The 115,343-nt window shown below is 44.8% G+C and carries 99 protein-coding genes, 1 rRNA gene and 1 riboswitch (1 of these 101 running past the window's edge); of the genes, 36 read left to right on the forward strand and 64 right to left on the reverse strand.

Features of this window, described 5'->3' with window-relative positions; translation table 11 throughout:
* The 5 genes from rrf to tesB all read left to right on the forward strand — a co-directional run.
* Positions 1-76 (forward strand): 5S ribosomal RNA (rrf, locus tag ACHUFQ_RS16965); the annotation flags it as partial.
* 1,652 nt (positions 77-1,728) lie between these two features.
* Positions 1,729-3,486 (forward strand): monovalent cation:proton antiporter-2 (CPA2) family protein, encoded by a 1,758-nt coding sequence (locus ACHUFQ_RS05320; RefSeq protein WP_394173673.1) that lies wholly within the window; start codon positions 1,729-1,731, stop codon positions 3,484-3,486.
* Between the two features lie 4 nt (positions 3,487-3,490).
* Positions 3,491-3,958 carry a DUF523 domain-containing protein gene (locus ACHUFQ_RS05325; RefSeq protein ID WP_394173674.1) on the forward strand — a complete coding sequence of 156 codons (468 nt, stop codon included), beginning with the start codon at positions 3,491-3,493 and terminating at the stop codon, positions 3,956-3,958.
* 8 nt (positions 3,959-3,966) lie between these two features.
* Entirely contained in the window at positions 3,967-5,769 is a 1,803-nt protein-coding gene (locus ACHUFQ_RS05330; RefSeq protein ID WP_394173905.1) for a DUF885 domain-containing protein, read from the forward strand.
* Positions 5,770-6,088: 319 nt separating this feature from the next.
* Positions 6,089-6,204, reverse strand: a riboswitch (cyclic di-GMP riboswitch).
* Between the two features lie 281 nt (positions 6,205-6,485).
* Positions 6,486-7,343 (forward strand): acyl-CoA thioesterase II, encoded by an 858-nt coding sequence (gene tesB / locus ACHUFQ_RS05335; RefSeq protein ID WP_394173675.1) that lies wholly within the window; start codon positions 6,486-6,488, stop codon positions 7,341-7,343.
* Between the two features lie 15 nt (positions 7,344-7,358).
* Here the strand turns inward: tesB and ACHUFQ_RS05340 are convergent, their stop codons facing one another.
* The 6 genes from ACHUFQ_RS05340 to ACHUFQ_RS05365 all read right to left on the reverse strand — a co-directional run bounded on the left by ACHUFQ_RS05340 (position 7,359) and on the right by ACHUFQ_RS05365 (position 17,144).
* Complete coding sequence (locus ACHUFQ_RS05340) at positions 7,359-8,606, reverse strand: mechanosensitive ion channel family protein (protein ID WP_394173676.1); 1,248 nt, start codon at positions 8,604-8,606, stop codon at positions 7,359-7,361.
* 80 nt (positions 8,607-8,686) lie between these two features.
* A complete protein-coding gene (locus ACHUFQ_RS05345) occupies positions 8,687-10,333 on the reverse strand; it encodes a tetratricopeptide repeat-containing sulfotransferase family protein (RefSeq protein ID WP_394173678.1) in 1,647 nt (548 codons plus the stop codon).
* Between the two features lie 113 nt (positions 10,334-10,446).
* Positions 10,447-12,945, reverse strand: a complete 2,499-nt coding sequence (locus tag ACHUFQ_RS05350) for a TonB-dependent receptor (RefSeq protein WP_394173680.1) — start codon at positions 12,943-12,945, stop codon at positions 10,447-10,449.
* A 69-nt stretch (positions 12,946-13,014) separates the two neighbouring features.
* Positions 13,015-13,887 (reverse strand): carbon-nitrogen hydrolase family protein, encoded by an 873-nt coding sequence (locus tag ACHUFQ_RS05355; RefSeq protein ID WP_394173682.1) that lies wholly within the window; start codon positions 13,885-13,887, stop codon positions 13,015-13,017.
* 85 nt (positions 13,888-13,972) lie between these two features.
* Positions 13,973-15,820: a MocR-like pyridoxine biosynthesis transcription factor PdxR gene (gene pdxR / locus ACHUFQ_RS05360; protein ID WP_394173684.1), complete on the reverse strand. Its 1,848-nt coding sequence runs from the start codon at positions 15,818-15,820 to the stop codon at positions 13,973-13,975.
* A gap of 112 nt (positions 15,821-15,932) precedes the next feature.
* Positions 15,933-17,144, reverse strand: coding sequence for an MFS transporter (locus tag ACHUFQ_RS05365; protein ID WP_394173685.1), 1,212 nt, complete (start codon positions 17,142-17,144; stop codon positions 15,933-15,935).
* 301 nt (positions 17,145-17,445) lie between these two features.
* Between ACHUFQ_RS05365 and proB the strand changes: the two genes are divergently transcribed.
* Positions 17,446-18,558 carry a glutamate 5-kinase gene (gene proB, locus ACHUFQ_RS05370; RefSeq protein WP_394173687.1) on the forward strand — a complete coding sequence of 371 codons (1,113 nt, stop codon included), beginning with the start codon at positions 17,446-17,448 and terminating at the stop codon, positions 18,556-18,558.
* Between the two features lie 53 nt (positions 18,559-18,611).
* Positions 18,612-19,874 carry a glutamate-5-semialdehyde dehydrogenase gene (locus tag ACHUFQ_RS05375; protein ID WP_394173689.1) on the forward strand — a complete coding sequence of 421 codons (1,263 nt, stop codon included), beginning with the start codon at positions 18,612-18,614 and terminating at the stop codon, positions 19,872-19,874.
* A 15-nt stretch (positions 19,875-19,889) separates the two neighbouring features.
* Here ACHUFQ_RS05375 and cysK read toward each other — a convergent pair whose 3' ends face one another.
* On the reverse strand, positions 19,890-21,374 hold the full coding sequence (gene cysK, locus ACHUFQ_RS05380; protein WP_394173691.1) for a cysteine synthase A: 1,485 nt from the start codon (positions 21,372-21,374) through the stop codon (positions 19,890-19,892).
* A 237-nt stretch (positions 21,375-21,611) separates the two neighbouring features.
* Positions 21,612-23,087 carry a ketol-acid reductoisomerase gene (gene ilvC / locus ACHUFQ_RS05385; protein WP_394173693.1) on the reverse strand — a complete coding sequence of 492 codons (1,476 nt, stop codon included), beginning with the start codon at positions 23,085-23,087 and terminating at the stop codon, positions 21,612-21,614.
* A gap of 146 nt (positions 23,088-23,233) precedes the next feature.
* Here ilvC and ilvY point away from each other — a divergent pair, with 146 nt between their 5' ends.
* Positions 23,234-24,133: an HTH-type transcriptional activator IlvY gene (gene ilvY, locus ACHUFQ_RS05390; protein ID WP_394173695.1), complete on the forward strand. Its 900-nt coding sequence runs from the start codon at positions 23,234-23,236 to the stop codon at positions 24,131-24,133.
* 995 nt (positions 24,134-25,128) lie between these two features.
* Here the strand turns inward: ilvY and ACHUFQ_RS05395 are convergent.
* On the reverse strand, positions 25,129-26,658 hold the full coding sequence (locus ACHUFQ_RS05395; RefSeq protein ID WP_394173696.1) for a YifB family Mg chelatase-like AAA ATPase: 1,530 nt from the start codon (positions 26,656-26,658) through the stop codon (positions 25,129-25,131).
* 499 nt (positions 26,659-27,157) lie between these two features.
* Between ACHUFQ_RS05395 and ilvG the strand changes: the two genes are divergently transcribed.
* From ilvG to ilvA, 5 genes are all read left to right on the forward strand, one after another.
* Complete coding sequence (ilvG, locus tag ACHUFQ_RS05400) at positions 27,158-28,861, forward strand: acetolactate synthase 2 catalytic subunit (RefSeq protein WP_394173698.1); 1,704 nt, start codon at positions 27,158-27,160, stop codon at positions 28,859-28,861.
* An 81-nt stretch (positions 28,862-28,942) separates the two neighbouring features.
* Entirely contained in the window at positions 28,943-29,203 is a 261-nt protein-coding gene (gene ilvM, locus ACHUFQ_RS05405; protein WP_394173700.1) for an acetolactate synthase 2 small subunit, read from the forward strand.
* Between the two features lie 41 nt (positions 29,204-29,244).
* Positions 29,245-30,171: a branched-chain amino acid transaminase gene (locus ACHUFQ_RS05410; RefSeq protein ID WP_394173702.1), complete on the forward strand. Its 927-nt coding sequence runs from the start codon at positions 29,245-29,247 to the stop codon at positions 30,169-30,171.
* A 264-nt stretch (positions 30,172-30,435) separates the two neighbouring features.
* On the forward strand, positions 30,436-32,295 hold the full coding sequence (ilvD, locus tag ACHUFQ_RS05415) for a dihydroxy-acid dehydratase (RefSeq protein ID WP_394173704.1): 1,860 nt from the start codon (positions 30,436-30,438) through the stop codon (positions 32,293-32,295).
* 131 nt (positions 32,296-32,426) lie between these two features.
* Positions 32,427-33,989: a threonine ammonia-lyase, biosynthetic gene (ilvA, locus tag ACHUFQ_RS05420; protein WP_394173706.1), complete on the forward strand. Its 1,563-nt coding sequence runs from the start codon at positions 32,427-32,429 to the stop codon at positions 33,987-33,989.
* A 124-nt stretch (positions 33,990-34,113) separates the two neighbouring features.
* On the opposite strand, the gene ubiK is transcribed toward ilvA, so the two are convergent.
* Positions 34,114-34,368 carry a ubiquinone biosynthesis accessory factor UbiK gene (gene ubiK, locus ACHUFQ_RS05425; RefSeq protein ID WP_394173708.1) on the reverse strand — a complete coding sequence of 85 codons (255 nt, stop codon included), beginning with the start codon at positions 34,366-34,368 and terminating at the stop codon, positions 34,114-34,116.
* Between the two features lie 182 nt (positions 34,369-34,550).
* Here ubiK and rep point away from each other — a divergent pair, with 182 nt between their 5' ends.
* Positions 34,551-36,590: a DNA helicase Rep gene (rep, locus tag ACHUFQ_RS05430; protein WP_394173710.1), complete on the forward strand. Its 2,040-nt coding sequence runs from the start codon at positions 34,551-34,553 to the stop codon at positions 36,588-36,590.
* A 59-nt stretch (positions 36,591-36,649) separates the two neighbouring features.
* On the opposite strand, the gene ACHUFQ_RS05435 is transcribed toward rep, so the two are convergent.
* From ACHUFQ_RS05435 to ftsY, 5 genes are all read right to left on the reverse strand, one after another.
* Positions 36,650-38,632 carry a putative bifunctional diguanylate cyclase/phosphodiesterase gene (locus tag ACHUFQ_RS05435; protein WP_394173712.1) on the reverse strand — a complete coding sequence of 661 codons (1,983 nt, stop codon included), beginning with the start codon at positions 38,630-38,632 and terminating at the stop codon, positions 36,650-36,652.
* A 362-nt stretch (positions 38,633-38,994) separates the two neighbouring features.
* Positions 38,995-39,861 carry an RNA polymerase sigma factor RpoH gene (gene rpoH, locus ACHUFQ_RS05440; protein ID WP_394173714.1) on the reverse strand — a complete coding sequence of 289 codons (867 nt, stop codon included), beginning with the start codon at positions 39,859-39,861 and terminating at the stop codon, positions 38,995-38,997.
* A 244-nt stretch (positions 39,862-40,105) separates the two neighbouring features.
* Positions 40,106-41,068: a permease-like cell division protein FtsX gene (gene ftsX / locus ACHUFQ_RS05445; protein WP_394173715.1), complete on the reverse strand. Its 963-nt coding sequence runs from the start codon at positions 41,066-41,068 to the stop codon at positions 40,106-40,108.
* Complete coding sequence (gene ftsE / locus ACHUFQ_RS05450) at positions 41,065-41,748, reverse strand: cell division ATP-binding protein FtsE (RefSeq protein ID WP_394173717.1); 684 nt, start codon at positions 41,746-41,748, stop codon at positions 41,065-41,067. The genes ftsX and ftsE overlap by 4 nt, the downstream gene beginning before the upstream one ends.
* A 255-nt stretch (positions 41,749-42,003) precedes the next feature.
* On the reverse strand, positions 42,004-43,314 hold the full coding sequence (gene ftsY, locus ACHUFQ_RS05455; protein ID WP_394173718.1) for a signal recognition particle-docking protein FtsY: 1,311 nt from the start codon (positions 43,312-43,314) through the stop codon (positions 42,004-42,006).
* Between the two features lie 251 nt (positions 43,315-43,565).
* Between ftsY and rsmD the strand changes: the two genes are divergently transcribed.
* The gene (gene rsmD, locus ACHUFQ_RS05460) at positions 43,566-44,195 is read left to right on the forward strand and encodes a 16S rRNA (guanine(966)-N(2))-methyltransferase RsmD (RefSeq protein ID WP_394173719.1); all 630 of its coding nucleotides are present in this window, start codon (positions 43,566-43,568) and stop codon (positions 44,193-44,195) included.
* Here rsmD and ACHUFQ_RS05465 read toward each other — a convergent pair.
* From ACHUFQ_RS05465 to ACHUFQ_RS05480, 4 genes are all read right to left on the reverse strand, one after another.
* Positions 44,192-44,407 (reverse strand): dodecin, encoded by a 216-nt coding sequence (locus tag ACHUFQ_RS05465; protein ID WP_394173721.1) that lies wholly within the window; start codon positions 44,405-44,407, stop codon positions 44,192-44,194. The two genes, rsmD and ACHUFQ_RS05465, sit on opposite strands and share 4 nt — an antisense overlap.
* An 80-nt stretch (positions 44,408-44,487) precedes the next feature.
* A complete protein-coding gene (locus ACHUFQ_RS05470; protein WP_394173722.1) occupies positions 44,488-45,096 on the reverse strand; it encodes a YjaG family protein in 609 nt (202 codons plus the stop codon).
* 64 nt (positions 45,097-45,160) lie between these two features.
* Entirely contained in the window at positions 45,161-46,078 is a 918-nt protein-coding gene (locus ACHUFQ_RS05475) for an acyl-CoA desaturase (protein ID WP_394173724.1), read from the reverse strand.
* A gap of 16 nt (positions 46,079-46,094) precedes the next feature.
* Positions 46,095-47,021: a hypothetical protein gene (locus tag ACHUFQ_RS05480; protein ID WP_394173725.1), complete on the reverse strand. Its 927-nt coding sequence runs from the start codon at positions 47,019-47,021 to the stop codon at positions 46,095-46,097.
* Positions 47,022-47,100: 79 nt separating this feature from the next.
* Between ACHUFQ_RS05480 and ACHUFQ_RS05485 the strand changes: the two genes are divergently transcribed.
* Both ACHUFQ_RS05485 and ACHUFQ_RS05490 read left to right on the forward strand, forming a co-directional pair.
* Complete coding sequence (locus ACHUFQ_RS05485; protein WP_394173727.1) at positions 47,101-47,430, forward strand: metalloregulator ArsR/SmtB family transcription factor; 330 nt, start codon at positions 47,101-47,103, stop codon at positions 47,428-47,430.
* A 15-nt stretch (positions 47,431-47,445) separates the two neighbouring features.
* Positions 47,446-47,916, forward strand: coding sequence for an EVE domain-containing protein (locus ACHUFQ_RS05490; protein WP_394173729.1), 471 nt, complete (start codon positions 47,446-47,448; stop codon positions 47,914-47,916).
* 68 nt (positions 47,917-47,984) lie between these two features.
* On the opposite strand, the gene ACHUFQ_RS05495 is transcribed toward ACHUFQ_RS05490, so the two are convergent.
* Together ACHUFQ_RS05495 and ACHUFQ_RS05500 are read right to left on the reverse strand one after the other, a co-directional pair.
* Positions 47,985-48,689: a pirin family protein gene (locus ACHUFQ_RS05495; protein WP_394173731.1), complete on the reverse strand. Its 705-nt coding sequence runs from the start codon at positions 48,687-48,689 to the stop codon at positions 47,985-47,987.
* Between the two features lie 99 nt (positions 48,690-48,788).
* Positions 48,789-49,700, reverse strand: coding sequence for a LysR family transcriptional regulator (locus ACHUFQ_RS05500; RefSeq protein WP_394173733.1), 912 nt, complete (start codon positions 49,698-49,700; stop codon positions 48,789-48,791).
* Between the two features lie 131 nt (positions 49,701-49,831).
* Between ACHUFQ_RS05500 and ACHUFQ_RS05505 the strand changes: the two genes are divergently transcribed.
* Positions 49,832-50,437 carry an FMN-dependent NADH-azoreductase gene (locus tag ACHUFQ_RS05505; protein ID WP_394173734.1) on the forward strand — a complete coding sequence of 202 codons (606 nt, stop codon included), beginning with the start codon at positions 49,832-49,834 and terminating at the stop codon, positions 50,435-50,437.
* A gap of 69 nt (positions 50,438-50,506) precedes the next feature.
* Here ACHUFQ_RS05505 and ACHUFQ_RS05510 read toward each other — a convergent pair whose 3' ends face one another.
* The 3 genes from ACHUFQ_RS05510 to ACHUFQ_RS05520 form a co-directional block, all read right to left on the reverse strand.
* Positions 50,507-52,273, reverse strand: a complete 1,767-nt coding sequence (locus ACHUFQ_RS05510; protein ID WP_394173736.1) for a serine hydrolase family protein — start codon at positions 52,271-52,273, stop codon at positions 50,507-50,509.
* Positions 52,274-52,487: 214 nt separating this feature from the next.
* The gene (locus tag ACHUFQ_RS05515) at positions 52,488-52,850 is read right to left on the reverse strand and encodes a DUF1294 domain-containing protein (RefSeq protein WP_394173737.1); all 363 of its coding nucleotides are present in this window, start codon (positions 52,848-52,850) and stop codon (positions 52,488-52,490) included.
* Between the two features lie 62 nt (positions 52,851-52,912).
* Positions 52,913-53,146, reverse strand: a complete 234-nt coding sequence (locus ACHUFQ_RS05520; protein ID WP_394173738.1) for a hypothetical protein — start codon at positions 53,144-53,146, stop codon at positions 52,913-52,915.
* A gap of 218 nt (positions 53,147-53,364) precedes the next feature.
* Between ACHUFQ_RS05520 and ACHUFQ_RS05525 the strand changes: the two genes are divergently transcribed.
* Positions 53,365-53,991 carry a glutathione S-transferase family protein gene (locus ACHUFQ_RS05525; protein WP_394173740.1) on the forward strand — a complete coding sequence of 209 codons (627 nt, stop codon included), beginning with the start codon at positions 53,365-53,367 and terminating at the stop codon, positions 53,989-53,991.
* A 2-nt stretch (positions 53,992-53,993) separates the two neighbouring features.
* On the opposite strand, the gene ACHUFQ_RS05530 is transcribed toward ACHUFQ_RS05525, so the two are convergent.
* The 5 genes from ACHUFQ_RS05530 to ACHUFQ_RS05550 all read right to left on the reverse strand — a co-directional run bounded on the left by ACHUFQ_RS05530 (position 53,994) and on the right by ACHUFQ_RS05550 (position 57,112).
* Positions 53,994-54,437 carry a hypothetical protein gene (locus tag ACHUFQ_RS05530; protein ID WP_394173741.1) on the reverse strand — a complete coding sequence of 148 codons (444 nt, stop codon included), beginning with the start codon at positions 54,435-54,437 and terminating at the stop codon, positions 53,994-53,996.
* Positions 54,438-54,444: 7 nt separating this feature from the next.
* Positions 54,445-54,759, reverse strand: coding sequence for a hypothetical protein (locus ACHUFQ_RS05535; RefSeq protein WP_394173743.1), 315 nt, complete (start codon positions 54,757-54,759; stop codon positions 54,445-54,447).
* 16 nt (positions 54,760-54,775) lie between these two features.
* Entirely contained in the window at positions 54,776-55,339 is a 564-nt protein-coding gene (locus ACHUFQ_RS05540) for an HdeD family acid-resistance protein (RefSeq protein WP_394173744.1), read from the reverse strand.
* A gap of 121 nt (positions 55,340-55,460) precedes the next feature.
* Entirely contained in the window at positions 55,461-56,753 is a 1,293-nt protein-coding gene (locus ACHUFQ_RS05545; protein ID WP_394173746.1) for a DUF945 family protein, read from the reverse strand.
* Between the two features lie 161 nt (positions 56,754-56,914).
* Positions 56,915-57,112, reverse strand: coding sequence for a hypothetical protein (locus tag ACHUFQ_RS05550; protein ID WP_394173748.1), 198 nt, complete (start codon positions 57,110-57,112; stop codon positions 56,915-56,917).
* A gap of 229 nt (positions 57,113-57,341) precedes the next feature.
* On the opposite strand from ACHUFQ_RS05550, the gene ACHUFQ_RS05555 reads away from it, so the two are divergent.
* On the forward strand, positions 57,342-59,426 hold the full coding sequence (locus tag ACHUFQ_RS05555; RefSeq protein ID WP_394173750.1) for a S9 family peptidase: 2,085 nt from the start codon (positions 57,342-57,344) through the stop codon (positions 59,424-59,426).
* 110 nt (positions 59,427-59,536) lie between these two features.
* Here ACHUFQ_RS05555 and ACHUFQ_RS05560 read toward each other — a convergent pair whose 3' ends face one another.
* A complete protein-coding gene (locus tag ACHUFQ_RS05560; protein ID WP_394173752.1) occupies positions 59,537-60,004 on the reverse strand; it encodes a DUF6174 domain-containing protein in 468 nt (155 codons plus the stop codon).
* A gap of 522 nt (positions 60,005-60,526) precedes the next feature.
* Between ACHUFQ_RS05560 and ACHUFQ_RS05565 the strand changes: the two genes are divergently transcribed.
* A complete protein-coding gene (locus ACHUFQ_RS05565) occupies positions 60,527-60,985 on the forward strand; it encodes a hypothetical protein (protein WP_394173753.1) in 459 nt (152 codons plus the stop codon).
* A gap of 1 nt (position 60,986) precedes the next feature.
* Positions 60,987-61,199 carry a helix-turn-helix transcriptional regulator gene (locus ACHUFQ_RS05570; protein ID WP_394173755.1) on the forward strand — a complete coding sequence of 71 codons (213 nt, stop codon included), beginning with the start codon at positions 60,987-60,989 and terminating at the stop codon, positions 61,197-61,199.
* A 67-nt stretch (positions 61,200-61,266) separates the two neighbouring features.
* Here the strand turns inward: ACHUFQ_RS05570 and ACHUFQ_RS05575 are convergent, their stop codons facing one another.
* The 8 genes from ACHUFQ_RS05575 to ACHUFQ_RS05610 all read right to left on the reverse strand — a co-directional run bounded on the left by ACHUFQ_RS05575 (position 61,267) and on the right by ACHUFQ_RS05610 (position 70,729).
* Positions 61,267-61,632 (reverse strand): hypothetical protein, encoded by a 366-nt coding sequence (locus tag ACHUFQ_RS05575; protein ID WP_394173757.1) that lies wholly within the window; start codon positions 61,630-61,632, stop codon positions 61,267-61,269.
* Between the two features lie 12 nt (positions 61,633-61,644).
* Positions 61,645-62,577 (reverse strand): peptidylprolyl isomerase, encoded by a 933-nt coding sequence (locus ACHUFQ_RS05580; RefSeq protein WP_394173759.1) that lies wholly within the window; start codon positions 62,575-62,577, stop codon positions 61,645-61,647.
* Positions 62,578-62,707: 130 nt separating this feature from the next.
* Positions 62,708-64,165 (reverse strand): sodium/proline symporter, encoded by a 1,458-nt coding sequence (locus tag ACHUFQ_RS05585; protein ID WP_394173761.1) that lies wholly within the window; start codon positions 64,163-64,165, stop codon positions 62,708-62,710.
* Positions 64,166-64,653: 488 nt separating this feature from the next.
* Entirely contained in the window at positions 64,654-65,628 is a 975-nt protein-coding gene (locus ACHUFQ_RS05590; protein WP_394173763.1) for a transposase, read from the reverse strand.
* Positions 65,629-65,929: 301 nt separating this feature from the next.
* Positions 65,930-67,009 (reverse strand): MaoC family dehydratase, encoded by a 1,080-nt coding sequence (locus ACHUFQ_RS05595; protein WP_394173765.1) that lies wholly within the window; start codon positions 67,007-67,009, stop codon positions 65,930-65,932.
* Positions 67,010-67,023: 14 nt separating this feature from the next.
* The gene (locus tag ACHUFQ_RS05600) at positions 67,024-67,938 is read right to left on the reverse strand and encodes an HpcH/HpaI aldolase/citrate lyase family protein (RefSeq protein WP_394173767.1); all 915 of its coding nucleotides are present in this window, start codon (positions 67,936-67,938) and stop codon (positions 67,024-67,026) included.
* Complete coding sequence (locus tag ACHUFQ_RS05605; protein ID WP_394173768.1) at positions 67,935-69,608, reverse strand: acyl-CoA synthetase; 1,674 nt, start codon at positions 69,606-69,608, stop codon at positions 67,935-67,937. The genes ACHUFQ_RS05600 and ACHUFQ_RS05605 overlap by 4 nt, the downstream gene beginning before the upstream one ends.
* A complete protein-coding gene (locus ACHUFQ_RS05610) occupies positions 69,608-70,729 on the reverse strand; it encodes an HpcH/HpaI aldolase/citrate lyase family protein (RefSeq protein ID WP_394173770.1) in 1,122 nt (373 codons plus the stop codon). The genes ACHUFQ_RS05605 and ACHUFQ_RS05610 overlap by 1 nt, the downstream gene beginning before the upstream one ends.
* A 518-nt stretch (positions 70,730-71,247) precedes the next feature.
* On the opposite strand from ACHUFQ_RS05610, the gene ACHUFQ_RS05615 reads away from it, so the two are divergent.
* Both ACHUFQ_RS05615 and ACHUFQ_RS05620 read left to right on the forward strand, forming a co-directional pair.
* Positions 71,248-72,237 (forward strand): HpcH/HpaI aldolase/citrate lyase family protein, encoded by a 990-nt coding sequence (locus ACHUFQ_RS05615; protein WP_394173772.1) that lies wholly within the window; start codon positions 71,248-71,250, stop codon positions 72,235-72,237.
* Positions 72,238-72,803: 566 nt separating this feature from the next.
* The gene (locus ACHUFQ_RS05620; protein WP_394173774.1) at positions 72,804-73,883 is read left to right on the forward strand and encodes a zinc-binding dehydrogenase; all 1,080 of its coding nucleotides are present in this window, start codon (positions 72,804-72,806) and stop codon (positions 73,881-73,883) included.
* Positions 73,884-73,913: 30 nt separating this feature from the next.
* Here ACHUFQ_RS05620 and ACHUFQ_RS05625 read toward each other — a convergent pair whose 3' ends face one another.
* Both ACHUFQ_RS05625 and ACHUFQ_RS05630 read right to left on the reverse strand, forming a co-directional pair.
* Positions 73,914-74,219 carry a DUF3630 family protein gene (locus ACHUFQ_RS05625; RefSeq protein WP_394173776.1) on the reverse strand — a complete coding sequence of 102 codons (306 nt, stop codon included), beginning with the start codon at positions 74,217-74,219 and terminating at the stop codon, positions 73,914-73,916.
* A gap of 83 nt (positions 74,220-74,302) precedes the next feature.
* Positions 74,303-75,832 carry a protein adenylyltransferase SelO gene (locus ACHUFQ_RS05630; protein ID WP_394173778.1) on the reverse strand — a complete coding sequence of 510 codons (1,530 nt, stop codon included), beginning with the start codon at positions 75,830-75,832 and terminating at the stop codon, positions 74,303-74,305.
* A 354-nt stretch (positions 75,833-76,186) separates the two neighbouring features.
* Between ACHUFQ_RS05630 and ACHUFQ_RS05635 the strand changes: the two genes are divergently transcribed.
* The 3 genes from ACHUFQ_RS05635 (at position 76,187) to ACHUFQ_RS05645 (ending at position 78,581) form a co-directional block, all read left to right on the forward strand.
* A complete protein-coding gene (locus ACHUFQ_RS05635) occupies positions 76,187-76,486 on the forward strand; it encodes a c-type cytochrome (protein ID WP_394173780.1) in 300 nt (99 codons plus the stop codon).
* Between the two features lie 132 nt (positions 76,487-76,618).
* On the forward strand, positions 76,619-77,257 hold the full coding sequence (locus ACHUFQ_RS05640; protein ID WP_394173782.1) for a c-type cytochrome: 639 nt from the start codon (positions 76,619-76,621) through the stop codon (positions 77,255-77,257).
* Positions 77,244-78,581, forward strand: a complete 1,338-nt coding sequence (locus ACHUFQ_RS05645; protein WP_394173784.1) for a hypothetical protein — start codon at positions 77,244-77,246, stop codon at positions 78,579-78,581. Before ACHUFQ_RS05640 ends, ACHUFQ_RS05645 begins: the two co-directional genes overlap by 14 nt.
* A gap of 128 nt (positions 78,582-78,709) precedes the next feature.
* On the opposite strand, the gene ACHUFQ_RS05650 is transcribed toward ACHUFQ_RS05645, so the two are convergent.
* Complete coding sequence (locus tag ACHUFQ_RS05650) at positions 78,710-79,798, reverse strand: zinc-dependent alcohol dehydrogenase family protein (protein ID WP_394173786.1); 1,089 nt, start codon at positions 79,796-79,798, stop codon at positions 78,710-78,712.
* A 358-nt stretch (positions 79,799-80,156) separates the two neighbouring features.
* Between ACHUFQ_RS05650 and ACHUFQ_RS05655 the strand changes: the two genes are divergently transcribed.
* The gene (locus tag ACHUFQ_RS05655) at positions 80,157-80,633 is read left to right on the forward strand and encodes a hypothetical protein (RefSeq protein ID WP_394173788.1); all 477 of its coding nucleotides are present in this window, start codon (positions 80,157-80,159) and stop codon (positions 80,631-80,633) included.
* Here the strand turns inward: ACHUFQ_RS05655 and ACHUFQ_RS05660 are convergent.
* From ACHUFQ_RS05660 to ubiD, 3 genes are all read right to left on the reverse strand, one after another.
* Entirely contained in the window at positions 80,630-81,217 is a 588-nt protein-coding gene (locus tag ACHUFQ_RS05660) for a biotin/lipoyl-containing protein (RefSeq protein ID WP_394173790.1), read from the reverse strand. The two genes, ACHUFQ_RS05655 and ACHUFQ_RS05660, sit on opposite strands and share 4 nt — an antisense overlap.
* 153 nt (positions 81,218-81,370) lie before the next feature.
* On the reverse strand, positions 81,371-82,069 hold the full coding sequence (gene fre / locus ACHUFQ_RS05665) for an NAD(P)H-flavin reductase (RefSeq protein ID WP_394173791.1): 699 nt from the start codon (positions 82,067-82,069) through the stop codon (positions 81,371-81,373).
* Positions 82,070-82,271: 202 nt separating this feature from the next.
* The gene (ubiD, locus tag ACHUFQ_RS05670) at positions 82,272-83,741 is read right to left on the reverse strand and encodes a 4-hydroxy-3-polyprenylbenzoate decarboxylase (RefSeq protein ID WP_394173793.1); all 1,470 of its coding nucleotides are present in this window, start codon (positions 83,739-83,741) and stop codon (positions 82,272-82,274) included.
* Positions 83,742-83,906: 165 nt separating this feature from the next.
* Here ubiD and ACHUFQ_RS05675 point away from each other — a divergent pair, with 165 nt between their 5' ends.
* Positions 83,907-84,440, forward strand: coding sequence for a hypothetical protein (locus ACHUFQ_RS05675; protein WP_394173795.1), 534 nt, complete (start codon positions 83,907-83,909; stop codon positions 84,438-84,440).
* Between the two features lie 135 nt (positions 84,441-84,575).
* On the opposite strand, the gene ACHUFQ_RS05680 is transcribed toward ACHUFQ_RS05675, so the two are convergent.
* The 9 genes from ACHUFQ_RS05680 to lptM form a co-directional block, all read right to left on the reverse strand.
* Positions 84,576-85,985, reverse strand: coding sequence for an insulinase family protein (locus ACHUFQ_RS05680; RefSeq protein WP_394173797.1), 1,410 nt, complete (start codon positions 85,983-85,985; stop codon positions 84,576-84,578).
* Positions 85,982-87,415: a M16 family metallopeptidase gene (locus tag ACHUFQ_RS05685; RefSeq protein WP_394173799.1), complete on the reverse strand. Its 1,434-nt coding sequence runs from the start codon at positions 87,413-87,415 to the stop codon at positions 85,982-85,984. The genes ACHUFQ_RS05680 and ACHUFQ_RS05685 overlap by 4 nt, the downstream gene beginning before the upstream one ends.
* A gap of 367 nt (positions 87,416-87,782) precedes the next feature.
* Complete coding sequence (locus tag ACHUFQ_RS05690; RefSeq protein WP_394173907.1) at positions 87,783-89,255, reverse strand: S10 family peptidase; 1,473 nt, start codon at positions 89,253-89,255, stop codon at positions 87,783-87,785.
* Between the two features lie 237 nt (positions 89,256-89,492).
* The gene (locus tag ACHUFQ_RS05695; RefSeq protein WP_394173801.1) at positions 89,493-91,448 is read right to left on the reverse strand and encodes an alpha/beta hydrolase family protein; all 1,956 of its coding nucleotides are present in this window, start codon (positions 91,446-91,448) and stop codon (positions 89,493-89,495) included.
* A gap of 39 nt (positions 91,449-91,487) precedes the next feature.
* On the reverse strand, positions 91,488-92,201 hold the full coding sequence (locus ACHUFQ_RS05700) for an HAD-IA family hydrolase (protein ID WP_394173802.1): 714 nt from the start codon (positions 92,199-92,201) through the stop codon (positions 91,488-91,490).
* A gap of 2 nt (positions 92,202-92,203) precedes the next feature.
* Positions 92,204-92,905 carry a DUF484 family protein gene (locus tag ACHUFQ_RS05705; protein ID WP_394173804.1) on the reverse strand — a complete coding sequence of 234 codons (702 nt, stop codon included), beginning with the start codon at positions 92,903-92,905 and terminating at the stop codon, positions 92,204-92,206.
* Complete coding sequence (gene dapF, locus ACHUFQ_RS05710; RefSeq protein ID WP_394173909.1) at positions 92,902-93,729, reverse strand: diaminopimelate epimerase; 828 nt, start codon at positions 93,727-93,729, stop codon at positions 92,902-92,904. Before dapF ends, ACHUFQ_RS05705 begins: the two co-directional genes overlap by 4 nt.
* Before the next feature lie 48 nt (positions 93,730-93,777).
* Positions 93,778-95,031: a diaminopimelate decarboxylase gene (gene lysA / locus ACHUFQ_RS05715; RefSeq protein WP_394173806.1), complete on the reverse strand. Its 1,254-nt coding sequence runs from the start codon at positions 95,029-95,031 to the stop codon at positions 93,778-93,780.
* Positions 95,032-95,062: 31 nt separating this feature from the next.
* Entirely contained in the window at positions 95,063-95,230 is a 168-nt protein-coding gene (gene lptM / locus ACHUFQ_RS05720) for an LPS translocon maturation chaperone LptM (protein WP_394173808.1), read from the reverse strand.
* A gap of 155 nt (positions 95,231-95,385) precedes the next feature.
* On the opposite strand from lptM, the gene cyaY reads away from it, so the two are divergent.
* The 5 genes from cyaY to ACHUFQ_RS05745 are packed head-to-tail and all read left to right on the forward strand — an operon-like array spanning position 95,386 to position 100,100.
* A complete protein-coding gene (gene cyaY, locus ACHUFQ_RS05725; protein ID WP_394173810.1) occupies positions 95,386-95,706 on the forward strand; it encodes an iron donor protein CyaY in 321 nt (106 codons plus the stop codon).
* Between the two features lie 15 nt (positions 95,707-95,721).
* Positions 95,722-96,666 (forward strand): hydroxymethylbilane synthase, encoded by a 945-nt coding sequence (gene hemC, locus ACHUFQ_RS05730; RefSeq protein ID WP_394173812.1) that lies wholly within the window; start codon positions 95,722-95,724, stop codon positions 96,664-96,666.
* Positions 96,653-97,393 carry a uroporphyrinogen-III synthase gene (locus ACHUFQ_RS05735; protein ID WP_394173814.1) on the forward strand — a complete coding sequence of 247 codons (741 nt, stop codon included), beginning with the start codon at positions 96,653-96,655 and terminating at the stop codon, positions 97,391-97,393. The genes hemC and ACHUFQ_RS05735 overlap by 14 nt, the downstream gene beginning before the upstream one ends.
* Before the next feature lie 32 nt (positions 97,394-97,425).
* Positions 97,426-98,919, forward strand: coding sequence for a uroporphyrinogen-III C-methyltransferase (locus ACHUFQ_RS05740; RefSeq protein WP_394173816.1), 1,494 nt, complete (start codon positions 97,426-97,428; stop codon positions 98,917-98,919).
* Complete coding sequence (locus tag ACHUFQ_RS05745) at positions 98,916-100,100, forward strand: heme biosynthesis HemY N-terminal domain-containing protein (RefSeq protein ID WP_394173818.1); 1,185 nt, start codon at positions 98,916-98,918, stop codon at positions 100,098-100,100. The genes ACHUFQ_RS05740 and ACHUFQ_RS05745 overlap by 4 nt, the downstream gene beginning before the upstream one ends.
* 133 nt (positions 100,101-100,233) lie before the next feature.
* Here the strand turns inward: ACHUFQ_RS05745 and ACHUFQ_RS05750 are convergent, their stop codons facing one another.
* The 5 genes from ACHUFQ_RS05750 to plsB form a co-directional block, all read right to left on the reverse strand.
* The gene (locus ACHUFQ_RS05750; RefSeq protein ID WP_394173820.1) at positions 100,234-101,229 is read right to left on the reverse strand and encodes an HAD family hydrolase; all 996 of its coding nucleotides are present in this window, start codon (positions 101,227-101,229) and stop codon (positions 100,234-100,236) included.
* Between the two features lie 86 nt (positions 101,230-101,315).
* Positions 101,316-102,866 (reverse strand): arylsulfatase, encoded by a 1,551-nt coding sequence (locus ACHUFQ_RS05755; protein ID WP_394173822.1) that lies wholly within the window; start codon positions 102,864-102,866, stop codon positions 101,316-101,318.
* Between the two features lie 247 nt (positions 102,867-103,113).
* Positions 103,114-105,048, reverse strand: coding sequence for an alpha/beta hydrolase domain-containing protein (locus ACHUFQ_RS05760; protein WP_394173824.1), 1,935 nt, complete (start codon positions 105,046-105,048; stop codon positions 103,114-103,116).
* 169 nt (positions 105,049-105,217) lie between these two features.
* On the reverse strand, positions 105,218-106,372 hold the full coding sequence (locus ACHUFQ_RS05765; RefSeq protein ID WP_394173826.1) for a Kelch repeat-containing protein: 1,155 nt from the start codon (positions 106,370-106,372) through the stop codon (positions 105,218-105,220).
* 24 nt (positions 106,373-106,396) lie between these two features.
* Positions 106,397-108,826, reverse strand: coding sequence for a glycerol-3-phosphate 1-O-acyltransferase PlsB (plsB, locus tag ACHUFQ_RS05770; RefSeq protein ID WP_394173828.1), 2,430 nt, complete (start codon positions 108,824-108,826; stop codon positions 106,397-106,399).
* Between the two features lie 231 nt (positions 108,827-109,057).
* On the opposite strand from plsB, the gene ACHUFQ_RS05775 reads away from it, so the two are divergent.
* Entirely contained in the window at positions 109,058-110,224 is a 1,167-nt protein-coding gene (locus ACHUFQ_RS05775; RefSeq protein ID WP_394173829.1) for a sugar efflux transporter, read from the forward strand.
* Positions 110,225-110,249: 25 nt separating this feature from the next.
* On the opposite strand, the gene ACHUFQ_RS05780 is transcribed toward ACHUFQ_RS05775, so the two are convergent.
* A complete protein-coding gene (locus ACHUFQ_RS05780) occupies positions 110,250-110,999 on the reverse strand; it encodes an alpha/beta hydrolase (protein ID WP_394173831.1) in 750 nt (249 codons plus the stop codon).
* On the reverse strand, positions 110,983-111,375 hold the full coding sequence (locus tag ACHUFQ_RS05785) for a 4'-phosphopantetheinyl transferase family protein (protein WP_394173833.1): 393 nt from the start codon (positions 111,373-111,375) through the stop codon (positions 110,983-110,985). The genes ACHUFQ_RS05780 and ACHUFQ_RS05785 overlap by 17 nt, the downstream gene beginning before the upstream one ends.
* A gap of 379 nt (positions 111,376-111,754) precedes the next feature.
* Here ACHUFQ_RS05785 and ACHUFQ_RS05790 point away from each other — a divergent pair, with 379 nt between their 5' ends.
* A complete protein-coding gene (locus tag ACHUFQ_RS05790) occupies positions 111,755-112,141 on the forward strand; it encodes a putative periplasmic lipoprotein (RefSeq protein ID WP_394173835.1) in 387 nt (128 codons plus the stop codon).
* Positions 112,142-112,180: 39 nt separating this feature from the next.
* Here ACHUFQ_RS05790 and ACHUFQ_RS05795 read toward each other — a convergent pair whose 3' ends face one another.
* The 4 genes in view from ACHUFQ_RS05795 to ACHUFQ_RS05810 are tightly spaced (at most 2 nt apart) and all read right to left on the reverse strand, a layout consistent with a single transcriptional unit that may run on beyond the window.
* Positions 112,181-113,404 carry a beta-ketoacyl-ACP synthase gene (locus ACHUFQ_RS05795; RefSeq protein ID WP_394173837.1) on the reverse strand — a complete coding sequence of 408 codons (1,224 nt, stop codon included), beginning with the start codon at positions 113,402-113,404 and terminating at the stop codon, positions 112,181-112,183.
* Positions 113,404-114,129, reverse strand: coding sequence for a 3-oxoacyl-ACP reductase FabG (gene fabG, locus ACHUFQ_RS05800; RefSeq protein ID WP_394173839.1), 726 nt, complete (start codon positions 114,127-114,129; stop codon positions 113,404-113,406). The genes ACHUFQ_RS05795 and fabG overlap by 1 nt, the downstream gene beginning before the upstream one ends.
* A 2-nt stretch (positions 114,130-114,131) precedes the next feature.
* Positions 114,132-114,581, reverse strand: a complete 450-nt coding sequence (locus ACHUFQ_RS05805; RefSeq protein WP_394173840.1) for an ApeP family dehydratase — start codon at positions 114,579-114,581, stop codon at positions 114,132-114,134.
* A protein-coding gene (locus ACHUFQ_RS05810) for a beta-ketoacyl-ACP synthase (protein ID WP_394173842.1) crosses the window boundary here: on the reverse strand, positions 114,574-115,343 show its 3' portion. Its footprint extends 418 nt past the window's final position; the window shows 770 of its 1,188 coding nt (coding positions 419-1,188); its start codon lies beyond the right edge, outside the window; its stop codon occupies positions 114,574-114,576. The genes ACHUFQ_RS05805 and ACHUFQ_RS05810 overlap by 8 nt, the downstream gene beginning before the upstream one ends.

The following is a 115,343-nucleotide window of genomic DNA, read 5'->3' on the forward strand; positions in this document are numbered from 1 at the left end:
CCGAACTCAGAAGTGAAACGCAATTGCGCCGATGGTAGTGTGGGGGTTCCCATGTGAGAGTAGGTCATCGCTAGGCTCCTAATTAACGCAAAAAGCCCACTCGATTGAGTGGGCTTTTTGCGTTAATAGAGCCGAGAAAACTTACTTTCGGGAACGCATGTGAGAGCAGCTCTGCGACGTTTAACCATCCATGAAACGTCGCTTTACCGTCCATCCCTGGACATAATCGCTAGGCCGAGTAAATATTAAATATCGGTTGAAGAATCAGAAAATTATAAAGCCCGCTCATTTGAGTGGTCTTTTTGCGTTAATAGGGCCGAGAAAACTTACTTGCGGGACGCATGTGAGAGCACCTCTGCGACGTTTTACCATCCATGAAACGTCGCTTTACCGTCCATCCCTGGACATCGTCGAAAAGTTGCTCCTCGATAACTGCTCCTGCGTTATTCTACCTGCATACATCCATGTATTTGTGCATATTCGACATTCACTACATCCCTGTAGCTTTGCGACGTTTTACCATCCATGAAACGTCGCTTTACCGTCCATCCCTGGACATAATCGCTAGGTCGCGTAAATATTCAATATTAGTTGATGTGTCATAGATAAAGTAACCCGCTCATTTGAGTGGGCTTTTCGCGTTTGAGGGAAGCTAGCGCAGGTGGAGAAAATACTCCCTGCGTCGCATTTTTGGGTGGAGTCTACCGAGGAGGTAGTAAACGCTCTCACCGTCGCGTTTAGGTTGCCCATTCTTCGAAATGCTTAGTATTTCGACTCCATCCTCAAAATGTCTTTTATTTTGACTCCTCCCTAAAACGCAGTAGCAATGCGTTATTGCGTTTTACTCCCTCGGCGCAGCAAATCATTAACCTGTACCGTCATTCCCAGACACTACTGGGAATCTAAAGTAAAAGCAGATCCCCACTTTCGTGAGGATGACGGAAGGGCTGAGGATAACGGGCGGGTGAGGATGACGAAGTTGTCACCTAAAAACCTGCTGGAACTAAGGTTTTATCCACCCGCGAAGCCTCCACCTTCGAATCGTTTTTTGGTTCGACTCCTCCCTAAAACGCAGTAGCAATGCGTTATTGCGTTTTACTCCCTCGGCGCAGCAAATCATTAACCTGTACCGTCATTCCCAGACACTACTGGGAATCTAAAGTAAAAGCAGATCCCCACTTTCGTGAGGATGACGGAAGGGCTGAGGATAACGGGCGGGTGAGGATGACGAAGTTGTCACCTAAAAACCTGCTGGAACTAAGGTTTTATCCACCCGCGAAGCCTCCACCTTCGAATCGTTTTTTGGTTCGACTCCACCTTCGAATCGTTTTTTGGTTCGACTCCACCCTCAAAATGTCTTTTATTTTGACTCCGCCCTAAAACGCAGTAGCAATGCGTTATTGCGTTTTACTCCCTCGGCGCAGCAAATCATCAACCTGTACCGTCATTCCCAGACACTACTGGGAATCTAAAGTAAAAGCAGATCCCCACTTTCGTGAGGATGACGGAAGGGCTGAGGATAACGGGCGGGTGAGGATGACGAAGTTGTCACCTAAAAACCTGCTGGAACTAAGGTTTTATCCACCCGCGAATCGTTTTTGATTCGACTCCAGCCTCAACACACCCTATCTGTTGGCCCCTTCTCTAACAAAAGGGACATCGTCAGATCTCCCCTTTACCTCCGTTTTCCATTACACTAAGTTAACATTTTTTTCATTTGCCCTTCTTATGAGTAATCTTGGCTTAGCGATAGTATTTTTGACCGCTGCGGTAATTGCCGTACCCTTTTTCACCCGCTTTAAACTTGGTTCAATACTCGGTTATCTGGCTGCAGGCATTATTATCGGCCCATCGGTTTTAGGCTTAATCAGTGACCCGGATCAGATTCTTCATTTCGCTGAATACGGCGTTGTGTTTTTGCTGTTTATTATTGGCCTGGAGCTAGACCCACAAAAACTATGGCGGATGCGAAATGACATTTTATTTATAGGTGGCGGGCAACTATTAATCACCACCTTGGTGATCTTTGGTGCCGTATTTTGGCTGCTACATGATGGCTTCAAAGTGCCATTGATTGTTGGCATGGCTTTAGCGTTATCCTCAACCGCATTCGCCATTCAATTAATGACGGAAAGGCGAGTCCTTAATACGCCGGTTGGCCAAAAAGGCTTTTCTATCTTACTCATGCAGGATATCGCGGTAATTCCTATTTTGTTATTGGTTGAAGCCCTGGCGGGTCGTTCCAATCCTGATGCTCCTGCCTGGTGGGTTTCAATCGCCGCTATTGTCTTCGTGTTGTTATCAGGGCGCTATTTTGTCAATCCATTTCTTCGTACCATGTCTAGATATGGTAGCAGTGAAGTGATGACCGCATCGGCTTTATTGATCGTAATGGCGACAGCATTATTGATGCAAATGGTCGGCTTATCAATGGGGATGGGCGCATTTACAGCCGGTATTCTATTGGCAAATTCAAGCTTTCGGCATCAGATGGAAGTGGAAATATCACCGTTTAAAGGCTTATTGCTGGGGTTATTCTTCATTGCTGTGGGGATGAAGTTAGACTTGGGTCTGTTATTAAAGGAACCTGGCATTATCATTGGTGCGGCGGTCGCCTTAATGGCGATGAAAACGTTAATCATTTATGGTTTGATTCGTTCTAGTACTGGATTAAAACGAGAGAAATTTAAATTGGCATTGATGTTATCACAAGGTGGGGAATTCGCTTTTGTGATTATGAGTTTCGCACTCAATCAAGGGGTTATTGATGGTGGTATGAACAATATGATTACTATCGTTGTTAGCCTGTCGATGGCATTGACGTCGCCTTTAATCTTATTGGTAGATAAGGTATTAAAAACCAGCGGTAGCGATCAAAACTATGATCAGGAAAAGGTGAGTCACGAACCTGAAGTTATCATTGCCGGTTTTGGTCGATTTGGACAAATCACCGGTCGAATCTTAACGGCAAACCGCATTAAATTTACCGCGCTTGATTACAACGCCGAGCATATCGAATTTGTAAGACAGTTCGGCAACAAAGTGTTCTTTGGCGATGCAACTAACTTAAAATTATTACAGGCAGCCGGTTTAGAGCATGCGAAAATCATGTTCATCGCGGCAGATAGTGATAAGCACGGTTTCGCAATTGCAAAAACTGTACGTGAACACTATCCAAATTTGAAAATAATCGCTCGAGCGAAAAGTCGGTTGAGTGTATTTAAGTACCGTGAAATGGGCGTAGAAACGACCGTTCGTGAAATGTTTGAAGGGAGTTTAAAAGCGGCGCAAATTGTATTGGAAGAATATGGTATTGATGAAGGCCGTGCGGAGTTTATGGTGAAGGTTTTCCGACGTCATGATGAAGAAATGCTGGAGCAAGCCTATCAGGCAAATGATAGATATGACTTTAATGAAGTATTAAAGGTTAGCCGCAAAGGCCGGGAGGAGTTAGAGTCTCTCTTTAATGGCGATAAGCTGGATTAATGGTATGGAAAAAATTCTGGTCAGTAGCTGTTTTCTCGGCAATCGAGTTCGTTATGATGGTAAGGCTAAAGCCTTGCTACATCCGCAATTGCAAACCTGGAAACAGCAAGGACGATTGGTCGTTATTTGCCCGGAAGTTGCTGGAGGTTTAACTGTGCCAAGGTCGCGGGCCGAACAGCAATCTGACCATGTTGTTGATGAACACGGCAAGGATGTTACTCAAGAATTTAAAGCGGGTGCTCAACATGCATTGAGTTTATGTCAGCAATATAACATCAAGTTTGCTCTGCTTAAGGAGTATTCACCGTCCTGCGGTTCAAAAAAAATATATGATGGAACGTTTTCTGGAAAAAAAATTCCTGGTAAGGGCGTCACCGCAGCGCTGCTGCATCAGCATAATATAAACGTATTTAGCGAAGAATCAGTGGAACAGCTGATCGCAATCGTTAATCAACAAGAAGGTAGCAATTAGTGAAGTTAATGAATTCTTTTATGGTGTTAACCATAACGCTCGGACTTACGGCTTGTAGTTCATCAACAACGACACAGAACAACCATTCTGATCGTTCATCTGTAAGTTCAACGAAGCAAAACAAGGCGTTAACGAATGCCGATCAGCAACTTGCAAAAATTATCTCCGATGAGCAATCATACCAAGATAGCCTTAATCCTTTTCAAAAAAACAGTGATCAGCTCTACTATGATGTTTCACCTCAAGCACTAGAAGCGCAGTTTCAACAGCACCTGATATTTAAACAAGGGTTAGATAATATTGATGTTACGAATTTGTCTCCAGAGAATCGAATTAACCATACAATTTTATTGTATAAACTAAATAATCAGATTGATAACTACCGCTTTAAAGAGCATTACATGCCACTTACCGCGGAAGCGGGTTTCCATGCTTACCTTCCCTATATGGTTGATCGCTCATCGTTCAAAACCGTTGAGGACTATGATACTTATTTAGCCCGATTGAATTATGTACCTGAGTATTTTCAACAACAGATTGCCTGGATGCAGCTTGGCCTGGATACCGGTCGTACTCAACCAAAAGTTGTACTAAAAGGGTTTGAAGACAGTATCAGTGCATTTATTGTTGAAGACGCAGAAACCAGCTCGTTTTATCGTCCTTTTACACAATTCCCTGAGCATTTTGATCAACCCACTCAGCAACGTTTGTCTGAGCAAGGCAAAAAGGCAATATTGGATGTGATTAATCCAACCTATCAAGGCTTTTATCGCTTTATGGTTGAGGACTATATCCCAAATGCTAGAAGTAATATTGCCGCCACATCATTACCAGACGGGCAAAATTTCTATCAAAATCGTATCGAATATTACACCACCTTAGATCTTAGCGCGGAAGAGGTACATCAGATTGGCTTAGAGGAAGTCGCGCGTATTCGCGCACAAATGGAACAAATTATTGATCGTGTTGGTTTTCAAGGCAGCTTCGCCGAGTTTGTGGAGTTTTTGCGCACCGATCCAAGATTTTATGCGAAGAGCGCAACCGAGCTGTTAAAAGAAGCCTCTTACATTGCTAAAAAGATGGATGCTCAGCTTCCGAAGCTTTTTAAAACCTTACCTCGCACACCCTACGGTGTCGTGCCAGTACCAGCGAGTATTGCACCTAAATATACAACGGGACGATATTCAGGGCCGAGTCGTGATGATCAAGCGGGTGAATATTGGGTAAATACCTATGCGTTGGACCGTCGACCCTTATATGTATTAGAAGCGCTCACCTTACACGAAGCGGTTCCAGGACACCATTTACAAGGTTCAATCGCCAGAGAAATGGAAAATGTGCCGAAATTCAGGCAGCGTACTTATATTTCCGCATTTGGCGAAGGTTGGGGGTTGTATAGTGAGTATCTGGGGATTGAAGCGGGTTTTTATCAGGACCCCTATTCTGATTTTGGCCGCCTGACCTATGAAATGTGGCGTGCAGCGAGACTCGTTGTGGATACCGGCATGCACAGCATGGGTTGGTCACGGGATAAAGCTATGAACTTTTTAGCCAGCAATACGGCATTATCCTTACATAATGTCAGAACCGAAATTGATCGCTATATCTCCTGGCCGGCACAGGCGCTTTCCTATAAATTAGGGGAAATCAAAATCAAGGCACTACGTGCAAAAACTGAGCAGGCTTTAGGAAAAGAGTTTGATTTGCGTGAATTCCATGATGAGATTTTGAAAAACGGTTCCCTACCCTTGTCATTATTAGAAACATTGATTGACGAATATATCGAAAGCGAGAAATCTCAGCTTAATTAACATTAAATTATTGCTCACACATTGAGCAGCCAACAGTTATTGAGTGCTCGTCTCTAATAGAGGCGGGCCATTACAATCTAAAGGAGTGAAACCCTGATGCTACCCTCTCCATAGCAAAAAGCCTGAAAACGCATGGTTGGGGTAAGATTTTTTGAAAATAGAAAATAGAAAATAGAAAATTTGCGATTTGTTGGTGCTTGAGTATAAGGGTATTTTCAACAGAAGAGATGTTTGGAATCAAGAGATAAGACAAGGCGCGCAAAGTTACACAATCAATAGACAGGTTACGCTTTATAGGAAAAGCCCCCACTATTTCTTACTCGGCGGTTCCGCTGTCATAAGTAGCTAATTTATACCATGAACTTATATAAATTAATTACCCTTAGACCGGTAACTTTGCGTCCCTAGCTTTCACTAGGTTTGCCTTGGACGAGCTTGTCAGCTCTTGATTGTTATTATATGGATCGAATTCCTTGTGTAAACCCCTTAATGCAATTTATTTTTAACATTATTGCGCGCTTGATCGTAACTATATGAAAATATTAGATAAAAAAGATTAAAAAAATGTGTGTTTTTTGATCGAAGATAAAGGTTTGTTGATGGATTGTTAAAAAGTGTAATCCAATTGTACCTAATTGTGCGGGATTTTTATGAAACTGCTGTGTTGTAAGTGATAGAATTTATTAGGTTCGTAGAAATTACATTAGGAAACTTTAATGAGTAACGTGTTAACTGAGCTTTTGGGCTTGTTAAGTCTGGAAAAGCTCGATACCAATTTGTTTTTGGGCCAAAGCCAGGATTTAGGTTTTAAAGCTGTATTTGGCGGTCAGGTGATTGGTCAGGCGTTATCTGCGGCTAAGCAAACGCTAACGGATGAGCGTAACCTACACTCATTTCACTGTTACTTTTTAAGGCCAGGCGATGCCAGTAAGCCAATCTCCTATTTAGTGGATATTACCCGAGATGGTAAAAGTTTTAGTACACGCCGGGTCCAAGCCATGCAAAACGGTAAAATTATTTATAATATGATGGCGTCATTTCAAATCGAAGAGCAAGGTTTCGAGCACCAGGATGAGATGCCAGAGGTGAGTCAGCCAGAAGATCTGCAAAGCTTACATGAATTGCAGCTCAGATATAAACCCCATATTCCCGAACATCTGCACAGTACTATTTTCGCGGAGCGTCCTATTGAATTTCGGCCGGTTAAAGAATATGACTGGCTAAACCCGAAAACATCGGAAGCTCGCAATCAAGTGTGGATGCGCGCTAAAGGGGATTTAGGCGATGACCCTAGAATTCATCGCTACGTTCTTGGTTATGCTTCTGATTATAATTTTCTGCCGACGTCAGTGCATCCCCATGGAAAGAATATCTGGTCGAAAGATTTCCAGATAGCCACCATTGATCATGCCATGTGGTTCCACCGCTCTTTCAGGTTTGATGATTGGTTGCTCTATGATATTGATAGCCCGTCGGCCAGCGGTGGCCGAGGCTTGGTACGCGGTAAAATATTTGACCGTCAGGGACGCCTGGTTGCGTCTACGATACAAGAAGGGGTAATTCGCCAGTATTAAAACTGGCGAGTTCTATCAATGCCGTAAGGCATTTTGCCAGTCGTAACCTGTGGGGCTTTGAAATAAACGTAACTCAAATAGCGGAGCGATGGCGAACAGGTGGTCAAAAACATCGGCCTGAATACCCTCATAATTAATCCAGTTCGTATCATTGCTGAAAAAGTATAGTTCCAGAGATACGCCGGTTTCGCTGGGTTTTAGTTGTCTGACCATGCAGGTCATTTCCGGATGAACTTTTGGATGATTTTTCAAGTAGGCAGTGATATAGGCTCTGAATGTACCGATATTGGTTAGTTTTCTAAGATTTGGGTTGTTTTCGTCTTGCTCGCCTTTTTGCGCATTATACGCTTCGACTTCCTGATGTTTTTGTTTTAAATAAGGTGTCAGTAGTTCGACTTTCAATAGTTTTTCCAGCAATTCTGTGGAGCAAAAATGGACACTGTTTAGGTCTATCTGGATGCAACGCTTGATTCTTCGGCCACCGGAGGCGGTCATTCCGCGCCAGTTTTTAAACGATTCACTGATCAACGCGTAGGTCGGAATTGTGGTGACGGTGTTGTCCCAGTTTTTCACCTTAACTGTATTTAGCGCTATTTCCAGCACATCACCATCGGCGCCATATTGAGGCATTTCAATCCAATCGCCAGGTGCAACCATCTTATTCGCGGATATTTGCACGCTGGCCACGAGTCCTTTGATGGTATCTTGAAATACTAATAATAAAACGGCGGTTAAGGCACCCAAACCACTAAGCAGGTAAATCGGCGATTTGTCGATGATGGTGGCAATAGCTAAGATAATCGCTACCATATAGACCGCTAGCTTCAACACCTGAATGGTGGCATTTAGTGGTAAATATTTTTCTTTGCTGGATTCCTGAAACGCCGTATTGGTGACATTTAAAAGCGAACTGATGCTGCGGGCTACCTGAATCGCCAATGCGACTTTCGCAAAAATTTCAACCACGTTAAGCAACAACGCATGTTGACGAAGAAATACCGGACTGAGGACCAATAATATAGTAATGGGTACCAGCCAGGCGATACGGCTAAATACACTGTGCTGAATGAGTAAATCATCCCATTTATTGGCAGACTTACTAACCAGTTTGTGGACGAAATTGAGTACCTGATGGCGGGCAATATAAAAGCCCAGCCAACATAATGTGAGCAGAATGACGATGCCTATACCTAAAGATACTGGCTCGATGTAATCTGCTGGTAAGCCCTGCTCAACCAGCCACTGTTGTACGTTGGTAATCAAATCTATTGCCCTTTCATTCACGTCTGGTGAATTATGATATTTAATTTCAATTGGTTAAGCAAAATTGAATGCGATACTGGCTAAAGGTTTATCCCCGCCTGTTCAAGGTACTTTTGCAAAGGTGCCAATTCCGTTTCGAAATGCCGCCACTTTTCTATCGAATCCCGATAGAATCCTTGTCTGACCTGCGTTGCGCTTGCTGTCGTAGTTGCCTGATGATTTTTGTCAAATTGCAGGCATTTTTCTTCAAATTCAAGATCGCAATATGCCAGCATAGCCTTCGTTTGGTACTGCGGGTTGGCAAGTAAATCTTCATAGCGAATGGTGTAGATATGCTTTCCTAAGGTATTGAGCCAATGTTGCATCAATTGATGATGGGCAACGTAATATGCTCCAAGTTCATTTAGGTTGTAAGAGAATGGATAGCCTTGGGTAAACAAGTGTTTGTATATGGCGTAACAGGTGTCCATTGGATTTCGTTGCACCAATATCATTTTCGCGCCTGGGATGGCTCCTTTGATTAGTCCTGCATTGAGGGAGTTTAACGGTAATTTATCAATGAAATGTGATGTATTCTGCCAATAAGGCTCGGTGGATTGTAAGTAAGCTTTTCCTAGGGGGTTAAGGTTGAGTTTACGCGCACATTCAATGACTTGTAACTTATCTTTAGGCTTTACCTGTAATTGCGCCGATATTTGTTGCATTAACTGCCAGGAAAAATGATTCAATTCTCCGGCACTGGTAACCCGAGAATGATTACTCAGAATTCGTTCCACTAATGTTGAACCGGTCCGCGGCAAGCCAAAGATAAATATCGGTGTTGCACGTTGCGTCTCAGGGGGGCACGTTGAGGGTGCGGTGATGCCATTAATGAACTGACGATCAAACGTTTTGCGGATCGCCGTTAAGGCATTAATGTCACTTTTGACATCATAGCGAATGCTTTGTCGTCGACGTTGAGCGCCGATGTTTAAGCACTTAAAACTTTCCGAATAGTTTTTAAGATCTTCAAATTCCTTCGCCAGGCTATAGCAAATTTGCGATGTTTGTAGCGGGTTAAGTGCTTTTGTCTTGAGTGTGGATTGCAATTGCTGCAGATGATTGTTATCTGCGGTTTGCTTTCTTAAACTTGAGCGCAATAGCATGGCTTCCGTATCGAGCGGCGCCAATGCCAGTGCCTTGTCCAGACTGTCTTCAGAAGATTTTATGTGACCCAGGTAGCGTTGCACCGAACCTAGATTAAAATAGAGCTGAGCGCGCGACTGTGGCGCAGTTTCGATGCTAAGCATGGCCAGATAGCAAGCCTCGGCCACGCTATAGTCGGCAAGCTTATTAGCGACATCGGCCAACTCTACCAGCAAGTCCATGGAATCTGGAAACGAGGTGATTTGTGCCAATTGTTCCTTGCCGTCTGTGATTCGATTCAATAACCACAGAATATGAGCTTTGTGAATCCGCCAATGTGCAATCTGTGGCGCAATGCTAATCGCGTTTTCGATACATTGTAAGGCGTGCTCAGCGCGCTTTAACTGAAACAATAAAAAGCTATATGCATACCAGCCATGATCATAGTCTTTATACTGCTCGGTAAATTTATGGCATGCATCAAGAGCGGCTTGGGCCGAGCGTTGATTGATCAACTGCCAAATATTATCGAGCTGTTTTTCACGCTGATGATGCGACTCGGCACTTGACTGGTGGTCCAAAGTTATATGGGGAAATGTCATGAATAATTCGTTGGCTTTTTAATCTACTTTAGCGAAGTTATTGATCCTTGGGAATAGGCAAAGAAAAAGAGCCAGACTAAGCTGGCTCTTTTTAGCTTTTACAAGTCGTATTGTTAAAAACGATATGTCGCAGCTACGCCAATGGTGCGCGGCAAGCTGATATAGTCTTTTGAAGAGTTTCCATAGTAGCTCTCACTCGGATCGGTGCCCATATGTCCTTGGGTAATGACACCAGTGACCCCTTCTTCGTTGGTAATGTTCTTCACATATAAACTGATATCCCAGTTTTCGGTACTTAATCGTGTGCTTGCATTAATCAAGGTAAAACTGTCGATTTCTGCTTGGCGTGGGTTGGCATCCGGACCGCTGACATCACCATACCAGTTTAAAGAATCCGATTGGTAATACATATTTGCCTGGGTGATCCAGTACCAACCGTTATCAAGGCTGTAGGTATAATCCAGACTGAAACTTAACGTATGCTCTGGAGCCAGTGGCAGTTGTTCACCATCTTTGGCGGTGACGGATAACGGATCTTCAACCCAAACCGGAGAAGGCGTCAGAAAATCTCCGGTCAGTTCAGCGTTGACATAAGCATAGCCGAGCACATAACGAAGATCGTCACCTAAGTAACCTTCCAATTCGAGTTCCACACCCGATGTTTCCGCGGAATCACCATTAGCAACCGTAAAGAAACCCCAGGAAGATGCGGTATTCAGTTGCGGGTCCTGCCAGTCCATCAGGAATAACGACGCGGTATAACCGTGATTGTTATCTCCCAAGAATCCTTTTACTCCGACCTCATAGTTGGTGGTAGAATCTGAAAAATACTGCTGCCATTCCGGGCGCTCTTCCAGACTGCCATCAAGAGGCACAGCATTGGCGCCGCCACGGCGATACCCTTCAGCAACCGTAGCATAAAGCATGGTGTCTTCACCGATATCCCAGGACACATTAGCTTTAAATAACGTGTCGCTGTCATCCTCACCGAAGCTAGGCTCATCACCTAAGAAAGGCCAAATAGGTAATGATAGAACGGTGTCGTTGTTCGACTCATTTTCAAATGCTCGCATACCAAACGTAGCGCGAAAATCATCGGTAAAGTGGTAAGTTAATTCACCGAAAATAGCGGTGTCTTTGAAGCTTTCGTCGCGAATATAATGGAAGTCGTTATCGGTATAGACCATACCAAAATCTCCCATGATGCCCCACCAATCAAACGCAGCATTTGCCCATTGCTGGTAACCTGGCATATAACTGTCCTGGTAAACTTTACGGTCCTGATCCATGTAATACAGACCTACGACCCAGTCCATGTTCGCAACCCGTTCGTTTGATACCAGGCGTAATTCCTGGACGAAGGCGTCTTCTTCATAGCCTCGGGTGGCAATAGCGATTGGACGAGGAGCACCGTAATAAAGCCCGGTAAACCATTTTTGTTGTGCATAGAAACCCGTATTATCGCTTAAGGCTTCGCCTTCGTTGTCATACATTGAAGACGATGACGTTAGAGTCGCAAATCCCAGGTTCCATTCAATTTCCAGTGCCGTCAACGACACGTCCCGCTCCGAAGGTTCAAGTACAGCGGCGCCATTTTCATATTCACCATATTCGGTTGGCACGCGCTCGCCATCGACTTGTTCGGTCCAATGCACACCACGGGTTACTTGTCGGCGGCCACCGGTCTCATCACTTTGATACTGGTATGACAATAAGAAATTCAGGTCATCTGTGGCTTCAAAAGCCAGAGCAACGCGACCATAGTCAATGTCGACTGTATCGGCGTCTTCTTTCGTCATAAATACCGGATCGCCAGTTGCAATGTCGCCATTTGCCGGTACCGGCGTCATCTGGCCTTCATCACGCATGTAAGGACTACCACTGCCATAATCGACAGGTTGTAGTTCATATAGTGTGGTGTAATCAATGATCCCATCGTTATCGATCATGCCGAAATTACCGCGAAATGCGAGCTTGTCGCCAAGTGGAATATTCAAGACGACATCACCGGTAAGATTATTACCCTCTGAGCCATCAGTCTGACTATAGGTAAAATTTACACTGCCACTGAATTCTTCCGTATCCGGACGATTCATGCGGTACTTAACCGTACCCGCTAACGAACCTGATCCGTATAACGTTCCTTGTGGGCCACGAAGTACCTCAACCTGCTCGATATCTTTAAGAATGAAGTTGGCAAATATTGGCGTTTCATTAACATAGGTTGCAACCGTTGGTACGGCAGAGAGTGGAACATCACCATTGGCACCACTATCGACGTTAACACCGCGGATCACGATGGAGTTGACTGTACCAGAATTTCGATAGCCCCGATCAACAACGGTGATGCCCGCAACATTCCGCATTAATTCACTGGCATCAACAATTTGATTGTTTTCCAGCTCATCACCAGATATCGCAGAAATGTTATACGGTACTTCTTTGATGTTTTGAGCGCGTCGGTTGGCGGTTACTTCGATAACTTCCATACCAGATTTTTGCGCACTCTCTTCGGCAATTGCCACCGGTGAACCGGCCAAAATGCCAGCAGAACTCAGTGCGATGGCAACTTGCGAAAGTTTGAAACTCAGGTTTTTGTTATTGATTCTCATGGGTTTAATCTCGCTGGTTTATTCTATTAATAATGTATTGGTTTATCGATTTCAGGGTTAGTACCAGAATTAATTTTCTGATGAGTCCAGAACGCGGCCTTGCGATTTTTGCAATGGTCCAAGCTTACTAAGCGCACTGGCGCTCAGTTTTTTGTGATACTGAGGAAACTCGATTTGTTTATCTCTAAAGCTTTTCAATGGTTGCCCCAGGCCTTGCCAGCCTTGCTCGCGCACACGACGTATGTAATCAAAGTCAACTTCAAATAAAATCAGTTCCTGATTGGTATCGGCCTGATGAATGACTTCACCGCCAGGTCCGACGATTATGGATTTACCAACCGCCATTTCACCCGCTGCGTTTATGTCCACCATATAGCACTGGTTGGTCGCAGCATTGGCCCGACAAATGGATAATTCCACGTCGCGATCAATGGTGTTGGTCAGGGTTGGATGGATAATGACTTCCGCCCCCTGGTAACAAAGCGCTCGTATTGTTTCGGGAAACCACATGTCATAGCAGATAGAAATTCCGAAACAGCCAACCCCGGGAATATTAAAGGTAGTGAATTCATTGCCACTGGATATCCCGGTTTCGTATGGCAGGAACGGATAAATCTTTTGGTATCGACAAATCACTTCACCGCTCGGATCAATCACTGAGCAGGTGTTATAAATCTTGTCATCAATTCGCTGATATAACGATCCCGTTACCAGGTAGATATTGCATTCCCTTGCCAGCTGGCAATAACGCTGTTCGGCATCCCCTGGCATCGGTTGAGCGTATCGAGGCGCCGCCCCGAAGGTGGCAAGCTCAGAAAGTACCACCATATCGAGTTGTGCGAAGCGGTTCTTTGCAGCCACTACCTGTTGTTGAATACGGTAGAAGTTATCTTCGTTATTGACGAGATTGAGTTGCAACCCGGCAATCATAAATGTCGACATGTAGACGCATCTCCTTGTCCTACAATGGGAAAATAATAAATCTTTAGTAACGTTAAAGAATTTAGGAGAACGTCGGTAGAGCCAGTTACGGAGTTTTGGTTAAGCCAAGCATTGATGGAGGAGTGGATTGAGGAGATTTTTTGGTAAAAAACGCACTATCGACCAGTTTATCGTTTCTGAGCCAGAATATTTGTTTGCCCTGAACCGCAATATTGAAGCCAAGTACCTCGCCATAGGACCAGTTTTTCCATTGTCGGTACCAGGTATTACCTTCCAGCCACCATTGTCCGGTATCGGTTTTTTCATTGTGGTGACCTTCCCAGCCTTGCATCTTGCCATCAGCGGAAAGTTTTATGCGATAAGGTTCGCCAAACACGGTACGGCCAATAAATTCGCAGTTCGCGAGAAAGTCTGCCAATTGCTCAGCAGCGAGTGGTTGTGCTTGTAAAGGCAGGCTTTCAACTTCCGCGTCCTGATTTTGCCGGAATATCTGCGCCAGTAACTCAACACCCGGTCGAATTTTTCCTACTTCGATACTGCTGACACCGAGACGAAAATAACGTTCTGGTTTATTCTGTTTGCCGTAATAGCGGGTAACCGATTCAATCAAAATACCTTTTTTTGCGGCTTGAGTTGCAAACTCCTGACTATTGAGGTGCTTAGGTCCTTTGATCCAGCAGGCGCTGCCACCTACGCTATGCGAGGTTACGATTTGCGTGGGTAAATAATGATTTAGCGCTTCGCGCAGTTCCTGCCAGCGCTGTTGTAAAGTCTGGTTAATTTTGCGCATCACCGTATCGTAATAGCCAAGGGAGATAAACAGCGCCATCGTACGTTGATTGTTAGCTGGGGGATGACGAACCGATAATGATCTCAGGTTTCTTGCGGCTTTGATAAATTCCGCACTGGCGACCATGTAACCGATCCTTAAGCCAGGCGCGACCACCTTTGAAAAACTCGACAGATAGATAACACGGCCTTGTGAATCGAGACTTTTTATCGCCGGATGCGGATTGCTGACAAAATTTGCTTCACACTCATAGTCATCTTCTATGATCACAAAATCATGTTCATTGGCCTTGGCAATTAATTGTTCGCGCCGGGTTTGCGACAACGTAACCGCGGTTGGGACCTGATGACTGGGAGTCGTGTAAACGGCATCGACATGGTTGTTTATTTCCTCAACCATAATGCCTTTGTTATCGACGTCAACCAAATCAACGGCAGCACCTCTGTGCTCTGCTAACTTTCTCATACCCGAGTAACCGGGCTCTTCCATTGCCAGCAATGTTTGCTGGTTAAGCAATAATTCACTGAGTAAATATAACCCTTGCTGCGAGCCAATGGTGATCAGTATTTCCTCGGGCTCGGCAAAAATACCGCGTCTTGGTAATACTTTGGTTCGAATTTCTTCTATCAGAAATAAATCATCCTGAGAGCCACTGTCATTGGCCCAGGTGTTAATTTCATTGATATTCATCGTCAAACGAGAGCATTCCCGCCAGGGGTTTACCGGGAATAGGGTGAGATCGAATTGACCCGCAAGGAATGGATAAGGGTATTCTTGCCAGTTATCAGGATATGGGGGAAGAGATTTACTTTTGTCGATCGGCTTTATCCGAGTCGACCAATGGCATTGTTCTTTACTGGGTTGGACTTTGGCCGAATACTCAAAGCGGGCATTGAGGTTTTCACTGACATAAATCCCGCTGCGTTCTTTGGAGATTAAGTAACCTTCATCGGTAAGCTGTTGATAGGCAAAGACAACGGTATTTCGGGCTACATCAAGTTGCTCAGCAAGTTTCCTCGAAGACGGCATCTTACTCCCCGCGGGAAAATAACCGTGAGTAATTGCCTCAATCAGTTTTTGCTTTATTTGTTGTTGTAAGCTGATATTGGTATCAGCTTCCAGAGCGAATAGATGCTGCAGCATAACCTGAATCTAATTATTGTTTATAAATTAGACTACTCAACATCGGTTTTCGTTGCAACTAAAGAAAATTCATGTATTTAGCAATGGCTTATTAACGCTTGATGGCCATCTTTTAAGCATGGTTTTCTCGATCGACTAGGCGTGCCGGCCACCACGCTGCGATCATCGATAAGATAAGGGCCAGTACGGCGATATTAATCAGGACGCCATAGCTAAAACCGGCGACCATCAACGCTGCGACCATAGGGCCTGATGCCAGCCCCATTTTGGAGGCGAAACCACCCAAAGCCGCCATTTGTCCTTGACGATCGAACTCTGAACATAGGCCAAGAATGTATGGGATCACAAATGCCCAGGCGACTGCAATATTGATATTGGCGAGCCAAAATGCCCATTCCTGTTCAGAAAAATGTAAACCCAGAGTGCTAATGGCGGTGAAAATAATGCCGATAACTAAAGGTAACCCCCGACCAAATCGGGTCGATAGCCACACAACCAGTAAAGAGCCAAGAATGCCAAACCAGGCGGATACACCAATAATGGTGGATATCAGTTCGGTTTCTAGTCCTGCGACTTTACCCAGATCAATGATATACGCGTAGAGTCCCATATTTGCGGCCTGGAACAAAAACAGCGCAAGCAACGCTGCTGACAAGGGTAATTTGCGGATCGATTGCTGCTCCCCTTTTTCTGGGTTGGCATTTTTTTCATATTGAGGAATAAAAGGCAACATGCATAAAGTACAGATAGAAAAAGCGATAAGCGATGAAAATAAAATCGCAGTGCCAAATTCAGGTACCAATGGTGGAATATAAATAACTCCAACGCCACCCAGGCCAAATTGCACCAATAAGAGAATCCCGAAGGTTTTATCGGCTTCTTTGGTGCGGGCGATAATGGAAAAACCAACGCCAACCAACATACCGCCAATAGCCCCATGGAGAAAACGCAGTAACATTAGCGGTGTGGGTTCATTGATAAACATGGAAAAGACGTCTGAGATCATCAACGCGACAAGCAATACCACGGAGGTTTTCCGCCAGGACCAGATTTTAACAATAAATACCGCGGCAAAAGCCCCAAGCGCCGCACCATAAACATTAAATGAAGCCACCAAGCCGGCATCGCGTTTACTAAATCCTAATGCTTCGATAAGTCCGGAAACCAGCGCCGGCATGATATTCACATAAAATAACCCTGCCGTTGCTAAAAACGCCAACATAGTGCGAGCCAGCATGCCATCGGGATTGACGTTGTTACCCCATGATAACCAGGAATCATTACTCACGTTGTTATCGACTGGCACGGATTGCGTTGGCTGCATATTACATCCCTATATAAGTTAGTGTTAGACAGGCTTTCCCTGTTTAATCCATTCAGATTACCATTATCAAGTTCGCTTGTTAGCGCCAGATTTCGATCTTTTTTGAGTCCAGTTTGATTTTTATTGTTAAAAGCCAGTAAAAACAAGGGATTTGCGGTGATTTTACACTTGCTTAACATCTGTGTTTTTTTTATTCTAAATCGATAGGGTTTTTCTACTCGCACCGATAATTATCGCCCCAGCGAGGACGTTCTTTTGAACACTAACAGCAGTGAAGCAATTAATATCGGGTGGCAACGTCATGCAGTACAAACGTATCGTGGTAAAAGTAGGCAGCGCGCTAGTGTCTCCAGATGGACAGGGCTGCTCAGGTAAACATGTTCTGGCCATTGCTGGATTTATCAGTGCATGCCATCAACGTAATATCGAAGTGATTTTAGTCTCTTCAGGCAGTGTCGCCGCCGGTCGAAGCCATATAGCCCACGGTTCGAATAACCCCTCGATTGCCGCAAAACAGGCCATGGCAGCGGTTGGCCAAATGCAAATGATGGCGAACTGGCAACGTTTTTTCGATTTTTCCTGTTCGCAATTATTGATTACCCATGGCGATCTAAAAGACCGTAAACGTTACTTAAATATTAAAAATACCGTGCGGGTATTATTGGAGAACCGGGTGCTACCCATTATCAATGAGAATGATACGGTGGCAACGCAGGAGTTAAAAGTGGGTGACAACGACAATCTGGCGGCGTTAGTTGCCATGGTGGTCGATGCCGATGCCTTACTTATTCTGAGTGATGTGGATGGCGTCTTTGATAAAGACCCGAGAAAGTTTAGTGACGCCAGTCTTATCCCTGTGATCCACGAGATTACTCAGGATATTTATGATCTTGCCGGTGACACCAGTAATCATTTGGCAACCGGTGGCATGGCTACCAAAATTCAAGCCGCGGATAAAGCCTGTCAACAGGGGATTGATACCTATATTGTTAACGGTACAAACGCCAAGGGATTTGAGCAGTTGTTGAAAGATGAAAATCCGGGTACCCATTTTATTGCGACGGGCAACAATCTGACTGCGAAGAAACAGTGGCTGAAAAACACCTTAAAAAGTGCTGGCGCGGTACATGTAGATCAAGGAGCCGTTCACGCTTTGCAGCAAAGCGGCGCTTCTCTATTAGCCATTGGTGTAAAGGGGTTAACCGGCGAATTTGCTAAAGGTGCCGCGATTGACATTATTTGTTTAGATCAACGATCACCGCAGGTGATTGGTAAAGGCATCAGTCAGTATTCCAGTGCGGATTTAGCGCGCATCCAAGGTAAAAGCAGTCAACATATTGAAACCATATTAGGATATTGTCCCAGTCAGGAAGTGATCCACCGTGATGATTTGGTATTAAGCAATAAAACCTGAGGCAATCCTAAACATAAAACCAAATAACTTAGATAACCATGTGAACCCATATTATGAGTGACGTATCCCAGTTCGATATCGCGAGTCTTGCCCAGAAAGCTCGTCAGGCAAGCCCGGTAGTGGCACAGTTAACCACAACTCAAAAAAATAAAGTCCTAATGAATATGGCGGCAACAGTGCGCGCTGAAAAAACTATGTTGATTGCTGAAAATAGCAAGGACATCGACGTGGGCAGGGCTAAAGGTTTGAGTGATGCCATGCTCGACAGATTACTTTTAACCGATGATCGGATTGAAGGGATTGCCAGCGCTATCGAAGAGATTGTTGCGTTAGCGGATCCGGTTGGCAGCGTCAGTGGTTTGAAAAAGCGCCCTAATGGTATTGAAGTTGGCAAAATGCGCATCCCATTAGGTGTGATTGCCATGATCTATGAAGCGCGACCTAATGTAACCGCAGAAGCGGCGGCGTTGTGCTTGAAGTCGGGCAATGCGGTTATTTTACGTGGAGGCTCGGAAGCGGTTCACAGCAACCGGGCAATTTCCGACTTGTGGCATCAGGTCTTACAGGATTTTGCGATTCCGACAGAAATTATCACCATAGTGCCAAATACTGATCGCAGTGTTATCACTGAACTACTAACCCTCAATGAGTATATTGATCTGGTGATTCCTCGTGGTGGCGAAGCTTTGATTCGCTATGTCAGTGACAACTCGCGAATTCCTGTTATTCAGCATTATAAAGGGGTTTGTCATCTGTATATCGATAATGACGCCGATTTAGGGCAAGCCATTGAAATTCTGGTCAATGGTAAGACGCAACGTCCAAGTGCCTGCAATGCTATCGAAACGTTATTGGTGCATAGTGATATTGCGGATACGTTTTTACCGAATGCGGCTCAGGCATTGGCACCATTTGCGGTGAAGATTCATAGCTGTGAGGCAAGTTCTAAGTACTTCGAAAAGGCTGAACTGGCAACAGAAGATGATTACCATGCTGAGTATCTGGCACAGGAAGTGGCGGTTCGGATTGTGTCAGATTTTGATAGTGCGATTGCCCATATTCAGCAATACAGCTCCGATCATACGGAAGTCATTGTCACCCAAAGCTATCAACGCTCCCGGGAATTTATTCGTCGAATCAACTCTTCGGTGGTCATGGTAAATGCATCCTCACGGTTCTCTGATGGCGGGGAGTTAGGGCTTGGCTCTGAAATTGGTATCTCCACATCAAAGCTACATGCATTTGGCCCTATGGGTTTGCAAGCGCTAACTACAGAGAAATTTATTGTCTTCGGTGATGGTCAGATCCGTGGCTAAGGTATGACTCTTGACTCAGTTCTGGCGGGCGTGCAGCCAGCTTGGTAGATAGTCATAGGGGTCCTTGCCGTTTTCACCCCTCATCGTTTGATTATGAGCAATGTTAGATTTGTCTAACATTGCTTCGAGGCTACCGTCTTTTGCCTTGTCAAAGATATCCGTGCAACCGCCGACAAATTCGCCACCAATAAAAATCTGTGGGAAAGTATTCCAACCGGTTTTGTGTCGCAGTGCGATTCGTAATTTACCGCCATGATCTTGTTCAGCAAAAGCGACACTATCTAGATCTACGCTGCGAAATTCAATCCCATAATGGTTTAGCGCCTGGCGCACAGAATCGCAAAATTCGCACCATTGCAAAGCAAACATCACGACTTTTTGCTCACGATTGTGAATGTAATCATCAATTTCTTTTACCATTTCCGGTTCTGCTTCTGGCAGAGGCACTTCAGCAGATGAGCTATCAGCGCTGCTATCAAATCGATAATTTTCAGTGGATTTTGAGATCACCAGTTCTTCTTCATCCATGTCCGTATTCACATCGGCGAATAATTGTGTAGATAAGTAGCGCTCACCCGTATCCGGTAACATACACAGGATGTTACTGCCTTTAGCCACCAACTTTGCCAAATTTAATGCCCCAGATAAGGTCGCACCGCCGGAAATTCCAGCAAAAATGCCTTCTTTTTGAGCCAGCTCCCTGGCACAGCGCAGCGACTCCTGGCCATCAACTGGCATAAAGTTATCGATGTGCTCAGCTTGTAATGCTTGATTGGCCAGATCCGGTATAAAATCAGGTGACCAGCCTTGCATCATATGGGGTCGAAATTGTGGATGGCTTTCATTTTTTGGCTGACCGATACCGCTGGCAAGGATTTGTGAATTATCCGGTTCACACACGATAATACGAGTATGTGGGCTGGCTTCTTTGAGCTTACGAGACACCCCATTTAAGGTACCGCCGGTACCAAAACCGCTCACCCAGTAATCAAGATTGATATCATTAAAGTCTTTTAGGATTTCTTCTGCAGTGGTTCGATAATGCATCTCGGCATTCGCGGGGTTCTCAAATTGTCGGGCTAAAAACCAGCCATGTTGTTTAGCAAGCTCTGCGGCCTTATTGACCATGCCGGTGCCTTTTAAATGAGCCGGTGTCAGCACCACTTTAGCACCGAGAAAACGCATCATTTTTCGCCGTTCAACACTAAAATTTTCTGCCATGGTAACCACCAGGGGATACCCCTTTTGCGCACAAACCATGGCAAGACCAATTCCCGTATTGCCGCTGGTGGCTTCGACCACCGTTTGTCCCGGTTTTAATAGGCCGCGTTGTTCCGCATCTTCAATGACACCTAGTGCGAGCCTGTCTTTGACCGAGCCCATGGGGTTAAATGATTCTACTTTGACGAACACGTTAACACCGGGTGGCGCCATTTTATTGAGTCGCACCACGGGGGTGTTACCAACGGTTTTCAGGATGTTATCGTAGATGCCAGCCATATTCATTTCCAACGTGAGCAAGTGTAGGTTTCATGGTTATGGAAATAATACCAATCACACTAAATTCTCTCTGAGTGAGTAATGATTTAATGTGATTGGTATAATTGTAGACGTAAAAAAAGGATTAGATTCCGGGGAATCTAATCCTTCATATTTGATAGACTGAATCGGCAACTGAGGCAACAGAGTTTGGCAATAAACCCTTAGCCTGTCAGATAGGTAGCCAGAATACGTGTATTAAAGAGCAATCTTCTTCATATCTTTCATGTAGCCGCGCAGGGTTTTACCTACTTGCTCAACACTGTGGCTACGGATAGCGTCGTTGACTTCAATTAAGCGCACATTGTCCACTTGATTAGAGTTCTCGGATAACCCTTCACCTAAATCCTGTAACGATAAATTGCTGGCGTAGTCCTGCAACAGAGGTACCGCAGCATGGGAGAATAAGTAGTTACCGTACTCTGCCGTATCGGAAATGACCACGTTCATTTCGTAAAGCTTTTTACGGGCAATACAGTTAGCGATTAGTGGTGTTTCATGCAATGACTCATAGTAGGCAGACTCTTCGACAATGCCCGCGGCGACCATGGTTTCGAACGCAAGTTCAACACCGGCTTTAACCATAGCTACCAGGAAAATACCCTTGTCGTAGAATTCCTGCTCATTGATTTCTTCGTCACACTCTGTCGCTTGTTCGAACGACGTTTTCGAGGTTTGTTCGCGCCAGGTTAGCAAGTTATCATCGTTATTGGCCCAATCCGCCATCATGGTTTTTGAAAATTCGCCTTCGATGATATCGTCCATGTGCTTTTCAAATAATGGACGTAGAATTACTTTCAATTCTTCTGCCATATCAAAAGCACGGATTTTGGCTGGGTTTGATAATCTATCCATCATATTGGTGATACCACCGTGCTTTAAGCCTTCGGTGACGGTTTCCCAACCATATTGGATTAATTTCGCTGCGTAGGCACTGTTCATACCGTTGGCTACCATTTGCTGGTGACCTAAAATCGCACCGGTTTGTAACATCCCGCAAAGAATGGTTTGCTCACCCATTAAGTCTGATTTTACTTCCGCAATAAAAGAAGATTCTAATACGCCGGCGCGGTCGCCACCGGTAGCGCTTGCATACGCTTTCGCAATCGCCAGGCCCTGGCCTTTTGGATCGTTTTCTGGGTGCACGGCAATTAGCGTTGGTACACCAAAGCCACGCTTGTATTCTTCGCGAACTTCCGTACCTGGACATTTAGGCGCAACCATTACTACCGTAATGTCGTCACGAACCTGCATGCCTTCTTCGACGATATTAAAGCCGTGTGAGTAAGACAATGTGGCGCCTTGCTTCATAAGCGGCATCACGGATTCCACAACATTGGTATGTTGTTTATCTGGCGTTAGGTTCAATACCATATCCGCTTGTGGGATCAATTCCTCATAGGTACCCACGGTAAAACCATTTTCTGTAGCCCATTGCCAGGATTGGCGTTTCTCGGAAATTGCCGAGTCGCGCAGCGCATAAGAAATATCCAGACCAGAATCACGCATATTCAGGCCTTGGTTCAGACCTTGTGCACCACAACCTACGATGACGATTTTCCAGCCTTTGATGGCATTACAACCATCGCTGAATTCTTCGCGCTTCATAAAACGACATTTGCCTAGTTGTGTTAACTTGTCACGTAAACTTAAGGTATTAAAATAATTGGCCACGGTGAGACGACTCCTGTGTCTAAATTTGTCTGCTAAAGGACTTAAAATTGCATGGTGTGAATCTTAGAGGAATATCTCTATTGCTTAAAATGATATATTTGCAATAATACGTTGCATATTTTGCAACACTGTTTCGGTTAGCGTTTATGGATATTAAGTCATTACAAGTTTTTGCTCATTTAGCAGAGCATCTGCACTTTTCACAAACCGCTAGCACCTTTCATATGAGTCCATCTACGCTAAGTCGATTGGTGCAGCGGCTGGAAACTGAAGTGGATAGCCAATTACTGTATCGTGACAATCGCACCGCGTCTTTGACCCCGGCGGGGGACGTTTTTCATCAATACTGCAAAGAACAGATTTTAGAATGGCAGAGCTTGCAGGCCCGTATTCAGCAACAGCAAGGGCAACTGCGTGGCAAGCTATCTCTTTATTGCTCGGTTACCGCAGCCTATTCTCATCTTCCCGCTATGCTTGATAATCTGCGGGAGAAATACCCTAAAGTCGAGATCAGTCTGGAAACCGGTAATGCCGCCGATGCTTTTCAAAAAGTGCAAAACAAAGATGTGGATTTGGCCATTGCCGCCCATGAAGACAGCTTGCCGGATAGTTGTTTTTTCCACCCGCTTGCCAGCATCCCCGTGGCGATTATTGCGCCAACGATAAACTGCCATGTATCGACATTATTAGAACAACGGCCAATCGATTGGCAGGGTTTACCAGTAATATTGGCCGATCACGGACCAGTGCGTAGTCGCTTTGACAGCTGGTTTCGTCAGCAAACCGGAGGTGATTTAACCATAAAGCCCAATATCTACGCCCGGGTATCCGGCCATGAAGCGCTTGTATCTATGGTCGCTCTGGGGTGTGGGATTGGTATTGCGCCACAGGTCGTTATTGATAATAGCCCGGTGAAAGACAGAATTCGCACTTTACCGTCCGCTCATCCCATCTCTGAATTTTCATTAGGCGTTTGTGGTTTAAACAACCGCATCAATCAACCCTTATTAAAAGCGTTTTTGGAATGCTTAGGGCCAAAATCTTAGCCATGATTGGATAGGCGGAAATACTCGTCCTGATCATCTCTTTTTTGTTGCTCACCAACAATGCTTTTTAAGATGCTTATCAAAACCTAATGTTTATCAAGACACCCATGATAAAAATACTGCGTCAATTTTGTAATGTTTATCAAGACACCCATATTTACGTCGAAAAAACTTAGTAAGACACCCATGCTTATCAAGACACCTATGATAAAAATACTGCGTTAATTTTGTATTGGTACTGCGTTCTTCGAAGAACTACAAATGATATTCCTCCTCCTCAACTTAACAAGTTATAAGCTGGAATTACGATGGGTGTCTTAATAATTTTCACAGTAAATCTGTCTACACCTGGCAGGTATTATTATGGGTGTCTTAATAATTTCTCGTTGCCCGTTTGGACAAAATGCCTCCTCATGCCCCATGGATACTCGCTCGTATTGAAACCGCGTTGATTTATTAACGTATCGTTAACCGGTTGTACATGACGAATAAAGCGCCATGTTTCAAAATTGATTAACTAGCGCTAAAGAGGTCAGGCAAGAGAACGAAAATATTACTCCTTCTTCTGATCGAGGGAAGTGTGTACTGCGGGTTGGTGATGTATATCGTGTGCTGTATCCATGGGTGTCTTGATTAGCAGTGATGTATATCGTGTGCTGTATCCATGGGTGTCTTGATTAGCAATTTGAATCGTATTTCTTTATGCATAAGTCTCGCTTATCAATGAGTAAGCAATGAAATAGCCTAGGAGCTCAGGCAAATGAATGGTGCGGGAGAGTTTTGTTAGAGCTAAAGCAGTAAATTAACACGATTTAATCACGAATACGCGAAAGGCCCGACTATCTCAGAATTTGAAAGGTTTTAGCTTGTTAACTTATGCAAAGAGCTAGTGCGGCTTAGTGTCAATGGAATTGTGGCAATGGTATTGGCTCCGACAACTACAACGACAACGACAAGGAGGCATCTGGAACAGTATTGAACTTCTGAAGTTCGGTCTAGCGTTGTAAATTATTGGCAAGGTAGGTCAAAATTCTATCCATAGCGCGATAGGAAAGGGCCTCGATAAGATGTTGTTTTTCAATTATTTCTGAATTTGCCATATCAGCAATGGTACGGGCGATTTTGAGCAAATTATGATGTACCCGGGTTGAAAACCCGAGTTTTTCTACGGCGAGTTCAAAGAATTCCCGATCATCGTCTAGAAGCGAACAAAACTGATTGAGCTCTGCCGCGGTCAGTCGATGATTCGCTTTACCCTGACGCTGAATCTGTCGTTTTCGACAGGCGATGACTCTGCTGCGTACGGTCTCACTAGAATCCGCGAATTGCTGGTATTGTTGCATGCGCCAATATCCTTTGGGCAGCAAGGGTACCTCCACTTGCATATCAATACGTTCTAACAAAGGGCCCGACAATCGATTTAAATAACGCATTACCTGCTCAGGGGTGGAGCGTTTGTCATTATAAAATCCGGTCGGTGATGGATTCATCGCCGCAATCAACTGAAACTTGGCTGGATAGGTGGTTTTTTGTTTAACCCGAGAAATGGTGACTTGACCAGATTCTAAAGGCTCTCGTAATACATCTAATACCTTACGATCATACTCAGGAAGTTCGTCAAGAAATAAAATTCCATTGTGCGCCAGAGTGATTTCTCCGGGTAAGGGTTGGCTACCGCCACCGACCAGTGCCGCCGATGAGGCGTTATGATGTGGGGCACGAAAAGGTCTTAATAACCAGTTGTCGTTAGTGATCTCTTGCCCGCTAATTGAGCGAATCGCCGCAGTTTGCAGCGCTTCTGATTGCTCCATATCTGGCAGCAATGTGGCTAGCCGTGATGCTAACATGGTTTTTCCAGTCCCGGGCGGACCAAGCAATAATAGATTGTGGCCTCCGGCGGCGGCAATTTCTAATCCTCGTTTGGCGCTATCTTGACCGATAATGTCGGATAAATCGATTTTGTGTTGTGCGCCACTGACTTGTGGACGACTTAAGGTGAGTGCTGGAATAGGGTGAATACCTTGGGTATGGGGAAATAGTTGCTTTAAGTGCGTCAGCGGAAAAATCTTCACGCCATTAACCCAGGATGCCTGGGCACTATTAGCAATCGGTAAAAATAAATCTCGTCCGCATGCTGCGCAGGCCATTGCCATGGAAATTTCCCCTAATATCGGGCGCAGCTCGCCAGACAATGACAATTCTCCGGCAAATTCCATGCGCTCAGTATCAAATAAAGGAAGTTGTTCTGATGCCAGTAAAATGCCAATGGCTATCGGTAAATCAAATCGGCCACCTTCCTTAGGCAGATCCGCTGGCGCCAAATTCACCGTAATTCTGCGACCGGGAAAATCATAACCACAATTTATCAGGGCAGAGCGAACCCGGTCTTTTGATTCTTTGACGGTGGTTTCGGGCAACCCGACGATATTAAATGCAGGCAAGCCATTACCGATATGGACTTCGACGATAACGGTAGGTGCATCAAGGCCTATTCTGGCACGAGAGTATATTTTTGCGATTGCCATGAAAATCCTTTTTCAAGATAAAAAATCGATGATTCAGCTTGTTATAATTAAAACGTTGTCGTTAGAACAAAAAATAGAGTAATTATTTTAAATTTATTGCAGAAAACGGTTGTGAGCGCTCAAACCCTGTGTTAAAAATACGTTACAAATTTCAAAGTCGCCTATAATTAACTCTTAACTATAGGCTTGACAGATAAGTTTACTGTAAAAATCAACAAGTAGATTTTAGTGATGAACAATTTATTTCTAATTCAAATTAACATTCTCGTCGTGGTGATTATTAAATCATTGCGGGAACGTTGTTGAGTTAGAAAAACACTAACACCACCAACCCCCCGCTTCGAAAGAACCGGGGGGTTTATTTTTTTAAGGTGTTATGAATTAAACAGTTGTTTGATGTTTCTCCGGAGACATCGGTGAGAAAATTTAGCGAGCAATTCGATTGCTCTATTTGGCAGCCTGCAGCGACAAGCATGCAGAAAATAAACAAAGGTATCCCATGACAGGCGCAGAATTACTGTTAAAAACTTTGGAGAAACACGGTGTTGATAGCCTTTTTGGTTATCCTGGTGGTGCCATTATGCCGGTTTATGATGCCCTGTATGACAGTTCAATTCGGCATTTCTTGTGTCGTCATGAGCAAGGCGCAGGTTTTGCTGCGGTGGGATATTCCCGTGCCAGCGACAAGCTTGGCGTATGTTTGGCCACTTCAGGCCCTGGCGCTACAAACCTAATCACCGCCATTGCAGATGCGTTTTCCGATTCCGTTCCTATGCTTGCCATCACCGGGCAAGTGGCAAAAAAGGCGATGGGATCTGATGCTTTTCAGGAAGTGGATATGCTCGGCTTAAGTTTGGCTTGCACCAAGCATTGTGAGCAGGTTCAATGCGCTACTCAAATTCCTCAGGCTATTTCCCGGGCCATACACATTGCTTATCAGGGCAGACCCGGACCGGTACTCATCGATATTCCCAAAGACGTGCAAATGCAAGCACTGCAAGATGCTGAAGCCGAGCAGTTACTGAGTGAGTCGTTACATCAACAACCGATGACGTCAAAAACTCCGGTGATTTCGTTACCGGATCAGCAAAAGCTTCAGGAACTACTTGAAGGCTCCCGTGCACCAATCTTTTATGTTGGTGGCGGTGTAGGGATGGCTGACGCGGTGACCCATTTACGTGATCTGATGGCAACGGTAAAGATTCCGAGTGTTACCACGTTAAAGGGTATCGGTGCTGTTAACCCAAACGCTGATTATTTTCTGGGTATGCTTGGTATGCACGGTAGCAAGCCTGCCAATCTTGCCGTTCAGGAATGTGATTTGTTAATTGCATTGGGGGCTCGTTTTGATGACCGGGTAACCGGCAAGTTGGCCGAATTTGCACCCAATGCGAAAGTGATCCAGTTAGATATTGATGCCTGTGAAGTGAATAAACGCCGCGGTGTGGATTTAGCAATCGTTGCGGACTTACAGCACTCTTTGCCGGTATTTAAACAATGTTTAAGCGGCCTTCTCCCTCATATACAAATTGACGAATGGCAGCGCCGTTGCCAGCAATTGCTTACCGATTTTCCCTGGCACTATGATCACCCAGGTGAAGGAATTTATGCGCCAGCCGTATTAGCGGAACTTGGCAACCGATTATCCGCTGCGAGTGTCACAACAACGGATGTCGGGCAGCATCAGATGTGGGCAGCTCAGCATATGACAATGCACGACCCGAAAAACTTTTTGTCTAGCGGTGGCCTAGGCACCATGGGCTTTGGCTTGCCGGCGGCGATCGGAGCGCAAATTTCCAGACCGGACGATACCGTCATTGCGGTCTGTGGCGATGGTTCTTTGATGATGAACATTCAGGAGTTGTCGACCTTAAAACGATATCAAATCCCTGTAAAAATAGTGCTCATAGATAACGCTAAACTGGGTATGGTTCGCCAATGGCAAGAGCTGTTTTTCGAGCAACGCTACAGTGAAACTGATTTAAGCGACAACCCGGATTTTGTTGCATTAGCGGCAGCCTTTGATATCAAAGCAAAATGTATCACCACCAAGCAGCAGGTTAACGCTGCACTTACTGAAATGCTCGCGCATCAGGGCCCTTATCTATTACAGGTACGAATAGATGAAATGGACAATGTCTGGCCTTTAGTACCACCTGAAACGGCCAATCACGGGATGTTAGAGGCAAGTAACAATGATTAATACTAAGCGATTAACGTTCGTTACATGGCATCAGCTCCCCGATTGGCGCAGTCAGAATTATTTAGCCCAGGAGTTTTACCAATGACCTTGCATCATTTGAAAATTACCGCATCCGATCACGTGATGGTTGTCGAACGATTATTGCAGGTAACCCGTTATCGGGGTTATCGTTTATGCGGCTTATCTATGGTACCCGCTGAACAAAAAAACATACTCGACATTCAACTGTCAGTAGAAAGTGACAAATCGGTGGAAAATTTAGCAAAACAATTGTTAAAAATAATCGACATCGAGCAAATAAAAGTCGAAGATCAGGGCTTGCAGACATATCAAGTCAGTTAAGCATCCAACTGGCTTCTCAATGAATAGTTAGGAATAATGAAATGGCAAAAGTAAACGCTGATCAAATTTGGTTTAACGGTGAGTTAATGCCTTGGGCAAACGCAACGGTTCATGTAATGAGCCACGGCTTGCACTACGGTACCTCAGTCTTTGAAGGGATCCGTGCATATAAGACTCATCGCGGTACCTGTATTTTCCGATTGGAAGAGCATGTCGATCGCTTGTTTGACTCTGCGAAAATCTATCGTTTGAATATTCCATTTACCCGTGAAGAGGTCATGCAGGCCTGTAAAGATTCGGTCGCACAGAATAATCTCGATTCCGCTTACTTGCGTCCTCTCGCCTTTTTAGGTGACGTGGGTATGGGACTTCGTCCACCGGTCGACGCTAACGCCGAATTAATGATTGCTGCATTTTCATGGGAGGCCTACTTAGGTGCCGATGCATTGGAAAACGGTGTTGATGTGGGGGTTTCTTCATGGAATCGCCTGGCGCCAAACACTATGCCTACCGGAGCAAAAGCGGGTGGCAATTACTTGTCTTCACAGCTGATATCAAACGAAGCTGCGCGTCATGGTTATACCGAAGGTATTGCCTTAGATGTAAACAATTACGTCAGTGAAGGTGCTGGTCAAAACCTGTTTTTGGTTCGTAATGGCATACTGTATACACCACCTTCTACCTGTTCAATCTTACCAGGCCTGACTCGTGACACTGTGATTACGCTGGCCAAGCAAATGGGACTGGAAGTTCGTGAAGAATTAATCGCACGTGAAGCCTTATATCTTGCCGATGAGTTTTTCATGTGTGGTACAGCAACGGAAATTGTACCGGTAAGCACCGTTGACGGTATCAAAGTCGGTACCGGTAGCCGCGGTGAAATCACCCGAAAAATTCAGGATGCGTTTTTTGGCATCTTTACGGGTGAAACAGAAGATAAATGGGGCTGGCTAGCTCCGGTTAAATAACTGGCGATATAACATCGTAATTCCTGCTCGTTAATTATTTGAGCGGCATACAGGTTTGCGCATCTGGCAGAATCAAGGTTTTGTCAGATAACCTATCCTGGGCATTAAACCAATGATATAAGGCGTTTACGTTTTATACCTTGATAAGCCAACGGTTGTAATCACCAGTTAAAAATAGGAACTCCTGTCGATGCTTGCGGTAAATAGCGTGAGCGGGTCAGAGTGCCTGCAAATAAGAATTTTACGGTTTATTAAGGATGTATTATGCCTAAATTAAGGTCTGCAACTTCTACCCAGGGTCGAAATATGGCAGGTGCGCGCGCATTATGGCGTGCTACCGGTATGACTGACAGTGACTTTGGCAAGCCCATTATCGCTGTCGTCAACTCATTTACCCAATTCGTACCAGGCCATGTGCATCTAAAAGACATGGGACAGCTCGTTGCTGGCGCTATCGAAGAAGCCGGTGGTGTTGCCAAAGAATTTAATTCGATTGCCGTTGATGATGGTATTGCCATGGGGCACTCCGGGATGCTTTACTCGCTGCCATCCAGAGAGCTAATCGCCGACTCCGTCGAATACATGATTAATGCTCACTGCGTCGACGCTATGGTTTGTATTTCGAACTGTGACAAAATTACCCCAGGCATGCTAATGGCCGCGTTAAGGTTAAACATCCCTGTGGTATTTGTTTCCGGTGGCCCGATGGAAGCCGGCAAAACTAAGCTTTCCGATCAAATCATTAAACTGGATCTGGTTGATGCCATGATTCAGGGTGCCGATCCAAACGTGTCTGATGAACAGTCTGAGCAGATTGAACGTTCGGCATGCCCAACTTGTGGTAGCTGCTCAGGTATGTTTACGGCCAATTCAATGAACTGTTTGGCCGAAGCGTTGGGCTTAGCCCAACCCGGTAATGGCTCCATGTTGGCGACCCACGCCGACCGCGAACAATTATTCTTAAATGCTGGTAAGCGCGTCGTAGAATTGGCTCATCGTTATTACCAGCAAGATGATAGCAACGCATTACCTCGTTCTATTGCCACTAAGGCAGCATTTGAAAATGCCATGTGTCTGGATATCGCCATGGGTGGCTCCACCAATACCGTGCTGCATCTATTAGCAGCGGCTCAGGAAGGTGGCATTGATTTTACTATGGCGGATATCGACCGATTATCACGTCATGTTCCGCATCTGTGTAAAGTCGCACCATCGACTCAGAAATATCATATGGAAGACGTGCATCGCGCTGGCGGTGTTATGGCGATTCTGGGTGAACTTGCCCGCGCTGAATTATTGGATGTATCGGTAACTAACGTTTTGGGTGTCTCTCTTGAGGAAATGCTTGCTCAATACGACATCAAACAAACTAATGATGACGCGGTTAAAGAATTTTTCCGTGCCGGACCTGCTGGTATTCGTACTACCAAAGCGTTTAGCCAGAGCTGTCGTTATCCAACGTTGGATGATGACCGGGAGCAAGGCTGTATTCGCTCAAAAGAAAACGCATTTTCCCAAGACGGTGGCCTGGCGGTATTGTTCGGAAATGTCGCTGAAAATGGCTGTATTGTGAAAACCGCAGGTGTTGATGAAGAAAATCTGATTTTTAAGGGCAAAGCCCGAATATTTGAATCTCAGGATGACGCCGTTGAGGGCATATTGGGTGGCAAAGTCGTCGAAGGCGATGTGGTTGTTATTCGTTATGAAGGTCCCAAAGGTGGTCCGGGTATGCAGGAAATGTTGTATCCGACAACGTATCTCAAATCCATGGGGTTAGGCACCAAATGTGCGCTGATCACCGATGGTCGATTCTCTGGCGGAACCTCAGGACTTTCCATTGGTCATGTTTCACCGGAAGCGGCATCCGGCGGAGTGATTGCTTTGATTGAAGATGGCGATGGAATCGATATTGATATTCCTAACCGTAAGATAGATTTGTTGATTTCCGATGAAGAGCTTGCACATCGTCGTGAAGCCATGGAAGGTCGCGGTCAGAACGCCTGGAAACCAGTCGATCGTCATCGTCCCATCAGTTATGCACTGAAGACTTACGCGATGCTTGCAACCAGTGCGGATAAAGGTGCGATTCGTAACACCGAACTGCTCGATGAATTTCAATCATAAGCTCTGACGATTTTTCGATATGAGACGATGTTCAATGTTAGTTAAGGATTGGGCATCACTCTATCGAAGCGATGAAAAACGATTAACTTAAACAGTGCATCTAAAAAGATAACCACACCCCAGAGGAAGCTATGGTAGTTCAGCAATCACCGGCATTGGCACAAAAAGATCAGGATCTTGCGCTTAGTTATTTGCGCAAGATTATGATGGCGCCTGTGTATGATATCGCCAAAGAAACGGAATTAAGCTTTCTGCCTAAGATATCCGCGCAATTAAACAATCAGGTTTATTTGAAGCGAGAAGATCAACAGCCGGTGCATTCGTTTAAATTGCGTGGCGCTTACAACAAACTGCAACAGCTTCCTCAAGAGCTGCGTCAGCATGGCGTTATTGCAGCTTCTGCGGGAAATCATGCGCAAGGATTGGCGTTGGCGGCGAAAAGTCTGGGGGTTCAGGCAACGATTGTAATGCCAATCACAACCCCAGATATTAAAGTGAACAACGTACGGCATTTTGGTGCTGAGGTGCGGTTAATCGGTAAGAGTTTTAACGAAGCGCAGCAAGCTTGTCTGGACTTTGTCGAGAAAGAGAATAAAACCTTTATTCCCCCTTTTGACGATCCGGAAGTTATTGTCGGTCAGGGGACTGTGGGGAAAGAAATTCTCCAGCAATTAGCCGATGTGGACGCGATTTTTGTGCCGGTTGGTGGTGGCGGGCTATTGGCGGGTATTGCCGTATACGTTAAACAAATCGCCCCTCAGGTGAAAGTCATCGGCGTCGAAGCTCAGGATTCTGCGTGCTTAAAGGCGGCCTTTGATGCTGGTAAACCCGTCGATTTAGACAACGTCGGTTTGTTTGCCGATGGTGTTGCGGTAAAACGTATTGGCGAACATACCTTTGACTTGATTTACAAGTACTGTGATGACGTGATTACGGTTAGCTCGGATGAGATTTGTGCGGCAATCAAAGAAACCTTTGAGCAAACCCGTGTGATCGCTGAACCCGCTGGCGCTCTGTCGCTGGCAGGCATTAATAAGTATTGCCAGACATCGCCGGGCAATGAGAAATTGGTTGCGATATTATCCGGCGCTAATATGAATTTTCATAGTTTGCGTTATGTGTCAGAACGTTGTGAGCTGGGTGAGCAAAAAGAAGCGGTTTTTTCGGTTACCATTCCCGAACAAAAAGGCAGTTTCCGTCGCTTTTGTCAGACGTTAGGTGGTCGAGTAATCACCGAATTTAATTATCGGTATAGTGATGCCAATCGGGCCAATATCTTTGTTGGGATTCGCCTGTCCCATGGTGCCCAGGAAAGACGTGAATTAGTCAGTACGCTGGAAGCAAATCATTATCAGGTTCAGGATTTAACCGATAACGAACTGGCCAAACTGCATGTTCGTTACATGATCGGTGGTGGCAGTCAAAATACCACCAATGAGCGATTATTTAGTTTTGAATTTCCGGAATATCCGGGCGCGTTGGAAAACTTCCTCAATACACTGGGAGAGCTATGGAATATCAGTTTATTTCATTATCGCAATCATGGCTCAGCATTCGGTCAGGTACTGGCAGGATTTGAGGTTGCGGATGCCGAACAACAGGAATTCTTTGCGCATCTGCAGGATCTGGGTTACGAATGGGTAGAAGAAACCGATAACCCGGCATATCAGGCGTTTTTAAGTCAGCAACGCTAGTCGATTCAGTGTGAAGGAGCTTAAGTTAGGCTGTTGGGTGTGCGGACTTTGAATGGTGACGCCCATTCTAGCATCTAAAACGAGTCAGCTTGTCTGCAATGGCGCTAAGTATTTATCTGGCCTGTTAGCGCTGTTCAGTTAAAGCCGCTTCCAACTCCGCTAATTTTGCTTCCATGGCTTCAAGTTTGGCGCGAGTTTTTGCCAACACCTGAGTTTGCACATCAAACTCTTCCCGAGTTACCACATCCAATTGCGCGAGCTTGCGTTGCAATACTTCTTTGGTTTTAGCTTCCAGATCTGTAGCCGCATTTTTGACTCCAGGTGGAATAGACTCGGTAATCTGCTTAGCGATTTCTTCAATTTTCTTCGGATTAATCATAGGGGTCTCGCTTAAAGAGGAGCGTTATTTGCCTCCTATCCTAGCAGGTAAGCCATGACTTTTTAAGTTTCGGGGGTAATTGAGGTGATATTCGCAGTATATTTGCCTATCCAGTCTTTCGACCCCGTGCGTATTTCTGTAAAATTGCCAGCATTCAACTCACTCTTTGCAGTTCTATATTAATGAAACTAAACCCTGGTCAAAATGAAGCAAAAAACTACGTCAGTGGGCCATGCCTGGTATTAGCAGGTGCCGGTTCAGGGAAGACGGGGGTTATTTGTCAGAAAATTTCGTATTTGATCCAGGAATGTGGCTATAAAGCCCGTAATATTGCGGCGGTAACCTTTACCAATAAAGCCGCTCGGGAAATGAAAGAGCGGGTCAGTAAAATGCTGGGGCGTGATCTTACCCGTGGTTTGGTGGTTTCCACGTTTCACTCGTTGGGGTTAGATATTGTCAGACGAGAATTAAAGACCTTAGGGTTCAAACCCGGATTTACGCTTTTTGATGATCAAGACAGTCTGGCGTTGTTAAAAGAGCTTACCGCAAAGCAACTTGATGGTGACAAAGAATTATTGTCACGTCTGCAAAATAGTATTTCCAACTGGAAAAATGAGCTGATGTTGCCGGATGTTGCGATAAAACATGCCAAAGGTGAGGAAGCCTCATTGTTTGCGCATTTTTATCAGCAATATCATCAGCATATGCGAGCATTCAATGCGTTAGATTTTGATGACTTGATTTTAATCCCAACCTTGTTATTACGAAATTTCGAGGAAGTCAGGTTGCGCTGGCAGAAAAAAATTCAGTATCTGTTAGTGGATGAGTATCAAGACACTAACGCCAGTCAATATGAGATGGTGAAATTACTGGCGGGTGAGCGGGCGAGATTTACCGTGGTTGGTGATGATGACCAGTCTATATACTCCTGGCGCGGGGCAAAGCCGCAGAATCTGGTTTTATTGGGAAAAGACTTTCCGCAGCTCAAACTGATTAAACTGGAACAGAATTATCGCTCTTCCGGACGCATCTTAAAATGTGCCAACATTTTGATTGCCAACAATCCCCACGTTTATGACAAGCAACTATTTTCCGAATTGCAGTATGGCCCAGAATTGCGAGTGATTCGTACCAAAAATGAAGATCACGAAGCCGAGCGTATTGCCGGTGAATTATTAGGTCATCGCTTTTTAAATAAGAGTCAGTTTAAAGATTATGCAATCTTATATCGTGGCAACCACCAATCCCGGTTGATTGAAAAGATCCTGATGCAAAACCGTATTCCCTACAAAATTAGTGGGGGTACGTCATTTTTCGCCCGCTCGGAAATCAAGGACATCATGGCGTATCTGCGATTGCTGGTAAATCCCGATGATGACAATGCATTTTTGCGAATCGTTAATGTTCCGCGCCGGGAGATCGGTCCGGCTACCCTTGAAAAGCTGGGAACGTATGCCAATATGCGTCAGATCAGTATGTTTGCCGCAAGTTTTGAATTAGGACTAGAACAACATTTAAGCGGTCGTGGGCTGGCAAACGTACAACGCTTTACCCGGATGATGGTCGAGACCGAAGACAATGCTATGCGTGGTGATACCGGCGCTGTACTGCGTAAATTTATTCAGAATATCAATTATGAAGATTGGTTATACGACTCATCACCGAGCGCCAAAGCCGCGGAAATGCGGATGAAGAACGTCACCCAGCTATTTTCCTGGGTCACGGACATGCTGGAAGGGACCGATATGGATGAACCTATGACCTTGCCGCAAGTGGTTACTCGGTTGACATTACGCGATATGATGGAGCGAAATGAAGAAGAAGAAGAATCTGATCAAGTGCAGTTAATGACGTTACATGCGTCCAAAGGGCTTGAGTTTCCTTATGTGTACCTGATTGGTATGGAAGAAGGTATGCTGCCCCACCAAACCAGTATTGATGAAGACAATGTTGAGGAAGAAAGGCGTCTGGCATACGTTGGTGTTACACGAGCTCAGCGCGAACTCATTTTTACCTATGCCAAAGAACGTCGTCAGTATGGTGAGCTGATCCATACGGAACCATCTCGATTCTTGTATGAAATGCCACAGGATGATTTGATATGGGAACAGGGTGGCGAGAAGCGTCAATCGGCGGAAGAAAAGCAAAAAACCGGCCAAGCTGGCGTGGCGGGTTTGCGGGCGATGCTAGCGGCGAAAAAAACCGACGCTGGCGCTAAATAACTGGCGAATAACGTTTATATTCCTGCAGCTGGTTAACAAGGCTTCTACTTTGCTAGCATTTAGGCACAATCGACAACATCATCATCGCTGTGGTTATTTACTTCCTTTGGTAGGTCAGCCGCCTGCGGACGTGAAATAAAGTAACCTTGAGCATAATCACAGCCCGCTTTTTTCACCAAATCCAGTTGCGCCTGGGTTTCTACGCCTTCGGCGACCAGTCGGAAACCAAAACTATCCCCTAATTCATGCAAACTTTTCGCAAGAGTCAGATTTTTCTCGTTACTGTTTAACGATTTTACGAACGATTGATGCAGCTTAATAAAGGCAAATGGATAGCTACTCAGATAATTGAGAGATGACAGGCCATGACCATAGTCGTCCAGCGCCAATTTAACGCCAGCGGCTTTAAGTGTGTTTAATGCCTGTAAAGACTGTTCCGGGTTTTGTACAAAAGCTCGTTCGTTAAACTCCAGAATCAAACGTTCCGGATTCGGGAAGTGTTGGTGGATCACGTCGATAAGTTGTCTGACTTGAGTCTTGTGCTGCAATTGTCTGGGGGACAGGTTCACACTGACAAACGTATTATTATGGTTACCCTCAGCATCCCAGCGAACTAACTGCTCGGCAACGCTGGCAAGTACCCAGCATTCAATATCAATAATTAACCCGGATTCTTCAGCAACTGCTAAAAAATCTCCGGGGTTAAGAAGGCCACGCTTAGGGTGTTGCCAACGTAATAAGGTTTCAAATCCTAAAGTTTGTGATGCATTATTCAGTTCTTGATTGAGGTCAGAGATTCTTTGAAAATGCAGGGTAAACTCTTTTTCTCGCAGGGCTTTTCGTAATTCATGTTCAAGATTTAAATTCGCCATTAATTGTTGGCGCATGGAATCATCAAAGAAAATAAATCGACCTTTGCCCAGTGCTTTCGCCTGATACATAGCAGCGTCCGCATCACGTAAAACTTCAGCGGCATTTTGGTAATGACGATCACAGACGGTAATGCCAATACTGGCGCTGGAATAAAGTTCCTGGTTATCGATCACAAACGGTTGTTCGATGGTTTCAATAATACGCTGAGCAATATCTTCGGCATCTTCGTGTTGTACTAAGGTATCAAGCAGAATAACAAATTCATCGCCACCCAGACGAGCCAGGATATCATTGCCACGGATACAATCGGCAATGCGCTCAGCAATCTCTATGAGCAGTAAATCACCGATATGATGGCCTAGCGTGTCATTAATCACTTTAAATCGGTCAAGATCGATAAACAATACCGCAAAACGATGATTGGGATGGCGTTTAACATGTTTTAACGAGTGCTCTAAGCGTTCGGAAAACATGGCGCGGTTGGGCAACTTCGTCAAGGTGTCATGGTGAGCTGCGAAATACAGCTGTTGCTCTATGGCTCGGCGTTCTTCAACTTGTTTACGAAGTCGTAAATTGGTTTGCTGCAGGTCAGCCGTTCGTTCGCCGATTAACTGATTGATATCTTGTGAATAGGTTTGTAATTGGTTAATTGCCTGATGTCGTTGAATGAAGGATGAAATTTGTGCAGCGATGTAACGAATCAACTGTAAATCTTCTGACTTACTATCGCTTTGGCTGATAAATCCTTTTATGGCCACCAGACCAAAGGCTTTATTAATCATGGTCAACGGCGCCATTAACCACACATCCACTAATTGGGTTTCATCATTGCGCAGCGGAAAAGGCCGTTTAACCACATCGTTCTCGTTTTCCAAGATAAAAACCTGATCGTGGTTAAGATAAACCGGTTTGGCTATGGCAGATATAAAATCGACGATATCGCTATGCAGTTGCGGCTTGATTGGCGCACAAAATAACTCGTTTATAAAATACGGATCGTTAGCTTTACCATCAAAGCGTTCAATATAGAGGTTGTCTGCAGGAAAATATTGGCGGATGACTTTTTGCAGGTTGATATATAGGCAGTTAACATCCGTCTCGGTACTGCAAAGTTCCGATAACTTCAACAAGCCGGTTTGAATGTTTTTGGTTTGCTTATATCGTTTCAAAAGCGACCGTAGCTTAGGTACTGTTCGAGCACGATCCTTAATGGATCTGGCCTTGCTCTGTAATTTTCCTTTCGAATCCATGAAAGGCGCCTTAAAAAAATGATGTTAGATCAAATAGTTTAACAGAGTTTTTCGGCATTGCTACAGGTTTCTGTCGGTTTTTTATACACTCAGGGCGTCAACATTAATTACTAAATGTGTCGTAGTTTTGTGCGAGGATCCTGAAGATGATCTTTTGTGGATATAGCGACAGGATAAAAATGATGATAGGTGTGAATGGATTGTGATTGGTATAAACCGAGTGGAAAACAAAAAAGCCAGAGTTTCCTCTGGCTTTTCATGATCAAGCGTATTGTTAGCAGTTAAAGATCTGTGATACCGAGCTTTAATTTGCTCAACGCGTTCTTTTCTAACTGACGCACACGCTCTGCTGATATCTGATACGTAGACGCCAAGTCCTGCAACGTAGCTTTATCTTCGTCTAACCAGCGTGCTTTGATAATGTGCTGGCTACGATCATCTAGTGAAGAAAGTGCTTGAACTAACTGGCCATTAACATGATCGTCCCAGTTGTCCGATTCTACTTGGGTGGATAAATCGGAAGACTTATCTTCCAAAAATTGTGCTGGCGAGAACTGTGCCGCACTACCACTATCATCATCAGAATCGGTTAAATCAAACGCCTGGTCGCTATTGGCCATGCGCGATTCCATTTCCAGAACATCTTTACTGCTAACGCCGAGCGTTTCAGCAACCGTATTTACTTCTTCCTGGTTGAACCAACCCAAGCGCTTTTTGTTCTTGCGCAGATTAAAGAACAATTTACGTTGCGCTTTCGTCGTCGCGATTTTAACAATTCGCCAGTTGCGAAGCACAAACTCATGAATCTCAGCTTTGATCCAGTGAACAGCGAACGATACCAAACGCACACCCACTTCCGGGTTGAAGCGTTTTACCGCTTTCATCAAGCCAACATTACCTTCCTGAATCAGGTCTGCTTGCGGCAGGCCGTAACCGGAGTAACCTTTGGCGATATGGATCACAAATCGTAAATGCGACATGATCAAATCCTGAGCCGCGTTCAAATCATTATCATGATAAAGGCGCGAAGCCAGCTCTTGCTCACGTTCGGCACTGAGCATAGGAATACTGTAGGCGGACTGCACATAGGCTTCTATGCTACCGCTTTGGGGAACTGTCAATGCCATTGATTGCATAGTATTACTCATTCAATACCTCGTTATTACTTGGATCTGGGATACTACCACAGCTTTTTCAAGATCGCTAACCGAAAAAAATGGATATTAGCGCATGCATTTTGTAGGTGCTCGTCGTCAACTACATACCCATCGTAACGGGTTTGCGATTAAAAAATGTTAAGGTTTGTTAATTAAATCATAACAAGTTGATTAGTATAGCTTAATTGTGATTTTTTCAAGGGGGAGTTGTATTTCTCACCCCATCTTTGACCATTTAATCGGCGTTTGGTTCAATGCTGCGAATATGTTTTCTAACCGAAATGTAACTGCCTAAAAGTCCCAGAAATACCGCTATCGCAAGCAATATGCCAAGCTCCTGAAGATTCAACCCCTGCATCCGGAACTGGTTTTCGTAAAGCTCTGCCAAAGCGCTAATCGCAGCGCCCAGATACCGTCCTAAAATACTGACCGTTGCACTGGCAAGCAGGCCGCCAAGAACACCATACCAAAATCCTGTATACAGGTAAGGTCGCTGGATAAACCCGTCAGTCGCCCCGACAAGCTTCATTACGGCAATTGCGTCTTTTTGGTTCAATATGGCAAGGCGAATGGTATTACCGATGATCAGAACTACCGAGAAGCTTAGTAACGCGGCAAGCGCAAAGACAATGTCTTTGATCAGTACCATAATGGCTTCAAGTCGGGTTAACCATTCAACATCCAGTTTACCTTGTTCGACTTCTCGCTCTGCCTGTATTTTCTCCAGCAACGCTTTGGCAGCCATAGGCTGAGAATGGCGCTGAGTCGGTGTTACCAATAATGTAATTGGCAGTGGGTTTGATTCAAGGTAGGCCAATGCGTTACCAAACCCGGATAGCTGTTTAAACTGATCCATGGCATCATCGGCAGAAATATAGCGAACCTGCTGAACCTCCGGATACAACTGAATGCGTTGTAACAGATTCTGAGCACTGGTTTCACTGACCGACATTTTCAGGAATACGGAAATTTCCGCTGCTGTTTGCCATTGGGCACTGACGCGTTCGGCATTTTTACTGAACAAATGTAAGGTTGCCGGTAATGCCAGGCTTATTCCTAACACTAAAATGGTCATTAACGATGCCATTGGCGTGCGCCACAATTCGTGGAAAGCCGCGATCAGTTGCTGCCCCTGATGCACGGGTGCTAGCAACCGGGTTAACAAAGATGGTGAAGATTTCTGCGTATTGTTTTTCATTCGCTCGCCTCGGCTATGGCTAAACCGTCGGTGATCATCTTGCCCTGTTTTAAGGTGAGGTTGCGGTATTTCATCCGGGCAATCAGGCCAAGGTCATGGGTTGCGATAAGTACACAGACACCCACAGCATTAAAATCTTCAAATAACTGAATGATATCAAGGGATAGTTTTGGATCTAGGTTACCGGTTGGTTCGTCGGCGAGAATGATCGGTGGTTTGTTAACGATGGCACGAGCAATACCGACCCGCTGCTGTTCACCGCCGGATAGCATGTAGGGGTAACATTTTACCTTGGCAGTCAATCCTACTTTATCTAACGCCGCATCTACGCGCTTGCGAATTTCCCGAGCGCCGAGACCTTCAATAACCAAAGGTAAGGCGACATTATCAAAAACCGTGCGATCCATTAACAGATTATGATTTTGGAAAATCATACCGATATTACGGCGAACATACGGAACTTGAGCATAGCGGATCTTGCTCAGGTCATTGTTGTCGATGATAACCTGCCCCGAGGTTGGCTTTTCCATTAACGTAATGAGCTTTAACAGGGTACTTTTACCAGCACCGGAATGTCCGGTCAGAAACGCCATCTCGCCAGCTTCGAGAGCGAAATTTATATTCTTCAGAGCGTGGAAGCCACCAGGATAAGTCTTGTTAACGTTTTTAAAATGTATCATCGACGATTATTTTTTTTGTTGTCGGACTGCGGAGTATGGGGACTAGCCTATCACGGCTATAAGACCAATTCTATTAATTAATCGCTCTCTAAACGGTATGGTTTCGTCCCTTATCGCTAGCTGTTTAGATATGTTTTTGTCATTGCAATCATCTGAAACCTAACGAGAAAAATGTGTTGTTTCGGGTTAGGTTTCAGTGTTGCGAATGTGGCTCTTCACATTCTGAGACGTTTGGCTAAACTTGCCCGCTGAGGATTATTTATCGAACAGAGCGTCAATAAAATCGTTGGCATTAAACTGACGTAAATCATCGATTCCTTCGCCAACACCAAGATACTTAATTGGGATCTTGAATTTATCTGCAACCGCAAAAATAACCCCACCTTTGGCGGTACCATCGAGCTTAGTCACTGCAAGTGATGTCAGACCTACAGCATCGTTAAATAGCTGTGTCTGACTCAAAGCATTCTGGCCGGTTCCGGCATCGATGGTTAACATAATTTCATGGGGAGCATCGGCGTCTATTTTCTTCATCACCCGCACGACTTTTTTCAGCTCTTCCATCAGGTGAGCTTTATTCTGTAAGCGTCCGGCTGTATCAGCAATCAAAATATCGACATTTTTACTTTTCGCAGAATTTATGGCGTCGAATATAACCGATGCACTATCGGCACCGGTGTGCTGCGCTACCACAGGAATGTCATTGCGCTCGCCCCAGACTTGTAATTGTTCTACGGCTGCGGCGCGGAATGTATCACCAGCCGCCAACATAACCGATTTGCCTTCGGCCTGAAATTGCTTAGCAAGCTTACCTATGGTGGTGGTTTTACCAACGCCATTAACACCAACCATAAGAATGACTTTTGGTCCGGTAATCGCTTTCTCTTGTGGATGCTCGATGCTATCGAGAACCTGTTCTAACTCCTGCTTTAATAACTCATACAGCGCTTCGGCATCTTTAAGCTGACTTCGACTTGCCGCTTGCGTCAGGGAATCAATGATCTTCGTGGTGGTTTCGACCCCTACATCGGCAAGTAACAACTGGGTTTCCAGTTCTTCAAATAACTCATCGTCGATTTTCTTATCACGGAACAAATCGAACAGACCACTACCAATATTCTGGCGGGTTTTACTTAAGCCAGATTTTAAGCGTTGGAAAAACCCCGGTTTGTTGGTTGTATCCGCTTGCTCTGCAACGGCTTGTTCAACAACAACCTGTTCTTCACCCTCTGACTCTTGCGCTAAGGTCGATTCAGTAACTTCCTCGATTTCCTCGACTTCGGTAATTTCCTCAGCCGTCTCAGCCTCTAGTGGGGCTTCTGGTTGCTCATCTTCAACGTCATTGTCGGCAACAATTTTTTCTTCACTGTCTGTTGCGTCACTGCCAGCTTGTTTAGAATCAGCTGCGGATGGGGATTTAGAATGTTCAGCAACATCATTGCCTTGTGCTTCATCAATAGCTACCTCGGTTACTTCTTCAGTAACTTCAGTTTGTTGTTCTATTTGTGATTCTGTCGTCTCTTCAGACTTTTTAAACCAGGAAAATAACCCTTTCTTCTTAGCCATAATGTGTCAGTTACGCTTGATGATATTCAATTAGGTGGATGCAGGCATTGGTAATCGCTTCAATCGAGGATAAAATTAGTGGCCGAAGACCTTTATTGTTTTCGACGAACCCCGAAAGCTGAGCCTGTGGTTAAGGGCAGTATAGTAGCATCTTAGCGACTGTATAAAAACCGAAAGGGCGTAAAAAGCAAACTGACAGAAGCCTTTTACGTGAGACTGGGAAATAAACCATAAATAAGAGTAGATTGAATATGGCGCCGAGAAAGCCCGACCGACAAAATGCGAACCGAGGAAATAGATCTTCCGGAAGAAATGCTACGTCCCAGGGGATGGGGCAGGTCCGGATCATTGCCGGTAAATATCGAGGTCGCAAATTACCGGTTCTCAACGCGGAAGGTCTGCGACCGACCACCGACCGAGTAAAAGAAACCGTATTTAATTGGTTAATGCCGTATGTCGCTCAATCGGTTTGTCTGGATAGTTGTGCGGGCTCTGGCAGTTTAGGGTTTGAAGCGCTTTCCCGAGGTGCTGAGCATGTAACGTTTGTCGAGTTAGAACGAGCGGCCGCCAGAAACATCGAGGAAAATATTGCCCGCCTGAATGACAACCAGAGCAGAGTCCTAAATCAAAATATTCTGTCCGTTAACACTAATAAGCCCTTTGATCTGGTATTTATCGACCCACCCTTTAATCGAGGGCTCGCCAGTGACATTGCGATTTATCTTGAGCAGCAACAAATGTTGGCTGAAAGTGCCATCATCTATGTGGAAACGGAGCAAAACTTTAATGCGGCGTTATTACCTGAGAACTGGCAGTTACTCAAAGAAAAGTCTGCCGGCCAGGTAGTATCGCGGCTATATCAGCGAAAACTTGCTACTTAGCTGTACTGGATTCGAAAGCCCACTTTTAACGTTACCTGATAGTGGGCTACCTTGCCATCGACGATATGGCCACGGGTTTCAAGCACTTCGAACCAATTCATATTACGAATGGTTTTTGCTGCTTCTTCAAGGGCATTTTCAATCGCTTCTTCAATACTTTTTGGAGAAGAACCAACCAGTTCAACTTTTTTGTAAGTGTGATGTGAGGTCATGGGACACCTTTTAAATTTTCGACCATTTTTTGCAAGTATAGTCGTTCGTTCAAAAGGTGATCATAAGAACTGAGAAGGGGTTAAATCTCAATCCCTAAATTTGACATCCCTTCACTCAGGGCCATGGATTTGAGTTGTTGACAGGTTTCTTTATTCTCTTTGGCCGTCAGAGCAAACGCCAATAGTTCCTGTTGGGTTTCCATTTCCCATTGCATTAACGGGTGAGCTTCAATATCGGCTTGCTGAATGATAATTTCATCATTCACATCAGGATTTTGCTGAGCCTGTTCTTCGGCCAGCATCAATTCCAAATAGTAACTCACACTGCCTTTGGACAAAAGTGACACATTGGTCAATGTTTCTAGGTCTTTATCCTGCATACCTTGCAGCAAAGAGCCAATTGCCATACAGGTATCAAGCGCCGGATATACCCCGAAAAAGTCAAAATCTTCGACATTTGGAATGACCTCCTCGAGTTTCTCCAGCTGTGCGGAAAAATTTAGCTTAAATTGCGGTTGTGCCAGACGCTGCCAAACCAGATCTAATTGATTGCGAAGTAGCTTAGTATCACCAAACTCCGACGCCTCACTAAACATTTGATAATTGGGGAGCATGCGTTCGATAAGAGCGGCACTATAGGCAGTTAATTGCCATAGCGTTAATTGCGTTAATTTTTCAGGGTTTGGCACAGCAAGAGTCCATGAATTTACTTGTCAGGTATTATAACCCATCAAGGGAAAAAACCTATGACAACTATGCTTCCGAGGAAATTGCTGTTAACTCTTGGCGCGGTCCCAGGTGTTCAGGAAGCTTTATATCCCAGACCCATCCGGCCTTTTGCATCAGCATTAGTATCCACCAACCGGGATCCAGTTGACCTTTTTCCAAGCCCAATTTTGCGGAACCAGGAAATGCATGGTGATTGTTATGCCAACTCTCACCCATGGTGATAAGGGCGGCAAATGGAACATTGTAACCTTGTACAAATGCCCCATTGATATGCCAGCTTCGCCCCCCTTGATTGTGTGCAAAATAGCCGATCAGCCAGTGGCCGGTAATGGATATGGCAACGCGAGCGCAAATTCCCCAAATTACCCAGGCAATGCCTCCTAGCGCAAACAAAATCAATGCCCAGGGTAATTGCTGCCACATCCAGTAACGTTCCATAAAGCCGAGTACCGGATCGTTTTTATAATTTTCTTCGATGATGATTTGTGGTGGTTTTTTTAGATGGATATCGCACAGTAGTTGCCAATAACCGTCTGTGAAGAACGGTTGTCGATGTCCAAAATAATCGTGGCAATGATGCTGGCGCTGCGACCAGTCACGCATATCATGAGTTTTTATCATCGAAAATGGCCCGCCTAAACCGGTAATAACACCCAGGTGAACAAGAAAATAGCCAAGCCATTTGGAGCATTGAAAGCTTTGATGGATAAGGTATCGGTGCATACCTAAGGAATGGCCAAAACAAAGGGTGAAACCTGTAAACGTAATAAATAGTAATACAGTCTCAAGGGATAGAGTCATTGCGCCACCAATGATTGCAATTATACACATGGTGATAAACCATATCGTTTTGGTTAACGATAATTTGACGTCGCCGTTAGAAGCGTTGCCATTGCCCTGTTTCTTAATACGGGGATTTTCATAGTGTGGATGACTCTTCATGTCCCTCTCCTTAAAGTTACGGCGTGATAATTTCATCAATCAACAATTCACTGCTTCTGGCAATGGCAAATTCTTGTAGCGGACCAAAGTACCAGGCGGGATCCAGTGTCCGTTGATAGTGAATTCGCAATGTCACTTTTGTTTTTGACGCGGTTATTGGCTCTAGGAAGATTTCGGTGCCATGCAAATTCAGATAGTTGGCAATGTAACTGTCGTTTTCAATAATTCTGGTTCGAATGTAATTGTCTGAAACTTCAGCTAGCTGCAACAGCATAACACCCTCATGGGTATTGGTAACAAACCAACGGTGGTAACGGTAGTAAATGGTATGTATATCGCCCTGTTGAAGACTTTGAGCGTCTATTTTATAAGGCATTGGGAACAGAGAAAGTAACCAATGGCGAGGCTTATTGAGATCAATGGGCTGCTGCAATTGTTGATGAATCTCCCCGATAGAGGCTGATACCACTTTTGATTGTTCGACAGAATATTCACGCTCAAAACTTAATTGCGGAGCAACACCTTCAAAGGCGCTGATTAGTATTAAAGCCGGAAGAATTTGCATGTATTGGGTGGATTGGTTTTTGCGGATTCGGTAACGGCGAATGGCGTCGATGATAAAAACTAACAGGATCACTGAAAAGTAAATCGGCATGAACATGACCACGCAGACAAAGCCCTCAAACAGGATGACAGAGCTGCCAAGCATGACGATGAGCGAGGTTATGGTGAGCCTCAGATAAGTGTATTTCCAATTTTCGGTTTCAGGTCGTTTAAGGAAAGTCAGGGCAATGGCAATAGCAAAAGGAATGCCGACATAGAGCAGTGCACTGTCGTCAAAATCGTATTCCATCAGCAAGCGGATGATTAAAGAACACAATCCGATAATAAGCATGATGATTAACTTATGGTTGTCCTTTATGCGCTCTAGTATCTTTGCCATGGCACAAATCCCTTAAATTGATTACTATGACGATAAGAGTAATTTAGTTAATTAACTATTTAGTTAAATATATAAATCAATGAGCAATGTATTTCAAGCTTTATCATCGTCAGTAAGACGAAAAATTTTGGCGTATTTGTCAGAAGCCAGCTTAACGGCTGGAGAAATTGCTGAGCGATTCGATATCAGCAAACCAGCATTGTCTAAGCATTTAACGATTTTGCTAAACGCCGGATTAATTACATCTGAAAAGAAGGGGCAATATGTTCACTATTCTTTAGTGAAGGAAAATTTGTTTGCATCAATGAATGACTTTTTAGTGGATTTTTGTTCGGAGGGAAAACCTTTGAAGGTTGAGAGTGCGGCTTTAGCCTCGAAGAAAAAGCAAAAATCGCAAAAATCAGAGTAATATTAGGAAATCGTTATGAACTACTGGTTATTTAAAACCGAGCCTGATGAATTCAGTATTGATGATTTAGCTAAGGCTGGTCCTGAGGGTGAATGCTGGGAGGGTATCCGCAATTATCAGGCGCGAAATTTCATGCGAGATAAGGTACGTGTCGGCGACAAAGTCTTTATTTATCACTCCAGTTGCAAAGATGTCGGCATTGCCGGCATTGGTGAAATCGTTAAAGCGGCGTTTCCGGATCCATTTCAGTTTAATCCCACCAGCAAGTATTTTGATGAAAAATCTACTGAAGAAAAGCCTCGCTGGGTTGCGGTGCAGGTGGCCTTTATCGAAAAATTCGACAAGCTTATTCCGTTATCCTTGTTGAAACAACAGCCGCCACTTGAAGATATGGTTTTGGTTAATCGCGGCCGGTTATCGATTCAACCCGTTGCAGAACAGCACTGGCAATTTATACTGGCACTTAAAGGGCAGCAGCAATCCTAATGCAGAGAGCAAGAAACAGGGATACTGTGGCTCCCTGTTTAATGAACCTCATTTGTACTAGCCCATTGCTAGATTGCCGGTAAATCGAACCAAAGGGCCTCGATGCTGCTGCTCGCTACAATATCGACAACGTCTTTAGCCTCGATCATAAATCCATCACCGGCAGTAAATGTTGTGCCGTTTGCAACCAGAGTGCCATTAACCAGATGCAAATAGCCGATTCGATTCGCATTATGCTCGCTTACCGTTAGCCGAATACCTTGGTTTGTTGTCAATTCCAATCGATAAATGCTGGCATCCTGATTCATTGTTAATGACCCATCAATACCGTTGTTTGTGACTAATGGCGTCAATGGACCATTTTGTTCGATGCGCTTTTGCTCGTACCCAGGTTCAATACCAAAAACGTTAGGCTGTATCCAAATCTGTAAAAAATTTACCGCATTGGTATCGGAAGCATTGTATTCCGAATGCATAACACCACGGCCTGCACTCATTCGCTGGATTTCACCGGCCGGAACGGTGTAGAGATTTCCGGCGCTATCTTTATGCTCCAGAGCACCGTCGATAACATAGGAAATAATTTCCATATCGCGGTGACCATGGGTATCAAAACCACGCCCGGGTTGCACCACATCATCATTGATCACTCGCAGCACGGATACTCCCATGTGTTTAGGGTCGTAATAATGGCCAAAAGAAAAACTGTGTTTGCTGTTGAGCCAGCCCAAATTAGCGCCACCGCGATCGTTACTTTTGCGAATATATTTCATTTTCCATCCCCTTCATTGAATTTGATGAATCCAGTGTAGGGTTCTTTAAAATAGAATGATATTTGTATATTTTGATATAAACGTTCTTTTTATGCGAATTTAACTGTTTGTTTTGGCGTCGCAGGTCGGCATCTGCATGGTTTGATATCTCAGCTCGCCGATAAATTGACGGGCCGCCGGGCCAAGTCGGTCGCCGTCGTTGAACATCAAATATAATAATGCGTTGCGTTGTCCGCCCTGCTTTAGGGGTAATTGTCGTAATTCGCCGTTGTTTAATGGCTTCACAATTGCTGGAAATGGTAGCCATGCAAAGCCAAGGCCGGAGCGGATCATATCGATAGAGGTGCGCATATGGCTGACCGTCCAACGTTGGTTTGCCCCTAACCATCCGGCATCTTGTTGTGCGGAAATGGCAGAATCACGAATGACGATCTGACGGTGATTTTTTAAGTCCTCAAACGTCAATGGACCTGAATGGCTATGGAGAGGATGGGACGGTGCGGCGACAGCGACAAACTCAATCGGACAAAGCTCCTCGCTAAAGCCATCCTTTAGTGGATAAGGTGAAATCGCAATATCGACTTCGGAGTTTTTCAGTAATTCACTAGCGCCCGTTAATACCGACTCCTGTAGCTCAATACGTAACAATGGGTATTGCTTAGACGTTGCGTCCAGTACGTTATATAACAGCTTTTGCGGAAAAATTTCATCAACCGCAATCCGCAGACGGGTCTCTATGCCTTCACTCAGGCTTTGTGCTACGGCTTCTACCTTACCGGCTTCTTCGAGCAAATAATTTGCCCGGCGAAGCATTAACTCGCCGGCATCGGTTAACAATGTTTTTCTGCCCTGGGTTTTTAAAAGTTTAACACCGAGAGATTGCTCGAGTTTATGAACCGCGTGGTGAATACTGGACTGGCTTTTGTGAATAGCGCTGGCGGCCTGATTAAATCCACCATAATGGGCGACCGCCCAAAACATTCGCCATTGTTCGAGTGTGACCTTCAGCATTGTTGACCTCAGATTGGTTTAAGCGTTTTAACTATATTCTTTTTTATAGAACGAAGAGTCCAGATTTATCTAATTTTAACTCTGATTTGTCGAATTATAATGGCAATATCTCTTTAATGAATGGGTGAACCATGAATAAAATATTACTAATTACATCATCACTTAATGCCGAACAGGGTAATTCTTCGCAGTTAGCGAGCCAGTTTGTTGGAGAGCTTTGTTCAGCTCATGAGGTCAAAAAGCTGGATCTCAATGCTTTGTCTTTACCGCATTTATCTGCTGATGAAATGCAGGCCTGGATGACGCCAGAAGCTGAACGTACTGACAAACAAGTTCAGCTTGCCAACCTGTCAGATGGCCTGATAAAAGATATCAACGACCATGATCTGATTGTGATTGGTATGCCGATGTATAATTTTGGGGTTCCATCCGTCTTCAAAGCCTGGATTGATCGTATCGCCAGAGCTGGTGTGACATTTAAATACACCGAACAAGGCCCGGTAGGCCTAGTGAACAACAAAAAAATTATAGTTGTTGCCGCTCGTGGTGGTATGTATGCGGGTACAGCTAAAGATACCCAGACAACCTATCTGAAAGACTTTTTTGGATTTTTAGGTATCACGGATGTGGCGTTTATTTATGCCGAAGGTCTTGCCATGCCAGATAAAGACCAGCGATGGTCTGCGGCTAAACAAGACATCCTGACGATGGCTGAAAAAGTTACCCTGGTGCATTAGTCTCTAGATGCCCGGCTACAAGACTCGGCCTATGACTCAATATTCGTCATAGGCATTTAATTGGCTGGACTAATTGGGTGGACAGGCATCACTAATATTATTAAACACATCATTAAGGGTATTTAAAAAGCCAACACCGCCACCATCGGTTAATTGCGCAATGATCACATCAGGTAGAATTATCGTTGTGTGGCCGCCATAGCCTGACATAACCGGGATCTGAGTTAAGTGGCCACAAGCACGCATCGCAGACACCGCACCAGCATGAAATCGCCAAAAACCATTATCGTAATGAAAATGCGTTAACTGGGCATAAAGACCGTGTTGAGAGCCGCTTAGTACTTCTTTGACCATTTCAGGGTCGAGAAGGTTGCCATTGATGGCGTCATCTCTTAAGTATTTGGCAAATCTGAGAACATCATTCAGGGTAACGGATAACCCATATCCGCCCCAGGCATCTTGAGTGTCACTGGTGCGCTGAATACCACGAGCGTAATGACTCAAACCAATCGCGTCAAAAATAGGCACAATAACATCGTCAAAGGCCTTAGCGTTTGAGCCAAGTTTCTTGTTGGCGAAGGTTGCAGCGGCATAGCCAACCAATTCCGTATCTGTGGTGTGATAAACATGATAGGTGCCCGGCGCGACTTGCTTAGGCCAACCGGTACAGGAAAATTCGGCTCTGGCACGTCGTGTTGTCGGATTAAAAAAACCAGTGACAATGGCTGCGCTGTCTTCATCCACGCCATAGTTTGCCGATGCGTAATTACCCGTTGCCATATCGAGCGCATGTTCCACAGTAACGCCATCCCAACGACTGTCATTGGCACACTCAGGGACCAAGTCTTTAATCAGCTCATGCTTAAACCCGGGATACCGATGCTCGAGAGCAGCAACAACCATAAAGGCATACATGGATTTGGTGAATGAATACACCCCAATGGTTTTATCCATGCAATATGGGTGCGTGCCATAACGAGTGGTACAGCCCTTTGTGTAGCTTGTACCATTGACTAAAATACCGTAACCATTCATATCGTCGGCATCCACGGCATCCACGGCATCCACGGCATACCCGTAATTGCGCAGATCCACGCCAGGGAAGTCAATGGCTAAATCTGCCAGTGGTTTGGTTGGCAGCCAATGACTTTCTTCAGTGTTTCGATCATTGATCACCGTGGCAGCATGGGTAATAACATGTGGCGTATACGTTGCACTTAAATTGCCATAAAACTCAAAGCCATAAAAGATACAGGTTTCTGCCACGTTCTGGACATGCACCTTGGATATAGAGCCGTCATTTTTAAACAAAAACGTGGCAAGGCCATTGTGTTCACAGTTCGCGTTGTTTTGTTTCATGGTGTAGGGAAATGCTGCCCGGGAATAACCATTGTCGCCGGCTTCATCCCAAACTGCGCCTACACCGGCGCTAACCGACCAGGCACCTCTGCCGATAAAACCATGCCCACGGTCAATTGGAATTAAACGATTGCCATCCTGAATAAACTCATAATTAAATAGTGGCCACATGGCATAATTAATTGGTAAATCGTCCGTTTTTCCATAATTTAGGGAAAATTCAGGCGAGCCGCTAATCCGTAAACTCCCTGAAAAACGGTTTCTCGGTGGCAATGAATTTCTCTGAGCAAATGCTTCGGTGGAAAATGTTCGCGAGGTGTCGCCCATTAAATATTCAAAGGTAGCCTGTTGTCGATACGATCCCTGAGCACCCTGCTTATTCAAATCCGTTTGCGAGCAGGAAAATACCAAGCTGGCCGTCAATATGAACAACATAGCTGTTAGCATTTTAATCGATATCAATGTTAATTCGCTCATCCTATAAGTTACTTTATATACAATAGGTTAGTGATAGTTTTCGGCTAACCTTGTGCAGTGATCCCATATCAATGTTATTGGGCACAAGAATAGGGTAAATAAAGGAATGACAAAAGAGCCAGTTGGAAAATATTGTTAGTACCTCAGGGCAGGAACTATCATTGGCTCTGGTGGCCAGTGTTGACAAGTGCCACCAGATATTCCCGTTTCTTGATTACAGAATGTTGTTATAGGGAGACAGATACCAGACAAAAATTGCCACATTAGCAATAACCGTTAACCAGTATACGACCCTAAATGACGGTTTTTTAGTTTTATGTCTTAAAATCTGCTGGGCAAATGCTGCGCCCGGCCACCCACCTATGGTAGACAATAAGTGCAAAGAGCTTTCTTGCGTGCGTTTACCACCCCGCTCGGAAGAGTGCTTGTCCGTGGCATAGGCAAGGTAAGTGAATAGACTTACCCCTAAATACCCCAAAAATAACTCCCTGGGAATAAATCCCGGAACATAAGCCAGTATTAACATCATCATGAATAAGCTGGCTGGAAACAGTCGAATTAACGGTCCTTGGCGCATACGAAATACCTCTCCTGGAGTTCGAATGGATTGTTAATTGTCGAGTAGCAGTTGGGGGAAGTTTAGCTGGTTGCTGTGACTTGTTCTGACTCTGTATCTTCTTGAAATACCTGCCGATGCGCGCGGTTCATGATTTTATCGGCTTGCTGCTTAGTAAAAATACCCAATTCAATACCCGCCTGCATATAGCCTTCAAGTCGAAACTTTTGGCGGTCGGTATCCTTATTGAGTTTGGCTAATTCAAACATTTCCAGCAGTTGTTGATTGCAGGAGATAAGGTATCGATCTTTTTGCATGAACCGGCATTCCTTGAGATATTTTTTCTAACTTCCATTACAAGATAACGAAAAAAATCGACCTTGGGTAGTGTTAATATCATGTTATTTTCAAATTAAAATTCTGAAAATATATTGACATTTATTAATCGCTTACAAATGGTAATGTGCGACCGTCACTGCGAAATTTTCATTCTTGACTACACTAGGGAACACCATTGTTGAAGAGGTAGGGAAGGATGATAAAATTTTATTATTATCCCATTTCAACGTATTCCCAAAAGGTGCTGTTAGCCTTATATGAGAAACAGGTTCTTTTTGAACCGCATCTGGTTGATATTCATGATCAACGGCAATTATACGCATTTCGCCAGATTTATCCTTTGGGGAAAGTTCCTCTTTTGCTAGGCGATAATCAGCATGTTATTTCAGAATCCAGCATCATTATTGAATATCTCGATAGCCATTTTGATTCAGGTACTCGGCTATTTCCTGACGTCAGTTCAGATGATATACGGCAGATGCGCTTTCTCGACAGGATAGCTGACCTTTATTTAAATAATTCAGTGGTTACCCTGATGTTTGCAAAAGACCGCCGGCAGGCAGAGCGTAATGAGGCAACACGTTGCTTAACCTTTTGTTACCAATATTTGAATAATCGTCTGGAAGGAAAACCCTGGATCATGGGCGAAAATTTTACATTCGCTGACTGTGCGATTATTCCGCCTTTGCTTTATGCTGAGCGTCATATGCCATTCGTTGAATATGCCAATCTATTGAATTATTTTCAACGCGCTCAAGAGCGACCTTCCTATCAGAAAGTGTTAGCAGATGCCTTGCCTTTGTTGACGTCGATGGGGGTGTAGTGTTATTGATGTTTTTTTCGGCGCCGGATGATATCTAACATCATGCTTACCAGAGTAATGAGACCCGTACCGGAGGACAGATTGCCGGGTGACATTAGATTTTTAACCTGCTGACCATCTGCCTGGATTTCCGCAATTGCCATTTCTCTGGCCTGTTCGAGAATCACCTGTTCTTTTGATGGTGGCTTGGAGCGTCCGAACCAAAGCATCAACAAGGTTAAGGCCAAATTGACCGTGCCAAGCACAAATGCGGATTGCCATTGACCAATTTGCGTAGCCAGCAGCTGATAACAACCAATATTGATAAACACAAAGGTAATCAGGAATAGACAAAGTGCCAGCAAGATAAAAATCAAACGACTGATTAACTGGCTTACAGAAAGTTCCAACAATCCCGCTTGTGCTTTGTACAATATTTTAAATTTAAGCATATGCGCATTCATCATGGCTGCTTTACCTTATTAATCGGCCCAGTAAAAAACCCAGGGCGAAGGCGCCGAGTATGCTGGCGCCCTGATGATCGCTAAGCTCTTGTTTTAACTCTTCCATTAGTTGTTCAAGTTGCTCTTGCTCGTTAAGCGATTCTTGAGTTTTTGGGCTTTCAGTCTGAGCCTGTTCGATGACATCTGTGGTCGATGCCCCAGCCGCAGAACTCGGCTCATCGCCAGGAGAAACATCCTCAGACTTGCTGCGTTCAAGCTCGGCCAACTGCTTTTTCAATTGCGCAATTTCTGCCAGGGCCTGACTTGCTTTATCTTCTTGAGCCATAACCGTAACCTATAGGTTAGTTAACGGGCTTTTCGATAGATTGACTTAATTGTTTCGTCGCCATAGACGTGAAAATTATCGAGAACCCAGAAAACAGCAAGCGCACACCCACAAGAATACCAACTGCCCAGGCACCAGATACCGGCCAGCTTTTCCAAATCATCCATGCCAGTACCAGGGTGATAATCCCACTAAACAACATCCAGCCCCAGCCTCGTTGTGGTTTATACTGAAAGGCAATGATAATGGTAAAAATACCTTCGACGATAAAGTAAGCCAGCAGAACGATAGTGAGGGTCATCAACCCCATGGCGGGCATGACCATCATAAACAGGCCGCCAAGGAGCGAAATACCACCGAACAGGAATTTCAATAAGCCACTGCCAAAACTCTGTGCTTTGAAGGCGAAGACAATTTGCACAATACCGGCAAATAATAAAATCAGACCTACCATCACCGAAATACTCATGCCGGCAATCATCGGTGCGACCATGGCGAGAATGCCTAAGATGACGATCAATATGCCAACGGCCATGCCAATGCGCGAGGTATCTTCAATTGCATCAGTTTCAATACTCATATCTGTTCTCCAGTGATTGATATGAGTAATAATTGTAGTCCAATCAAATGAATACAGTAGGAAATCAAAAATAAAGGCAGAAATTCTCTGTTTCTGCCTTGAGGAGTCTTGACGGCTAATCTTAACCTAAAGGAATCGCAACGCCATTGATTAGCGCCTGACCATCGCTGAAGGAAAATTTAAAGGTGAGCGTGTCGGCTTCCTGGACCAACATGCCTTGTTGTTTTAATGCATCAACATTGGCCTGCATGCCTAGTTTTTCAAAAAAGGCGAAAGGTGCTGAACCTTGCGCGTCAGCCTGTAACGCAAACATCATGCTCATCGGGTTAGCGGCATCAAATTTTTGTGGGTCGATGGTGATCAATAAGTCGGAAATGATATCACCTTCGCTGGTTGTGATGCCTAAGTTATCAATCGCCAGGCGCGGGTTGTCGGCTAGTAACTTAGGTAGTTGTTGTTGGACTTGCATCATCAGCATCTGTTGTTGCTGAGGATCATCGCTCTGACTATTCACCAGCAGTGTCTGTAGCTCACTGAGCACATTGATGTTGAGATTATTCATGCTCATGGCGTAACGAAAGTCAGAAAATTCCTGCATTGCAAAATTCACATTTTTTGCATCCATGGTCACGGTTGCCGCTAATAAATTGTCTTCAACATTGGAATTACTCGCGATGGTCAAATCTTCAATACTCATACTGGCATCAGGAGTTTCGCCGTTGATGTTCAAGTGAGCCATTGAAAACTGGCTAGTGCCAACGCCTAATGATGTTGGTGAGAACACTTCGCCAAGAATATAGGTTTGATCAACGTCAAGTGTTGTTGCACCGACAACGAGTACGTCCATACCGCTTTCAACAACTTTCATACCCTGCCATTGACCGGTAGCACTAACTCGACCCTGTGGATTGACAGTGGCATGGAATTCACCCGCTAACACTTCCAGGTTCGAACTTTCCAATTCCAACGTCGTTGGTTTTATGGTGATGGTTGAGTAGGTAGTGCCATTAAATGAGGTACGGGCAAAACTGGTAAAACTGTCACTTGCCACATCATCAATATTCAAAATATCCTGTTTAAAGTCGGCTGGTAAATCAACAATCATTTGTGAGTCGGCTAAACCCAGTGCAATGCCATCCGCTGTCCACAACAATGGGCCATGTTGAACCTGATGTTCAGATTCAAACGTCAGTGTTTCAATAACACCTTCTTCTACTTCAACAGGCATGGTGAATGTTATAAAGGCCGTTGAATGCAGGTAACCACGCTCATAGCGGTTGATTTCCATGTCAAAAGCAGGGTTGCTTGATACGTTTGCGTAAGATTGTTTGATGTGCTCTTCGGCTTTAATGCCAATCAGATAAGGGCTGGCCAAAGCGGCGCCCAGAGCAGCGGCGATGATTACTTTTTTCATTGGTTTTCCTTGGGTATATCCCATCGTGTTATTTTTCTTTGGGGGCGGCTCAGTCTAGCATAAGCAATGTCATTTATTGACTGATAAAATTCAATTTGAAAAATGGATTAAAGCCGTTAGTCAAATAAGGGATTTCAGCACATTCAATCTCTTTTCGTCTCTTAATCTGCCAACAAATATTGCTGGTATTCTTTGACGCCAAAATAGCGAATACTCTTTTTATGAGTGACCTTTTTGGCGATGAGCTTTTCACCACAGTAAATTTTAACGACTTGTTTGTCGCCGTTACTGTCCGTGTCATAGGCGTGATTTGGATTTAGCCGCAAATTATCAAATTCGCTGCGCATGATTAATTTCATTAGTCTCTCTTAACTATCAAAACGCTTTATCTACAGAGTAGCGACAATCGATATTGTAACGCAACTGAAAGTGTTTCTGAATGCCCATACATTTACTCTGCGCTTGTCATTCGTTAAAGTGACTACCTGATATTTAAGGAAATATTCTGTATTTTTAAACATTCGGCTACTGCCTTAGGTGGAATACATACAGGGTATCAATCGATGTTCACCATAAGGATTTATCACCATGGGTTACTTTAACAAGGCGAAACGCCTGGCATTGCAAGGGTTGGTAATGTTATCGATCAGTGCCAGCACTTTCGCGATGGCAAATGCCAAAGAACAAGGTTCAACCGCAAATATTCTGACACCCAACGATGTATTTGAAATGGAATACGTCGGTGCAATGGCCGTACATCCAAAACAAGGTTACGCCGTCTATGAACGCCGTGCTCTGGATATTATGAGCGATGGCACGCGCATTAATTTATGGCAGGTGAATCGTGATGGCAGCAATCATCGTCCGGTTCTTTCGGGCAAAGCTAATTATCGACTGCCGGTTTTCTCGCCGGATGGTAGCCGTTTAGCCTATGTCTCGAGCAGCGAAGGAAATAACCAGCTTTATATGCGTTGGCTGGATACGGCACAGACGGCTCGAGTGACCAATTTGGCCCACTCCCCTTCAAGTGTAAGCTTTTCACCGGACGGCAAGTGGCTGGCATTTGTGATGTTCACCCCAGGTAAGCCTTCAAGCCTGGCCATTGATATGCCGAAACAACCCAAAGACGCAAAATGGGCAGGCAAGGCAACCTATATTGATAATCTCGCCTACCGCAGTGATGGCGCAGGATTTTTACCCGCAGGTTACAGTCAGATTTATGTAGTCCCCAGTGAAGGTGGCAGTGCTCGTCAGATCACCAAAGGCGAGTTTCATCACGATGGCCAATTAACATGGGCAGCAGACAGCCAGCACATCATATTCAGCTCGGACAGGCATCCGGATTGGCAGCGCCGGCCATTAGAATCGGATATTTACCAGGTAAACGTAAACACCGGGGATATTCGAGCGCTGTTAGAACGTCCAGGTCCTGAATTTGCGCCTGTGGTTAGTCCTAACGGACAAAAGATTGCGTTTTTACAGGTGGATGACAGAAAGCTTGCCAGCCAAAACGCTCAGGTTTATGTGATGAATCGTGATGGCAGCAAGGTAACCGGTCTGGTAACCAAACTGGATCGTCCAATAAGCAATGTGCAATGGGATAATGCCGGCAATGGTGTCTTCTTTAGTTATGATGATCATGGTAAGAAGATGTTGGCGTACGTTGACCTCAAGGGCAAGATTACGCGTTTGAAAGCCGAATTAGGCGGTCAGTCACTCGGCCGACCTTACACATCGGGTAGTTATGTTGTCGGCAATAGCGGCGACGTATTTTATACTCAGGCCAATAGTCAGCGACCCGCGGAACTGGGTTTGTTGGCAGCGAACGGTGAAATCACCCGCCTGACCTATTTAAATCAGGATGTATTGGCAACTAAAGAATTAGCCAAAGTTCGTTCTCTTACGGTGAAATCTTCTGTCGATAAGCGACCTATCGAAGCCTGGCTGGCGCTGCCACCTAATTTCGATCCGGAGCAGAAATACCCTCTGATTATGGAAATTCATGGCGGTCCGCACGCGGCTTATGGCCCGCAATTTAGTCTCGAAGTGCAACTGATGGCAGCGAAAGGTTATGTGGTTGTTTGGGCAAACCCGCGCGGAAGTACGTCTTACGGCGAGGAATTTGCGAACTTGATCCATCATAATTATCCGTCTGAGGACTATAACGATCTAATGGATGTTGTTGATGGCGTGATTGAAGAAGGTTATGTCGATGAAGAACAACTATTCGTGACCGGTGGTAGTGGTGGCGGAACCCTTACTGCCTGGATTATTGGCAAGACTGATCGGTTTAAAGCGGCGGTAGTGGCAAAACCTGTCATTAACTGGTTGAGCTTTAGTTTAACCGCCGACGGTTATGCCTATTTCACTCAATATTGGATGCCTGGCATGCCTTGGGAGCAGGTCGATCATTTATGGAAGCACTCGCCGTTAAGTTTGGTGGGTAATGTATCAACCCCTACCATGCTGTTGACGGGTGAACAGGATTACCGCACGCCGATGAGTGAAACCGAGCAATATTATCAGGCATTGCAACTGCGTAATATTGACTCAGCCATGGTGCGTATTCCTAAAGCCAGTCATGGCATTGCAGCCCGACCCAGTAATCTGGTGCAAAAAGTGGCTTATATCCTCGCCTGGTTTGAGAAATATAAACCCCAACAGGCCGAATAATTTCAGCCATTAAAAAAGCTACCGACCAGGTAGCTTTTTTGTTTGCCTCGATCATTGAGTTTATAACTCATTAAATCGCTCAATGAGTCGTAAACCCTCGAGAAAATTTGTTAAATAAAATCGGTGATAATATATTGATAGGCATCACAGCTACTTGACGTGTAATCAAAAAAGAAGCTCGTTGGGTAACCTAAGTTGGGATCAAATTGTGGTAAATTCGAACTCATGTACGCATCACTGATATGGTCTGGTTTGTCATAAACAACACCGAGCATTAATACAAACATGTTATCAACCGTTAAGGCTTCCTCGGTATCAACAGCAATGCTGGTGCCACTGACATAGACTCCGGCTACCTGGTTATCTTCTACTTGAATATCCAATGCTGGGATTTCATCTGCGACATCACAATCTGGCAGAGAAACCTGGACAGTAAATTGATAATCAATGATCCCTTGAGAGTTCCATAACCGTTGGTTCTCGGTTATGAGTGACGTTAAATCGATTTCATTGTTTTCTTCATCGCTGCCACAGGCAGTTAACAGTAATACCGCCGAAAGTAGTATAAGTCGCTTCATATCCATTTCCATTTCCTTGTTTTATCTTGAACGAACCGTGTCAACGCTATAACGAGTCGCTTAATTATTTGACCTTCGAAATTTATACTACCAGCAGATAATAGAAAAACCAGACTAAAAATCATCAATATAACAGGCGGGTAAATGTTTTTACTGCAGTTTAATTATCAATGTCGCTCTAAACGCTATGGTAACAAATGGCCCATTTAAATCTGCCTGTTTTGGTCGAATCCCCACGGAACTGTAGATGCGGCATTTACTGAGTCTCGTTACAACCAGATCCTAGATGTTTCCTCATCGGAAAATGTCACGTCAACCCGTATTGTCATAGGCTAAACCGTTTGGATTGATGTAAGGGGCACTATCATCGCTTTAGTCCATCTATAGCGATGAACACCAATAGCGTATTCATCTTAATTTTCGAACGTATGTCAAAAATGTTTGACATGTGTTGGGTGTCAAACTAACCTAACACCATGTCAAAAATATTGTACTTTCGTTGTTTGGTGTAGAGGAGCCATTATGTCTTATAAAGAAAAAAGCGTTTGGGTGTCATTAATTTTGAATCTGGCCATAGCTGGTTACTATATTTTCCACTTACATGGTTTGTATCAAGCGGATCTTTTAACAGAAGAAACATTGACGGGCCTATTTGTAAAGATTGTTCTGATGCTCATCGTCTGGGAAATTATTCTGCAGGCGAGTTTAGCTCTGCTCAATTATCATGAAAGTGATAAAGGCGAGGATGAACGTGAATCGTTGTTTAAATTACGCGGCAACCGCAACGGGTATCATGTGCTTACGGCTGTTGTTTTTATGGCAATTTTTATTCTATGGAAGGTTGACTTCAGCGAGCATAGATTGGTGTTTAATGAACTCTCTGCGGCAATGAACACCTTGAACATTCTTGTGATGGGTGTCTTAGTCGCGGAAATCGTCAACTATGCCAGTCAGGTTTTCTATTTCCGCAGAGGTTATTAATATGGCGAAGGTGATAACTAATCAGATTCGCCGTCTGCGCTTTGAACATAATGAAATGACGCAACAAGCGCTGGCTGATGCCATTAACGTATCGCGGCAAACGGTTGTTGCTATTGAAAAGGGTAAGTATTCGCCGTCGTTAGAGGTGGCGTTTAAGATTGCCGATGTTTTCTCAAAACCTATAGGCGAAGTATTTGAGTATAAACAAGCGTAAATCAGGGGAGGCAGAGTTGTTAACTAAGTTGTTTTGAGTAACTCTGCTCTATTCGATTGATAGTGAGTTAGCGACGCCGGGTCTTTAAATCGGAAAATGAACTTGGCAGTATATCTACCCCAACCCATTGACCGACTTTAATCACCACTGGGATGGTGATAGGAGCAAACGGCATAACCGCAAAAACTCCAAGACCAATGCCTTTAAGTACATCAAGAAATTGCTCGTTCGCCTTAGCCAGTTGTTGTTTCGATGCCTGGCCTTTTGTGTATTGTCGATAAATAACGAGCATTTCCCGGGTCTCGTCCTTTTCCTGATGTAACGCGATTTTTAACAGTAGCATCTGCCTTTTCAGGCTGACGCTACTGCGTTTGCGTTTAATCTTTATGGTGCGAACCGGGGCCCTGAGAATAAACTTTCTCGCTTTAAACATTAATGGCGAAGTTTATTTTTTAACGCGGCGACGCAAGACTGACACTAGGCCTAAAGCGATAAGACTCCACAATGGCAAACTACCGCCACCGGATGAGTCGTTAGTTTCGCGCTCGGATTTGCTTGGATCGAGCGGGAAGTCATCATCAACATCAGCTACGCCATCATTATCGTCATCAGTATCGGCATTATTGCCGATGCCATCATTATCCGAATCCAGCCACTCTGTCTCATCTTCAGGGAAAGCATCCACGTCATTCGGATAACCGTCGTGATCAGCATCAATAGTTAACGGTGGCAATAATTCAAGATGGGTATCGACATTATTGTCAGTGACCGTGATGGATTCAACAATTACCAGGTGGTCATTAGTAATTTCTTCACCTTCTGCCGGAACGCTGATTAATGGTGCTGAATCAAAGCTTCCACCGAGGTTGTAGCGATCTAAGTCGTTAATTGCGTCAACGATTTCCATACCATCAGCCATGACAACGCCAAATACCGTGAAACCACCATTTTGCAGATCGAGGTTGGCGCTGTTGTCGCTCAAATTGATAAACCACTGACTGGTCGCGCTGTCTGGATCGCCACCGAGTTTTGCCATTGCAATTGTGCCGCGGACGTTCGAGAAAACAGGTTCATTAATAACCGGGTCGAAAGCAGTGACAACGTCAACTGTGTTATCTTCTGCAAAATAATTATAACCACCACCTTGGGCGACAAAATCTAGCACAGAACGATGGATAACAGTGCTGTTAAAGCTTCCAGCTTCAACATAGTCTAAAAAATTCTCTACGGTTTCTGGGGTCGATGAATCGAATAAGTTGACGTCAAAGTCACCCATATTGGTTTTAAAATGAACGACCGTTGCTTGCGCGTTTGCAATAAGGGCCGCAGCGGTAAGCGCGATAGTGCGACGTAATAACTTAGTTTTTGAAAAATTCATTAGCGTTTCCAAATCATATTTTTATTATCAACCTGATGCGCATATAGAATGGCTGTTGCAGCTTAAGCATCAGGGTGTACGAAGTTTTTATTATGTCAGGCAAGATTACTCTAACTGGATTAAAAATTCATCAAGAATTATGCGCAGAGCCTTGTTTATTGGGTGTTAAAGCGCTTTCTGGTTTTTGGATTCGCCCGCTAAATGCGATGTAATACGCTAATACAAAAGGAATTATTCGCTCAATATAATCTCCAGGAGGAGATTCAAACAAACTGCAAAACACGGCACCAAAAAAACCAATAAAAATCGAAGCAAAGGCAGCTTTCCCAGAAATATTATTGCCGAGCAAGCGAACAATTAATAATGGGCCAAAGGCAGCGCCTAAAGCATTCCAGGCAAACAACACCCTTGAAAAAATATCTTCTGGCGCAAAGAGTGCAATCGCAACCGATAGCAGACACATAATCACCACGGTCAATCGTGAATACCACAAAGAATGCTGGATCACAGAATGTTCATCTTTAGTTTGCATATCATAGGAAATGGCAGATGCACTGACGAGTAGTTGACTGTCGGCGGTAGACATAATGGCTGATAAAATCGCGGCGATGATAATTCCGGCAATGACTGGTGGAAACAAGTGGTTGGTAAAATCCAGCAAAGCTTGTTCGCCATTACTGACCGGTTCGATGATAATTTTCGCACACCAACCAAGGATTAGCATGCCGGTAATGACTATCACTGCCCAGCCAATGGCAATAACCTTAGCCTGCTTAACTGCCTGGCTATCTTTCAAAGCCATCATTCTATTTACCACATGAGGTTGTCCGGGGTTGCCTAGCCCAATGCCTAATAGCCCAACAATAAATGCCAATCCAACCAATCCGGAGTGAGGGCCGGTCAGGCTGAGTTGCTCTGACGTATAGGCGAATTGCATTTGTTGCCATAAATCCCAAGGACCGCCTAACGTTATCAACCCAGCTAGTGGCAATAAAATTGCGGCTCCTGCCATTAATAGGCCTTGCAATGTATCTGTGATACTGACCGCTAGAAACCCCCCGAGTAAGGTATAGATGAGAATGATAATCGCGCCGGTAATAATGCTCCATTGCATCGATACATCAAAGGTCGTCGCGAACGTATTGCCTGCCGCTTGAAACTGTGCAGCAATGTAAAAAGTAAATGAAAAGACCACGCAAAAAGATGAGAGGTACAAGATAGGTTTACGCCACTTACCCGTTTGATTAGCTAACAACTGTGATAACGTAATTGCTTGTTGCTGAGCCGCTAGCTTTTGCAGCCTAGGTGCAACCCAAAGCCAATTAAAACAATATCCAAGCACTACCGCGGGCACTATCCACACGGCGCTGACACCCATGGTATAAGCGGCTCCACTCATACCCAATAACGTCCATGCCGATGACGCACTAGCCGCAGAACTTACCGCAGCCACCCATGGCCCCAATCCACGGCCTGCAATAAAATAGTCTTCACTGCTTTTAGTGCGCTGTTGGCTCCAAAGGCCAATACCCACAAGGACCAGCTTGTAACCAATCAAAGTAATAAGAACTGTGGTCGAATAATCCATAAGGTAACTGCTTGATTGTTTTTTGTGTTATCTAATCACACCTACCTGCAAAGTACGAGCATGATATGACAGTAAACCCTCAGGGAGCATTAAAAAATAACAGATACAACATCATGTTATTTGGTGTTAATTCATACATGCTATATAAATGGAGGGCATACTCAGACACCCATTCTTGAATTTCGATTCGAAAACCCACCAACTTAAACAGACACCCATTATTCAAAACTATATACAATGGTCTATCACCTACCACCTATCACCATAGCTCGTGAAAAATACTTTCAATATGACATTTAAGCTGACATAACCCGAAACAACCTTGTCTCCGGAGTTTAATTGAGAGAAATTCATTGATTTATTAACGAAGAATTAGGTATTTAATGAGATAAATGGTTTCTATCCAAAAATGAACAAAATAGGTAAAATTGCAGGCGAGTTTCTACCTTAGCGGCAACCACCAATTCAGACGTGTTTGCAAAGAGTGATTATCGAAAGTATTTTTTACTTACATTGATATTTAGCCGCCTAACGCGATTTTGGAGGTTGCAAAAGTGGGTCAAAGATTCACAATTTCCAATGGCGCCTTTGAAATAGACTTCAAACTTCCTCGTTAATCGAAACCAATTCGATGATGAGATGTTCAAACGACTAAGGATCCTAGGTAAGTTATTATCGATAATATTCACATCGTTAGCTCGCATTGCTTTTCCCGTTAAATCAACGAGTTCCAAGTAGTCCTTGAAATTGAAAGGCACTACACTGGCTAAGCCGGGTTCTCTTTGGTCTCGAAAAGGCATGAGGGGGTTAGCATCTTTTCTTTGAAGCAAGGATTGGACGCGACGGCGGATGCTTGTAAATTCAGATTGCTCCGGGGTATCCACCATCCCGGAACGGAGAGGATTTAAATCAACATAGGCCATGCAGGCCGCAAGGGCCGAATCGTCAAGAAGCGCCTGGCTTACAAAGCGGCCTTCCCAAAACCTTCCAGTACATTCGTCTTCTGCGTTTGCCATTCTGGCGATAGGTTCGTTTAGTGAACGCATGAACCAGCTTAAGTCAAATAGTCGATTTCTGTAGACGGAAATTGTGTGTTTCAGTGTCGCAACTAGATAGTCTTCAACCTTATTTTCCCTTTCAAACTGCTGAGTTATTAAAGTGCCTTGATAGACGTGGTGCCATCGTTGTACAACTTCCAAATCTGTTAATTCTCGGGCGGCATTTTCATCGATGTGGACCACAAGGTGGCAATGATTACTCATAACTGCATAAGCACAAATTTTGATGCAAAATACTTTGGACAGAAAGAGTAAACGCTTTTCTATCCAAGCTCGGCGATGCTCATAGGATTTGTTAGAGACTCTATCTTGGCCACATAAAAACGCCCGTCGTACGCAGCGACTTACGCAATGATAATAAGGGGTGGCTTGCAGACAGAGCTGTTTGCTTCTTGGTGTTGGCATGATTCCTCTCCTTGGAACTAATTTTCTAAGTTTAGCTTAGCCAATGTTGAATTTTTTTCGGAGCCTATTGTAGAGAGACGAGGAATTGATTCAATTCGGTGGGTGTCTTGTTAAGAAAGGGGCTGATTGGTGAGAAATTTGTCACTCAGCACTGTGGGTGTCTTAGTAGGAATGGTGGGTGTCTTCATAGGAATGAAGGGCCATCAATATACTATGGGTGTCTAGTTTAGGGAGAGCGATAAAAAAGGCCTGGCGAAACTGCATGCTCAGGCCCTAAGGACAGCAAAGAAGTATGGTGAGATTAGCGGCGCATTAAAACGCTATAATCGATATCCAGCACAACATCGCTATGATATTGAGTGCGGCCGTTATCTTCCTTAGCGAGAAATGTCATATTGTCCGGCGTGTTATTTTTAATTCCAAGGCTTTGAATGCGCACCAACGCCATATCATCGCGGCGATTAAATTGCTTAACTTCCAATATCTTCGACTGACAATAAATGGTGTCTCCGGCATAGCTTGGGTTTGCGTGGGTGCCACCATGGATTGCACTTAACCACAATCCATTGCCCAAACCGTTGTAGGACAGCGCCCGACACAGAGAAATGATGTGTCCGCCATAGACCAGACGTTTGCCAATGCTGGTGTTATTCATCATATGCTGATCAAAATGCACTCGGGCATTATTTTGATATAACCGAGTTGCCATCGAATGTTCACCATCGTTGAGGGTAATGCCATCACGATGAAACAGGGTATCGCCGGGCTTAAAATCATCGGCCCTTAATTGATGATCGCTGTAGTGTTCTTTCCAAAGTGTTAAGTCAAGGTTCTTAGGTACAACCTGCTCCTCGCTATCGACTACGGACAATAGCTCTGGGATCACTGGCGTATTTAAATGGGTATTCAAATCCCGTTTATGAACCATCACCCAACGTTTAAATGAAAGCACCACCTGATGATGTTGATTGGTCGCTACTGAATGCACATAAACGATACCAGTTTTACCATTTGAGTTTTCTTTCAGGCCAATGACTTTACTGGTGACTTCCAAAGTATCACCGGTAAATACCGGGGTATTGAATAGCACTTCGGCATAACCGAGATTGGCCACGGCGTTTAAAGAAATATCATTAACGGTTTTGCCAAAAGCGATATGAAAAACCAGCAAATTATCCACTGGAATTTTGTAAAAACCTGCACTTCTAGCGACAGTTTCTGCGCAGTTCAAAGCAAATCGCGATCCAGTCAGAGCAATGTATAAACTGACATCCCCTTCGCTAACGGTTCGCGGCACACCATGAACAAGCTCTTGGTTTAGCGTAAAATCTTCGAAAAACATCCCGCTGGGGGTGGATAAATAATTAGCTGGATTAGTCATTACGTTGTCCTGCATCATCGCATTTTCTCCGGGCCTAACAATTCACTTTGACCGATTTCATTTACCATATTACACAAGCACAGGACACGATTGGCCCAATGCTCCAGGCTTGGCTCTATAATGCGGTCATCGATGACCGCCATCGACTGACCTTGGGAATTTGCCTGATTAATGGCTTTGATAATGGCATTTGCTTTGGCAACATCTTCGCGTTTTGGCGTCATTGCATCATTGGTGTAGGTAAGCTGCACCGGGTGGATAACTGCCTTACCATCAAATCCTAAATCCCGTGCTTGTCGACAACTAAACTCGCAGGCAACAACGTCTTTCAGATTAAAATGTGGACCATCGATAATGCTTTTATGGTGTGCTCGAGCTGCGAGCAAACACATGGATAAATAGGTGATTAACCCCTGGCGATCCAGAGTCAGATTGACCCTTAGCGAGTTTGCTAAATCACTGGTACCCATGACAATGGTTGTTAATCGTTGGCTACAGCCGGAAATTTCTTCGGCGCGAAGCACTCCCATCGGGGATTCGATATTTGCCATCACGGATTTATCGGAGCCACCGGCCTGATCCAACGCATCGATTGCCCTGAGTAATTCATCTTTTGATTCAATGTTTGGAAACAACACGGCATCAATATCTAATGCCGCAATGGCTTTTAAATCATCCATTCCCCAGGGAGAGTCTAATTTATTTACCCGCACTATCCGCTCTGAATAACCAAAATCACTATTGCATAACTCGTTTGCCAATAGTGCTCGGGCATCAGCTTTGCCTGCTGGCGGGACCGATTCCTGAAGATCGAAAATAATACAATCGGCATTGAGTCGTCGGGACTTTTCAATGAAGCGACGTTCATGCCCTGGCACATATAAAGCGCTGCGACGAGGGCGATAATCGTTTAATTGGTTGCTATTCATGTTTGAGCCTCCGTCTGGCTGCAGGTTAATTGTTCGCGTTTGTTTAATAAGTCTGCCAGTAGTTGTTTACGCAGAACCTTGCCATTTTTTGTACGAGGAAAATCCTGGTAAATATGGACTTGTTTCGGTGCTTTGTATTTGGCCAGATGTTGATTGCCAAAATCCAGCAATGCGGTTTCATTGAGGCAGGCATTGGTTGTTGGGATCACACAAATGGTGACGATTGTTTTGTCTTTGGCGATGGTTTCGCCCAAAGCAACGCAGTCGGCAACCTGAGGATGAGTCTTGATGACCCGCTCGATTTCATGGGGGGAAACCCGGTAACCAAAGGTGTTGATAATGTCATCCTTTCGACCGATGAACCAGATGTAGCCATCGTCGTCCTGGCGAGCATAATCACCTGTCAGAAAGTACCCGCCATGACGGCTTTGGGCGGTTTCCTCGGGAAGCTGCCAATATTGTAAAAATAGCCCTGGGTCATCGGTGCTGATGGCAATCATGCCTTCCTGGCCGGGTTTTACAGGGTGCAAATCTCCGTCCAGCAATTCAACTTTATGTCCAGGCTGGATGAATCCTGCAGCGCCCGGGCGAATAACCGCGCCCGTGTGCTGAGAAATGTAGTAAGAAAACTCCGACATGCCAATGGCTTCATAGACATCCATGGCAAAGCGTTCGCGCCAGGCCATCAGCATCTCGTCGCTCAAGTGTTCACCAGCACTCATGCAGTGGCGCAAGCTAGGTACATCTGATCCACTGTATTTGGTTTTTTGAATAATCTGCCGATAAATCGTCGGCACACCAATGAAAATCGTGCATTGATGTTTAGCAATTAATTGTGGCCAGGTATTGGCGTCATTTTTACCTTCGTGAACAATCACCGTATGACCGTGAAAAAGCGGATCCATCAATGCGGATCCCAAGACATAGGTCCAATTGAATTTGCCAGAATGTAAAATCCGATCGCCGGATTGAAAGTTGAACCAGTATCGACTTGCAGGAATGCGACCAATCAAGGAACGGTGCCCGTGAAGCACGCCTTTTGGGAAGCCGGTAGTCCCTGACGTATACACCAAGTACGCAGGATCATCGGGTCGAGTTGCGACGATGCTATCGTCCACTGGGCTCGTTAATAACGCTGTGGTTAAATCAATAACGTTTATGTTGGCCGGATTCTCGGCTTTGGGTATTTGCCCCTGACCTACCAGTAGCACCGTTTCAAGACTGTCCTGCGTGCCTAACGTATGGCTCAATTCTGGCCACATCGACTTGTCAGTAACCAAAACTTTGGCGCCTGAGTCTTTCGCTAAATAGGCCACTTCGTGCGCCGAAAGCAAGGTTGAAGTCGGCACTGCGATAGCTCCATGCTTTAAGCACCCGAAAAAACTGACGGGGTAGCTGGTCGCATTTGGCAGACGAATCAATACGCGGTCACCCTCATTGATGCCGAGCGATTTCAATAGATAATTAAACTGCCCACTAGCCCGGTCTAATTCACTGTAAGTTAGTTCCGTGGTGCCAAGACATTGATCTTCAACAATCATCGCTAAATTAGCACCGCTTCCTTGTTCGACGTGCTGGCGCACGCAGGCATAAGCGATATTAAAGTGGTTAGGAAGCTGCCAGTGCCAACCCTGTGCATCCTGAGTAAGTAAATGTTCAAAATTCAGCATTAGATTCGTCCATATGGCCAGTTTTCTCGAATAACGGTAATCGGAAGTTTTTTCAGGACATCCATCGCAAATCGCTTGTCTTTTTCATCCAGTGATTTGAGCGCATAGGCTCGTAATAAGGTCTGCAATGCTTTACCAAACATCGGTGGATCAAGCATTTCACCTTCGAATTTAATCGCACCCCCAAGCAACGCATCAGCAGCGATGGCGGCTTGTAAAATCTCAACATTTCGTTTGATTTCCTTCGGGGAAGGTGTGAAGGCCACCTTACATAAATGAATATGATAAGGGTGGATTAACTGTTTACCGGTTAAGCCCATCTGCGCTTCGATAACCGCATGTCCGTGGACCACGTGCGATTCATGATCGCCGTGTAAATCTAACCAACGGCGAACGTCGTCCGGTTCTATGTTTTTTTCTGGCATTGGTGTGTCATTGATTAAGACTTCAACGCCGCCAATCACCCCTTTACCGGCAATCCGCGCTTCTAGTAATAAGGTGCGTAAATAGGTTAACAACTCATCAATCCAACCTTCTGGGGTTAGATGGATGGCCATGGCTTTGGAGAAATCGTGGATACCAAATACCACATGCTTGACCGCTGGAAATGCCATTAATTCATCAGCGATTTTCAATGATCTTGGGTGTTCGATAATTGGCTGAATTTCAATGTCCGGATTTACACCCACCAGCCAGGCACTAAGATCACGAATTTCTGCCGCCCCATACAACTCGCCAGCTTTGGCAAGCACAATAACGTCGATATGCTGTGCGACCTTCATGATCATTTGCAGATCTTTTTCATACTCGTCGGTGCGAAATGGATTAATTCTTACGGCAATCTGAAAGTTTCTTTCAGGAAATATGGGCAACTCTTTAATCAGCAATTCACGAGATAGAGCCTTTTGCCGACACCCGTCTTCGAGGTCAAATAGCAAGGTATGTGCCTGACATTGGTGCGCATGTTTACGCATTCTTTCCGTAGCCTGCTCCATAGATTCATACTCGCCGTTTTTAGGAGAATACTTAATTGGCGGGTAGTAGAGCTGGATCCCAGGCCAAAACCCACCCAGGACATCTTCTTCGTTCACCTGATCCAAAAATTCATTATGATAATTCAACGTATCCTCCAGCTTTTTCTTTGACGACGGTTATCGAGTTTGTTGTTGTCTCACCCAGATGTCTTTTCCTTGGATGAATTATCGCTACACCTGTAAGTGTTGTGAAAGTTTTCATTGCGACTTCTATTTATTCTTACAGTATTAGAGTATTTATTTCAAACTTTTGTTTTAAAAAGTGTTTGAAAATTGTCTGCAATCTAAGGTAGTTTAGTAAGTAATTCGTTTATAATCCGTTATGGGCGGGCTGTATCTAGTGCTTTAGTGGTATTGATAACGTAATGATATCGCTTAATATTATTTTTAACTTGTCGCATCGTTTGCTGGTTGGTTAAATACAAAATCATGATTTAGCACGATCATGATGTCTGGATTAGGCAATGTATTGACATTGACTAAAAAAATTAGAGTGATTTTGAAATGTTACCTGTCGACTTTCATGTTTGTGAGTTGAGATAATTAGTTACCGGCGCTAAATAAATAATGTCGCTCGGGCCGTTAAATAAAAACCTGGAGGATCCATGTCATTACCTGTACACCCAAATAAAGCCTTGTTCGAGGGCGAGAAGCCTTTTCCCGTGTTGCCCAGTTGCGAACATTTTGCCGGTAGTGAAAAACTCATTGGCAAGGCCATGCAAATGCAACAGGATCTGGGTCCGGTTTTTGATATCACCTGTGATTGTGAAGATGGTGCAGCTGCAGGTACCGAAGCCGAGCACGCACAAATGGTGGCGAATATGATTGCCAGTGACGCTAATCGCTATCAAATGATGGGGGTGCGCATCCATGATTATACTCACCCTCATTGGCAAAAAGACGTCGATATTCTGGTGCCTCAAATCGGTGAAAAAGTTGCTTACATTACGTTGCCAAAGTGTACAGAGGCGGCTCAGATTCAGGAGATGGTCGACTATATTAAATCGGTTACCAGAGCTCATAATATCAATCGTGAAATCCCCATCCATGTGTTAATTGAAACTCATGGCGCTTTGCGTGAAGTCTGGGCGTTAGCGGCCATTGACTGGGTGCAGGTGTTAGATTTTGGAATGATGGACTTTGTATCTGGTCACAATGGTGCGATACCTGCTTCGTGCATGCGTTCACCCGGCCAGTTTGATCATGCTTTGCTGTACCGGGCAAAAGGCGAAATGGTTGCTGCTGCTCTGGCCAATGGCGTGGTTCCATCCCATAACGTCACATTAGATTTGAAAAATGTTCAGCAAACCCTTGATGATGCGAGTCGTGCTCGACAAGAATTTGGTTTTTTAAGGATGTGGAGTATTTACCCGACACAGATTCAGGCAATTGTCGATGCGATGAAACCGGATTATCAGGAAGTTGAAGATGCGGAAGCGATTTTATTATCAGCACAGGCAAATGATTGGGGGCCAATCCAGCATAAAGGTGAGTTGCATGATCGTGCGACCTATCGATATTACTGGCAATTATTGCAGCGTGCGCATGTTACTGGGATCGACATCAGCGATAAGGCTAAAGCGGCATTCTTTTAATATTAGGCTGTGCTAAATTCTTGGCTACTGAGCTTTAACCACTGATTTTTATAGACAATCCGGTTAAGTTCAAGCAAGGTTATTGGCACACTTTCAGGTAAAGCGTCCGGCACGAAATTAACATAGCTTTGCTGGACAATTGCATGCACATTTTGGTGTTGCTGCCAGATGTTATACCAATCACATTAAATTATTGCTCACTCAGTGAGAATTTAAAGGCTTTTAGGCAAGGCTTTGATTGCAGAGAATGGTCGCTCCGCTCTCAAAAACAGCCAAAATCAGTAACGTAGTCCAAATGCCTTTAAAACCCACCCGTAGGGAGTTTGTCAGAGGTCCATTTACGACCCTATATTTCATTAATATAGAATGACTATATCAACAAAATCTATGTTGTAACTGAACCTCTGCCCTAACTCTGAGTTGTGCACAAACTTAATGTGATTGGTATTATGGGGCTGGCACAAGCCCCGGCTGACTTTATCTACAGAGTACCTATTTATTGTAATTGGCACGGCGCCCGCTATTATTTAGGGTGTTGTTTTCTCACCACAAAGCAAGGCATTTTTGTGACTCAATCCAGTAATTCTCAACCATCGACAGATACCATCCCTAGTGTAAATAAAGGGGTCGCATTGAAATTCAATCCCAGTGCAGACATTTCTTTTACCGATCGCATCGAAATAACGGAAAAGCCGATACCGGCATTAAAGACCGGACAGGTGTTGATCAAAATGCTGGCAGCACCGATTAACCCATCTGATCTGGTGTATTTAATGGGGAAATATGGATTGCCGCCACAAGACGGTGCCTATGCAGGGTTTGAGGGTGCGGGGATTGTAGTAGCGGCTAACGCTGGTATGTATGGCCGCTGGTTAATGGGTAAACGTGTCGCGATTTCAGCAGAACCAGGCCATGATGGTGTCTGGGCTCAATATGCCATTACCCGTGCCAATCTTTGTTTACCGGTACGCAAAGAATTAACGGATGCTCAGGCAGCGACCTTGATTGTCAATCCTTGTACTTCGGTGTGTCTTGTTGACCGGGCCAAGGCGCTGGGCGCCAAAGCGGTTGTGATAAATGCCGCAGCATCGCAGGTTGGTAAAGGCATTATTCGCTATGCCAAAATGCATAATATCAAAACCATCGCCACGGTTCGTTCGGAAAAAAATGTAAAAGCCTTGCAAGCGTTGGGAGCAGATTCAGTACTGTTAACCACAGCAGATGATTATCAACTGCAATTAAAAGATGCCTGTCATACATTAAAAGCGACTGTATTACTGGATGCGGTTGCGGATATTGATACGCCAACGGTAATGAGTTGTATGCCGAAACATTCGACCGCTATTGTCTATGGACGGTTGACGGAAACTCAGCATCCTATAGGAGGGCAATTTTCCGTTGCCGATGTGATTTTCCGTACCCACAAAGTCGAAGGGTTTTGGCTGGCGACCTATTTTGGCAACGCCAAACCATGGCAAGTCTTAAGTCTGAGTCGTAAAGTGCAGCAGCTTTTCGCCGAAGGGATCTTTGATACCGATATATTTGGTGAATATGATTTTCACAATTTCAGCCAAGGGCTAGAGCACTATGCCGTGAATAAAAGTGATGGCAAAGTGATTCTGCATCCAAACGCTGTCAGTTTATAAGTGCATGGTGATGCAAAATCGATTTGGAACTCAATCCAATAGCTGACGATAAAGGGCGGTAATGCTTGGCTGGCTAAACTGATCTTCGGCTTCTATCCAGCAGGCGTTGGCGTAGCTTTCAAACTGCAGTAAAAAATATAAGCCTCGATAGGAAAAACGCAGATATTCTCTATCAGCCCCTGTTACATGTTCAAGGACCTGACTCTCGGCAATCTTGCCCAGTACTTGCGGTACTAACAGCTTAATATCGTCCTGATCCCAATCCTCAGTAAAGCGGATCAGGATAATATTGTCTTCGCTTAACGTTATGGCCTGTTTGGGCGCTAATTGAATCACGGTTTTTCCTCTAAGTGCATACGTTAGGTGTTGGTTTGTTCGCGCTCAGCGAGTATATCGACGTTGTACTTCATTCTAAATCACTATGTTCCACAAAATGTTCGATAGCCTTTGTCTTTATCTGCGGCAACATCCTGAAAGCTTTCGGTATCCTTGCATTGTTGGTACGGGGTCCGCAACACCGATAGAAATTGCTGCAACAATTTCTCTGCCTGTTGTTGTTCGTTACCTGTAATCAAGGCGTGTTGATAGCGTTCAATAACCGCTTCAACATGATGATTTCTCGGGATCACTACCGGGTTTGCCGATTCCATCCGGGTTAGCACCTCGGCAAGAGCGATGCCTTTGCCAGTTTCATTTTGCGCGGCGGTTGCATCGGGCATTGCCGCATTTTCCAACCCCAACCGTTGTAACCATTGCGGTAACCAGGAGCCAAGGTTGTCCATGCAGGTAATGTCCGTTTCTAGGCCGGCAACATAGCGGGTCAGAGTGCAGAATGTCTGGGTGTAGTCCATTTCATGGGTTTGCATCAGGTTTAATAGGTTTTCTATCAATGGCCAGTCGCTTTCCCCCGCATATTCCAATCCAAGTTTATTGCCTAACATCACCCGGTAGGCATGGGAAAAATCGCTAACCAGATTGTTAATTACCACTTCCGCTTTAGCAATTGCTTCTGCCTGCTCTGGCGCTAATAACGGTAACAGACTTTCTGCCAGACGAGCCATATTCCAAATGGCAATATTTATCTGATTGCCATAAGCATATCGCCCCTGACTATCAATTGAGCTATAAACGGTACCCGGATGGTAGTCGCCCATCATTGCACAAGGGCCATAATCGATAGTTTCACCACTGATGGTAGTGTTATCGGTATTCATTACCCCGTGAATAAACCCAACTCTTAACCAATGACACACCAATGTTATTTGCCGTTTGCTTGCGGCCTGCAAGAATTTAAGCGCCTTTTCGGATTCTTCGGAACTGCTGTTGATCTGTGGGTAATGGCGTTCAATGGCGTAGTTGAGCAGTTTAGTTAACGATTTTGTGTCGCCACGGCTGGCAAAATGCTGAAAGGTTCCAACTCTTAAGTGACTGTTCGCGACGCGGGTGACGATCGCACCGGGTTGTGGCATGTCACGATAGACGGTTTCACCTGTACTGACCACAGCTAGACAGCGACTGGTGGGAATGTTGAGCGAGTGCATCGCTTCACTCATGATAAATTCCCGCAGGGCTGGCTTCAATGCACAGCGACCATCCCCTTGTCTTGAAAAACGCGTCGCGCCAGAACCTTTAAGCTGAACGTCGACTCTGTGCTGGTCGCGGTCAAATAACTCACCGATAAGATGTGCTCGGCCATCACCTAATTGCGGATTAAAATGACCGAACTGATGACCTGAATAGGCCAGGGCAATGGGCGTGGCGGAATCGGGGATCAGGTTGCCTGAAAATATCAGAGCCTTATGGTGCGCATCTGCAAAGGTATCATTAAGTTGCAATGCGTCGGCCAGGGGGGAATTCCATAACAGTAGCTGAGGGTTTTCTACCGGTGTCGGCAAAATGGTTTGATAAAAATCTTTGCCCAATTGGAGATAAGAATTAAGAAATTTCAAGGCACTACTCGCTGTTGGCTGTCTAAGGTGCTGTCTTAGTTATTGTAACCTTAGTTACAGGGTATTGGCTAATCAGCACGCGCTTTGTAAAACGTGTTACTACCTGTAAAATTAGAAGCATCACGATATGATCCCGTTATCAGGATTAAGTTTTTGAAATATCGCAACAATCCGGTTAAATTAGATTTTAATGAATATTTGCCGGTAAAATAACCAATCTGTGTCGGGTTTTTATCCGTAGATTGATAAACAAGCAGGATTTTATTGAAAAAAACCGCAGACACTTCAAGGATTTTTTCATATAATCGTTCACAGTTGATTTAATAATTATTAGGCATATTAAGAGAAGTCATTATGAAAAAACTAACTCTAGCTCTTGCAGCATCAGTGGTTTTCGCAGCGCCTGCAATGGCGGCTGATATTGAAGCCGGTAAAGCAAAATCTGCCGTATGTGCGGCTTGTCATGGCGCTAAAGGTATTTCAGCGGTTCCTATGTATCCGAACCTTGCTGGCCAAAAAGAAGCTTACATTGCAAAGCAATTGAAGGATTTCAAAGCGGGTACTCGTAAAGACCCAGTAATGGCTCCAATGGCAATGCCGTTGACCGACGAAGATATTGCGAATCTATCTGCATATTACGCAAGCTTGAAGTAAGCGGATTGATTGATAAAAAAGCGCATTTATTGCGCTTTTTTTATACCAGGAACTCTTTACCCTTCAAGGCCGTTAGCAAAGCCTAATGGCAAAACGTGTTGAGGGATAAGAATCCAATTTAAGGAAGTACCAATGACAGCCCCCACCATTGGCATCCATCAGCGTGTCTTCAGGCATGTTGCTGTTGTGCTGCTTTTTATTTTTATGCAACCTGCGCTGGCATTTGAGTCCGCCGCAACAATCAATACCTCGATTACGCTGGCGAATGATTCAAGTGTGCTCAAAACAGAAGCTGAAGATGTCGAACATATAGCTAATTCTGACAGCGCTACAGACATCAAACCGGGCGTGATTTCGCTAACGCCGGCACAAAAACTTCGCAAACAGCGAAAACTCAATTCTCAGGTTCAGTTTTGCTCCCCTTGTCATGGCACAAATGGTGTATCGCGTATCAGTCTTTATCCGGATCTGGCCGGTAAATCTCAACAGTATTTGTTAGATACCTTGATGAAATATAAACAAAAAAATGCACCAAGCAGTATTATGTCGGGTATGGTTGCTCCATTAAGAGAAGAAGATTTGCTGGCACTGGCAGCGTTTTATGCTCAACAATCACTGCCGGTCGATACACGACTAGCGTCAGAAAATACCCATCATTCTGAGAAAGTATCTGCGCCGATGGATCCCCAATCCATGGTTAGTGATCAATCCATGGTTAGTGATAGTGAAGTGCGCCTGGCTCCAAAGGAGAGGAATCATGAAAACCCGTAATCGTGTGCAATCGTGTTTAATCAATGCTAAAGCAATGCTAATGTCCATTTCTATGGGGATGACGTTGTTGTTAACCGGTTGCGGTGAAACGCCGGTGCCAGAAGAACAGGTCCAGCAGGAAGTGAGTATGAATGAATTGGCTGAGCGATATGTGAAATTGGTGTTGGCGGTGGGGCAGCATCATGACTATTACATTGATGCGTATTATGGGCCACAAGAGTGGCGCGAAACTGAAAAAGTTGAGTTAGATACTTTGTTGCAGCAGATCGAAGCGCTCGTTGTCGATTTAAGTCAGGTAAAGATTACGCATTCGGAAAAGTCCCGACATGACTTTTTGTTAGTCCAAACCGAGTCGGTTGCATTCTTTATCAGACAATTACAGGGTGAACAGTTTAGTTTTGATGAAGAGTCTCAAGCTTTGTACGACGCAGTATCTCCTGCTATCAGTGAAGCGGAATTTGATCAGGCTTTGCTGGAGTTGGAAGACTTGTTGCCGGGTGAAGAGCCATTAAATGAACGCATGGCAGCATTTACCAGGCAATTCGAAATACCCAAAGACAAACTTGATGACGTGTTTCGTGCTGCGATTGACGAGTCTCGAGAGCGCACCAAACATTATATCGATTTACCAGAGCAAGAGAGTTTTACCCTGGAATATGTCACCGACAAAGTTTGGTCGGGATACAACTGGTATCAGGGGAATAGCTTTAGCCTGATTCAAATGAATACCGATTTTCCTATCACCATCGATCGCGCCATTGATCTAGCCAGCCATGAAGGCTACCCGGGTCATCACGTGTTTAATTCTTTAATGGAAAAACATCTGGTAAACGGCAATGACTGGATCGAATACTCGGTGTATCCACTATTTTCACCGATGTCATTGTTGGCAGAAGGCAGCGCCAATTATGGAATCGACGTAGCATTTCCCCTGCAAGAACGTATGGCTTTTGAGAAAGAGGTGTTATTTCCTCTGGCGGGATTAGATAGCAGCAAAGTCGAATTGTATTATGCAGTTCAGACTGTGCGTAACAAACTATCGTACATTGATAACGTGGTAGCCAAACGTTATTTGGATGGGCAAATTGATAAAAGTACGGCGCAACAAATGTTGATGAAGTATGCGTTAAGCAGTGAGCAAAAAGCACTGCAACGTATTGGGTTTATCGAGCAGAATCGAGCATATGTCATTAACTACAATTTGGGGCAGGATATTGTGCGGGAATACATCGAACAATTAAGTGAGGGTAATGAGCAAAAACGCTGGCAGGTGTTTAGTGAATTACTTGCTTATCCAAAGACGGCATCGATGATGAAGCCTTAGGGAATCCTGCATTGGCGCCAACCTATTTGCATCACAATGCGCTAAACCTGCAATAAACAACATACGCACAAAAAGCCGCGTTAGAGCGGCTTTTTGTTGAGCCATATTGCTTTACAACTCAATATTCACTAACAAAATTTCAGTAATACTTTACCTGATTTTCCAGACGTCGTTGCCGCAGTTAATGCTTCGCTAATATCTTCTAGAGCATAAACGGATTCGACCGGTGTGTTGAAGCAGCCAGACAAAGCCATTTTTTTCATTCCTCGCATCAGGCGTATTTTTTCAAATAAGCTTTTTTGGGCCAGCCAGTTACCGGCAAAAAATCCATGGATTTTCGCACATGGCATCATCAGATCCCGGGAAAATACCTGCGCATCGGCTTTGGCCAACGTCCCGTAAAGCAACATTTGCCCTTGTATGGTTAAACATGGCAACATCGCTTCGAGTATCTGCCCGCCGATGCAATCCAGAGCATAGTCTACTCCCTTGCCCGCCGTGGCCTGATGCACCTGTTGTTGGATATGCGCAACAACGCTGTCGTCAGAACATTGTTGTAAAGAGATGACGACATCGGCGCCGATTTCTCGTAAACCTGCAATTTGTGCATCGCGTCTGACAATGTTGATGGTTTTAACCCCAAGTTGCGCAGACATGCGAATAACCATTTTCGCCAACGCCGAAGCCCCGCCACTTTGCAGTAACCAGCGACCCTTTTTAACATTCAAGACATCCGTTAACATGCCATAGGATGAGAGTGGGTTTATCAGTAGCATCGCTGCTTGTTGATCATCGATGGTTTGCGGAACTACAACCGCTTTTTTGGCGTCAACGATGGTATATTCTTGCCAGGTCCCCATCGGCGGCCCAGCAGAAACAGATACACGTTTTCCTTGTAGCCGGTTTGCCAATATTCCACCGCCACTTCCGACAACCATGCCGACCCCTTCGCCACCAGGAATATAAGGCAATTCAGGGTGGGGGTGGTGCCCATTGGGTTGAAATGAGGGCGTATGATCCTGATTGGCTCTATTCCAAATCAGTCGTTTTAGCGCCACCTGGTAGTCACCGCGAATGTAGTTTAGGTCGCTAGGGTTTATCGCACTGTAGAACATTTTTACCAGCACTTGCCCTTTGCCGGGCGTCGGCATCTGTTTTTCTACAAGCTCTAGCTCATTAAAATTATCGGTAAATTGGTTAAGTTGAATTGCTTTCATAAGAACCTGTTATGCCATGTCTGTTGCATGTTTTGTAATAAGATCAATGCGTTTGCATGATTCGATTAGCTAAAGATACCTCAATATGGGTTGTCGCAACATAATTTCTTAAATGCATGTGTACTTGGCTGCGCTGGAAAAACACCCTGGATAGACTAGGCTTAAATCCTTCAGGGCCTTTACATTAAAGGCTCTGGGGTGAGTTTTAAAGGCGTTTGGACTACGTTACTGATTTTGGCTGTTTTTGAGAGCGGAATAACCATTCTCTGCAATCAAAGCCTTATCTAAAAGCCTTTAAATTCTCACTGAGTGAGCAATAATTTAATGGGATTGGTATAAGTGAAGGTGTGATGTACTTATGAAACGAACAACAAATGGATTTATATTAATTCTGTCCGCTATATTATCGTTACTGACTCCAGTAACTTATGCCGCAAAGCGAGCCATTCCCTATCAAGTGCTGTATCAAGAATCCGAGCATGATGCTGATAGTTTTGCCAGTAAAACGATTATGGTGATCCGCGATTGGAACGCCTATACCGATGCGGTCGTAAAACACACGAATGAAGAGATAGTTGATGTAAATTTCTCCCAGTCACAGGTGCTGATGATTGATATGGGCAACCGCCCCAATACCGGTTATGGACTAAAAATAAACAGGGTATTAGAGTTTGACCATCATATTGTCGTGTATACAAAATTTAGCGTATTACACGATACATCGGGAGAATGTTTGCCGGGAGAGGCGATAACGAACCCCATTGTATTTCTCAAAATCAATTCTCTGAAAGAGATTATTGTCAGGGAAAAATATAAACCGGTGACGTGTCGCTAAAGCATACTGATCAATAAACCTAATCCGCAAATGATACTGAGCAAAAGGATCACCTGTAACAACGTAAAGCGTTGCTGAGGTTCATTATGCTGATTTACCATCGCACAGGGCTGGCTGTGCTCGTTTGTTGCATCGGTGCTGTATTCTATCGCGGTTGTCTCATGCGTTGTAGGCTCAATAGCATTAACTGATTGTGGTGGGTTGTCTTTGCTTACCTCCGGCGTTGGTAGGTCGGCATCAATGATAAGGGCTTGCTGGAGAGGTGTCGGTGCGTCATTCGAACTATCTTTGTTGACGACAGAGGCAGCGATAATTTCTTCACTGAGTTCCTGTTTGCCTTTATCGTCGGGTATTTGGACTTGCATGACCAATTGGCCGCAGACTACCGCTTCACCTGATTCAATTAGCATATTGGCAATGGTTCCGCTTTCGGGAGTCGTTACTTCTAAAACTACCGAATCGGTTTCAACAATAAAAAGAATGTCCTGTGCACTGACCTGCATACCTTGCTCGACATAAATATCAATCACTCTTGCCTGTTCTTTTTTATCGTCAAACTCCGGTATGGTTATATCGATATTCATGGTCATTCCATTTCAGCACTTTCTAACCAGAATACTCGGGAGAAATGCAAAAGCAATGAAAAAGGCGGAATAATGTTGCGCTCGAAATGAAAAAGCTCAGGACAAATAACCCTGAGCTCTTTGTTTGTATGCAATTTGGAACGGACGTGGAAATTATTTTATAAACGCGAATGCATCGGCATACATGTGTTCTACTGCAGCGCCTTTTTTGATGAATTCGTCCCGTAAAAAACCCACCATATCGAATCGGCCGGCAAGATAAATATCGTAAGGCTCTAGTGAAAAAATATCTTCCATCAGTGGTTCGTGTACTTTACCTACCCGACCTTTCCAGTTAGCCGTAGCCGTCTCAACGATGGGGAAAAACTTAGCGCGAGGTAATTGATTAACCAGCGCTTTGGTTTCAGCTAATTGATAACAGGCAGATTCATCACGAAGACCCCAGTAGACCCAAACCGGACGCTCGGTTTGTGATTTCACTAACTGACCCAGGATCGATTTTATGTAAGAAAAACCAGTACCGCCGGCCAGTAAAATGACGGGGCGATGGCTTTCTTCGCGCAAATGCGCATTACCAGCGGGCATTTCCACAGTCACGGTTTCATTGGCTTTTACATGGTCAATAACCTGCATTGCCCAGCCGTCGGCGGCAAATGCCCCAATTTGCAACTCGATCAATTCATCACCCGGGCTGCTGGCGATGGAGAAAGGGCGCTTATCATCTTCACTCATCACGAAATTCAGATATTGACCGGCGTTAAAGTCACATGCCTGTTCAGGTTTTAACAATATTTGGTATACGTGTGCCGTCAACGGCGTGATGGAGTGAACGTTACAGCTAATGGTGTTCATTTCTAATTTGCTTCTCATTTAACATGTTTTGGCCAGTCAATCCTAACAATGCCCGATACCCAGGTATTCGGTTTAGATTTGCTATAAGCCTAGCCCAGATAATTTACTCAGAAAAATTTTTGCGCGGTTTAGCAAACGTATTGGTAAGCCAACCTATCCACACCGATCATTATCTTGCCATCAGTGTCGCGCATTTTTCGATTTACTCGCTGATCGCCAGATCATCCCAAAGTGCATCGACCTCATCGATAACGTCTTGGTCCATGATAATTGGCGTGCCCCATTCCCGGTCGGTTTCTCCCGGCCACTTATTGGTAGCATCCATGCCCATTTTCGACCCTAAGCCGGATACTGGTGAGGCAAAGTCGAGATAATCAATCGGAGTATTCTCAACCAATGTGGTATCTCTGGCCGGATCCATGCGGGTTGTCATTGCCCAAATCACATCTTCCCAGTTACGGGCATCGACATCGTCATCACAGACAATGACGAATTTGGTGTACATAAACTGTCGCAGAAACGACCATACGCCCATCATTACCCGTTTCGCATGCCCTGGATATTGCTTCTTCATAGTGACTACCGCCATGCGATAGGAGCAACCTTCCGGCGGAAGATAAAAATCAACAATCTCAGGAAACTGTTTTTGAATCAAGGGTACAAAGACTTCATTTAACGCGACGCCTAAAATCGCCGGTTCATCCGGTGGACGTCCAGTATAGGTGCTGTGATAAATCGGTTCTTTGCGATGAGTGATATGAGTCACGGTAAATACCGGGAAGTCATCCACTTCATTGTAATAACCAGTATGATCCCCATAAGGTCCTTCTGGAGCCATTTCATCTGGATCGATATAACCTTCAAGCACAATCTCTGCCGAAGCTGGCACTTCCAGATCATTGCTAACACATTTAACCACTTCGGTTTTACTGCCGCGTAACAGACCCGCAAAGGCATACTCAGATAAAGAGTCTGGTACTGGCGTTACGGCACCTAAGATGGTTGCTGGATCGGCGCCTAGTGCAACGGATACAGGAAACTTCTCGCCGGGATGACGTTGTTTAAATTCCTGAAAATCTAACGCGCCGCCGCGGTGTGATAGCCAACGCATGATGACTTTATTGGGACCGAGCAATTGTTGCCGATAGATGCCGAGATTCTGGCGTTCTTTCTCTGGCCCACGGGTAACCGTTAAGCCCCAGGTAATAAGGGGAGCTACATCGCCTGGCCAGCAACGCTGAATCGGTAGTTTGGATAAATCTACATCATCGCCGCTGATGACAAAGTCCTGACAAGGAGCCTTTTTTAATCGTTTAGCGGGCATATTTAAAACTTGTTTGAAGATTGGCATCTTGTCGATGGCATCTTTAAACCCTTTGGGCGGCTCTGGCTCTTTGAGCATGGCTAACAGTTTGCCGACATCACGCAGTGCCTCGACGTTGTCCTGGCCCATCGCCATAGCAACCCGCTCAGGTGTACCGAACAAGTTGGTGAGAACCGGCATATCGTGGCCTATAGGGTTTTCAAACAACAACGCCGGTCCCTTGGCTTTCAGGGTTCTGTCACTGATTTCCGTCATTACCAAATCGGTAGAAATTGGCTGGCGAATGCGCTTTAACTGGCCTTGTTCTTCCAGTTTGTTAATAAAGTCGCGTAAATCTTTGTATTTCATAAAGTCCGCTAAACGCTGTGGTCACACAAATGCTGGCTATTATAACGGCTGACGAGGAGAAAGCCCAACAAACCCGTTGTTTAATCAAAAAGTTGAGTGTTGGCTCTCAAGAAACTAATCTTGTTGTTTTAATGTATTGTTTTATATCAGTTAATAGTGAACCGTATGAAAAGAAATAAACAAATACGCCTGTTAGCGTTGATCGTTGCGACTTTTGCCTGGCCGGCGATGGCCAATAGCAAGTGCAGTACAGACGAATTCCGTCAGTTTGATTTTTGGTTGGGTAATTGGCAGGTCATCAATGAAACTACGGGCGCCGCTAACAGTAGTAATGCCGCATCAATGAGTAAAATCAGTAAAATTCTTGGCGGTTGCAGTATTCTTGAGGAGTACCAAACAGCGAATGGCTTTCGTGGTAAAAGTCTGAATATTTTTAATGCGCAGACACAAAGTTGGCACCAGACCTGGGTGGATAATTCCGGTTTGCTATTGCAACTTGAGGGTAAGTTTGTCGATGGCGTGATGGTATTAATGGGCGAAGTTATCGACAAAGATGGCAAGGCAGTTGAGCAAAAAATTAGCTGGCAGGCGCTGGACAATGGCGATGTTCGCCAAATTTGGGCGCAACGGGATATTGATGGCAAGTGGCAAGTCTTGTTTAATGGCCGGTATGTCAAAGCGGACGTTAAAAATCCTTAAGAGCGTAAACTGGAGCGCACTCTCGGTAGAGGGTGGCAGGTTTCAGGAAAAACCAAAAACCCTGCGTCATTCCAAACTTGATTTAACCTTCCTTAGTACGTATCGCAAGCGATAATCGGATATGTCGCCAAGAAATCAAGGACTAATCTCGCGTACCGGCCAATCTGGTAACTTCTCCTGTAAATCCGAAAGAATCACCGAGCGATCACCGCGCAATACGATTAACGGTTTACGAGAAAACAGTGTCGCAGCTTCACCTTGCAAGCTACTAGGACTTTGCGCAGCTAACCATTGGCTAAGGGGTATATGAGTTTTCAGTAGATCCTGCACGTAGGCCCCGTGTGCCGAGTAAGCTGAGGCGTAACGCAGACGCTCCTGACTTTGCAGATATTGTTGCAACGCATCAAACTCTGCCTTGGACATCGGTGATTGCCGTGCCAGTTCCAGGTGATCCAACACACCTTTGACGAAAGCGCCGGTATGCTCGACACCTGTACTGGCGGAGAACCTCAAAACTGTAGAAAGAGGATTGTCACCACAGTAACCACTAACTCCGTAAGTCAGGCCCCTAACCACCCGAAGATCGTAAAAAAGGCGACCACTAAATCCTCTAGCTAACCAACTGGCAAAACTTCGGCAAGCCTCTGGAGTTGAATCTTCGTCTTGTAGTAACCGATAGCCGATTCTGACCTGAGTCTGCATGGCACCCGGAGCATCGATTAACAAGATTTCTCCGTCACCAGATTCAGGCTCGCTGGCAACTGTACTCGAGGGTTGTGGCTGTGGCTGCGGCAACCATGACATAGTGCCTGCCAGTTCCTGCGATTCTGCCGTGCTACCATAGCTAATCAATAACCATTGATTATCTGCGACCAGTTTTTCCAAAAGTTGTGTCACAACAGCTTGATCTAGTCCTTTGATAAGTTCCGGATCCTCTTGGCTGGTCAAATAAGGGTGATTCTCCCCTAACACTGTTTTTTCCCAAACCCGATCAATTTCGCTGCCAGTGACAGCCTCAAACTGACGTTGAAGGCCCTGCTGGCGCTGCACTTCACGAAGATCTAAATCGGCATAACCCTCTGCCCGCAAAAATCCCAATAAACTAGCGACTATCTTTTGTGGGGAAACCGCGGTCGGGCAATTCATGCTCAGCTCCAAAATATGCCGACCAGTGCGCCCTCCCAATCCAGCGCTGCAAGGCAACGAATAATCACTCTGCAAAGCCAACGAGCGCAGCTGAAACAGCCCCCGCAACAGTGCTTCCTCTTTCAGTGGTTTATCCGGGCTAAGCCCAACCAACACCCATTTCTGCTGACCATCATTGTTTGCGGCAAAACGATGCCAGTGGTGACCGGAGGCAAGCATTGTAATCTCTGGGCTGGGTACTAATGTTGGTGCCAGAGGAGCCACATGAGGCAGATTGTTAGATGTAAACTCAGGTAGGGTTGGAGCTTGCACCTCGGTGAAGTTAATGCTTGCGTGTTGGCAACCACTTAGCCCCAAATTTATCGCGACCAATAACGCGGTAACAAAACGATTTTTCATAGAAATTTTGCCTCGAGGCTATCGGCCCAGGAGTCGGGCAACCACTCGAGGACCTGCTTACCCCAACGCTTGTACCAGGGCGGCTGCAGGTCCAGCCGCAAAGTCCCCGCCTTAAAATAGTCCTGGGCGACTCGTTGAATTTGCTCCGGCGTCACCTTCTCAATCCGAGCCCAGGGACCCGTTAAAGGTGTTAAAGTATCCCGCTTTGAGGTTGCTGATAAAGAAATAGCCAAAGCCTGAGGATTATTCAGAAGATTAAGTTGCTTGTTCAGCCAGTTAACCTTGAGCCGATTAAGCTGTATCTCATTCATTGGTGTTTGCGCCAGGTCGTCTATCAAAACTTTCACATTATGCGCCAGACGATCTAATGACGCCCGAGCGCGGGGTACTAGGGCTAACGCGGTCAGACCATGCAATTCCGCCCTCAGAGGATATGAAACAACCATTAACTGATCGGGATCAGACAACCGAGTTTGCTTAATCAGGCTGGCAGAATCTTGCACCAGGTAACGCTCCAGTAAAGCGATGGCTGCTGCGTCCGAGTGGCTGCTGGGTACGGTATGCCAGCCAAGCAATAATACTGGCCAGGGACCACGAGTATCGGTAATTGAACCATGGTATTCACCACGCTCGATGGTAAGGGGTTGAATGTTTTTAAGCAGAGCTGGTGTAGTATTGTTCCAGGAGGCAAACTCACGTTCCACCCAAGTTAATGTATCACTTTGCAGCGCGCCTACCAGACTTAGTTGCATAGTCTCAGGGCGATAATGCTGGCGATGAAACTCGGTAAGGCTATCCGGGGTGGCGGCCAGTAGATCTTCTCTTACACCGATAATGGGGTGACCATATGGAGTTCCCGCCACTAATGTCAGCAGATGCTCCATCGCGGGGCGCACATAAGGTTGCATATCGACGGTTTGCGCCATCTCTTGCAATACGGTGCCGATTTCGCTGTTCACACTTGCCTCGCTTAGCACCGGTCGTTGAAAGCGGTCTGCATCCAACACCAGTCCTAATTCCAGCGCTTCTGCAGGTAAAGTTAGATAAAAGTTAGTGTAATCAAATGACGTTGTGGCATTAAAACGCCCAGCGTAAGCACCGATGGTTTGTATATAGGTATCACCCGGCGCGTGCTCACTGCCCTTAAACAGCATATGCTCAAATAAGTGCGCATAACCTCGCTCATTCGCCCGTTCATCCCTTGATCCAACTTCAAACTGACTAGCGATGGAAACACTCTGAGTGTCTGGTAACGACAATAAGCGCAACTGCAGGCCGTTAGCCAGAGTGCGATATTGTATCTTTGACTCCCAATCGTAAAGAGGCTGTGCCATCTGCGCTAAAGATGTGGCGGTGTGCTCTTGCGCCGACAAGGTTCCAAACAAGGATAACGCCACAGCTAAAAGCGTTCCGTTGCTAACTAAGCTCACAGTACTTTCCTATTAAACAGGCCAAATCGATTCTGTTTGTAGTGACCCTGAGAATCAATGGTGCGGCAACAACAGCGGTGAAAAGTAAGGTGTATGGTGACGGGTTAACACTGATATTCATTGCAATTCTCTTTAATGATCCGTGAAAATTCATGCAAAGAAGTACACCATGTTACTTACTAGCAATAAGAAATTAAAGCATTAAAAACAGATTGTTATGGCGTTTGCCTGCTCACTTCCATGTGCTTGTGCATTTTCTGCATACCGGCCGTCCTTGGCCGTAACCCAAAATGTGACAACGAGAACATTTTATCCCTCGACGACAGTCTTCTTATAACAGAAACGGTGCGTTAGCACCGTTTCTTAATTAGTACTTCGCAGCTTCATCCTTAGCTGGTATTGAGTTGAGGATAAATTCCCGTAAATCGTCATTGGACTGCTTTAAATCTTCATGGCGCAGATACATCATGTGACCGGAACGATAGCCTTTAAAGCTTAAACGGTCTCGCATTTTACCGCTGGGATCTAACTGCCACATATTGTATTTACCATCGAAATAGTTCGTGGCGCCGTCATAGTAACCGCTTTGGATCAATACATTCAGGTATGGGTTTTGAGCCATCGCTAAACGCAGGTTTTCGCCCGCATTGTTATTGTTGCGATCCCATGGATGTACCGGGCCGAACATATTGTATTTGACGTCGGTTTTATAATTTAACTCTTCACTGAAATAGTAATTGATCGCTGGCGTGAAAGAGTGCAACCAGGATGTTAGCTCTGGCCAGTAATCTGGGCGAGAACCGGATTCCTTTTTATCTATCCCTAAATAGCGAGAATCAAGACGGCCAACGGTTTGACCACGGTCATTAAGCACCATTTTCCAAAAGTAACTGGTGTCGATATCAAGATTATTCTGTAATACCTGCTGTTTACTTAACCCGGAAAAATACGCGACTTTTTCCGCAACGTCAGAACGCTTGTCGTTATTTAAAAATGCGCCTTGAGCTAACGCTGGCAAATAGTCATTAATCGCGTAATTTTCAGCAAGTTCTAGGACTTCCAGTAAATCCATTGCCTGCAGGTCATCACTTAACGCGTTGTGATACCAGGCCGTGGCAGCGAAATAGGGTAAACGATTGGCCGCTTTTACCGGGCCTTCGCGTTCAATACCAATATCGGTAGGCGATACCAGAACCACGCCATTTAAGTACATCCACTGCTGATTCTGTAATGCTAAAGATAAGGCCGAAACTCGGGTCGTGCCATAACTTTCACCAATCAGATACTTGGGTGAACGCCACCGCTGCTGGCGGGTAACAAAGGTGTTTAACCATTCAGCCAGATATTTAACATCGGCATTCACGCCAAAAAACATCTTTTGCTGTTTATCTTTACTTGGAAATTTACCGTCTTTGTTTTTTAGCATGCGTGAATAGCCCGTATTCACTGGATTCACGAAAACAATATCGGCAACGTCCAATACGGAATAAGGATTGGTTTTCACGCCGTATGGTTGCAGAGGATAACCTTCGTCATCGATATGAATCACTTTGGGACCGGTATAAGCAATATGCATCCATACCGATGCTGAGCCAGGGCCACCATTAAAGGAGATGAGTAATGGGCGAGTGCTGCTGTTTTTGACGTCCGTGCGTTGGTAGTAGGTGTAATGAATGGCTGCTATTTCTTCATCCTGCTCATCCCACAAAGGCTGTGTACCTGTGGTTGCCGAATATTTAATTCGCTCACCGTTAATTTTGGTTTCGTGTTTAGTCACCACATGGTGATCAGACTGCTGAGCGCGGGGTAAGGTGTCGCTGGTTTTAGACGAAGAGGCCATTGCCGATGTCACAAACGACACACTGATAATGGCAAAAATCAAAGAAGGTAATCGCATAAGGTTTTTATTTATATTGATGAAAACTTGGCTCTAAGTGTAATCATGAATGAGACTTTAATACCAGCTTTCACCGATAAATCCCCGTAATACGGGGATAGTATGCAGTCTTAATGTGTACTTTGAATCAGAACACTCAAGAAAACGACTTATTGATGCGATATTCTGACAGGTAATTGGTTAATTACCTGCGCCATGCTCTGTAAATTGACTGCCGATATGCACCGCGAGAAAACGTTCAATTTCAATAAAGGTTTTTAGTCGGTTTTCGGTATTACTCAAATTGTGATCGCCCCCTTCGAGGCTAATAAACGTCACCTGTTTTCCGTCGTCATTGAGTTGTTCAAACATCGCTTCAGATTGTCGGAACGGGACTCTGGAGTCTCGCTTGCCATGAATCAATAGTACCGGTACGTTTATCTTCTTGGAATGCTTCAAAGGTGAGACATCCCAGAGCTGCTCAAAGTCATCGCCTATTTGCTTGAGAACGGTTTTATAATTAGTAAAGTATTGCTTTTGCTTTACTAAAGCTTCTAAGTTTGAAACTCCTGCAAAACTTACAGCGCATTGATACAGCTCTGGTGATTTAATTACGCCCATAAGCGAAGCATAACCACCATAGCTAGCGCCCAAAATACAGATGCGATTGGGATCAGCGATATTCTGTTCAATTAACCAACGAGCCCCATCTTCTACATCATCTTGCATCGCCTGTCCCCAGCCGGCCAGACCCTTGGACATGAAATCAAAACCGTATCCAGCAGATCCCCTAAAATCCATTTGCAATACAGCATAGCCTCGATTAGCTAAAAACTGACTCCAATAATCGAACCCTGCTGTTTCTTTGCTAATCGGTCCACCGTGTGGAAAAACGATGGTCGGTAAATTTTCACCATTGTTGCCTTTCGGTAAGGTTAAATAGCCCGTGATCTTCAACCCATCCCGGGCGTCATAAGCAATCTTTTTTCGTTGAACCAGAAGCTGTGGGTCAAGTTGATTATAGCGAGCACCTATCACTTCCATGGTTCTGGCTTTTCGATCGCCTAAATAATAAAGCCCTGGCTCAACATCGCTACTTGATAACACGATGTAGCGATTACTATCGGCACTAAAGTCAATCAAATAGTTCTTGTAAGCGGCTAACGTCTTATTGACTGATTTTTTCAAATCGGCGAAATCAACGCCCCAGTATTGATTACCTACACCAATTACACGTCCTGCAGCGTCGCGGCGCAAAGCACCTGAAACATCCGAATTTTCTTTGGCGTAAACTAACTCTTTAGAAAGTTCTTTGTCGTTGAGATCGACTTTAAACAGAGCGAGTTTATCCTGGTGGTAAGCTTTAACAAAAAGCACATTGGGTTCCACATCAAAGCCTAGCGGCCAGACAACATCTTCACTAAGGGTTTCAAATTTCCACAAAACCCTAAAACCATCCCGTTGTGGATGTTGCTCTAAAACTTCGACATTGCCGTCAATTCGACGTATTGCCAATCGAATATTGTGTTGTTGATCCGTGCGCCAATCATATACCCCGGCTTTAGCGCCCTGGGCCACTTTAAATTTACCTACCCCTTTGCCTCTGAGCTTTATTTTATAAACGGAGGGAGCGACATCTTCACGCATGCCGGCCAATTGCAACAGTATGTAGTCTTTTTCCGCAGGCAAGATATCAACAATTCCTGCTTGCAGTTGTGGAATATAACGCAGCTTTTCATACAGCGCTCTGGGAATGACATTATTGGTTTTTCCACTGGTAACGTTTAGTTGTAGCAAACGGGTTTCGGTAACTTGATGAGTGCCATAACGTTTTGGAAATTTGGCCGTTACCAGAAGCGTTTCATCATTGGCCCAATCTAGACCTAACAAGACAAATTTAGAATTGTCGGTAAATAAATGGTGACTCTCTTCCCCGGTATTTACATTAAAAACATTCACTATGGCGCCTTTATGCTCGCCGCCAATATTGACTATGGACGCGATAAAATCGCCATTTGGGGAAAGATCCACGCTGCTAACATCGGGTTTACTGGCAAAGGCTTCGACCGGGAGTACCGTTGCATTAGCGTAAATTGCCCCGGAAAAAGCAACCAAAAATGCCATGATTCGAGGTGCCAATTTTTGTAAATATCGCATTATCCCTCCCTGGGAATATTCTTATTATTGGATTATTAGCTAAATAAAATGTCCTAATTGCTCAACATTATCAAGCTGCATTGTTGGCAAAACGTTGAGGGGCTTTTTGGTAATGGCAAACGCTTGGTTATTGACCCAGGCGGTCTGACAGCCAGCGCGCATAGCACCAAAAATATCGGCGTGAGTGCAATCACCAACGTGCAATAGCTGCGAAGACAAAATACCAAGGTGATCGCAGGCTTGATGGAACATATCCTGTTCTGGTTTTTGCAAATTACCACCACCAGCGAAATAGGTCTGCGTAAAACAGTGACGAATACCAATATCATCGACGCTGACATTGCCATTGGAAATGGCCACTAACGGAAATTTTTGCGCCAGTTGCTCTAGCAGGGTAATCACTGGCTTTGCAACGTTAAGGTTATTTCGGTGACGCAGAAAAAATGCAAATGCATCTTGCGCTTTTTGTTGGGCAAGCGCTGGTGAAAATCCAAGTTCAGTCAGGCCTAACGTTAATGTTGCCAGTCGCAGGGCGGTAACATCATGACGTAGTTGGGGGTGTTGTTGCAGGATGGTTCGACGTTGTTGCCACCAAAAATTGACCGGTAGTTCTACGGTTTTTGGTAGCAGTGTCTGCAAATGTTGGCGCAGTGCTTTTTCGGCGCGGGTTATCACCGGATGATTATCATAAAGGGTATCATCCAGATCAAAACTCAGGGCGGTAAAGGGTTGTAAACGTCGATAAAAGCGCACAATTATTTGCAGGTGTTAAATTTAGTCATAATCAGTTTAGCCACTAAATGGCGAAACTGTTCCAGTAATAAGGTGTCGATTCCCGGATAAAAATGCTCGACATCTTTTGCGAAAAACGCGATAAATCCCATGTCACGCCCCTGGTGCTGTAACCGGACCAGACAGCTGGACCCGGTTTCTTCATCGGGAAACAGAAACGCCTGCTGGGCCGCTGTTAACCGACCAAAAAAATAGTTGTCGCTACCAAATTTATCGGCATATTGCACAATCGGAATATCGTCGATCAAAATATCATGACTCAGGCTGTGCTTTGCGTTGAATTCGGTTTTGTATAACACCAACCGAATATCGCTCAACTCAAGCAGTCTTTTTGTCGTCTCTTGCAGGTAATCGCAAAATACCGAGAATTGCTCTGCCCCGATGAGATTTAAGTATAAATCATTAAAAATCGTTAACAGACGATCATTTTGATTCGCAACCGTTAGCAATTGGGTGATTTCCTCTTCCAGCAATTGCACTTTTTGACGCAATAATTGCTGCTGTCGCTCAACCAGTGAAATGGTGCCACGCCTTTCATCCTGTAATGGCAAGGCAGTTAACAACTCCGGATGGCGGGCAAAAAAATTGTGATCCGATTGCAGGAATTCCAGGACTAATTCATCGTCCAGCTGGGTGACATCAAACGTGATCGGTGTCTGGCTCATAACGCTAAGGTTCCATCAAAAACATGCTTAGCCGGGCCGGTCATTTTTACCGGATGTCCCGGTCCTTTCCAGTAAATCTTCAATTTACCGCCCGGTAGCTCAACGGTGACATTATTGGCCAGTTTTTCCTGAATAACGCCGATAACAACAGCGGCGCAGGCGCCACTGCCACAGGCTAAGGTTTCTGCCGCGCCACGTTCGTATACGCGCAACTTAACGTATTTTGGAGATTGAATTTCCATAAAGCCAACATTGGCATGTTCGGGAAAACGTTCATGCTCGGATAACGCTTTGCCTAACGTCGCGACGGGAGCGTCGGCAACGGAATCGACTTCCAGAACACAGTGAGGATTGCCCATGGATACCGCGCCGCAAAATACGGTTTGTTCATCGGTGCGAAGGATGTAGGTACCTTCCTGTTTTTGTGCGGTAAATGGAATTTTTGCTGGCTCTAAATTTGGTACTGGCATCGAAACGGTTACCAGACCGTCACGTTCGACATGCAGGGTCATCTTTCCTGAAGACGTAGAGACCTTAATCTTGTTTTTATTGGTCAGGCCTTTCATCCGCACAAAGCGGGCAAAACAACGCGCACCATTGCCACATTGACTCACTTCACTGCCGTCGGCATTAAATATCCGATAATGAAAATCTAAATCCGGATCATAAGGAGGCTCCACCACCAATAACTGGTCAAAACCGATACCAAAATTACGATCGGCGAATTCACGTATTTGGTCATTGGAGAGAAATACATTTTGGGTGACATTATCTAAGACCATAAAGTCATTGCCCAGGCCATGCATTTTCGAAAAATTCACCATATTTTGCTTATTGTGTCTCAACTTGCCAATTCCTTCATAGTCGGCCCGTTAAGGCAGGCAATGTTCGCCTTTGATTAAATCGTTAAACGATTCCCGTTCGCGGATCACAAAACTGTGTTCACCGTCGACCATCACCTCGGCAGCGCGAGGACGGGAATTGTAATTCGAACTCATGGTAAAACCATATGCACCGGCGCTGCGAACCGCCAGTAAATCGCCAGCCATAATCGCCAGAGCGCGATCCTTGCCGATAAAATCTCCGGTTTCACATACCGGGCCAACCACATCATATGTTTGTGTTGGCGTGTTTGGGTTTTGTTCAACTTCGACGATTTCCTGCCATGCCTGATATAACGCTGGGCGGATTAAATCGTTCATCGCCGCATCGACAATGGCAAAATGCTTGTCTTCGTTGGTTTTTAAAAACTCGACTTCGGTCACCAGAATACCGGCATTGGCCATTATTGCTCGTCCCGGTTCGTAAACGACTTTAATGTCACGATCTTTAAGTTTAGTCGCCAAGGCCGCCACGTACTCCGAAGGGCTTGGTGGATGTTCGCCCTGATAGTCAACGCCAAGGCCACCTCCAACATCGATATGCGAGAGTTTTATGCCATGTTCCGCCAGATTATCAACGAGCAATAACACCCGATCTAAGGCGTCGAGAAATGGCTTAATTTCGGTCAACTGGGAACCGATGTGGCAATCTACCCCTTGTATATCCAAATACGGCAATTGCGCCGCTAATTGATAAATACGCAGAGCCTCTTTGACTGGCACACCAAATTTATTATCTTTCAATCCTGTTGAAATATAGGGATGCGTTCCGGCATCGACATCCGGGTTAACTCGCAATGAAATCGGCGCTTTGGTTTGCATCGATTCAGCCACCGCATGGATGCGGGCAATTTCAGCTTCCGATTCGACGTTAAAACAATGAATACCCGCTTGCAGGGCATATCGAATCTCATCACTGGTTTTACCGACACCAGAAAAAACCACTTTGCTGGCATCGCCACCGGCTTTTAACACCCGCGCCAGTTCACCACCAGAGACAATATCAAAACCACTGCCCATTCGAGCCAATAGATTTAAAATGCCGATATTTGAGCTGGCTTTTACGGCATAGCAAATCAGGTGATCTAAACCTGCAGATTTATTGGCATCAGCAAAAGCACGATAATGACGTTCAATGGTCGCTTTCGAGTATACGTACAAAGGCGTACCATATTGCTTAGCTAAATCGGCTACCGGGCATTGTTCTGCATAAAGGTGTTGTTGCTGACGTTGAAAAAAATCCATGTCTGATTCCTGAATAAAACGTTTTCAATCGCTATTGTTTGGATTGGTCTTGAGATTGTGTTTGTTGTTTTTCGTTATTCTTTTTTGCATCCGCAGGTGTCTGGTATAACGCACCCTTCTGACCACAGCCAGAAATCAGCAAAACAAGGCCGGTTAAGATAACAAAAGTCGTTTTTTTATTCAGCATTTTCTTAAACATAATGGTGATAAGATAGAGGATTAGTATCGCTTTAATGGGTTTGTCGCTTTATAATCGCATGCTAAGCGGTAAATACAAGTCCAAGCAATGATTTAAATACGTAAATAGAGATTATTTACGGGCATTTAAGCAACGAATTAAGGTAAGAGTCGAAGATGAATGACAGCCAATACAATTTAATGGCCGACGATATGTTACTGGCCATCGAAGATGCCATTGAAGAATGTCCTGTGGACATCGATTACGAAAGCGTTGGCGGCCTGCTGACACTGGCGTTTGCCAACGGCACGAAAATCATCATCAATAAACAACCGCCTTTGCATGAAATTTGGGTCGCCACTAAATTTAATGGCCACCACTTTGAATTTAACGATGAACAGTGGCTTGATAAACGCTCGGGTGATGAGTTCTGGTCCTTTTTATCTAAGGCCGTGAGCATCCAGGCGGATGCTGACGTTCTTCTGGCCAGCGAATAGATTAGGGTCCCTGATATGTCTAAATCTGCGTCTCAACAAGTATTACGTATTGCCACCCGAAAAAGCGCATTGGCAATGTGGCAGGCGGAATATGTCAAAGCCCGTCTGGAACACTTTCATCCTGACTTAACCGTGGAATTGCTGCCTATGGTGACCAAAGGCGATATCATTCTGGATTCGCCATTGGCGAAGGTGGGCGGCAAAGGTTTATTTGTCAAAGAGCTGGAAGTTGCCATGCTCGAAGGTCGTGCGGATATCGCCGTGCATTCAATGAAAGATGTCCCGGTGGATTTTCCCGAAGGCCTTGGGCTGGAAGTTATCTGTGAGCGCGAAGATCCCAGAGATGCCTTTGTTTCTAACCATTTTGAAAATATTGATGCCTTGCCCGAAGGGGCGATTGTTGGCACCTCGAGTCTGCGTCGGCAATGTCAGCTAAAAGCGATGCGCCCGGATCTAGTGATTAAAGATTTGCGCGGCAATGTGAATACCCGTTTAGCCAAGCTCGATAATGGCGATTACGATGCCATTATTCTTGCGGCAGCTGGTTTGATTCGTCTGGAAATGCCAGAGCGAATTCGACAAACCATTGAACCAGAAATCATGTTACCTGCAAATGGTCAGGGTGCTGTTGGGATTGAGTGTCGCATTGACGATCAACGCGTTAAACAATTACTGGCTCCTTTAGAGCATCAACAAACGCGCATTCGTGTACTCGCAGAGCGAGCGATGAACACCCAGTTACAGGGTGGGTGTCAGGTTCCTATCGGCGGTTTCGCTCTGATTCATGATTCTCATTTGTTTCTTCGTGGCTTAGTCGGCAGGCCCGATGGTTCAGAAATGATTGAAGCGCAAATCTCTGGCGATATTAGTGAAGCGGAAAAGCTCGGGCAAGTATTAGCCGATGAGTTGTTGGCAAGTGGCGCCAAAGCCATTCTTGAAGAGCTGTATGCGAAAGACTGATCTGAATATTCTGCTCACTCGACCTATTGATAAATCCCAATCATTGGCGCGGGAGTTAGAACCTCTCGCGCAGCATATTGAAATTCAACCGCTATTCTCATACCAGCACCATGCCGATTGTGCAGCGCTAACCGCGGCAATTACACAACGCCCCCAACATATCATCTTTGTCAGCGAAGCGGCCGCTAAATTTGCCCTGCAAACCTGCGCTCCTGATATCTGGCCAAACAATAGCCTTTATTATGCCGTGGGACCAGCCACCGCAAAAGCCCTGGCGCCTATTACATCAAACCTTTATACCGGGCAGACTTTTGATAGCGAAGGGTTACTGGCTTTGCCTTCTCTGCAACGGGTAAACGATCAAAACATATTGATCATCCGTGGTAACGGTGGTCGTGAACATTTAGCGCAAACACTTAGGCAAAGACAGGCAAATGTTGCCTATAATGAAGTATACCAGCGCCAGTGGCTGTCTCTTGATGCTGTACAACTTATTGAAAAATGGCGAAAACTTAAAATTAATTGTATGGTAGTTACCAGTGAAGCGCTATTAGATAAAGCGGTAGCGCTATTTGCAAATACCGATACCTTGTTTAAGCAGGAAATTTGCTGGGTAGTAGCCAGCGAACGCATTGCCGAGAAAGCGAAAAAATACCAGTTAAGCCGGGTAGTCAATGCCGGTGGCGCAAGTAACCGATTAATTGTTCAGGCCATAGCGGCCATGTAACAGCAAGCCTGATTCGTCCTTGGATGTAATTTATGACCGAAAAAGACAAGAAAACTCAAGATAGTACGGCTAAAGATGGCAGTACGCCGTCTACAACCAAGACTAACCAAGCACAAGCTAGTGGCAAAGACTCACCACAGAAAACGTCTGGCCATTCCACCAAAGTCAATGCCGCTGATGCCGCAAAAATCGCCGCGCAAGCCAAAGCACAGGCGAAACCCTCAGCCTCTGCAGATAAATCGAAACAAGGTTCGCCTGGTAACCAATCGCAGCCAAGTGGGGAATCTAAAGCCCGCTCTGCAAGTAGCAGCGTAACATCGCCTCGAAAAGCTGGCCGTTCAAGCTCTGGCTCCAGCAAAGAAACGATTCAATCAAAATCATCTAGCGAAAAAAGCACGGGCGTATCCAAAACCGGTTTGTTAGCGCTATTGGTTGCTTTGGCTGCAGCTGGTGGTGTGGGCGGATTGTATTATTATCAGCAACAACAGCTGCAGGCGTTAACGGAACGACTCAATGATAAGATTGAATCGGAGCAACAGACTAACAGTCAACGAATGTCTCAGGATGTCGAAGCTCAAATCGACGCCCTTAAGCAAGCCAGTCAGCAGAACAATCGTGAACTTGCCAATCAATTAACCGATAAAAATGATCAACAGCAACAAGCATTGTTGCAACAGGTAGAGCAATTAGAAGGTAAAATTTCGCGCATCACAGCTCAACAACCGAGTAATTGGCGGGTATACGAAGCGGAATATCTGTTACGTATGGCAGCTCGGGTGATTTGGCTGGAGCATGATGTTAATACGGCTTTATCGTTATTAAACGATGCTGATGCAAGGCTGGCATCGATGAAGCAGTCGCGTTTTTTGCCCATTCGCAAGTTGATTCGTGAAGATATGCAGATGTTAAATCAACTGCCGCAGGACAAATCTCAGGACATAATACTCGCACTTCTGGCCTTGAGCGATAGTACGGATTCACTGGTGATTAAAGGTGCGGATAAAAAAGTGGAAGTGCCGCCACAAGAACAGGAATTAAGCGACGACATTTCAGACTGGGAGAGAAATCTGCGCATTAGCTGGGAACGCTTTGTCGCCGATTTTATTCGAGTCAGAGATAAAAACGATCAAGACGAGCCGCTGATGGCGCCGCAATATCAGCAACACCTGCTGCAAAACTTGCAATTGAAACTGCAAATTAGCCAGTGGGCGGTGACTCAACAAGAACAACAACTGTACCAAAAAAGTCTCGACGACGTTGAACAGTGGCTGGATAAATATTTCGCCAAAAACAATGATGCCAACAAAGCCTTTGTTAGTGAAATTTCGAATTTGAAAGCAGAAGAGATTGCCATAGATTATCCTCAGAACTTACGTTCACAACAGGCTTTGCGGGAAATGTTGGATCAAAACTTTTCCGCTTCAACCCGAACGACAAGTGACTCAGAAAAACCCACAACCGCGGCATCGAAATCGGAGCAGCAGGATACAACAACCTCTCCTGACGATAAGGCAGGTGAGCAATGATACGTTTTATTATCATCCTGATCCTAGTTCTGATTGTTACCGCGTTTAGCTATCTGCTCATTGATCAAAAAGGCTATATCCTGATCACCATGGGTGACCTGATATACGAAGCGACAGTTTTTGGCTTTGTCACATTGCTCGCGCTCTCCATGATGGTCCTTTATGGTCTGTATTTGCTTATTCGTGGCGTCTTTAGAACATCTGGCAAAGCCTGGCATTTCATTGCTCATGGTAGTGAAGAAAAAGCCATGCGCTTGTATGAACAAGGCTTAGCAGCTTATCTGGTGGAGGATTTCGCAAAAGCAGAAAAGCTGCTGGTAAAAAGTGCGCCTAAATCCTCAATGACCAATACCGCCTGGCTATTTGCCGCCAGTGCAGCCAATAAACAGAATATGACGGAATCTGCCAAGCAGTATTTACGTCATATTGCCGAAAATACCGAGGGTGAAGAAAAACTCAATTACGAAGCCCTGCTGGTGGCTGGAAAGTTAAATCTTGACGACGCTGAATTTAGTCAGGCCAGACAATTAATCGATAAAAATAAAGACAGGGTTGGCCACAAAGGCCGAATGCTGAGTCTGGATATCGAAGTGTGTCTCCATGAAAAACGATATCTACAAGCCATTGAATATTTGCGCGATGCTCGCAAGGATAAAGCGATTGACGATACTCAAATTGAGCAGTGGGAAACCCTTGCGTTTACCGGTTATTTTCAAGAACTGATTAGTGAACACAGCGTCCATGATGTCGAGCAGTATTTTAGTAACCTGAGCCGCAAAGAGCGCAACCGGGAAAGTATTATTCTGGCCTATGCAAATGTACTAGGTGAACATGGCCTGACCGACAAATTGGAAGATTTGGTCTTGCCATTACTGAAAAAACAGCCGAGTCAGGCGTTCATCAATGGTTTGAAAGATATTTCCATGCCGCATAGCCCGAAAGTTATGACGGCAATTCAGAAGCATTTACAAAAAGAGCCGGACGATCCGGTTTGGCTTAGTGCCTTTGCTTACGCTTGCGTTGCCAGCCGTGATTGGGAAAAAGCCCGTAAGGCGTTCGTGTCTTTATTGAAAGTCAGACAGCTACCTGATGACCTGCAGGCTTATGCCAAAGTATTACAAACCTTAGGTGAACATGAACAGGCGAATAGGGTTTACCAGGAAATAATGGCACAAGCGTAGCAAGTGCCATTATTTGAAGGTGACAGGCTCGAACTGAAGTTTTTGATAGGGTGACAATGGCGAACTGGAGTTCTTGATAGGGTGGATTGGGCTGCACGTCCACCTTCCACTTCTACCCTAATTCCCAGATGACTCAATCATTTGGGAAGACGACTTTCCAATCTTTTTTCATATCCACGATTATCCAACCATCACCCTTATGCTCGGTGGCATAATCAAGGCCTTTATTCAATGAACCTATATGCGAGTCTCGATCATAAGCCCATTCACGCTCTTTATCGGTATGGTGAATATACACGGCAAGGCGTTTACCAGAACCTGCCATGGTATATTGCATCATCGCCAGATCGCCATCGGAATTACCAAAGGCAACTAATGGCCGCCGACCAATATGAGCGTCAATACCTATAGGCTTACCCTCTTTATCGTTAATAAAATCAACTTCTGCCAAACGGTTAATATGCGTACTGCCATCGTCATTGAATACAAACGTTTTCTCGATGCTCGAACCAATTACCTGCTCTGGCGGAATACCATAAACGTCTTCGGCCCAGACTCGTAAAAAATCGATACCACCACCACTGACAATGTAAGTTTTAAAGCCATTGGCACGCAGATAATCGAGTACTTCGAGCATAGGTTGATATACCATATCGGTGTACTTTCGCCCCGTTGTTGGATGTTTTGCCGTGGACAGCCAATCCTTGGCCGCTTGCATAAATGCTTCTTGAGACATGTTTGCATGCGAGGCAAACAATAATTTTGCTAAATCTTCGTGACTGGCGAGTGCGGTTTTTAAGTCACCGGCTAATGCGGATTTAAATGGCTCTTCGGTTTTCCATTCAGGGTGTTCCGATTGCAATACCTTGAGCCTGTCCAGCGCAAACAACAGCTGAAAATACATCGGCTGTTCGGCCCACAAGGTTCCATCATTATCAAATACCGCAACTCGTTGCTGTGGGTCTACAAAATTCGGGCCCTGAGTCGTTACGGATTGAACAAAATCCACTAAGCGTTGTTTCGACTCGGTATTCGACCAGGAAGGTAAATCGGTTTGCGCCCAAATGCTGGTGGCAAGCATCATACTAACTAGCACCAGGCATCGTAACAATAGATATGTCGCTTTCATAAATTGGCCTAATAGTTAACAATCAAACACATAACAAATAAAAAAGTGAACCGGAGTTCACTTTTTTAGGTTTCAGTTAGGGGGTGCTATTTACTACCACCACCTTCTTGTAACTTCTCCATCACCTGATCCAGACTAAAGCTGGCGGCTTTTTGACTTGGTGGGTACTCTTTAAACGTTTCTAAAAATTTACCCACATAGGCTTGTGCGGGAACCAATAGATACGCACGGTCGAGCATCCAGTCATAATAGGTATTAGAGGTTTTTTGAGCACGTTCAAATGGGTCACGACGCAAGTTGAAAATCAATGGTACACGGAGTGGTGTAAACGGGTTCGCCCAAATCTCCAGTGTTTCTTCAACTCGTTGTTCCATAAAGATGATCTTCCATTCATCATAACGAAGTGCAGACAAATCGCCATCATCGGTAAAGTAGAAAATCTCTTTACGCGGTGACTCCTCGCTCTTACCTGTTAGAAGGTCCATGATGTTATAACCATCTAAATGGTTTTTATAGTTACGACCAATGGCTTTATAGCCATCTAATAACTCTTCTTTAATGTCTTCTTCACCAGCCATTGCCGCAAAGGTTGGTAACCAGTCCATATGATGCACGATTTCATTGCTGATGCTACCTGGCTTAATTTTTCCAGGCCAGCGAACCATAGCCGGTACTCTCCAACCACCTTCCCAGTTAGTGTTCTTCTCACCACGGAACGGCGTCATTGCTGCATCAGGCCAGGTGTTCATATGCGGGCCATTATCGGTTGAATAAAAGACGACGGTATTGTCTTCGATATCGAGTTCTTCGAGTTTATCCAGGAAGAGTCCGATATGACTGTCGTGCTCCATCATACCAATCTGGTATTCATTGTATTTGGCATTTTTCGGATCATTCATTAGCTCGTCTTTCACGTGCGTACGAAAGTGCATCCGGGTACCGCTCCACCAAACAAAGAATGGCTTATCCGCTTTTACTGCCTTTTCCATAAACTTGATCGCTGCCGCTGCTGTTTCTTCATCGACGGTTTCCATCCGCTTTTTGGTCAGTGGGCCAGTATCTTCGATTTTGCCATCTGCGCTGGATTTAATCACACCACGAGGGCCGAACTTCTTGCGAAATTCCGGGTCTTTAGGATAATCACGATTTTCTGGCTCTTCTTCGGCATTTAAGTGATACAAATTGCCAAAGAACTCGTCAAAACCATGATTGGTCGGTAAATGTTCGTCTTTATCACCGAGGTGGTTTTTCCCGAACTGACCCGTCATATAGCCCTGTTCTTTCAATACCGCAGCAATCGTGACATCTTTTTCTGTCATACCCAGATCTGCACCAGGTAATCCGACTTTGGAAAGGCCGGTACGAAACACACTCATTCCGGTAATAAACGAAGAACGACCAGCAGTACAGGATTGTTCACCATAGTAATCAGTGAATCGCATGCCTTCATTCGCAATCTTGTCGATATTCGGCGTTTGATACCCCATCATTCCATCGGAATACGCACTGATGTTCCATATCCCCACATCATCACCCCATACGACCAGGATATTGGGTTTATCCGCGGCAAGCGCAACTATGGATGAGAGTGAGAGTGCAGCGGTTGCTGCAAATTTAGTTAACCATTTATTAGGCATATGTTCGATCCTCAAAAATCGATTTTAGATTCCAGGATCCGTTTGCCTTTCAATAGCACGATGATGGCGAATCTCACACAAGAATGATGTCAGATTTGGTATTCCATCATCCTTGAAAGAGAAACAGACTCAGAAAAAGTCTAGTTGAAGATTTAACAATTTCATCAATATAAGCAGAAATTATGCATTTTTTCGTAGATTATTTAGATGCTTACTCATGACAGCGACGCATTCTGTCATATTCTGGTTACTTTTCTGTCGCCATGCTCCAGTCCCAGAATTGACTTGCCTGAGTTTTAATTTTGGATTTGTCACGCGGTAATACAAAACCTTCTTTTATGGAAACATCGGTCATTTCTGAGATATGACGCAGATAATGCTGCTTGTTTGGATAACGTTTTAATACACGCTCTTTCGGCCATTTATACACACTACCGCGAAAATCGACCATTTCATTCCCGGCAAATATTCCAAATCTAAGCGACCAGGGTAAAAATGTTGCAATGGGTGCGGTGATTAACGGATGACGAATGCCACCGAGTTCATTGCCATTGCTGTCAACCTTAGGAACCGGAGGGACAATTTCCGCCATAATAAGTGGTGGGTTATTGTCAATAATACCCTGTTCATTAAACTGTTTACCATAGTCCACTTCGTAGGCCGTATGAGGCTTGTAAGGTTTTGCGATCGTAAGCCACTCTGGTAATTGATAATGCGAGAAATTGGTTAAGGTTTGGTTCGAATAACTTGGATACTGACTCGCTGGAGGGGTATCTTGGTCTATGACCCAATTCGATAAATGTCCCAATAACGCGCGTAACTGTGGGAAAAAATTAATGGGGTTACCGCGATATAAATTTTCATCTTCACCAACAGAGATCAAATCATCATGGGACTGAACAAAGTGCTGGGCTGATGATAAATGATAGATGCGCTCATTTTTTAATGGCTTAACATCATAAATACCATTGCTATGAATTAAACCGGCCGCACGCCCCCAGTATTCATAACCTGAATTGGTGTAAAAGATTTTAGGATAGTAGGCTTCATGATAGCGCTTCAGCAACCCATCTTTTTTGCGGGTGATCTGCGAGCGAAGCTGCTCACTTGCAAATGGAAATATATCGGTTGGATAGAAAAATGCAGACATTCGATGACCATCACGAGATGGCTGCGCAAATCTATGATTGAAACTGCCGCGACCCGCGCCGGCGGTATGCACTAACATACCATCAAACGCCAATTGTCCAAGCTCAGTTTCGTTGAAACCCTGATACAGAAATTGACGTAAAAATCGTCCCGTTTGCGATACGCCAAAGGCCATAGTTTTCGGGGCATAATAGGGACTTATCTCATTTTTCAGGTATTCCCCGGTATCGCGGATTATGCCTAAGCCAATGCCACTAACCTGAGGATTTCTAGTGGGATATACCAGCTCGTAGATGCCGGGTTGAAAGTCGCCGATAATGATCTTACCGTCAGATGTTAATTGCCAACGCTCTTTGCTCACCACCACTTTTAAATTGTCCCGGCCTTCTCTTCGGGTTAGCCAGGCTTGATCTTTTTTACTTAGATCGATGGGATAAATTGCTTCAATGCCGGACTTGTGAGCTACGGAAAGCTTTGAATGCGGTGTGTCTAAGGTCCAGTCACTGCGTGCAAACCCCTCAATACCGTCTAAAACCGGTAAATCGGCCCGCATCACATTGGCTCCGGGGCTAACATCCCCTTGCCAGCCTACCCAGACCAGCGATAATCCAAGGCTTTGGATGTAATTATCCCCGAGTAAATCTGTACGGTCTGGGTTTTTACTCGCCTGGGCAAAATTAAAATACCTTAACGCTGCTTTCGAACCACGATTACTTACTTCCACCAGTGCACCGCGACGCTGTTTCGGATCTTTGGCTTGAATGATAAAAAAATTGGCGCTGGCTTCTACTTTGCCGCGCTGATTGGTGGGGGCTAATTTGAGATCGTTGATAGCCTGATTGGCACTATGTTGGGGATCAAATTCAAAGTGAAATTTTCCAGAAATCGCCTGATAGGTCTCGCCCTGTATGTTAAATTCTTTGCGCGAATCCACGGTCTGTTTGACTAGCTCGGCCTGAGTGACGGGACTGGCAATGACCATCATAAACGCAGCAATCAGCAGGGTAATAAAACGAGGGTTTTTAGTATGCATCCTGGAAAAATTCCTTATTTTAACCAGAGTCTGCTAACCTCAATTGATTAATAAAACCCGGGTGAATTGTCTGAAACTGAAATCGGCATTACGTTGATAAAAACTGTAACAAAAACAAGCGACAAAGAAAACAACATCGATAACGAAAATGCTTGGATCTGCGGCGACATTATTCGGGCTTAGGTAATTCCAAAATCTCGACATTATTCAACACTTTCTGGTTGCTATTCATGCCGCCAATAGTAAGTAAATGCTCACCAACGGTGATCAAGCCGCGATGATCCATGGTTGCAGGATTGGCATCGCCGGCTGTGATGACTTGCCAATGGCTATCTTTTGCAGAATACAACCAGATATCCCCATTGGCTTTGGAAGGTACACCGTTATAACCCACGCCATTATAATTGTATGGGTTTTCAGAACCACCAACAAAAACAAAATGGCTATTGGTGGCCCCTGCCGCCATCCGGTAGCGACCATACCCCGTCGGGTGGGGAATGAGTCGCCAGTCGATATCTAGCGGGTTTTTATCATCAATAATACCGCTAAGGCATTGCCCTTCAGGCGCATATTCTCGGCGAGCGTTAAGTTTAGGTACGACTTTGACACCGTCACAAATGATCATATGACCCCCTATGATCGCACCCGCATGGCCAAACACTGGCTGGCCAAGAAAAGGCGAAGCCTGCTGCCAACTGTCGGTTAAAATATCATAAACCTGCACCAAATTGACATTGCCTGCATTATGCCAGCCACTGACCAGGTATATATAGCGCTGTTGATATACCAGAGCGACGCTATCATCCACGGGAACCGGCATAGGGGCTAAGCGTTTGTATCTGTCATGGCGAATATCATAACGAAAAACATCCGGGCTAGAAATTTCCGAATGGTCTTTGGCAACCGTATAACCGCCAAATAAATAAGCATATTCATTAACACCAACGGCGACACTGGCCAAACGTCCGGGCAAACTTAAACTGGCGGGCACCGAAGCAATGGATTGCCACGTCGAGTCACCAATTTTTAAGGCCAAGGCTCTATTGTGGACATCCTTGTAGGTTTTTCCAGCGCCGAGTCCCATAAAACTGATCAGGTATTCTCCATCTGGATTACTCACCTTTGCAACCGCATTGTTGGTTACGGGTTCTGGCAATGCGGGTAGTGAAAAGTGATCATCGGCCAGAACCTGGTGTTGCAGACTCAGCGCAAAGATAAACGCAACGTTAGCGAATCGACGGCTGTTTTTTAATGCGCCGCATATTGCGCCGCTTGCGCGTGTAAACACGGTTACCATCGACCTTGAGGCTAATACTGAGTTCATTGTATGCTCCAGATTCACGCCTTATTAAGAATGCAAAATACTCTGCAATACATCATCATCGGTTAGATCGCGGATAAGTTTATCTAAATCTGCAAAACTGTCATTAGCAAGAAAACTGCCATTATCGTCAGAGCGAATGTATCCGTAATCACGTAGCGCATTGATAATGGCACTTTGTGCTTTTCTATCAATAAACTCTGGGGCATTGATATTATGAAGCGTCGACATGCGACTAGCCAAAGCCGTAGCGTCAGCTTCCACTGTTGAACGGCTAACCGGCTGTAATTGACCGATAAGTCGCATGACTATCGCGTAGCGCTGAATGGTTTCACTGGCACAACTGGCCATCAAAGTGAGGGTATAGCCCTGCTCATGTTCATCGATAATCGACCAGTAACCTGCTTTCGTTTGTTTAACCAGATTCTGTTCCGAGAATACACTCAGTAAGGCCTCTATCTGTTCTTTTATTTGTGCTTTATCCTGCCATAAGAACAATTCAGCTTTGAATAGCGACATTAGGGTTGCGACGGATTCGGTTAAATCTTCCGTCGTTAATTTCTCATACGATTTTAACAACCGGCATAATAACGACGGCAAAATATAGGCATGAATAATATTATTTCGGTAATAGCCCATTTCCAGTGACGCGTTTTTATCTAATGATAAAATCTGGCCGAGCTTATCGTCCTTAACTTCCACTTTATTCAGCTTGATAACCTGCTCAACCAAAGCTTCGCCATCTTCGTCAGGAATTGACATATCTACACAGTAAGGTGCGTTACGCTGCACATCCACAAAGAAATTCAAATACTCAATCAATTCCTCTCGGGTCATGGCGTGTTGTTCAGAAGTCAGCAACACTAAAGCCGATAAGGTAACGGAGTTTAAGGCAACGGCTTTATTTATCTCGGTCATGACCTCATTTGCCATGGAATTCACCGCAGGTGTTAACCAACTCGGTTTTGGCGGATCAATTGGATCAATGCTCTGTTTCCAATCCGGAACCTGAGTATTTAAGAATTCATTGATATTGATAGGCTCGCCGAAGTTTACGTAGCCATTACCATAGTTTCGTAATTTGCGAATCGCTTTGATAATGCCAAACGCCGATTCTTTCTGTTTCGAGCTACCCTTTAATTCTTTGTGATAACTGGCCACTTCCATAACGTGTTCATAGCCTATATACACCGGAACCAGCGTCAGAGGGCGATCGATTCCTTTAAGCATACTTTGAATGGTCATCGCCAGCATACCGGTTTTCGGTTGTAGCAAACGTCCGGTGCGGCTACGCCCACCTTCGGTATAATATTTCACGGGATAACCGCGGGAGAATAACAACCCTAAGTATTCCCGAAAAATGGTTGAATACAGACGATTTCCTTTGAAACTTCGGCGAATAAAAAATGCGCCAGCTCTTCGGAAAATCGGACCTGCCGGCCAAAAATCGAGGTTGATGCCAGCAGCAATGCGTGGCGTTGCTAATCCTTGCTGATAGATCACATAGGTAAGTAACAGATAGTCCATATGAGAGCGATGGCAGGGAACATAGATAATCTCATGGCCCGCCTGAGACAATTCCCGTAAACGATCACCATGTTTGACTTCAATATCATCGTACAATCGATTCCAAAGCCAGGCCAAAATTCTCTGACCAAGACGGATCGTGCTGTCTTTATAATCGGCGGCGATTTCATTCATCATTGCCAGCGCCTGCTTCTTCACTTCAGCTTCGCTGACGCCTTTAGCTTTCGCTTCATCGCTAATGACACGTTTAATTGATGGATTGGCAAACAGTGCGGTGAATTTTTGCTGACGGCCCATTAAGCGAGGACCTGTTGCAGCAATTGTTTGGCGGTGAAAATGAAAACGGGCAATTCGGATCAACTTGTGCGCTGCAACCTCATCGCTGCCTTGTTGTTCGACCATCTCCCGAAACGAAACCGCTTTCGAAAAACGCACTAAGGTGTCTCGTCCGGAGAATAATACAATCCAAAACTTTCGAAACCAACTGGGAGATTCTCGATCGGCGATGACCGTTCCCACATCGGCTTTCTCTTTATGTGGCGCTCGACCCCATAATATGTTCACCGGCACTAATTTCGCGTCTTCTTGCGGGTTTTCCTGATGGTGTTTTAATAACGCCTGACCCTGTTCAATTGCATGGGTGTCTCCCGCTTTGCGCCACGGCAACACAGGCGTTGGCTTATCAAGACACAGGCAACGATTAAACTGCTTTCCACCGACTTCCACCACTTGCAAAGGATCTGGAAGATTAAGCTTTTTACAGGTCATTTGTAGTGCTAGCAGGTCGCTGGCAGATTTGTGACGGGTGATATAGAAAACCGATTTATTGTTTTCCAGATCCAAAGACTCCGCCGGATTGTCTGGAACGATTTTGCATCGCACCAACATTTTTATCGGCCAGGAAAGTAGAAAATAAAACAATGAGCGCATACGGAACTTAATTTAAAAACCTACAGAAAAATATCCGGCAATGATATCACTAATATCAGTACGTATTCCACAATGAACAAATTTTAGTCGACTAATTAGAGAGTTACTTTTTTATTGTCAAATTGAGCAGGTTCGCGGGCGACAAGCACTTTTACGATTTATCTGAAAATTACTGGCTGGAGGGGGATTAAGCCTTATAATGCGCTACTTGCTAACCTTGGCTGTCATTGAATGTCCACCTCAGATAAACATCGTATCAGCTTCAGATTCTATCTGCTAAGTGCCTTAGCCGGTCTAGCGGGTTCTTTGATTTATCCATTAATGAGCCTGTTTCTCGTCGATGGCTTAGGGGCAGAGCCGATTATGATTGGTGTTTATACCGTCAGTGTCACCCTATCGGGGTTGCTAATGAGCCAATGGCTAGGCAACAAAGCCGACCGGGGCAGCAATCCCAGAAAACTGTTTTCCATTGCCATGTGCAGCTTTATGGTCGCGGTGATTATTTATGCCAATACTCAGAATTTTGTTTGGGTTTGGCTGGCTGGATTATCTTTTATGGCATTAGGCAATTCTGCGACGCCACAAATGCTTACGCTGGCGCGACAATGGGCTAATGATAATCGGGTCGATTCGACGATATTTAATGCCCGAATACGCGCCGCCATCTCATTTTCCTGGATGACAGGCCCACCTCTTGCCTTCGCCCTGGCATCTGCGTTTGGCTATCAAGTGTCATTTTATGCGGCCGCTGCCTGCGCATTGTTTGCGTTTGTGTACCTGCGATTTGGTGTTCCCGCAACTAATGGCTCCGAACCTTTACCGCAACATGATGATGTCGTGCATCCGGATTTTCGCTTTTGGCTATTGGCCATAGCCATGGCCGGCGGGATGGCTGCGAATCTGATGTATTCTTCATCCTTACCCTTGTATGTCGCCAGAGAATTAGAGTTTGCAACCCATTGGCCCGGGGTGTTCATGGGGCTGGTCGCGTGTCTGGAAATACCTGTCATGCTGTATTCTGCCAAACTGGCAAGACGAATCAGTAAGGAATGGGTGCTGGTGATTTCGTTTGCTTTTGCGATAACGTTTTATTTCGGCATTTTCAATGCCACTCAAGTATGGCAATTTCTCGCACTGCAAATCCTAAATGCCTTGTTTTACGGCTTGTTTGCGGGCGTAGGTTTGACTCTGATGCAAGAACAAATTCCAACCCGCGTCGGATTTACTTCGGCCGTTTATTCAAACGCATTAAAAATTGGCATGATGATTGGTGCAAGCATGACAGGATTGATTGCACAGTTCAGTAGCTTCCAATATGCGTCTATCGGTGCCATGTTAGCTGTTTTGATCGCCTTAATTAGCCTATGCGGTTTTCGTATTATTAATAATCGTCGCTAATTTTAAACCGCAATTGAAAAGCACTTTACTTAGCTAAGTATTGCGGTTCAGTACTATTTGGATAAGTCGATAAATAATAATAAACTGGGCGTAAATGCGAGGGGATTTTGTTGTCCGGCGCTAATGATACTTCCGTTATATCAAAAGAGTCACTACCGGGAATTGCTTGATTACTTCCCGGAACATTATCCAATGTAGAAAAATAAGTTTCATTAGCATCCCCGCAATTACCGAAATTTCGGATACCGAAATGCCAATCAAGTCCTCCAAATATTGTAACTGGGTCTAAATAGGTAACTTTAACAAACGCGTTTCGGTGCAACGTATTGCAAAGACCATAATTAATAAACCCTCCACAACTATGAGCAATCACGTGGATGTTTGTAACCTGATAGGTCTCATTAATTTGTTCTGCGATCTTTTCACCAATTCTTTTGCCATTAACTGAACAGGTAAGTGGATTATCGGAATATTGGCTCCAGTCTAAAGCCCACGCCACCACAGAAGAATCCACATCTTCAATTTTTTCTGCCAGTGACTCGGCCCAGGATTGAGGCGAGTCCTTAACACCATGTGAAATGATCACTAACTGGGTTTTATCACTTTCAATGACAGGAAAATCGACATGGTATTGGCGAGGGAAAAACATGTAAATTAGCAGCGATGCCGATAGCAGAATAAAAGCAATAACCGGCAGGTAAATGAGAAAAAACAACACCCAAAAACCATAGCGATTAGCGTGCATTTCTCGGAGTTTGTTAATCACTAAGGACATTAGTTAACTCTATTTGACTGACTTTCGTGGTCGCGGAGGCGACGAGGCTAAATGCATAATCTTCAGACGGTATACCAATACATTGCAGTTGATTGCTAGATAATAACGCCTGGCTTTCCAATCCCAGCACCTTTAATAGCGAGAGTGATGTAGCTTTGCAAAGCGCTTCTTTTAGTGTCCACAGAAGATAAAATGTTTTGCTTGGATCCGATTCCTTTTGCAGCGCCTGATATTCTTCGTCCGCAAAACTATGTTTGGCAATACTCAACACATTGCGTCCCCGTTTGGGGACTTCAATATCTATACCTAGTGGAATATCCACGGGGTTTTCACTTACCGCTATTGCCAGCCAGCTTTTGCTATGACTTATCGACACCGAATATCCCAAATTTGTGTGTCCCTCCCAGGCCTCCAGCCTTTGCTTAACACCATTAAACTGGATAGTAATGCTCCTGGGCTCAATATTCGCGAGTTTGCTCAACCAATACTTTAATACATATCTCGACGCCACAAATAACCTGGCATGATTACCCCGACGCATGTTCATCTGAACAAGTTCCTCCTGATTCAACAGTTCCAGTAATTGACCATCGCCCAAATTTAGAGCGTCGATGTTAAATATTAAATATAAGACTCTTTCCATTTCATTGATAAATTACAAATTTTGTTTTTTATACTACAATCGAGCGTGTTAAAAAATTGCTAATCTAATCTTTTAACTGAATGAATGTGTTTAATGAAAGGACCAACACACGATGAAAAAGCTTTACCTTATTATTCTAGTGACGTTGACACTGGCTGGATGTGCAAAGACTCAACCTGTTTATAACGTTTCCGAGCATGCTGTTCCGGCCAACGTTGAATCATCAAAAGTGCAAGATAGCATAATCGATGCTCTGAAATACAAGCGTTGGACAATCGAAGAAAAAAAGCCGGGCGAGGTAGTCGCCAATATTTACGTTCGTAGCCATCAGGCTCGTATTCGCATTACCTATGATACCCAAAATTACAATATCGAGTACGTTGACAGTTCAAACCTGAAATATTCTGAACAGAAAAACACCATACACAGAAACTACAATAAGTGGATTCAATTGCTAGAGCAAGAAATCGATACTCGATTAAATAATCTTCAATATTAATTATATTGAAACAAAAAAGGTTCCAACTGGAACCTTTTTTCATTTCACACGCTTGAAAATTAGTGAGGTATTAATACCGCCGAATGCAAAATTATTTGTCATCACATAATCCGTTTCTATTTGTCTAGGTTCGGTCATCAAATAATCAAGTGGAGCACATTCAGAGTCAACTGTATCGAGATTTAGCGTCGGCGCGAACCAGTTATCATTCATCATATTAATCGACGCCCAGGCTTCAATTGCTCCACAAGCACCTAAAGTGTGCCCCAGATAACTTTTTAATGAACTAATAGCTACCTTACCAAACACCTCATGAGTCGCCTGCGATTCAGCAATATCCCCTCTTTCCGTCGAGGTACCGTGTGCATTTACATAACCAATCTGTTCAGGATCCACCTGCGCATCCGCAATCGCTAAGTCCATCGCCGTTTTCATAGTCTCAGCCGTGGGCTGAGTAATGTGCATGCCATCAGCATTGGTACCAAAACCAATTAATTCGGCATAAATCTTTGCACCACGTGATTTCGCATGCTCGTATTCTTCGATAATTAGAGTACAAGCACCTTCACCAATGACTAAACCATCTCGCCCCTGATCGAAAGGTCTGGGTGTTTGTGAAGGAGAATCATTTTTCGTTGATGTGGCATATAAAGTATCAAAAACCGCGGCCTCAGAAACGCATAGTTCTTCCCCACCGCCAGCGATCATGACTTTTTGCTTACCATATTTGATTGCTTCATATGCATAACCAATAGCCTGAGAACCGGAGGTACAAGCCGAGCTTGTTGTAATCGTACGTCCTTTCAGCCCAAAGAATACACCAACATTTACCGCGGTAGTGTGAGCCATCATTTGAATATAACTAGTTGCCGTAACCCCCTGCATGGAGCCAGTCGCCAACATGTTCCCAAATGGAACTATCGGGTCGGTCGACCCTGTAGAGGAGCCATACGCAATACCCGTCTGACCATTGGTCAGGCTGGGGTGCTCGAGAAGGTTTGCTTCTTCCAAAGCCAATTCAGTGGCTCGAGTCGCCATCAAGGAAACTCGGCCCATCGAGCGCACTTTCTTGCGCTTATAGTGAGCCGGCTTTATGAAATGCTCAACAGGGGCACCAAGCTTTGTGTTAAGTCCGTTAACGAAGCCCCATTCATCCATCACTTTTACAGCATTTTTCTGTTCTGCTACTGACGCTTTAAATTCTGACCAAGTATCTCCAAGCGCGGTTATCGCAGACATACCTGTAACAACGACCCGCTTCATCAGGCAATTCCACCATTTACAGAAATTACCTGGCGAGTAATGTATGCAGCATCGTCAGACATTAAAAATGATACAGTGCCTGCTACTTCCTGCACATTACCAGCCCGCTTTAACGGGATCATTTTTAGCATTTGCTCTATAGGAACATCTTCTGTCATATCGGTATCGATTAAGCCCGGGGCGACGCAATTGACACATATTTTTCGTTTAGCGAGTTCCAAAGCAAGCGCTTTTGTGGCACCAATAATTCCTGCTTTAGCAGCACTGTAATTTACCTGGCCGCGATTTCCTATCATGCCGGAAACTGAAGCCATAGTAATAATTCTGCCTCCCTGGCGTGACTGCACCATAGGCATTACCGTTGGTTTGACTACATTGTAAAACCCTTCGAGTCCGGTTTTAACAACGACATCCCAATCCTCTCCTGTCATCGCTGGAAATGCCATATCACGAGTAATTCCTGCGTTACAAACAACGCCATAATAGTGCCCGAATTGCGCAATATCTTCACAAATTTGCTGCTCTGCGGCTTCTCTGTCACACACATCAAATTGTAAAACACTGACATTTCTTCCCAGTGCTTTGATTTTTTCAGCGGTGTCATTCGCGGCATCAATACCACTTCGACAATGGACAGTAATATCATATCCTTGAGACGCCAGTTTTAAGGCAATAGCTTTTCCGATACCGCGACTTGAACCGGTTACAAGTACTCTTTTATTCACGATTAATCCTTAATAAAACTCAATGGGTCGTCCGGTTGAAATACATTTAATTTGGCCACAACAACAAGGTTATTGCCTTCATATATCGCACAATCAAACACGCTAAGGCCAGAGTCTTCTTTGTAAACTTCCTCGACCTTTATTTCGTAACGAGTCTGAACATTAAAATTTGACTCAAATATTTTGTACTTGCGACTACCCAATAAAAAACCTGGTTTTACCTGTTCGCCATCGTTTAGCGCATTGGCACCCGCATATGCGGCGATGGTTTGCGCCATATATTCAATACCAATATAGGCTGGGACACCTTTGATAACGTCCTGATAAAAAGGCGAGCTTGTCTGAATCGTGACTTCGCAGATGGCCGACTGACGATCAAACTCGACAAGAGAATCTAATAAAACCATCGGAGGACGATGTGCCAAAACATCAACAATTGAATAATCAGTCACCTGCTTTCCCCAATATGACGCTGGTATTATTACCGCCGAATGCAAATGAGTTGGATAAAGCATAGCAAAGCTTCGAAGCCGGCAGGCCATCGCTCAATCGTATACCCCGAATCTGTTTATCTATAGGAAAATCACTGCGATTTTCAGGTAAACGATCTTCCTGATTACCATCACCTAACAACAAAAACAACAACCCTGCTTCCAGAGCACCGGCGGCTCCTAAAGTATGTCCAGTTAGCCTTTTAGTTGAACTACAGGGCACTTTGTCCTGGAATAAATGGTAAATGGCATTTGCTTCCATCGAATCGTTTTTTGTTGTACCGGTACCATGAAGGTTTACATAATCGATATCATCGGTTCCCAAACCGGCCTCTTCAAGCGCCTGTTCCATCGCCTTGATTGCTCCGCGCCCATCAGGTTCAGGTGCAGAGATATGGTAGGCGTCAGAGGATTCCCCCGTACCAGCAAGTAAAATAGATGATTTTTGCGCACTCATAACAAATAAAGCAGCAGCCTCACCGATATTGATGCCATCTCGCTGCTCACTGAATGGATTACACTTATTCGCCGCAGTCGATTCCAGGGCATGAAACCCGTTAATAGGCAGTCGACTCAAAGTATCGACACCTCCACAAATAACGATTTCCGCTGTGCCACTGGTAATTAGTGCTCTGGCACTGGCTAACGCTTTCGCACTCGAGCTGCAAGCGGTTGAGATACTGTAAGCGGGCCCTTGCGCTTCAATATATTGCGCTAAAAATT

The sequence above is a fragment of the Thalassotalea litorea genome (assembly GCF_043642205.1).
Lineage (GTDB): Bacteria > Pseudomonadota > Gammaproteobacteria > Enterobacterales > Alteromonadaceae > Thalassotalea_A > Thalassotalea_A litorea.

Bases quoted from the DNA above. Each gene is read 5' to 3' on its own strand.
- ilvY (WP_394173695.1), top strand. From the start codon at position 23,234: ATGGATATTAAGTCATTACAAGTTTTTGCTCATTTAGCAGAGCATCTG.
- ftsY (WP_394173718.1), bottom strand. From the start codon at position 43,314: ATGGCTAAGAAGAAAGGGTTATTTTCCTGGTTTAAAAAGTCTGAAGAG.
- ACHUFQ_RS05655 (WP_394173788.1), top strand. From the start codon at position 80,157: ATGAAACGAACAACAAATGGATTTATATTAATTCTGTCCGCTATATTA.
- ACHUFQ_RS05485 (WP_394173727.1), top strand. From the start codon at position 47,101: ATGAGCAATGTATTTCAAGCTTTATCATCGTCAGTAAGACGAAAAATT.
- ACHUFQ_RS05570 (WP_394173755.1), top strand. From the start codon at position 60,987: ATGGCGAAGGTGATAACTAATCAGATTCGCCGTCTGCGCTTTGAACAT.
- ACHUFQ_RS05615 (WP_394173772.1), top strand. From the start codon at position 71,248: ATGTCATTACCTGTACACCCAAATAAAGCCTTGTTCGAGGGCGAGAAG.
- ilvD (WP_394173704.1), top strand. From the start codon at position 30,436: ATGCCTAAATTAAGGTCTGCAACTTCTACCCAGGGTCGAAATATGGCA.
- dapF (WP_394173909.1), bottom strand. From the start codon at position 93,729: ATGGTGAATTTTTCGAAAATGCATGGCCTGGGCAATGACTTTATGGTC.
- ACHUFQ_RS05515 (WP_394173737.1), bottom strand. From the start codon at position 52,850: ATGCGCCAAGGACCGTTAATTCGACTGTTTCCAGCCAGCTTATTCATG.
- ACHUFQ_RS05660 (WP_394173790.1), bottom strand. From the start codon at position 81,217: ATGAATATCGATATAACCATACCGGAGTTTGACGATAAAAAAGAACAG.
- ACHUFQ_RS05410 (WP_394173702.1), top strand. From the start codon at position 29,245: ATGGCAAAAGTAAACGCTGATCAAATTTGGTTTAACGGTGAGTTAATG.
- ACHUFQ_RS05750 (WP_394173820.1), bottom strand. From the start codon at position 101,229: ATGAAAGCGACATATCTATTGTTACGATGCCTGGTGCTAGTTAGTATG.
- ACHUFQ_RS05590 (WP_394173763.1), bottom strand. From the start codon at position 65,628: ATGCCAACACCAAGAAGCAAACAGCTCTGTCTGCAAGCCACCCCTTAT.
- ftsX (WP_394173715.1), bottom strand. From the start codon at position 41,068: ATGAAAAACAATACGCAGAAATCTTCACCATCTTTGTTAACCCGGTTG.
- ACHUFQ_RS05490 (WP_394173729.1), top strand. From the start codon at position 47,446: ATGAACTACTGGTTATTTAAAACCGAGCCTGATGAATTCAGTATTGAT.
- ACHUFQ_RS05585 (WP_394173761.1), bottom strand. From the start codon at position 64,165: ATGGATTATTCGACCACAGTTCTTATTACTTTGATTGGTTACAAGCTG.
- fre (WP_394173791.1), bottom strand. From the start codon at position 82,069: ATGAACACCATTAGCTGTAACGTTCACTCCATCACGCCGTTGACGGCA.
- ACHUFQ_RS05550 (WP_394173748.1), bottom strand. From the start codon at position 57,112: ATGAAATTAATCATGCGCAGCGAATTTGATAATTTGCGGCTAAATCCA.
- ACHUFQ_RS05735 (WP_394173814.1), top strand. From the start codon at position 96,653: ATGCGAAAGACTGATCTGAATATTCTGCTCACTCGACCTATTGATAAA.
- ACHUFQ_RS05525 (WP_394173740.1), top strand. From the start codon at position 53,365: ATGATAAAATTTTATTATTATCCCATTTCAACGTATTCCCAAAAGGTG.
- ACHUFQ_RS05595 (WP_394173765.1), bottom strand. From the start codon at position 67,009: ATGACTAATCCAGCTAATTATTTATCCACCCCCAGCGGGATGTTTTTC.
- ACHUFQ_RS05535 (WP_394173743.1), bottom strand. From the start codon at position 54,759: ATGGCTCAAGAAGATAAAGCAAGTCAGGCCCTGGCAGAAATTGCGCAA.
- ACHUFQ_RS05465 (WP_394173721.1), bottom strand. From the start codon at position 44,407: ATGACCTCACATCACACTTACAAAAAAGTTGAACTGGTTGGTTCTTCT.
- ftsE (WP_394173717.1), bottom strand. From the start codon at position 41,748: ATGATACATTTTAAAAACGTTAACAAGACTTATCCTGGTGGCTTCCAC.
- ACHUFQ_RS05545 (WP_394173746.1), bottom strand. From the start codon at position 56,753: ATGAAAAAAGTAATCATCGCCGCTGCTCTGGGCGCCGCTTTGGCCAGC.
- rep (WP_394173710.1), top strand. From the start codon at position 34,551: ATGAAACTAAACCCTGGTCAAAATGAAGCAAAAAACTACGTCAGTGGG.
- rpoH (WP_394173714.1), bottom strand. From the start codon at position 39,861: ATGAGTAATACTATGCAATCAATGGCATTGACAGTTCCCCAAAGCGGT.
- ilvG (WP_394173698.1), top strand. From the start codon at position 27,158: ATGACAGGCGCAGAATTACTGTTAAAAACTTTGGAGAAACACGGTGTT.
- ACHUFQ_RS05705 (WP_394173804.1), bottom strand. From the start codon at position 92,905: ATGAGCCAGACACCGATCACGTTTGATGTCACCCAGCTGGACGATGAA.
- ACHUFQ_RS05345 (WP_394173678.1), bottom strand. From the start codon at position 10,333: ATGACATTTCCCCATATAACTTTGGACCACCAGTCAAGTGCCGAGTCG.
- ACHUFQ_RS05690 (WP_394173907.1), bottom strand. From the start codon at position 89,255: ATGGCCTCTTCGTCTAAAACCAGCGACACCTTACCCCGCGCTCAGCAG.
- ACHUFQ_RS05560 (WP_394173752.1), bottom strand. From the start codon at position 60,004: ATGAAGCGACTTATACTACTTTCGGCGGTATTACTGTTAACTGCCTGT.
- ACHUFQ_RS05500 (WP_394173733.1), bottom strand. From the start codon at position 49,700: ATGCTGAAGGTCACACTCGAACAATGGCGAATGTTTTGGGCGGTCGCC.
- ACHUFQ_RS05320 (WP_394173673.1), top strand. From the start codon at position 1,729: ATGAGTAATCTTGGCTTAGCGATAGTATTTTTGACCGCTGCGGTAATT.
- ACHUFQ_RS05790 (WP_394173835.1), top strand. From the start codon at position 111,755: ATGAAAAAGCTTTACCTTATTATTCTAGTGACGTTGACACTGGCTGGA.
- ACHUFQ_RS05745 (WP_394173818.1), top strand. From the start codon at position 98,916: ATGATACGTTTTATTATCATCCTGATCCTAGTTCTGATTGTTACCGCG.
- ACHUFQ_RS05680 (WP_394173797.1), bottom strand. From the start codon at position 85,985: ATGAAAAATCGTTTTGTTACCGCGTTATTGGTCGCGATAAATTTGGGG.
- lysA (WP_394173806.1), bottom strand. From the start codon at position 95,031: ATGGATTTTTTTCAACGTCAGCAACAACACCTTTATGCAGAACAATGC.
- ACHUFQ_RS05635 (WP_394173780.1), top strand. From the start codon at position 76,187: ATGAAAAAACTAACTCTAGCTCTTGCAGCATCAGTGGTTTTCGCAGCG.
- ACHUFQ_RS05530 (WP_394173741.1), bottom strand. From the start codon at position 54,437: ATGATGAATGCGCATATGCTTAAATTTAAAATATTGTACAAAGCACAA.
- ACHUFQ_RS05375 (WP_394173689.1), top strand. From the start codon at position 18,612: ATGAGTGACGTATCCCAGTTCGATATCGCGAGTCTTGCCCAGAAAGCT.
- ACHUFQ_RS05565 (WP_394173753.1), top strand. From the start codon at position 60,527: ATGTCTTATAAAGAAAAAAGCGTTTGGGTGTCATTAATTTTGAATCTG.
- cyaY (WP_394173810.1), top strand. From the start codon at position 95,386: ATGAATGACAGCCAATACAATTTAATGGCCGACGATATGTTACTGGCC.
- ACHUFQ_RS05650 (WP_394173786.1), bottom strand. From the start codon at position 79,798: ATGAAAGCAATTCAACTTAACCAATTTACCGATAATTTTAATGAGCTA.
- ACHUFQ_RS05675 (WP_394173795.1), top strand. From the start codon at position 83,907: ATGAAAAGAAATAAACAAATACGCCTGTTAGCGTTGATCGTTGCGACT.
- ACHUFQ_RS05330 (WP_394173905.1), top strand. From the start codon at position 3,967: ATGAATTCTTTTATGGTGTTAACCATAACGCTCGGACTTACGGCTTGT.
- ubiD (WP_394173793.1), bottom strand. From the start codon at position 83,741: ATGAAATACAAAGATTTACGCGACTTTATTAACAAACTGGAAGAACAA.
- ACHUFQ_RS05640 (WP_394173782.1), top strand. From the start codon at position 76,619: ATGACAGCCCCCACCATTGGCATCCATCAGCGTGTCTTCAGGCATGTT.
- ACHUFQ_RS05365 (WP_394173685.1), bottom strand. From the start codon at position 17,144: ATGCAGCCAACGCAATCCGTGCCAGTCGATAACAACGTGAGTAATGAT.
- ACHUFQ_RS05645 (WP_394173784.1), top strand. From the start codon at position 77,244: ATGAAAACCCGTAATCGTGTGCAATCGTGTTTAATCAATGCTAAAGCA.
- ACHUFQ_RS05540 (WP_394173744.1), bottom strand. From the start codon at position 55,339: ATGAGTATTGAAACTGATGCAATTGAAGATACCTCGCGCATTGGCATG.
- ACHUFQ_RS05480 (WP_394173725.1), bottom strand. From the start codon at position 47,021: ATGGCAAAGATACTAGAGCGCATAAAGGACAACCATAAGTTAATCATC.
- ACHUFQ_RS05695 (WP_394173801.1), bottom strand. From the start codon at position 91,448: ATGCGATATTTACAAAAATTGGCACCTCGAATCATGGCATTTTTGGTT.
- ACHUFQ_RS05325 (WP_394173674.1), top strand. From the start codon at position 3,491: ATGGAAAAAATTCTGGTCAGTAGCTGTTTTCTCGGCAATCGAGTTCGT.
- plsB (WP_394173828.1), bottom strand. From the start codon at position 108,826: ATGCGCTCATTGTTTTATTTTCTACTTTCCTGGCCGATAAAAATGTTG.
- ACHUFQ_RS05765 (WP_394173826.1), bottom strand. From the start codon at position 106,372: ATGAACTCAGTATTAGCCTCAAGGTCGATGGTAACCGTGTTTACACGC.
- ACHUFQ_RS05760 (WP_394173824.1), bottom strand. From the start codon at position 105,048: ATGCATACTAAAAACCCTCGTTTTATTACCCTGCTGATTGCTGCGTTT.
- ACHUFQ_RS05495 (WP_394173731.1), bottom strand. From the start codon at position 48,689: ATGAAATATATTCGCAAAAGTAACGATCGCGGTGGCGCTAATTTGGGC.
- ACHUFQ_RS05755 (WP_394173822.1), bottom strand. From the start codon at position 102,866: ATGCCTAATAAATGGTTAACTAAATTTGCAGCAACCGCTGCACTCTCA.
- ACHUFQ_RS05475 (WP_394173724.1), bottom strand. From the start codon at position 46,078: ATGAAGAGTCATCCACACTATGAAAATCCCCGTATTAAGAAACAGGGC.
- tesB (WP_394173675.1), top strand. From the start codon at position 6,486: ATGAGTAACGTGTTAACTGAGCTTTTGGGCTTGTTAAGTCTGGAAAAG.
- ACHUFQ_RS05600 (WP_394173767.1), bottom strand. From the start codon at position 67,938: ATGAATAGCAACCAATTAAACGATTATCGCCCTCGTCGCAGCGCTTTA.
- ACHUFQ_RS05780 (WP_394173831.1), bottom strand. From the start codon at position 110,999: ATGTCCTTAGTGATTAACAAACTCCGAGAAATGCACGCTAATCGCTAT.
- pdxR (WP_394173684.1), bottom strand. From the start codon at position 15,820: ATGCTGCAGCATCTATTCGCTCTGGAAGCTGATACCAATATCAGCTTA.
- ACHUFQ_RS05505 (WP_394173734.1), top strand. From the start codon at position 49,832: ATGAATAAAATATTACTAATTACATCATCACTTAATGCCGAACAGGGT.
- lptM (WP_394173808.1), bottom strand. From the start codon at position 95,230: ATGTTTAAGAAAATGCTGAATAAAAAAACGACTTTTGTTATCTTAACC.
- ubiK (WP_394173708.1), bottom strand. From the start codon at position 34,368: ATGATTAATCCGAAGAAAATTGAAGAAATCGCTAAGCAGATTACCGAG.
- ilvA (WP_394173706.1), top strand. From the start codon at position 32,427: ATGGTAGTTCAGCAATCACCGGCATTGGCACAAAAAGATCAGGATCTT.
- ACHUFQ_RS05775 (WP_394173829.1), top strand. From the start codon at position 109,058: ATGTCCACCTCAGATAAACATCGTATCAGCTTCAGATTCTATCTGCTA.
- hemC (WP_394173812.1), top strand. From the start codon at position 95,722: ATGTCTAAATCTGCGTCTCAACAAGTATTACGTATTGCCACCCGAAAA.
- ACHUFQ_RS05575 (WP_394173757.1), bottom strand. From the start codon at position 61,632: ATGTTTAAAGCGAGAAAGTTTATTCTCAGGGCCCCGGTTCGCACCATA.
- ACHUFQ_RS05740 (WP_394173816.1), top strand. From the start codon at position 97,426: ATGACCGAAAAAGACAAGAAAACTCAAGATAGTACGGCTAAAGATGGC.
- ACHUFQ_RS05795 (WP_394173837.1), bottom strand. From the start codon at position 113,404: ATGAAGCGGGTCGTTGTTACAGGTATGTCTGCGATAACCGCGCTTGGA.
- ACHUFQ_RS05510 (WP_394173736.1), bottom strand. From the start codon at position 52,273: ATGAGCGAATTAACATTGATATCGATTAAAATGCTAACAGCTATGTTG.
- ACHUFQ_RS05580 (WP_394173759.1), bottom strand. From the start codon at position 62,577: ATGAATTTTTCAAAAACTAAGTTATTACGTCGCACTATCGCGCTTACC.
- ACHUFQ_RS05520 (WP_394173738.1), bottom strand. From the start codon at position 53,146: ATGCAAAAAGATCGATACCTTATCTCCTGCAATCAACAACTGCTGGAA.
- ACHUFQ_RS05605 (WP_394173768.1), bottom strand. From the start codon at position 69,608: ATGCTGAATTTTGAACATTTACTTACTCAGGATGCACAGGGTTGGCAC.
- ilvM (WP_394173700.1), top strand. From the start codon at position 28,943: ATGACCTTGCATCATTTGAAAATTACCGCATCCGATCACGTGATGGTT.
- ACHUFQ_RS05350 (WP_394173680.1), bottom strand. From the start codon at position 12,945: ATGAGAATCAATAACAAAAACCTGAGTTTCAAACTTTCGCAAGTTGCC.
- cysK (WP_394173691.1), bottom strand. From the start codon at position 21,374: ATGGCTGGCATCTACGATAACATCCTGAAAACCGTTGGTAACACCCCC.
- proB (WP_394173687.1), top strand. From the start codon at position 17,446: ATGCAGTACAAACGTATCGTGGTAAAAGTAGGCAGCGCGCTAGTGTCT.
- rsmD (WP_394173719.1), top strand. From the start codon at position 43,566: ATGGCGCCGAGAAAGCCCGACCGACAAAATGCGAACCGAGGAAATAGA.
- ACHUFQ_RS05555 (WP_394173750.1), top strand. From the start codon at position 57,342: ATGGGTTACTTTAACAAGGCGAAACGCCTGGCATTGCAAGGGTTGGTA.
- ACHUFQ_RS05395 (WP_394173696.1), bottom strand. From the start codon at position 26,658: ATGGCAATCGCAAAAATATACTCTCGTGCCAGAATAGGCCTTGATGCA.
- ACHUFQ_RS05355 (WP_394173682.1), bottom strand. From the start codon at position 13,887: ATGTCGACATTTATGATTGCCGGGTTGCAACTCAATCTCGTCAATAAC.